The following is a 112,220-nucleotide window of genomic DNA, read 5'->3' as shown; positions in this document are numbered from 1 at the left end:
GGTGGCCAGCGGGCTGCCTGACCCGGTCAACCGGCAGGTGCGCAAAATGGCCGACCAGACCGCCCAAATGCTCAATATCGAAGCGCTGCGTGAGTTGGAGCGGCGTTGGGACGTCGAGGTTTACAGCTTCTTCCAGCAGCGCCTGGCGGGCCGCTATCCCTTTGTGGTGCGGGCACCGGATGCCTCGCTGGATGATTTCGAGGCGTTCTTCGGCCCGAAAGGGCGGTTGCAGCAGTTTCATGACAGCTACCTCAAGGTGTTCCTCAAGGACAACCTGGAGGCGCTGCAGGCCAGTCAGCAGGGGACTTCGTTAATCCGCAGTGATGTCATCGAGCAATTGGAACTTGCCGAGCAGATCCGCGAAAACTTCTTCGATCAGCGGGGCAACTTCAGCGTGCAGTTCAGCATCGAGCCGTTGGGCCTGAGCACCAATCAGCGCACCAGCCTTCTCGACCTGGACGGCCAACTGATCTCTTATACCCATGGCACTGGCCAGATTACCGGAGTGGTCTGGCCAAACACGCAGGGACAGCAAGTGCGTAGCAGCCTGACCCTGCTGCGGCTCAACGGTACCAGCAGCAACCTTGAATACCGTGGCCCCTGGTCGTTGTTTCGGCTGCTCAGCAGAGGCTCGTTGAATGGCCGCACGGCCAGCAGCGTCGATTTGAGCTTCCATACCGCAGATGGCGCGATGCGCTATCGATTGAGTTCGGAAAAGGCGTTCAACCCCATCACCCAGCAGCCCTTCAAGGGGTTCCGCCTGCCACGCGGGCTATTGCAGCAGCCGCCGGCATTGGCTGAGGCAGGCCAGCTGGACTTGTAGGCCACGCCCAGGGGCGCCAACCGACCTCGGCGCCCCGCAATCCTTTGCTCAGCCCATTCCCTTCTATTAATAAACCGGCCTTATAGCCAAAACCAATCAGCAGCATCAGCTTTGCCAATGAGCCTTCAGCCGCCGCTGTCGGTAGGATTCACTCCATCAACTGATTCCAACCCCATGAAGGAGCGTCTCGCATGCCAATCATCAACAGCCAAGTCAAACCGTTCAACGCCACTGCCTACCACAAAGGCGAGTTCGTTCAGGTCAGCGACGCCGATCTGAAAGGCAAGTGGTCGGTCGTGTTCTTCTACCCGGCAGACTTCACCTTCGTCTGCCCGACCGAACTGGGCGACCTGGCCGACAACTACGCCGAATTCCAGAAACTGGGCGTGGAAATCTACGGTGTGTCCACCGACACCCACTTCACCCACAAAGCCTGGCACGACACTTCGGACACCATCGGCAAGATCCAGTACCCACTGATCGGTGACCCGACCCATGTCATTTCGCGCAACTTCGATGTGCTGATCGAAGAAGCTGGCCTGGCTGACCGCGGTACCTTCGTGATCAACCCAGAAGGCCAGATCAAGATCGTCGAACTGAACGACGGTGGTGTAGGCCGCGATGCTGCCGAACTGCTGCGCAAGGTCAAGGCTGCCCAGTACGTCGCCGCTCACCCAGGCGAAGTGTGCCCAGCCAAGTGGAAAGAAGGCGAAGCCACCCTGGCCCCGTCCCTGGACCTGGTCGGCAAGATCTAAGTGTCCAGCACCTTGTGGGCGGTAGACAGCCGCCAAAGCTGAAGTAGCTACCGCCCCGTAAAAGCGCCCGGGCGACCTCGCCTGGGCGTTTTTGTATCCGAGTTTTGAAAAAAGGAATCGCCCGTATGTTGGACGCCACGCTTAAATCGCAACTGAAAACCTACCTGGAGCGGGTCACCCAGCCGATCGAGATCGTTGCCTCCCTCGACGACGGCGCGAAGTCCCGCGAATTGCACGACTTGCTGGTGGAAATCGCCGGCCTGTCCAACCTCATTACCTTCCGTGCAGACGGCAACGATGCACGTCGCCCTTCGTTCTCGCTGAACCGCCCGGGGGCTGACATCAGCCTGCGCTTTGCCGGCATCCCCATGGGCCACGAATTCACCTCCCTGGTGCTGGCGCTGCTGCAAGTCGGCGGCCACCCCTCCAAGGCCAGCGCCGAAGTGATCGAGCAGATCCAGGGCCTGAAGGGCGAATTCACCTTCGAAACCTATTTCTCGCTGTCGTGCCAGAACTGCCCGGATGTGGTCCAGGCGCTGAATCTGATGGCGGTGCTCAACCCCAACGTGCGCCATGTGGCGATTGATGGCGCGCTGTTCCAGGACGAGGTCGAGCGGCGCAAGGTCATGGCGGTGCCGAGCATCTACCTCAACGGTGAAGTCTTCGGCCAGGGGCGCATGGGCCTTGAAGAGATTCTGGGCAAGATCGACACCGGCGCAGCCGACCGTCAGGCCGAGAAAATCAATGCCAAGGATGCTTTCGATGTGCTGGTAGTCGGCGGTGGCCCGGCCGGTGCTTCGGCGGCCATCTATGCGGCGCGTAAAGGTATCCGCACCGGTGTGGCTGCCGAGCGTTTCGGCGGCCAGGTGCTCGACACGCTGGCTATCGAGAACTTTGTCTCGGTGCAGGAAACCGAAGGGCCGAAGCTGGCCACGGCGCTTGAAGAGCACGTCAAGCAGTACGACGTCGACATCATGAACCTGCAACGCGGCGAAGCGCTGATCCCGGCAACCGACGGCGGCCTGCACGAAGTGCGCCTGGCCGGTGGTGCTGCGCTCAAGGCCAAGACCGTGATCCTGGCCACCGGTGCCCGCTGGCGCGAAATGAACGTGCCCGGTGAGCAGCAATACCGGGGCCGTGGCGTCGCCTACTGCCCGCACTGCGATGGCCCGTTGTTCAAGGGCAAGCGCGTGGCGGTGATTGGCGGCGGTAACTCAGGTGTGGAAGCGGCCATCGACCTTGCGGGTATCGTCGCCGAAGTGACGCTGATCGAGTTCGACAGCCAACTGCGCGCCGACGCCGTGTTGCAGCGCAAGCTGCTGAGCCTTGCCAACGTCAACGTGATCAAGAGCGCGTTGACCACCGAGGTGATCGGCAATGGCGAGAAGGTGTCTGGCCTGCGTTACAAGGACCGCACCACGGATAGCGAACATGAGATCGAGCTTGAAGGCATCTTCGTGCAGATCGGCCTGTTGCCGAACACCGATTGGCTCAAGGGCACTGTCGAGCTGTCGCCACGCGGCGAGATCATTGTCGATGCCAAGGGCCAGACCAGCATCCCGGGCGTGTTTGCCGCAGGTGACGTGACCACTGTGCCGTACAAGCAGATCGTTATCGCTGTGGGCGAGGGCGCCAAGGCTTCGCTGGCTGCATTCGACCACCTGATCCGTACCTCGGCGCCGGCCTGAGGCCTGGGGGGGATGGTGGGGCGAGGGGCAAGCCTGCTCGCCACGGGCCTGAGGGTGTCTACTATTACGGCAGACATCCTCGGGAACCACGCCAATGACCTTGATCAGCCGCGAACCTTGGTGGCTAGTGCCACCCCAGCCCGGCCAGTAAGAGCAAGACTTGCACTGGGGCTATCTGGAAATCTATGCCGACGGCCGTACCCTGTTCGTCGACCAGCGCCCCAGCGACCGGGAACTGGCTGAGCGCAAAAGCTGCCGCAACTTCCCCGAACCTGAACAACCCTGATATCGCCGGGGCCGCTTTGCGGCCCATCGCGGCGCAAGGCCGCTCCTACACAGGCCACACACATCCTGTAGGGGCGGCCTTGCGCCGCGATGGGCTGCGAAGCAGCCCTGGCTCTCAGCCCACCAGCTCGTCCAGGCGTGCCTCAAGCGCAGCAATGCGTGCTTCCAGCGCTTCGATACGTTCCTCCGACACGGCATTGCCTGCGCTGCGTGAACCCCCTTCATGCTGGCGCGCAGCAAGAATCGCCTCGATTTCTGCAGGGTCGCCCAGCGCATGGGTGTAGCGGTCTTCACGCTGGCCTGGCTGGCGCGGCAGGTGCAAGGCCAACCCTCGCGAAATCAAACGCTCCAGCTGGTGCTGCACCTGGTCGACATCTTCGAACTCGTGCAGGCGGTTGCTGCGGGTCAGTAGCTCATTGAGCGTCTGCGGGCCGCGCAGGAACATCAGCCCCATCAGCACCAGCTGCGCGGGCACCAGCTCCAGGGCCTTGTCTACCCGGTGCTCCCAGCGGTCAGCGCGGCTGCCCATTTGCAGGCGTGTCATGTCCTGGCCTTCAAGGCTGCGCAGGGCCTGGCCAACCTGGCCGGGGGAGAGGTTCATCACTGGCTCACGGCTGGTTTTCTGGTTGCACGCCAGCACCAGGGCGTTGAGGGTCAGGGGGTAGCTTTCAGGGCTGGTTGCCTGCTTCTCGATCAATGAACCGAGCACGCGGATTTCGATGCTGGTGAAACGGCCTTCGCCGGTGGTTTCTTGGTCTGACATGGCCCAGTCTCATTGCGAGGAAAAGGCCACTAGCCTAGGTAAAGCCCGATCGCGGGGCAAGCCTGCCCCGCAATCATTGCTTCAGGCGCTGCGCTGTTTCATGCCGCCGCAGGCCGCTGCGGTGAACAGTACGTCGGTCGAGGAGTTCAGTGCCGTCTCTGCCGAGTCTTGCAGTACGCCAATGATGAAGCCAACCGCAACCACCTGCATGGCCACTTCGCTGGGGATGCCGAACAGGCTGCAGGCCAACGGAATCAGCAGCAGCGAGCCGCCGGCCACGCCGGAAGCGCCACACGCGCAGATCGACGCCACCACGCTCAGTAGCACGGCAGTTGGCAGGTCCACCGGGATGCCCAGGGTGTGTACAGCGGCGAGGGTCAGCACGGTGATGGTGATCGATGCACCGGCCATGTTGATGGTCGCGCCCAGCGGGATCGAGACCGAATAGGTGTCTTCATGCAGGCCGAGTTTTTCGGCCAGCGCCAGGTTGACCGGGATATTTGCCGCCGAGCTGCGGGTGAAAAACGCCGTGATGCCGCTTTCGCGCAGGCACAACAGGGTCAGCGGGTACGGGTTGCTGCCGGTTTTGCAAAACACGATCAGCGGGTTCACCACCAGTGCGACGAACAGCATGCAACCAATCAGCACGCCCAGCAGGTGCAGGTAGCCAAGCAGCGCGTCGAGGCCGGACTGGGCGAGGGTCGAGGTGACCAGGCCGAAGATGCCCAGTGGGGCGAAGCGGATCACCAGGCGCACGATGCGGGTTACCGCATGGGACAGGTCATCGACCATGCCGCGGGTGCTGTCGCTGGCGTGGCGCAGGGCGATGCCGAGGCCGATGGACCAACTGAGCACGCCAATGAAGTTGGCATTCACCAAGGCACTGACCGGGTTATCGACGGCGCTGAGCAGCAGGTTCTGCATCACTTCGGTGATGCCGCCGGGCGCGCTCAGCGAGGCCTGGCTGGCATTGAGCACCAGTTCCGAGGGGAACAGCATGCTTGCCCCGACCGCAACCACGGCTGCGGCGAAGGTGCTCAGCAGATACAAGGCGAGGATCGGGCGAATGTGGGTTTGCTGGCCATGGCGGTGGTTGGCGATCGACGCCATGACCAGCACGAACACCAGGATCGGCGCCACAGCCTTGAGCGCGCTGACGAACACTTTGCCGATAAAGGCCAGGTCCAGGGCGATTGCCGGGGCGAGCAGGGCGAGGGCGATGCCGGCCACCAGGCCGATGCAGATCTGCGTCACCAGGCCCGTACGGTCAATGAAGCGGAGGATGGAGGACATGTGCAACACGGTCTCTGATTCGTCGAAGGGCGCGACTTTAGCACATCCCGACCGGGGCCTCGCGCAGCGGCGGGCTTGGCCTCAACCAGAGAACAGCGCCCGCCGCGCGCTTTCGGTAATGGCCACGATGCCGGGGTGGCTGACCTTGCGCTCTACCGAAATGGCATAGAACGATTCGCTGACCGCTTCGGTCTGCCCGATCAGTTGCACCGCATACTGGCGGCACACCTCTTCGGCGATCACGCTGGGTGCCACGAAGATACCGCTGCCCGATTGGCCGAAAGCCTGCATCAGGGCGCTGTCGTCGAACTCGCCGATGATGCGTGGGTGTACGTTCTGTTCGGCCAGCCAGCGCAGCAGGCGGCTGCGTAGCACGGTTTCGTGGCCGGGGATCAGCAGTGGGGCGTTGTCCAGGCAGGCGGGGAAGGGCGCTGACAGGCGCTCGGCAAGCACACTGGCGGCAAAAAAACTCACCCCGCACTCACCGAGTTTCTGGCTGTAGCCCTTGATGTCCAGGTGACTGGGCATGGGGCTGTCGGAAATCACCAGGTCCAGGCGCTGGATCGCCAGGTCTGCCAGCAGGCGCTCGAGCTTGTCTTCGCGGCAATTGATACGCAGCGCGGCGTCCAGCTCCAGGGTTGGCGCCAGCAGGCTGTACACGATCGACTTGGGCACCACATCGGCCACGCCTACGCGGAACAGAATCTGCTCTTTGGGCCCGGCACGCAGCATGGCTTCCAGTTCGCCGCCGATCTGAAACATCTGCTCGGCATAAATCAGGGTCTGGCGGCCGGTTTCGGTCAGTTCCAGCTGGCGGCCCACCCGTTGGAACAGTTGAATGTTCCAGGTTTGCTCGAACAGGCTGATCTGCCCGCTGATGGTCTGCGGCGTGAGGTTGAGCTGTTCGCTTGCGCGCACGATGCTGCCGGTCTTGGCCACGGCCCAGAAATAGTGGAGCTGGCGATAATTGAGCATGTGGATCTGCCGATTCGTGAAAACCGAAGTATAACCGCTGAAAATACGAATTTTCTGGATGTTTCAGCCTCACTAGAATGCCTCCCCATCAGGCGCACGACGCGCTGCCGCAATCGACAAGTGAGGCCCCCATGCTACAACTCAAATCCATTGGTACACCGTTGGTGCTGGTTTTCACGCTGTTGGCCATGAGTGGTTGCGACCAGGCCGAGAAGTCTGCTCAGCAGGTGCTCGACCAGGCTGCCCAGTCGGCCAAGCAGGCCATCGACAAGACCAACGAAGCTGCCCAGCAGGCGCTGAGCGATGCGGTCGGTAGCGACGGCAAGGCCAAGGCCGAAGACGACAAGAAAGACTCCCAGGACATCTGACCGGAGCACGACTGAACCATGGAATACTTACTGGAACTTGCCGCGAGCCCGACCGCCTGGGTCGCACTGGCCACCTTGGTGGCCATGGAAGTGGTGCTGGGCATCGACAACCTGATCTTTATTTCCATCCTCACCAACAAGCTGCCTGAAGCGTACCGCTCCAAGGCGCGGCGCATTGGTATCAGCATGGCGTTGATCATGCGTCTGGCCTTGCTCAGCACCGTAGCCTGGATCGTTCAGCTTACGGAGCCTGTGGTCGAGGTGTTTGGGCATGCGTTCTCGTGGAAGGACATGATCCTGATCGCCGGTGGCCTGTTCCTGCTGTGGAAGGCAACCAAGGAAATCCACGAAAGCGTCGACCCGCATGGTGCCAAGGAAGAGTCCAAGGTTGGCCGTACCGTGACCATTGGCTTTGGTGCGGCGATCTTCCAGATTCTGCTGCTGGACATTGTCTTCTCGATCGACAGCATCATTACCGCCGTGGGCATGACCGAGCACTTGCCGATCATGGTCATTGCCGTGATCACTGCTGTGATCGTGATGCTGGTGGCTGCCGACCCGCTGGCCAAGTTCATCAATGACAACCCGACCGTCGTGATGCTGGCCCTGGGCTTCCTGATCATGATCGGCATGACCCTGATCGCCGAAGGCTTCGGCGCCCATGTGCCGAAGGGTTATGTGTATGCCGCCATGGCGTTCTCGACGGCCATCGAGATGCTCAACATCATGGCCCGCCGGGCGCGGTTGAAGCGCGAAGCGGCAGAGGGGTAGTAGGGCTATCGGGCCAGGCAAGCCTGCGAGGCCCTCATCGCAGGCTAACGCCAGCTCTCATAGAACAAACGCTAACTAGCTGATTTACATGGAAACGTGGGAGCGGGCTTGCCCCGCGATAGCGATAGCACTGCCAACATCGCATCGCGGGGCAAGCCCGCTCCCACGGTGCCCAGTTCTCTGCGCGGCAGCGCAGCCCGGAAGGGCTGGGTAATCTCCCACAGGAATCTCGGCCAGACCTCAATATCGTGTCTGAGCACGTTCTCTGTGGGAGATTCTATGAAAGCGTACGGGCAAACCGTGTTGCACGACTAAGCCGGACGCCAACGATGCGGCAGCAGCTGCGCAATCTCCCTGGCCCGTTGCGTCGGCAGGCGCCTCAGCACATCTTTGAGATAGGCATACGGGTCATGCCCGTGGTTGCTCGGTGGTTTTCTGCGTGTGCAGGCGTATCCATTTATGCACGAGGTTGATATTGAGGCTGTAGCCCAAGGCGATGTTGGCGATGGAGGCGCCGGGCTCGGAGCACTCTTGATGACCTGGGCTTTGAAGGATTTGCTGTAGGTACGAGACTACCGCCGCCCCCTTCTCAGCCTTCACATAAACCCCATGAAGGCTAGCCCTACCGCGCAAACGGATTACGCAGTCGTACCCAAACCACCGCTGGCAGCGCCATCAACAGCCACTTGAAGTACTGGTTCACCGCCAGTTGCTCGCACACCACGCCGATGATGGTGCACAGCACTACCACCGCCAGAAACTCGATCATTTTGTGCATGCACAGCCTTCCATCATTGCCACTGAAGAGGGCGCGCACTTTATCACCTGATCGGCCCAGGCGGCCCTGGACCAACAGTTTGTTGCAACTTTCAGGCTATCCTTGCTCCATGACCACCCAGCCAGCCCAACGCCACCCATGCCCGCCGGGCGCCTGCGATTGCGGGCGCGAGCAGCTGCTCGAAAGCCCGGAGCAGTTGCAGCGCATCCTGCTGCTGACCCGTGAAGAAGAAAAAAAGCTCATCGCTCGCTTGGAAAACCTCAAGGACTTCGACGACCTGCAGCACCTGCAGCAGCGCATGTACCAGAACCTCGGCCTGCGGGTGCACATCGCCCCAGGCTTCAACGAGGTACGCACCATGCGCGGCATCGTCATCGAGCTTGAGGCGCTACCGGGGTTGTGCCGCAAGACCCGGCAGTCGATCCCGGCTGCGATTCGCCGCGGGCTGGAGCGCAACCCGCAGGTCGCGTTCCGCTTGCTCGATGCCCATGACTTGTTGGGTGGTGGCTGAGATAGCCATCAGATTTCCTATATTCGAATCATGTCGCGGATATACTCGGCAAGCGTTAAGCGATCCGAAGATGACCGCTTCTTTTCATAGTATCGTTCAGCGAGCTCTTCGCGAGACAGCGCCTTTTTGGATGTGCTGGTGAGGTCATCGGTTGTTTGCGCTGACATCAGCTTTTGAAGCTGTTTATCATTGTACTGCTGTTCTTGTTGTATATAGCTATCTAATTCTCCTGTTAGCCGGTTCCTTGATCCAGTTGAGGTTTTATGCGATTTTTTTAGTTGTCCCGAAAAGGTTTCTGTGTACATAGATGTTAGTTTTTTCGCTCGCGGATCACCCGTTGTCGATGCCAACGCTTTCTTCCCTTCGGGCTTGGCAGCCCACGCATTGAACTCCCGGACAATACGTTCAATTTGCGCCGGTGGGCGAGGCTTTTTGATGGGGGTGAGGGGGAGTTTTGGTATTTTCATCGCACCTGATGGATCACGGAAGTTAACGGGGTCTGCGCCACAGTAGCCGTAACTATTTATTCCGCCTTCACCAATTGGGCTCTTTTCATCACTGCCGAGAAAGCGCTGCAACTTGCTACTGTATGCGCGATGATTGCCTATGCCCAAGAAGTACAGTTTGGAATATCTGTCTTCTACTTCCCCGTTATACGCTATGGCTGAGATTGTACAAGGAGAGTGCCCGTACGGGCTAAACGACTGATGGACAGCGCTCATGCCATCGTGTGCGATGAGTGCAGAGCCATCACTGTCGCTTGCTAATAAGTAAGTGCAGCGCTCATGCTCGGCTAGTGCAGCGCCTGAGTAGCGGAAGATTGTACGATTCAGGTCGCCCTCTTTCAGGGTAAAAAGGGCGCCGCTTTGATAGAAGTACCGAGTTCTTCTCGCCATTGCGCTCATGATCCATGCTCCTTTCGATGCGCTATATAAAGCGGACAGTTGGATCATGAGTGCAAGCTTGATAACAGGCTACTGATAGAACTGTCAGGTCAACGTGTACTGCCCTACTTGAGCGCCGCCAGTTTTATCCCAAACCCCACCAGGCAGGCCCCCGCCAGCCGCTCCAGCAAGTTGCTGACCTTGGGGCTTGCACGCATGCGCTCGGCCAGGTGGTGCGTCAGCAGTACCGCCACCAGCCCATACAGGAACGTCACCGTAGCCACGGTCACCGCCATGAACGCAAAGGTGACCATGCCCTGATGCTTCACCGGGTCGATGAACAGCGGAAAGAACGCCATGTAGAACATGATCGCCTTGGGGTTGAGCAGGGTGATCATCATGGTCTGGCGCAGGTACCGGCCATTGTTCATGCCGCCTTCACGGGGCGCTGCGCCTGGTTTGCTCAGCACCATGCGCAGGCCCAGCCAGGCCAGGTACCCAGCCCCCGCCCACTGCACCACGTGAAACGCCGCAGGGTAGGCGGCCAGCAGCGCAGCAACCCCTGCCACGGCCAGCCACATCAATACCTGGTCGCCCAGGATCACCCCGCAGGTCGCAGCCAGCCCGCCCTTGATGCCGCCTTTGCCAGTGGCGGTAATCAGGGCGAAATTGCCCGGCCCCGGGATTGCCAGCAGCACGATAAAGGCAATCACGAAAGCGCCGTAGTCGGTCACGCCGAGCATGGGGGGTCTCCAGGTACGAGTTGGTGGGGAACGCTTGGTATATGCCATTATCCGCCGCACTTGCAAATCCGCAGGTCACAAGGAGGTGATCATGGCGTTTTCCCCCGAAGCACGCAGCCAACTGCTGGCCGTCAAAGGCGTTGGCCCAACCGTGCTGCTGCGCCTGGAACAACTGGGCTACAACAACCTTGCGCAACTGGCCGCGGCCGACGCGCGCGATATCGTCGAAGGCGCCGCCAGCCTGGTTGGCTCCAGCTGCTGGAAGAACAGCCCCCAAGCCCGTGCGGCTATCCAGGCGGCCATCGCCCGCGCTCGGGAGCTGGCCTGCACGACGGAGTAATTTTTCCGCAGGCCGCTTCGTTTTCTTGATAGCCGCCCTGCGCCCGGCGCATCCGGCCCTCATCATTCAAGGAGACAGGCAATGACTTCCGTATTCGACCGCGACGACATCGTGTTCCAGGTAGTGGTCAACCACGAAGAGCAATATTCCATCTGGCCCGACTACAAGGCCATCCCGGACGGCTGGCGTGCAGTCGGTAAAAGTGGCCTGAAACAGGAGTGCCTAGCCTACATCGACGAAGTCTGGACCGACATGCGCCCGCTGAGCCTGCGCCAGCAGATGGCTGCAGCTGCGGCCCAGTGACAGTGACCACACTGAACCTGCTGTGCCTGCCGTACTCCGGGGCCAGTGCGATGGTCTACAGCCGCTGGCGGCGCAAGCTGCCAGCCTGGCTGCAGGTGCGCCCGGTCGAATTGCCTGGGCGTGGCGCACGGCTAGGCGAAACGCCGTTCACCGACATGCAGGCGCTGGCCCGGCAACTGGCCGGCGAGCAGCGGCTTGCTGCTGGGGCCTCGTATGCCTTGCTCGGGCACAGCCTGGGCGCTTTGGTGGCGTTCGAGCTGGCCCACGAACTGCAAGCCTTGGGCTGCCCGCCACCGGTGGCGTTGTTTGCCTGTGGCACGGCGGCGCCAACTCGGCGCGAAGACTACGACGGCGCAAATTGGCGTGAGCCAAAAAGCGACGCCGAGCTGCTGGCAGAGCTGCGCAAGTTGGGCGGAACCCCGGAAGAGGTGCTGGCCAACGAAGAATTGATGAGCCTGACACTGCCGGTGGTGCGCGCCGATTTTCTGCTGTGCGGGCGCTACGCCTACCGCCAGCGCGCGCCGCTGCGTTGCCCCTTGCATGTGCTCGGGGGCCAGAGCGACCGGGCCAACGCTGAGCAGTTGCAAGCCTGGGGCAACGAAACCCAGGGGCCGTTCAGCCTCGACATGTTCCCCGGTGGGCATTTTTTCATCCACGAACATGAAGACCGTGTGCTCGCCATGCTCAGCGCCACCCTGGAGCCCCTTCGGCTGTCTGCCTGATTGACGCCGCTGTGTGTCTGGGTAAGGCTGCAGGCTTTACCCAGGCAAGGGCCGGACCATGCTGATTGACCCATCCAACGCCACGCTGCTGGTGGTCGACATCCAGGACAAACTCATCGGCGCCATGAGCGACCCTGCTGGCACCGCCGCGCGCGCCCGCTGGCTGCTGGCAGCGAGCACCGAACTGCAGCTACCCATCGTCATTTCCGAGCAGTACCCCAAAGGCCTGGGCCACACCCTCGAAGCGCTCAAGGCGGTAGCGCCGGCTGCGCAAATCGTCGAAAAAGTGCATTTCTCCTGCGTGGCTGGCGACTGCCTGCCGGATAGCTTGCTGGCGCGCGACCAAGTGATCGTATGCGGCATGGAAACCCACGTCTGCGTGCTGCAAACCGTGTTTGGCCTGTTGGAGCAGGGCAAGCAGGTGTTCGTCGTCGAGGACGCTTGCGACAGCCGTACCCCGGCCAGCAAAGCCGCTGCGCTGGCGCGTATGGGGGCGGCGGGTGCGCAGATCGTGACCCGAGAAATGGTGGTGTTCGAGCTGATGGGCAGCGCCAGCCACCCGCTGTTCCGCCACATCAGCAAAACCTACCTGGTAGGCGAGCAGCCCTGATCGTTCATTGATGGCGTTATGCTACGTGGTGCTCTAAAGTGCAGGCGGATTTCTTACTGCCTACAGGAAGTTGCAATGAAAACCTGTCTCATGCTGATCGCCGCCATGTCCTTCTGCGCCGCTGTTCCACAGGCCTTTGCCGCACCTGCAAAGCTTGCCGATGTGTTCAACGGTGAAATGCTCGGCGCCAACCTGCGTTACTTCGAGTCGGTAGCCGGTATTGCGCGTACCAGCCTCGGCGATGACCACTCCTACAAGGTCCAAGGCTGCACTATCACCGCTACCGCAGCGGGCGGCACAGTCACGGCATTGCGCCTGGAGCTGTCGCCCACCTGCAAGGCCGACCTGCAAAGCTTTGTCGGGGATTTCGGGCCGAAGGCCGGCCAGCCCCTGACTTTTGGTGCACTCGACGAGTCCACCGGTGGCGGGCTTGAATTCTCTGCCTACTGCCTGCAAATGTGCGGCAATGCCGCCGACCCATCCGTTTACGCGCATTGGGAAGGCCCGCGGGCAGTGGGTTTCCAGGAGGTACTGCTGGAGGTTGTGCTAGTCGATGACGCCGCTATCCAGGCCTCTGATCGCTGGGCACAGGCGATGACCCAAGCGAAGGGCGAAGACTTCGTGTCTGAGACCAAGTTCAACTGCGAACGCAGCTTCGATGCCCAAGCATTGCAGGCGTTCGCCAAAGTGAAGGCCAGCGCCGTGACCATTGGCACGGGGTTGACCAAGCCGACCTGCAACTGATTGAAGCCTGCGCCCACTGCCGCTAGGCTCTGTCTGATCAAGGCAGAGGATGAGCATGATGAAGGTGCGGTATGCGGCAATGGCGGCGGCGATCCTTGGGTTGCTGCAGGGCTGTGCGGGGCAGGGCGAGCAAGCAGCCGATACTGACCCCGCCAAGGTCCGCGCGCAGTTGCTGCGCCTGTTGCCGGCACAGGTCAAGGACCGTGAGGGTTGGGCTGAAGATATCCAGGTGGCGTTCCAGGCCCAGGATATTGCGCCGAACAAAAGCAACCTGTGCGCGGTGCTTGCGGTGACCGAGCAGGAGTCGACGTTCAACGCCGACCCGCAAGTGCCCAACCTGGGCCGTATCGCCCGCGAAGAAATCGACCGCCGTGCCGCACGCGTGCACATCCCCAAGCTGCTGGTCGACGGTGCCCTGCAAACGCCGTCGAGCAATGGCAAGACCTACCAGCAGCGCTTGCAGGCAGTGCGCAGCGAAAAGCAGCTCAGCGAGCTTTATGACGAAGTGATTGGCCGGGTACCGCTGGGCCGCTCCCTGCTGGGCGGGCTCAACCCGGTCCACACTGGCGGGCCGATGCAGGTCAGCATCGAGTTTTCCGAGCAGCACGCCAGGGGCTACCCCTATGACCATCAGGGCACGGTGCGCGACGAAGTGTTCAGCCGCCGTGGCGGCATGTACTACGGCATCTATCACCTGCTCGGCTACCCCACGCACTATGAGCGCCCGCTGTACCGCTTCGCCGACTTCAATGCTGGCTGGTACGCCAGCCGCAACGCCGCGTTTCAGGCTGCCCTGAGCCGTGCCACGGGAGCGTCGTTGGCGCTGGATGGCGACCTGATCGCGCCAGGCGCGGTAATGCCCGGCAAGACCGAAACGGCCGCGCGCATGCTGGGGCCGAAACTGGGCCTGCGCAACCCGCAGATTCGCGCGCAACTGGAGCAGGAGAGCAGCCTCGACCTTGAGCAAACCGACCTTTACCAGGGCGTGTTCCGCCTGGCCGAGGCCAAGGCCGGCAAGGCCCTGCCCCGGGCGGTGCTGCCGGGCATCGAACTTAAAAGCCCGAAGATTACCCGTAAGCTGACCACGGCCTGGTTTGCCGGGCGGGTCGACGAGCGCTATCAGCGCTGCATGAAGCGCTGATGCACCCAGCCTCAGAAGTTGTAGGTCAGCCGCCCGAAGTAATACCCACCGGTAAAGCCATACGGTGAATACACCCCGTACCCCTTGACCATGGTCTTGCTGGTGGGTGCCTGCCGCTCGGGGTAGACATCGAACAGATTGCGCGCCCCGACCGCCAACTCCAGGTCCTTGGTCAACTGGTAGCCCACATCCAGGTCGGTGATCCAGCGCGCCTTGTACTCCCGGTCCAGGCTCCGGTCATTGGCCGCGTTGACCTCGCGCCATGACCCATAGCGGGTCAAGCCCAGGTTGACCCGGTAACGGTCCAGCCGCCAGTTGCCACCCAGTATCAGCTTGGTGTGCGGCTGCACTTCGGTCAGCAGGTTACGCGCCTGGCGGTCCATCAACTGATACGGCGTGCCCAGAATGTTCACGCTCTCCTTGTAGTCGAGGATCTCGGTCTTGTTCCAGTTGAAGGCCGCCGTCCATTTCACGGAGCCGGCGCCGCCCAGGTCTTGGTCGTAACTGCTCACCAGGTCCAGGCCCTTGGTCCGCGTGTCGGCGCCATTGGTGAAGTACTGCCCGCCCGACGTCGAGTCGATGCCGTTGGCCAGCAACGCTGCGGTGACCTCCGGCCCCAGCAGTGTGCCGGTTAGGGTAATGCGGTCGCGCACATTGATCAGGTACGCATCGGCGGTAAACGCCAGGCGCTCCGAGGCCTGCCAGGTCAGCCCCAGGCTGTAATTGGTCGACTTCTCAGGCTTGAGCGACTCGGCGCCCAGCGCTTGGGCAGCCGCCGAGTCCACCGGCAGCACGCCGTAGTTGATCGACTGATACACGCCATTGACCACCCCATAAGTGGTCGAGCGCGCGCTGAACAGGCTGTTGGCCAGCGAAGGCGCACGGAACCCGTTGCTTACCGTGGCGCGCACCGCCAGTTGCGGGGTGAATTCATAGCGCGTGGTCAGCTTGCCACTGCGGGTGGCGCCAATGCCTCGGTCGTAGTGCTCGTAGCGCAGCGCCGCGCCCCAATACCACTGCGGCAGCGGGTTGAAGCCGACGTCGACGTAGCCTGCGTAGCTGTTGCGGCTGGCGCTGGTGGCCTCGGCCGGGGAGATGCCGTTGGTCACCTGCGCGCCGGACGATGCGCAGTTGCCTGGCCCGGCGCAGTAGCCACCATCGGCCCAACTGGCCCAGTCGCCGGCTTGCACCTGATAGGTATCGCGGCGCTGCTCCAGGCCCCAGGAAAAGTCCAGTGGCTTGGCCAGTCCCACCTCGAAGCTGCGCCGCAGATCGAGGTTACTGGTCAACTGCGAGCTGACCCAGGTGCCAGACTCGAAGTGGTTGGGCGTGGCTTCGCCCAACGATGGGTTCTGGTTGTTCCAGGTGCCTTGTTCGGCCTGGTTGCGCCCGTAGGTACTGGACAGGTCCCAGTCCCATTCGCCCACCAGGCCCTTGGCGCCGAAAGCGGCCTGGTAGTCGTACTCCTCGATGTACCAGGTCGGCGTGTAGCCAGCCGGGCGGCCGTTAGGGCCGGTGGGGATGGTGTTGACGATGGTCGGCAGGCGGTAGTTCTGGCCCTGTTCGGCCTTGCGGTATGACCAGGTGCTGAACGAGTACAGCGTCAGGTCATTTTCAAGCGGCAGCTCGGCGTTGTAACCCAAGGTCAGCAGGTTGATCTTCGGCGTGCCGTAGCCGCCGTAGGTGACCTTGCCGGCGTGGTCCAGCGCTTCGGCCTGGCTGTAGCCGTTGGCGCTGGCCTTGTTATCGTCGTTCTGGCTGCGGGCATCGAGTGCCAGTTGCACAATGCCGTCGTGGCCAATCTCGAAGCCTTTGTTCAGGCTTTGCTGCACGGTCTGTTTCTTGCCGTCGTAGCCTTGGCCGACCGTGGATACGGCGGTGCCGCTGGTGTCGGCCTTGAGGATTACGTTGATCACCCCGGCAATGGCGTCCGAGCCATATTGCGCGGCCGCGCCGTCGCGCAGCACCTCGACGTGGTCGATGGCGCTGATCGGGATCAGGTCCAAGTCACTGGGCGCAGCGCCGGCATTGATGCCGCTGATGTTCAGGGTGGCGCTGGTGTGGCGGCGTTTGCCGTTCACCAGTACCAGCACCTGGGCTGCGTTGAGCCCACGCAGGTTAGGTGCGCGGGCCATGCCGCTGGCGTCCCAGCCGGTTTTCTCCGGCAGGGTCAGCGAGGGTACGGTGGCGCTCAGGGCTTCCATCAGGCCGGGCTTGCCGGTTTCCTGCAACTGCCTGGCGCTGATCACATCGATCGGCACCGGGCTTGAGGTCACGGTCCGTTTTTCGCTACCGCGGTTGCCGGTGACGATGACCGTGCCCAAGGCCTGGGCGGCAGGTTCGTCGGCGCTGGCCGGGGTGGTATGCAGCCCGGCAGCGAAGGCTACGGGGAGTAACGAGGCAGTGGTAAAAGCTGACTTCATGCACGCAGTTCCTTGTCTGGCGGGTTGGCGCGCTCAGGGCGCCTTGGCCGCGATAGCGTCGATTTCCACAAGTGCCCCCGGCAGCGGCAGCGCGACCACCTGAAGGGCGGTGCGGGTCGGCGTGCGCGGCTGTTCGGCGGTGGCGAAAAACTCGGTGTAGGCCGTTTGCAGCCCGGCAAAATCCAGGGCGCCGCCGTTGGCTGGGTCGCCGACCAGAAACACCCGCAGTTGCACAATGTCGCCCAGGTCCAGGCCTTGGCTTTGCAGGGCTGTGCGCAGCTTTTTCAGCACCGAACGGGTCTGGGTTTCGGTATTGCCCAAGGCGGCGATGCTGCCCTTAGGGGCGGTGCTGTCCGCGACATCGGGCAGGGTGCCGCTGACAAACGTCAGTTGCGCACCGGCCGGCACTGTCACCAGTTGCGAAATCGGGAAGTTCGAGCCAGGAGGGGCAACACGTTTGATGCTGTCGGCCTGGGCATTGAGGGTCAGCGACATGAGAACTCCGGCGAGCAGAAGAAGACGAGGCATGGGGTGGTTTCCTTGAGGGTCAGGCGGCGCGGATGGCCTGGGTAGCGTGTTGGGCGATCAGGCCGACAACCCGGCGCGCGGATTCAGCGGCGCTGTTCTGCCAGATGCCGACCCCGCCATGGGCGAGTGCATCACTGGCCAGCCAGGTCCGGCCCTGGGGCTGGTTGAGCAGGTCGTAACCGGGTTGGGCGACCTCGTCGTGGACGATCCACGGCGCTTCGCTGAAGGGCACTTTCGACCAGTTCACCACCAGTGGCCGGCCCAGCTTGTGGCTGTGGCCTGGGTGCAGTGATTCCACCGCCTGGCGTGACGAGGCGATCTGCGCCGGCAGTGACTTTTCGGCGAACTGCTGGGCCACGGCGCCGGTGTTGTAGGTGGCAACCAGCACCCCTTCGGCGCTGTTCAGGCGGTCGCTGGGGTACCACAGCGTGCGCGCCTCGTGGTTGATGTAGCTGAGGCCGCCGTAGATCTGGTAGTCGGTCTCCCAGAAGCGCGGCGACTGCCAGGCCACCTTGTTGGCCTTGTCGCCTTCGGCGCTGCCGATGGCCTGCTTGAACGCTGCGCTGAAGTTGTTCGGCAGCCGGGCCAGCAGTGGCAAGGGCAGGGTGACGATGGCGTAGTCGGCATGCTCGACATGCTGCTGGCCGGTCTTGCGATCTCGCCACACCACCTTGCTTGCGTTGTCGCCGGTCTCGATGCCCAGCACCTCGGCGCCCAGGCGCACGCTGTCCTTGACGTGGCGGTAGAAGGCCTTGGGGATCTGGTCCATGCCGCCCACGGGCTGGAACATGGTCGAGGAAAACTCGGGGATTTCGTCGAACACCAGCGGCAGCAGCAGGTTGCTATCGAGCAATTGCTCAAGCGGCACCGGCTGGCGTTGCACCGGGGTCTGGTCGCCGGCGCCGGCGAAACGGGTGTAGCCGGCGCGCACCGAGCCGCGGTATTGCTGCTCGGTGTCGAGGTCGCCGTAGACCTTGAGGAAGTCCAGTAGCGCCTTGCGCTGGCCGCCGTCCAGTTCGGCATCCAGGCTGTTGCGCTTGACGCTGCGTGCCAGCAGTTCGCTAAAGTGGCCACGGGTGTCGTTGACTGCCTGGCGCAGCAGCAGTGGCGGGCGTGCCAGGTCGGGCTGGGCGAGGGCGTTGCGGCTGCTGTTGACCAGCACCTGCAGCTCGACGCCCAGTTCGCGGCAGTAGCCGAGGATGGTCAGGTGGTGGCTGGGCAGGCGGGCGGCGCCGGCATTGAAGAACTGCCCTTGGTCAAACTCTACGGTTTGCGAGGTGCCGTCGTTGAGTTCGATACGGTCGCCCTTGCGCAGGGTCCAGACCCGTCCACCGACGCGGTCACGGGCTTCAAGAACGGTGACCGAAAAGCCGGCCTTGCGCAGTTCGTAGGCTGAGACCAGCCCGGAAATACCGGCACCGACAATCACTACGCGTTTGCCGTTGCCGCCGTTGGCGGCCAGTTGCAGGGGTTCGAAAGTGGCCGCCAGGGCGTTCTGCCCCAGCGCGCCGAGTGCTGCCGAGTAGCCGCCGATGGCAGCCATGCGGGCGATCAGGTCTCTACGGGACAATCCCATGTTGCGCTCTCCGTTCGGTGTCTTAAGCGAAGGTGCGCCACAGGGCAGACGTTCCCGTGCGGGGAACGATGGCGGGAGGCGCACATCCATTTGCCTCCGCCAGGTCGGGGTCGGTTTACAGAACTTAATGATCTTTATGAGGGTTGTGAAAGGATTTTTTGATCTAAGGTAATTATGTAATTTGCTGATCTTTATTGCTTGTTTAGATGCGCTAAATCTATTTTTATGAGGGGTGATCTTTGAGGCGTAGAGGTGTCCGTCGAGAGATTTCGGCGGCTGTCAGATCGAGCGCCGCCTGCGCGGCGCATCGCAGGCTGTCGCCAGCTCCCACAGGGGGCTGCGTCAAATGCGACATTGATGCCTGGCCCGATAACTGTGGGAGCTGGCGACAGCCTGCGATGCGCCGCGCGGCGGCGCTCGATCTGACAGGCGCAAGCCCTTGCGGCTGGCACCTGTGGCTTCAGGCCCTTTTCTGCCCCCCAACTCCGTCCCGCTGCGCCACCAACTGGCGAATCCGCGGTATCAACTCCTGCCCATACTCCACCGCATCGCGCAACTGATCGAACCCGCGGAACAAGAACGTACTCACCCCCAGCTCGTAATACGCCAGTGCAGCCTGCGCCACCTGCTCTGCGGTCCCCACCAGCGAGGTGGAGTTGCCGGCACCACCGCCCAGCGCTGCAATTTCGGTCCACAACCGGGTGTCATGCACCTTGCGCTGCCCGGCCAGTTCCACCAGCCTTTGCGAGCCAATGTTGCTCTTGCCGAAGTTCTTCTCCCGGCGGTGCCCTGACGGATGCCGATGCGCTGCTTGGCATCCTCCAGAATGCGCTCGGCGCGGTCCCAGGCCTGCTCCTCGGTCGCGCCCAGAATCGGCCGCAGAGACAGGCTGAAACGGATGTGCTTTTCTCGCCCGTAGCGGGCTGCCGCCTTGCGTACCTGGGCAATGCGCTCACGCACCTGCTCAAGCGGCTCACCCCACATCATGTACACGTCGGCATGCTTGGCCGCGACTTCCACCGCCGCCGGCGATGCGCCAGAAAAATAGATCGGCAAATGGCCCACCGGCTTCACCAGCGTCAGGTTGTCTTCAACCTGGTAGTGCGCGCCATGGTGGTCGAAGGGTTCAGTCTGGGTCCAGGTGTTGCGCAGCACTTGCAGGTATTCGTCGGTGCGCGCATAGCGGGCGTCCTTGTCCAGGAAGTCGCCGTCACGTTGCAGGTCGCCACTGTCGCCGCCGGTGATCACATTGATCGAAGCACGGCCGCCACTGAGCTGGTCGAGGGTGGCAAACTGGCGGGCAGCGAAGGTCGGTGCCTGAAAGCCTGGGCGGTGCGCTACCAACAGGCCGATGCGCTCGGTCAGCGCGGCCACATAGGTGGCCAGGATCAACGAGTCCGGCGCGCTGGTGTTGACCGCCAGCAGCGCTTTGTCGAAGCCGCCGTACTCTTGCGCCTGGGCGAATGCCTTGATGAACGGCAGGTCTACCTGCGGGCCGCGTGGGGCCTGGGATTCGCTGGCTTCCTGGGGGCCGATAAGGCCGATGAATTCGAGGGGCATGCAACAAAACTCCTTTTCTGTGGTGGGCGGCGAAGCCTGTGGTCTCAAGCCACCGCGCCCTGGCTGCGGCGCAGGGCATTGCGGTTGGTGGGCACGGCCAGGCCGAAGTTGTCCCGCAGTGTCGAGCCTGTGTATTCGCGGCGCACCAGCCCCCGCGCCTGCAGCAGCGGCACCACCAGTTCGGTGAAGTACTGCAAGCCGTCAGGCAGCAACTGGTTGATGATGAAACCGTCGGCGGCGCCGTTTTCGAACCAGTCCTGCACAGCATTGGCAACCTGCTCAGGGGTGCCGGTGAAGTCGCGCCGTGGCCGCGAGAAACGCAGCGCCAGCTCGCGCAGGGTTAGTTGTTCCTCGCGGGCCAGCCGCTTGAGCTGGTCGGCGGTACCCTTGTGGCTGTTGTCGCCCAGGCTGCCAAGATCGGGGAAGGGTGCGTCCAGGTCGTGCTGGCTGAAGTCGTAGTCATTGAAGGGCCGGCCGAGGGCGACGATGGCGTCTTCGATGCTCACCAGCTCGACGGCTTGCTGGTAGCGGCGCTCAACCTCTGCTTCATCGCGCCCGACGATGGGCCGAATGCCTGGCAGGATGAACAACTGCTCGGGGTCGCGGCCATGGCGGGCGGCGCGTTGCTTGAGGTCCTGGTAGTAGCTGCGTGCGTCACTGAACGACTCGGGGCTGACAAAAATGGCATCGGCGTTTTGCGCGGCAAAATTGCGCCCGTCGTCGGACACCCCGGCCTGAAAGATCAGTGGCTGGCCCTGGGGCGAGCGCTGGATGTTAAGCGGCCCTTTGACCTTGAAGAACTCCCCCTGGTGGCCAAGGGTATGCAGCTTGTCCGGGGCGAAGTATTCGCCGGTTTGCTTGTTGCGGGTAAAGGCATCGTCTTCCCACGAGTCCCACAGCCCCTTGACCACCTCGACGTGTTCGCGGGCAATGCGATAGCGCACTGCATGCGGCGGGTGCTCGGCCTTGCCGAAGTTGTCGGCAGTGCCCGACAGCCACGAGGTGACCACGTTCCAGCCAGCGCGCCCGCCGCTGAGCAGGTCCAGCGAGGCAAACTGGCGCGCCACCTGGAACGGCTCGGTGTAGCTGACGGTGACGGTGGCCACCAGGCCGATGTGCTCGGTGACGGCCGCCAGCGCCGAAAGGATGGTCAATGGTTCAAAGCGGTTGAGGTAGTGGGGGCTTGAGCGGGCGTGGATGTGCAGGCTGTCGGCGATGAAGGCGAAGTCGAATTTACCGGCTTCGGCCAGTTGCGCCTGCTGCTTGTAGAAGCCGAAATTGACGCTGGCATCGGCCAGCGCATCAGGGTGACGCCACTCGCCCCAGCCGTGGCCAACGCCGTGAATCATTGCGCCGAGTTTGATCTGTCGTTTGCTCATGGGAGTACCTTTGCATTCGGATAGTTAAGGCCTCCGCCGGGCGTGGGGTCGGACTGGTGGAAGGGACGTTAGCGTGTAGGGGAGGGGGTTGTGAAAGGCTTTGTGGTTCTAAGCTAATTATGCGAATAGCTGATAAAGATATTTTTATAATATGTTTAATTGTGTGCGTTCGCTCTGTAGGAGCGGCCTTGGGCCGCCAACGGCCCCAAACGCGCCCCCGGCGATTTCAGCTTGATGCACGTATGCTGGGGGCGCTTCGCACCCCTTTCGCGACACAAGGCCGCTCCTACACCATCAAATAGTTGCTTGCCTGAAACCACGCAATCTCCCACGCATGAGGCCCTCTGAGTCTGAGGGTTGCCAGCCCAGGCGACCTAAACCGCCACCGGCAACACACTGCGCGAATACCCCGGTATCGCCGCAATCAGCTCGCGGGTGTAGCTACTCTGCGGCTGCGAAAACACCTGCAGCGCCGCCCCTTGCTCCACCACTTCGCCGCGCCGCAGCACCAGCACCTGGTCCGCCATGCTCGCCACTACCGCCAAATCATGTGACACCAGCACATAGGCAATACCCAGGTTGCGCTGCAGCGCTTCGAGCAGCGCCAGAATCTGCGCCTGCACCGATACATCCAGCGCACTCACCGGCTCGTCGAGCAGCAATACCTCAGGCTCCAGCGCCAGCGCGCGGGCAATCGCCACGCGCTGGCGCTGGCCACCGGATAATTCCTTGGGCAGGCGGTCGAGAAACTGCACCGGCAACTGCACCCGGCTGATCAGCTCGCGGGCCTTCTGTTCCAGCGCCTCGCCCTTGAGCAGCCCAAACGACACCAGCGGCTCGACAATGCTGTCAAACACGGTAAAGCGCGGGTCGAGGGCCGCGAACGGGTTCTGCTGCACCAGCTGGATACGCCGGCGCAGCGGCCTGAAGGCCCGCCAGCTGTAACCGGTAACATCTTCGCCGGCAAACTCAACCCGGCCCTCGCTGGGCGCTTCCAGCCCCAGTGCAATGCGCAGCGCCGTGCTTTTGCCCGAGCCCGACTCACCGACAATGGCCAGCGTTTGCCCGGCGTACACGTCAAGGCTCAAATCGTGCAGTGCGGTAAACGGCGCTGCCTGGCCAGGCAGCGCAAAGCGCTTGCCGACGTTGCTCAGGCGCAGCAACGGCGCCTGGCCGGCTGGAGGGCCGGGCCGGCGCCGAGGCACGAAGGCAGGCGCCGCGTTGAGCAGGTCACGCGTGTACGGCTGCTGTGAGCCCCACAGCACCTGGCGTGGCGAAGCATGCTCGACCAACTCGCCATGTTTCATCACCAGCAGGCGGTCGGCGCGGTCGCAGGCCATGCCCAGGTCGTGAGTGATGATCAGCAACGAAATGCCACGCTCGGCCACCAGCCGCTGCAAGTGGTCGAGGATGCGCCGCTGCACTGTCACATCCAATGCGCTGGTGGGCTCGTCGGCGATGATCAGGCGCGGGTCGCCGGCCAGGGCGATGGCGATCAACACCCGCTGGCGCATGCCGCCGGACAGCTCGTGGGGGTATTGGCGGGCACGCAGTGCTGGCTCGTCCAGGCCCACCTGGGCGAGCAGCTCCAGCACCTCGCTGTCCAGCGCCGGGTAGCGCCGGCCATGGGCGAGTTGCAGCGCTTCGGCGATCTGCTGGCCGACACGCAAGGTCGGGTTGAGGCTGACCATCGGGTCCTGCGGCACCAGCGCCACGGTGCGCCCGCGCAGCGCACGCCGGGCACGCTCGCCGGCCTTGGCCACATCGACACCGGCGACCCGCAGCTCGCCTTGGTCGATATGCGCGTTGCCCGGCAGCAGCCCAAGCAGGGCATTGGCCAAGGTCGATTTGCCCGAACCGGACTCGCCGACAATCGCCAGGGTTTCGCCCTGCTGCAGGCTGAAGGAAAGGCCGCGAATGGCCTGGGTCTGCTGCCCGGCAAAACGGTAGCTGACACTGAGGTCGCGGACCTCGATCAAAGGGGGCTGGCTCATCGGGCATGCTCCTCGGCGCTGCGCGCCAGGTGGTTGAGGCTGAACACCACTGCGACCACGAACAAGCCCGGCAGCAGCGATACCCAGGGGGCGGTGATCAGAAAGTGCCGGCCGTTGGCGATCAGCGTGCCCCATTCCGCCGCCGGTGGTGCGGCGCCAAAACCGAGAAAACTCAAGCCTGCGGTAGCCAGAATGGCCGCCCCGAAGTCCAGCGTGGCCAGCACCGCCACCGGCCCCCAGGCGTTAGGTAGAACATGGCGCAGCAGCGTGCGTAGCCAGCTTGCACCGCCCAGGCGCGCTGCCTCTACATACGGCAGGGTCTTGATGCGCAACACCTCGGCACGGGTGGTGCGGGCGAAGCCTGGGATGATGCCGACGCCCACGGCAATCGCCACCGGCACCGTGCCAAAGCCGATGGCGGTAACGATGGCCAGCGCCAGCAGCAGGCCGGGCAAAGCCAGCAGTACGTCGACCAGGCGCATCAGCGCTGCATCCAGGCGCCCGCCGGCAAACCCTGCCAGCACGCCAATGCCAAGACCGCCCAGCAGGGCGATGGCCACCGCCAGCAGCGCGGCCTGTACTGACAGGCGTGCGCCGTAGACCACGCGGGTGTACAGGTCACGGCCCAGTTCGTCGGTGCCGAACCAGTGCACAGTGCTTGGGGCGCTGAGCTTGTCGGCGGGCGAGGTGGCGTAGGGGTCGAAGCTGCTCAGCCAGTGGGGAGCCAGCGCCGCCAGCAGGGCGAACAGCACCACCAGCAGCGCCAGGCTGAAGCCTGGGCGGCGCAGTAGTGGGGCCACTGCCTGTTGCAGGCGCTGCCAGCGGGTGCGGCGTTTCCAGGCGGGCACAGGTGCGGCGTCGCCGGCTGTGTATAGGCGGATATCAGTGGTCATCTCAGCTCACCTTGGCGGTATGGGCGATGCGTGGATCAAGCCACGGGTAAAGCAAATCGACGATCAGGTTCACCAGCACAAAGGCGGCGGCTGATACGGCAACCACCGCCAGCACCACCGGGATGTCCTGGCGCAGCACCGCTTCCTGGGCCAGGCGGCCCACGCCATTGCGCGAGAAGATGGTCTCGACCAGCACCGCGCCGGATACGGTATTGCCGACCTGCAGGCCGATCAGCGTCAGCAGCGGCAGCGCAGCGTTGCGCAGGCCGTGGCGGGCCTGCACCTGTGCGCGGCTAAGCCCCTTGGCGAAGGCGGTGGCGATGTAAGGCTCCTGCCACACGCCCTGGAAACCGCGTTGCAGCACCTGGGCATACACCGCAGCGCTGGGGATCGCCAGGGTCACGGCTGGCAATACCAGGCTGGCAAAGCCTTGGCTGCCGGTGGCCGGAAACCAGCCAAGGCCAAACGCGAACACCTGAATCAGCAGCAGCCCCATCCAGAACACCGGCACCGAAAAGCCCAGTGATGGCAAGCGGGTGAGGGCGGTTTTCAACGGACGCCATTGCAGGTAGGCGGTGAGGTAGGCAAGGCCCACCCCGCCCAAAAGCGAAAGCACGATGGCAAGCCCCGCCAGCGCCAGGGTTTGCGGCAGGCGCTCGGCCAGCAGCGCGGTGACTGGCCGGCCCAGCGACAGCGACTGGCCAAGGTCGCCGTGCACGGCGCGCCACAGCAGGTCGAAATACTGCTCGAACAGGCCACGGTCCAGGCCGTAATAGGCACGGGCCTTGGCCAGGTCTTCAGGCGACAGGCCGTCGGCTTCCATGCCTGAGGCGCTGAGCATGATCGCCAGGGTGTCGCCGGGCAGCAGGTAGAGGATGAAATAGGTGATGGTATAAGCGCCCCACAACACCAGCAGCGCCTGGCCGACCCGGCCAATCAGGTAGCGTTTCATGGCTGCCCGACCTGAATGTCACTGAGGAAGGCAAAGCCCTCGGCGGTCCAGCGGAAGTCCTTGACCCGTGGCGCGGTCGCCGCCTGCCACACCCGTTCGTACAGCGGGAATGCCGCTGCTTCATCGACCAGCAGGTCCTGCAACTGGCCGTAGGCGGCAGCGCGCTGCGGGTCGGCAGTGGCAGTGATGCCGCTGTCGAACAGCGCCTGGACCTTGGGCAAGGTCTGCGGCTCGTAGCTGTTGGTGGCCAGGGTGGCACTGTTGGCGGCGCGCGGGTCGAGGATGGTCTGCAGGATGATCGGGTCGGCGCGGGTCATGTAGGTGGAGGTCAGGTCGTAGTTGCCCGAGGCGTTGCCGGCTACCCATTCGGCGCGGGTCAGTACGTTCAGCTTCAGGTCGATGCCGACTTTGCGCAGTTGGTCCTGCACCAGCACATCGCCTGCGCTTTCGGCCGGGGTGAGGTTGTAGCGCAAGGTCAGGCGCTGGCCGTCCTTGTGCCGGTAGCCGTCGGCGCCCTTGTGCCAACCAGCAGCTTCGAGCAGCTGTTCGGCGCCTTTGGGGTCGTAGGCAAGCTTGTCGGCCTGCGCCTTGAAATACGGCGTGGTCACGTCGTACACGCCGCTGACCACCGGGAACTCGGCGTTGTACACGGTGTGCGCGTAGCTGGTGCGGTCGATGGCCTTTTGCAGCGCCAGGCGCACCTGGCGGTCGCCGAGCAGGCGGTTGTTGCGGGTGTTGGGGTACAGGTTGAGCGCAGGCCCCGGCAGCGACCGGCTCTGGATGGTCGCGCCTTTGCTCTGGAACAATTTGAGGTCAACCTCGGAGAACGGGTTGCGCGGCCACAGGATATCGGCCTTACCTTGCAAAAACAGGCCATTGCGCACGCTTTCTTCGGGGATGTAGCTGATTTCTACCGCGTCCAGGTGCGCCGCGCCCTTGTTGCTGACGTTGGCCGAGGCCCAGGCGTAGTCGGCGCGTTTGACCAGCCGTGCGCCGACTTCGGGGGTGTAGTGTTCCAGCACGAACGGGCCGGTGCCGATGATCTTGCCCTGTGAGCGCTCCTGGGCGCTTAGCTTGTAGGAGGCTGGCGCGAGGATCGCCAGGTTGGTGGTGGAGGTGGCTTGCAGGAAGCCGGCGTTAGGCCGCGCCAGCACCAGGCGCACGGTGAAATCATCGACCACCTCGGCGTGGTCGTAGCCGGCCAGGTAAGTGGCGCCGAAGGTTGCCGGCAACTGCGTGGCAAACGCCTTGTTGCTGTCGAAGGCGGCCTTGACGGCGTGGGCATCGAAGCGTTCGCCGTTGCTGAAGGTGACGTCCTGGCGCAAGTGGAAGGTGTAGCTCAGCGCATCGCTGCCCACCTCCCAGCTTTTCGCCAGCCACGGGATGATGCGGCCGGTCTGCGGGTCCTGGTCGGTGAGCGATTCGGCGACGTTGCGCAGCAAGACGCGGTGTTCGAGCCAGTAGACCTGGAACGGGTCGACGCTGACCAGCGTGGTGTTGTCGCCCCAGAAGGCGATATTCAGGGTTTTGCTGGCGGCGTTGTTGTCTGCCGGCGAGCAGGCATTGAGCGCCAAGGCGAGGGCGCCGATGGCGAACAGGCGGTGCAGTGAGGGCATGGGGTGGGTCCTTCGAAAACCAGGCGATGGGGGTGGGCTTGCCGTAATGGCAGTCAATCAAGCCCTTCGGGGCCGCTTTGCGGCCAATCGCGGGGCATGCCCACTTCCACAAAGGCAGCATTCATGCACTCTGTAGGAGCGGGCTTGCCCCGCGATTGGCAACAGCTACCTTGCAATCAGTCTTGGTAATCCCGCCCCTCCCGGTCCAACTGGCGAATCAGTGCATCCCAGTGGCGCTGGATGCCTTCACCCTTGCCATCGGAAAACCGCTTGGACTGCTCATGCACCTTGGCAATCGCAGCCGGCGATGCGTGCAGCAACTGGTCATTGCCGCCCGCCTGCGCCGCCACCTGGATGTTGCAGGCGCGCTCCAGCCCGTGCAGCTCGCGGAACGCATGCTCGACGCTGATGCCGCCGGTCAGCAGGCCATGGTTGCGCAGAATCAGGATGTTGCTCTGGCCCAGGTTGGCCACCAGCCGTTGCTGCTCGTCCAGGTCCAGCGCCACGCGTTCGTAGTCGTGGTACGCCACGCGGCTGTAGTAGGCCAGGCTGTGCTGGGAAATCGGCAGCAGCCCATCACGCTGGGCCGAGACCGCCGCGCCGTCGCGGGTGTGGGTATGCAGCACGGCCTTGAGGTCGGGGCGAGCGGCGTGGATGGCGCTGTGGATGACGTAGCCGGCCTGGTTGATGCCCAGCTCCAGCGGGTCGTCGATGAGGGTGCCGTCGACGTCAACCTTGACCAGGTTGGAGGCGGTGATTTCATCGAACAACAGGCCGAAGGCGTTGATCAGGAAATGCTCATCAGGGCCCGGCACTCGCGCCGAAAAGTGCGTGTAGATGTGGTCGGTCCAGCGAAACAGCGCGGCCAGGCGGTAGGCCGCGGCGAGCTTGACCCGCACCTCCCATTCTTCGGCGCTGACCCGTTGGCGCACGCTCGGGGTGCTGGTGGTGACGGCAGACAATGAGGTCATGGTGTGTTCTCCGGTAATCAGTAGCCGCGTGCGGTATCGACCAGGTTGGCCAGTGGCGCCTGCTCGCGGTAGCGGTGGAAGTTGGCGATGAAGGCGTCGAGCAAGGCCGGGTAGCCGTCTTCGGAAATGGCCGAGGTGTGCGGCGACAGGAACACCCGCGGGTGGTGGTACAACGGGTGCCCGGCAGGCAGCGGCTCAGGCTCGGTGACATCCAGGCTGGCGCGGCCGATCAGGCCGCTGTCCAGGGCATCGAGCAGGGCTTGTTGGTCAAGCAACCCGCCCCGGGCGATGTTGATCAGGTGCAGCCCCGGGCGGGCGTGGGCCAACACCTGATGGTTGATCAGGCCGCGGGTGGCGGCGGTGAGCGGGGCGGCGAGCACCAGGTGGTCACTGCCGGCGAACAGTTGTTGCAGGCTGTCGACGCGCTGCACGCCGGGCACCTCGGCGATGGCCTGGCCTGGGCGGCTCAGCGCCAGCACGTGCATGCCCAGCGCCACGGCCTTGCGCGCCAGGCTCTGGCCGATGCTGCCAAAGCCCAGAACCCCTAAGGTGCGGCCCCTTACTTGCGCAAGCGGGGTCAGGCGCCAGTCTGCATCCTTCACCCAAAGCCCCGGTAATTGCTTGGCTGCCGCGAACATCAGGGCCAAGGCGAACTCGGCTACCTGTTCGGCGTTGGCGCCTTTGCCGCTGGTGACCTGCGGGCCGTTGAATACCCAGTCGGGGTAGAAATCGATGCCAGAGGACACCAACTGCACCCACTTCAAGTTCCACGGCCAGCCGGCAGGCGGGCTGTCGACGCGCTGGCCGCGAATGTTGACCGGGCGCAGGAGCAGCACATCGGCGGGCACCTCGATGGCCAACTGGCTGGGGGCGATATCGATCACTTCGTGGTCGGCCAGTTGCTCGCGCAGCACCTGGTTGGCCTGGGCATCAAGCTGGCTGGCGATGATTGCATGGCTCATGGGGTTACCTCGGCAAGAGCGGTGCGCCCGACCTGGCTGAACACCACGTCGTCCTGTGGGGTGTGAATGCGGCTGCAGAGCACGTCGCGGTAATGCCGCTCCAGCGGATTGCGCCGTGACAGGCCGGGGTTGCCCGCCGCCTCTACTGCCAGCTGAACTGCCTGGATGGCGTTGGCGCTGACCAGGTGCTTGACCTGCCCGGCATGGCGCGGGTCGATGTGCCCGGAGCCTGCGGAGTCCAGCAGGCTTTGGTTGGCGAACAACAGGGTGTCGATGCGCCCAAGCACCTCTTGAAAACGCGGCAGGGTAGCCAACGGCGCGCCGAGGTTGGACGGCGCGCGCTGGTTTAGAAACCCGGCCAGCCAGTCGCGTGCGGCGCGGGCCACGCCGTCGTAGACCGCCGGCAGCAGCACGGCCATCCACAGCAGGCTTTCACCGTCAAGTTCCGCCTTTGGGGCGCTGGCGGGGCTGACGCTGACGGCGTGGTCGAGGGGGATCAACACGTCATCGAAGCGCACTTCGTGGCTGCATGTTGCGCGCATGCCAAGGTGGTCCCAGTCCTCGACGATGGTGATGCCGGGGGTATCGCGGTGCACTAGAAAGCCGCCTACCAGCGGGTCGCTGTCATCGCTGCGGCCCCACACCAGGTACCAGCTCAGGCCGTGGCTGCCGGTGGAGTAGATCTTGCTGCCGCTAAGCCGCCAGCCCTCGGCCGTGCGCCGCGCGACGGTGGCCGGCAAGCCGCCACGGGCTGGCGTGCCAAGGGCTGGTTCCACGCGCAGGGCGTTGATCAGTGCGCCGTGCTGCACCGCATCGCGGGCCACGCGCTGGCGCAGGTGTTCGGGCCAGCGTGCTTCGTCTTGCAGGCGAAAGTGTTGCAGGTACTGCATCACCAGAATCAGTGCGGTGGCGGGGTCCCCCTTGGCCACCGCGCTGATCACCCGGCGTGCGCCAGCCAGGTCGGCGCCGCCGCCGCCCAAGGTGCGGGGTACGGTCAGGGCGAGCAGGCCATGGCGATGCAGCAGGTCGAAGTTGTCTTTGGGGAACTGCGCGCTGCGGTCGTAGCGCTCGGCGTTGGCCCCCAGGGCCTGGGTCAGCTCGGCCAGGGCGCTGTCGGAAGGGTGACTCATGAGGGGTTCATCCCTGAATGACGGTAGGTTTGTTAAGACCGTATTCGTATGAATGAACGCTGTAAAAGTCTTTTTGGTTCTAAGCTAATTATTTGTTTTAAGAATTTATAGTTTTTGTTTTTATGCGAAAAATGCATTTAAGGGGCGTCGGGGCAGCCAAGTGTTTGCCGAAAGGGTTGTGGCGCCTTTGAGATCGAGCGCCGCCCGCGCGGCGCATCGCAGGCTGGCGCCAGCTCCCACATTTATTTCGGGCCAGTCTGTCCTGTGCCATCACCTGGCCCGCCTTGTTGGTAAGGCGCGGTTTCAGCGTGTGCGCCAAGGCAGCTTCATATCACTCAAGACATGCGCCAAGGCAGGCGCCGATACTTTCACAGGCATAACTGGCCCGAAACAGATGTGGGAGCTGGCGCCAGCCTGCGATGCGCCGCGCGGGCGGCGCTCGATCTCACAGGCGCTGGAAGTCCCTCGGCGAACATTGGCAGCCTCCCCCAAAACTCACTCTTACCCCAACAACCGCCCCCCGGCCACCTCACCAAACAACTCCACCGGCCCTTGCAAATTACCCAGATACCGCGGATGAAACAGCCACAAATCCACCAGCGGCTTGAAGTCGGTAACATTCAGCACCTCAAGCTCATCACGGTGCCGGCTGGCGAGCAACAGCGGTTCCGGCACCAGCCCCAGCCCCTGACCATTGGCCACCAACCCCAGCTGCAACTCGGTCCCGAACGTCTCCAGGTTGATCGACAAACTCAACCCCTGTTCGCTCAACGCCCGTTGCAGCCCCGCGCGGAACCCGCACCCGTCGGGGTTGAGCACCCAGCCGCGGGTATAACAGTCCCTGAGCTTGTAGCTGCGTTTGCCGGCACTGCCCTTGGCTGCCACTACCTTCAGCGGCATACGCGCGATCGACTGGCTGGCGATGCCTTCGGGGAAGATCTTGCCCGGTGGGAACAACGCCGCCGCCGCGTCCAGCTCGCCGTTTTCCATGCGCGCAATCAGGGTGCTGCCCCAACCGCTGGTGACCTGCGTGCGCAGGGGCGGGTAGGCCTCGCGGATTTTCGCCAGTGCATCGAGCAACACCACATCGCCCAAGGTCTGCGGCACGCCCAGGCGCAGGGTGCCCGACGGCGCGCCGTCATTGGCTACCAGTTCACGCAATGAGTCGATCTCGCGCAGGATCGCCTTGCACTGCTCGTACACCCGCAAGCCCATGGGCGTGGGCTTGAGCGGCTTGGTGTTGCGGTCGAGCAGGGTAGCGCCGAGGTCTTCCTCGAAGTTCTGCACTCGGCGGGTAATGGCCGGCTGCGTGAGTTGCAAGGCCTCGGCAGCCAGGTTGGTCGACTGGCAACGAATGACCGCCACGAAGGCGTCCATGTCATCGATTTTCATATTCGGCGCTCGCAGGATAGAACGGGAAAAATAAGCCACTAGCATAATCGTGTAGGCGGGTAATGCCATAGCAGTTGCTTAGCAAGTGCGGTTTGTTCTGCAAAATGCATATTAGGTTATTCCTAAAATCAATTTAGTTTATTCAGCGCTTGTCGTTACAGTCACTTCACAGGCCGCATCGAGCCGTCTGCTCTGACCCTGAGGAGTGCCATGTCCATTCGTTCGAAGTTGCTGACCCTTGCCGCAGCGGTGCTACTGGCCAGCCAGGCCACCGCCAGTGAACGCCTGACCCTGCGTATCGGCGATCAGAAGGGCAACATGCGCGCCCAGCTTGAGGCCGCCGACGCCCTGCGCGATCTTCCCTATGACATTCGCTGGGCCGAGTTCCCGGCTGCCGCGCCCTTGGCCGAAGCGCTGAACGCCGGGGCCATCGATGCCGGCATCATTGGCGATGCGCCGTTGTTGTTCGTGCTGGCGTCGGGGGCACCGGTCAAGGCGATTGCCGTGGACAAGTCCGACCCGTACGGCACCGCGTTGCTGGTGCGCCCGGACGCTGCGCTGCGCACTGCGGCGGACCTCAAGGGCAAACGCATTGCCACTGGCCGTGGCTCCATCGGCCACCACCTGGCGCTCAAGGCGCTGAACCAGGTGGGCCTGAGCGAAAAGGACGTCGATTTTCGTTTTCTCGGCCCGGTCGATGCCAAGATTGCTCTGGCCAACGGTTCGGTCGACGCCTGGTCCACCTGGGAACCCTACACCGCGCTGGCCGAGCTGAGCGGGCAGGGCAGGGTGCTGGTCAATGGGCGAGGGCTGTCCAGCGGCAACAGTTTTCTGGCCGCCACCGACAGCGCGCTGAATGGCAGCGCCCGGCGTGCGGCGCTGCAGGATTACCTCAACCGCCTGGCCGGCGCGCAAGTCTGGGCCAACCAGCACCTGGACAGCTACTCGAAAACCCTGGCGGCGATCATCGGCTTCCCCGAAGACGCTGCGCGCTTGCAATTCGAGCGGCGCCAGTTGCGCTGGCAGGTGATCGACCCGCAGACCGTCGCCCAGCAGCAGGACACGGCTGATTTCTATCACACCCACGGCCTGATGGCCGAACGCCTTGAAGTGGCACCGACCTTCGCCACCGGCTTCACCTTGCCCAGCGCTGCAAAACTTGCCGCGCAACCCTGACCCGGAGACTGCCCCATGCTGTTGAAACCTGCGCGCCAGATGGCCCTGGCGCTGTGGTTCGGCGCGTTGCTGCCGGGCCTTGCCAACGCCGAACAGACCTTGCGCATCGGCTACCAGAAATCGTCCACGTTGCTGACTTTACTCAAAGCCCGAGGCACCCTCGAACAGAAGCTGGCAGCTGAAGGTATTCGTATTTCCTGGCATGAGTTTCCAAGCGGCCTGCCGTTGCTGGAGGCGCTGAACCTGGGCAATGTCGATGTTTCGGCTGATGTTGCCGACACTGTGCCAGTATTCACCCAGGCCGCTGGCGCCAGGCTGACGTATTTTGCCCGCGAGACGCCATCGCCTACCGCCCAGGCGATTCTGGTGCCGGCAGATTCACCGCTCAAGACCTTGGCCGACCTCAAAGGGCAAGCGCGTTGCGGTAACCAAAGCGGCTGGCAGCCACTACCTGCTGATTCAGGCCTTGGCCAAGGCGGGGCTGAGTTTCAAGGACATCACCCCGGCCTACCTGATCCCGGCGGACGGGCGCGCAGCCTTCGAGAACCGCAAGGTCGATGCCTGGGTAACCTGGGACCCATATGTGGCCAGCGCCCAGCGCCAGCAGAACGCGCGCATTCTGGCCGACGGCAGCGGCCTTGCCAGTTATCAGCGTTATTACCTGGCCGGCAGCGACTATGCAAAGGCGCACCCTGAGGTGTTGCAGCAGGTGTATCAGGCGTTGCGCGAGGCGGGCACCTGGGCCAAGGCCAACCCGGCGGCGGCGGCGCGGATTCTTGGGCCGTTGTGGGGCAACCTGGACGTGGCCACGGTGCAGCAAGCCAATGCTCGGCGCAGTTATGACGTGCAGCCTGTGCAGGTGGATAACCTGGCGGAGCAGCAACGCATTGCCGATGCGTTCTACCGCGAAGGGTTGCTGCCCAAGGCTGTGGATGCGCAGGCGGTAAGTGTGTTCGAGCCGCGGTGAGAGGGGCCGCGTTGCGGCCCATCCCAGCACAAGGCCGCGCCTCCAGGGGAACCCGGGTAGCAGCGGCCTTGCGTAGCAGCAACCTAGCGCGAAGTCTCTACCCGCAGTACTTCGGTGTAGATCGCATCAACGGTCTGGTCGACCTTGAGGTTTTTCATCCGCCCCTGCAGCTCGGGGTCTTCCACCTTCACCACCTGCAACTTGCCCTCAGGCGGCAGCAACGTGACCTCGTGGGCCTTGAGGTCGATCTTCTTGATCTGCGACGTCACCTTCACCTGGCGGAACGCCTCACCGCCTGGGTTGGGGTTGGCTGCCGTCGCGCGCAGGGTGCCCGCTTCTTCCGAGGCCTTCGGGGCACCGCCGACCTCGGTGTTGAGCACGTAGGCGACCGCACGGGTGACATAGATATCGACCTTGTCGCCAACCTTGAGGTTGGGCAGCGACTTGGCCTGTTCACTGAGCTGGAACGTCACGTCCTTGTCGCGCGGGCCCTTGACCGTGACCTGGCGGCTGGCCAGGTCAATGGCCGTGACCTCGGTGCTGACGTGGCTCTCCAGGGCTTCGCTGGCGATGGGCAACTGGGCGGCATGGGCGCTGAAGCTTGCGGCAGACACTAACGAGGCGAGAGCGATGGCGCGGGTAATGGGGTTCATTGCCTGTCTTCCTTGTGATCGATACCGGGTTGGGTTTAGCGAACACAAGCATAGCCACTGCCTGGCGTTTGTGACGCCAGCGCAGTTCAAACCGCCGATTCTTGCGCGCCCTTGGCCGCTGAAACCTTCAGCGCGCCCGGCAAACTCACCGCATTCTTCGCCGCCAGCACCTCGGCCATCACACTCACGGCAATCTCTGCCGGGGTCTTGCTACCGATATAGATACCGATTGGGCCATGCAGGCGCTCCAGCGAGCGTTCGGTTTCGCCGAAATGCTCGATCAGCCGCTCGCGGCGCAGTTGGCTGTTGCGCCTTGAACCGATAGCGCCAATGTAGAACGCAGGCCCGTGCAGGGCTTCGAGCAGTGCCAGGTCATCGAGCTTGGGGTCATGGCTGACGGCAATGATGCAGGTGCGGGCATCGGCCCGGAAGGCCCGTACCACGTCGTCCGGCATCCCAGGTACGGCGTCCACCCCGGCCACGGCCCAACTGGCCATATGCTCCGGGCGCGGGTCGCACACTGCCACCTTGAAGCCGTTGAACAGCGCCATGGTGGCCAGGTATTCGGCCAGGGCACCGGCACCGATCAGCAGCATGCGGTAGCCGGGGCCGAGGGTGTTGGCCACGCTCTGGCTGTTGCAACTGAAGGGCAACGGCTTGGCTGTGGGGGCCAGGCTGACGGCGCCATCGGCCAGCGCCAGCGTGCGTTGTACCAGTTGGCCGTCGTCGAGCAGGCCGAGCAGTTGCTGCAGGGCGGCAGGGTCCGGGCTGAATTCCAGAACCAGTTCCAGCGTGCCGCCGCAGGGCAGGCCGAAGCGGTGCGCTTCATCGGCACTGACGCCATAGCGCACCCGCTGGGGTGGGCCGTCGGTGAAGGGTTGGCCGCCGTAGGCGCTGGTATGGCTGTGGATCAGGTCGTCCTCGATGCAGCCGCCCGACACGCTACCCACCACGCGGCCATCGCTGCGCAGGGCCATCATCGAGCCCTCCGGGCGCGGCGACGAACCCCAGGTGTGGGCGACGGTGGCCAGTAGCACACGATGGCCGCTGGCGAGCCAGTCATGGGCTGTGCGCAAGACCAACAGGTCGATGCTTTCCATGATGTTTGCAACCTCTCGTTGAGTCTTGGCGCTGGGGCTTGAGTAACAATTCCCACTCAATCCTGTGATCCCTGTAGGAGCGGCCTTGTGCCGCGAAAGGGCTGCGCAGCAGCCCCGAGATCGGCACAAGACCGCTCCTACAAAGACCGCGTACAGCCTCGCCGGTCATTGTGCGGCGACAGGCTGCGTACCCCTTCAGCGCATATGCAAGATGATCGGGCTGCTGCTGGCCGGGTCGGTGTGCTCGCGCAGCTTGGCCACCGCTTTGGCATCCACCGCTGCGGCTTCATTGCCCCACGCACTTCGCGCAAAACTCAACACCTCGGCGATCTGCTGGTCCGACAACTGCTCACGGAACGCCGGCATGCGATAGGCATCCGGCACCCCGGCGGCGACGATGCGCTGCGAGCCATTGAGGGTGATGTTGATCGCCGAGGCGTTCTCCTTGGCCAGCATCGACGTGGCCCCGGCCAACGGCGGCATCCACTCGGGCTGGCCTTTGCCGTCCAAACCATGGCAACTGGCGCAACGGGTCACGTAGGTATGGGCGCCGGGCGCGTCAAGGCGTCCGGCGGCCGAAACCGCCTGGTACTGCCAGGGCGTGCCATCCCGGGCCGGGTCGCCTGGCAGCGACTTCAGGTAGCGGGCAATGGCGGCGAGGTCGTCGTCAGCCATGAACTGCGTGGAGTTGTTGAACGCCTCGGTCATCGAGCCATACACCACCGCGTGTTTGTTGCGCCCAGTCTTGAGGAACTGCACGATTTCAGGCTCGCTCCAACGGCCAAGGCCGGTGTTCGGGTCCTGACGCAGGCTCGGTGCGTACCAGCCGTCAAGCAAGGCGCCGGCGAGGAACGGCGTGCCGCTTTCATCCAAGGCCTTCTCGTTGAACGCAAGGCCGCGCGGGGTATGGCAACTGCCGCAGTGGCCGGGGCCCTGGACGATGTACGCACCCCGGTTCCACAGCGCATCCTGGCTGGGCTTTGCGGCATACGTGTGAGCCGGTACGAACAGCCCGTTCCACAGCGCGATCGGCCAGCGCATGTTCAGCGGCCAGGGGATGCTGCTGGGGATATTGGCCTCGGCCGAAGGCTGCACCCCCTGCATGAAGAACGCATACAGCGCGCGCACATCATCGTCGCTCAGCTTGGCATAGGACGGGTAGGGCATTGCCGGGTACAGCCGGCGAGCGCCCGGCGCCACGCCTTGGCGCACCGCACGGTCGAAGTCGGCCAGGCTGTAGGCGCCGATACCGTGCTCGCGGTCAGGGGTGATGTTGGTGGCGTGGATTGCCCCCAGCGGGGTGGCCATTTCCAGGCCCCCGGCAAACGGCGCCTTGCCCGGCAGGCTGTGACAGGCCACGCAATCGCTCAGCCGGGCGACGTACTCGCCGCGGCTGACCAGTGCTGCGTCAACAGTGGTGTCGGCGCTGAACGGCGAGGCAGGCTCGTGGGTGACGTACCAGGCCAGCAGGCCAGCGGCGAGCAGGCATGGCACAGCCAGCCAGCGCGCAGTCGTTGCGAATCGGCGGTTACTCATGGGCGGCCCTCAGCTGAACGTATGGCGGTCAAGTGGCAGGCTACGCACGCGCTGCCCGGTCAAACGTGCCACTGCGTTGGCCACCGCCGGAGCGACGGCTGGCAGCGGCGGCTCACCAATACCGCCCATCTTCTCGCCGCTCTGGACGATACGCACATGCACCCGCGCCATGCGCTGCGGCGGCAGGATCGGGTACAGGTCATAGTTGCGGGCCCGTGGCGCGCCGTTTTGCCATACCGCCTCTTCCAGCAAGGTCTGCGACAGCCCCAAGGCGACTGCGCCGTTGACCTGCGCCTCGATGATCGCCGGGTTGACGATGCTGCCCGGGTCGATGGCTTGCCAGATGTCATGCACCTTCACTTGGCCGTTTTCAATCGAGACCTCGGCAATTACCGCCGCATGCGAGCCGAACGGCGAGGCCATGGCCACACCGCGTGCGCGCTTGCTGCCGTCCTCGGCGGTGAACGGTCCAGGTTTCCAACCGCCGGCAAGTTCCGCCACTGCCTGCAGCAGGGTGGTCAGCCGCGGGTTGCCGCGCAGCAGGTGCAGGCGCAGTTCATAAGGGTCCTTGCCGCCCTTGTCGGCGAGTTCGTCGAGGAAGCTTTCATAGAAGAAGTCATTCAGCGAATTGCCCACCGAACGCCAGTAACCGAGCATTGCCGGGCCTTTGACGTAGATCTGCGCGATGCGCTTGTTGGGGATGGCGTAGGCCTTGCCCGACAAGCCTTCAAGGGCCGTCGGGTCGATTTTCTCGCCCTGCTTGCCGGCCAGGGCTTCGGTGGGGCCTTCGGTGGCGCTGACCGCCTCGATGGCGACCGGCATGCCATCGGCATCGAGCCCTGCACGGAACTTGACCACCGCCACGGGGCGCAGCACATCGCGCAAGAACTCTTCCTCGCGGGTCCAGATCAGCTTCACCGGGCGGCCAACGGCCTTGGCCAAGGCTATCGCCTGCGGGTAGGGGTTGGCCGATTCGTACAAGAAGTGCCGGCCGAAGAACCCACCCAGCAGTGGCGAGTGCAGGGTGATTTGCTCCGGGGCCAGGCCTGTGCGCTTGGCAATGTCGGCGCGGAACATGTCTGGCGCCTGGTTGGGCAGCCACACCTCCAGGCTGCCGTCGGGGTTGAAGCGCGCCGTCGCCGAGGGGGGTTCCAGTTGGCCGTGGTTGACGTACTGGTTGCGGTAGCTGGCCTCGACGGTGGTCTTGGCGCTGGCCATGGCGGCGGCAAGGTCGCCTTCGTGTTCATCGTCACGGGCCGGGCCCGTCTGGGCGGCCAGGTGGTCGAGCCAGCCGGCGCTGGAAAAATCAGCCGGCATGACCCGCAAGGTGTTGTCGGCGCCAGGTTCTTGCCAGTCGACCTGCAATGCCTCGACCGCACGCTTGGCGTGCCACCAGCGCTCGGCCACCACGGCGACGGCGCCGGGCAACGTGTGTACCGAGTGCACGCCTTGCATGGCCTTGACCTGCGCTTCGTTGCGCATGTTGCCCACGGTCATGCCCAGGCGTGGCGCGTGCTGGACGGCAGCGTGGAGCATGTCGTCGACTTTGATGTCGATGCTGAACACGGCCTTGCCGGTGGACTTGTCGTAGGCGTCCAGGCGGCGCACTGGTTTGCCGATCCAGCGGAACTGGCCAGGGTCGCGCAGCTTGATGCTGGCCGGGTCCGGCACTGGCAGGTCCATGGCACGGCCGGCCAGTTCGCCATACGCCAGCGAACGGCCAGAGGCTGCGTGCAGCACCTTGCCAGGCTCGGTGCTCAGTTCACTCACAGGCACGCCCAGTTGTTCGGCCGCCGCCTGCAGCAGCATGGCGCGGGCCAGGCCGCCGAGGCGGCGCATGGTCGGGTAGCTCATGCGCACCGACATGCTGCCGCCGGTGATGCGCATGCCGTTTTCCATGACCACATAGGCTTCGCCGGGCGGCGCGCTGTCCACCACGAACTGGGCAGGGTTCATGTCCAGCTCTTCGCCGACAATCTGCGCCATGGCGGTGTAGGTGCCTTGGCCGCCTTCCATGAAGGGGCACAGCAGGCGCACGGTGTTGTCCGGGCGAATTTCGAGGAAGGCCGGCACCTGGGTGCCGCGCTCAGCCGTTGCCGCAGCAGCCTGTACCCGTGGCACGCCCACCGGCAGGCCAAAACCCAGCACTAATGCGCCGATGGCGGTACCGGCAACAAAGCGCCGGCGCGACAGGTTGATGGTTTCGCCGGCTGGCAGGTCAAGCAGGTCTTGCGGGGTTTCGATACGCCGCTTCATCAGGCTTTACCCCCCTCGGCCAGCTCATGCACGGCGGCATGGATGGCGTTGTAGGTGCCGCAGCGGCACAGGTTGACCATGGCGGCCTCGATCTGCGCGTCGCTGGGTTTGGGCGTGTGCTTGAGCAGCGCCGTGGCGGCCATCACCTGGCCGGACTGGCAATAGCCACACTGCGCCACCTGATGCTCGACCCAGGCCGCGACCACGCGCTTGCCGATGGCATCTTCTTCGATGGCCTCAATGGTGGTGATCTCGCGGCCAACCACACCGGCCACCGGGGTAACGCAGGCGCGCACGACGTTGCCGTCCACCAGCACCGAACAGGCGCCGCACTGGGCCAGGCCGCAGCCGTATTTGGTGCCGGTCATGCCGAGGTCGTCGCGGATAACCCAAAGCAACGGCGTGTCGGCCTCAGCCTCGACCTGGTAGGTCTTCTGGTTGATTCGTAGTTCCATGGCTCACCTGCTGATCATCGGTTGATGTGGCTTTGTCATATGTGCATCCCCGCATTGATGCGCAAGACGCCATGGGGCCTGTGGTCGGCTCCTTGTGCAGCAACTCTAGCGCGCAGGCGCGGGGTTTCCCATCTGTGGCCCTGCAGGTTCAGAGAATCAGGCAAGGATTCAAGCGGATTGCGCTAGAACGTGGGGCGAATTCAATCAGCGGGGGCAACACCCTCTCAGCGCGGCTTGATGGCGGTTTCGAACGCCCGCAGCAACTGATCGACCGAATAGGGTTTGCCAAGCAGCTCGAACCCCTGCGGGTCATCCCCAATCAGCGCCTGGCTGTAGCCACTGGTGAGTACCAGCGGCAGTTCGGGCCAGCGATGGCGCACAAAGCGCGCCAGTTCGATGCCGCTCATGCCCGGCATGACCACATCCGCGAGCACCACATCAATGTGCTCGCGCCCGGCCTCCAACAGCGCCAGGGCGGCCTCGGCATTGTGCGCAAGGCTGGTGGTGTAGCCCATATCTTCAAGCAAGGTGGCGGTAAATTCGCGTACCTGAATATTGTCCTCGACCACCAGCACATGGCCGTTGGTGTGCGCCGGGGCTTGCGCGGGCAGCTCAGGCGTGACCACGCCCGGAGCACTTACCGCCGGCAGCGACGTAATAAAGGTTGAGCCCTTGCCGAGCGTGCTGCGCACCTGCAACGAGCCACCCGACTGATGCACGAAACCCTTCACTTGGGACAACCCCAGCCCAGTGCCTTTGCCCTGTGCCTTGGTGGTGTAGAACGGATCGAAGATGCGCTCAAGGTCAGTGGCGGCGATGCCATGACCGTCGTCGCCGACGGCAATCTCGATCCAGCCCTCGGCCTGGCTTGCAGGGCTCACGCAAATGGTGATGTTGCCTTGATCGTGCGTGGCGTCGCGGGCGTTGACCACCAGGTTCACCAGTGCGATTTCGAACTGGTTCAGGTCGGCTTCGACGTAACTGTCTTGCCCTGGCACCTGCACGTTTATCTGCACCCGCGCGCCGACCAGGCTGCGCAGCATGCCGGCGATCTGCTCGACCTGCGGGCCCACCGCGAAGACCTGCGGGCGCAGCGCCTGGCGCCGGGCGAAGGCGAGCAACTGGCTGGTCAGCTTGGCGGCGCGGTCGGCGGTGTCGAGGATGGCATCCAGATAGCGCTGCTGGCGCTCAGGGGCCAAGGTTTTGCGGCGCATCAGCTCGGCTGAGTTGCGAATCACGGTGAGCAGGTTGTTGAAATCGTGGGCTACGCCGCCGGTGAGCTGGCCGATGGCTTCGAGTTTTTGCATCTGGCGCATTTGCGCCTCGGCCGCCTGCAGCTCGCGCGAGCCGGCCTGTACCTGTACTTCGAGCTCTTCGTTGAAGCTGCGCAACCGCGCCTCGGTGCTGTGGCGGTCGTGGACATCGACCGCGGTACCGTACCAGCGCAGCAGGGCGCCGCTGTCGGGGTCGCGGTAGGGCTGGGCGCGCAGCATGAACCAGCGGTAGCTGCCGTCGTGCTGGCGCAGGCGGTATTCACCTTCATAGACCACACCGCTGGCCCTGGCCTGGGTAAACGCAGCTTCGGCGGCCAGGCTGTCGTCCGGGTGCAGGCAACCTTGGGCGAAGCTTGCAAAGTCCGCTACCTGCCCGGCAGGGCCAAAATAGTCGCGCCAACGCTGGTTGAAGAACGCGAATTGCCCGCCTTGGTCGGTCACCCAGACCAATTGCGGCACGGTGTCGGCGATGGTCTTGAACGCCACCTCGCTCTCGCGCAGCCGGGCCAGGGTTTCGTGCTGGCGGGTGACGTCCACGGCGGCGCCAAACCATTCAAGCACCTGGCCTTCTTCATCGAAGATCGGCACTGCCCGTGACAGCGTCCAGCCAAACTCGCCACCACGCAGGCGCACGCGGTGCTCCAGCTCGAAAATGCGCTGCTCGGCGATTGCTGTGGCGATGGCAGCCAGGACCTTGGGGCGGTCTTCTTCGGCGATGTACTTCTCGAGCCAGTTGCGGCTGGGGTGGGCGGTGTCTTCCAGAAAGCCTTGCCCGGAAAGCCCGCGCAGCTCTTGCCAGTCGGGGCTCATGCGGTACACCGAGGTGCTGCTGGCAGTGACCAGCGCGCGAAAACGCAGTTCGCTGTCGAATACCGCACCGTTTGAGCGCTGCGGGCCGCCTGAAGCCGAAACTGCATCGGGTTGCGATCGGCTGTTGGACATGGTTGCCGTCCCTGAGTTGTCTGGGCCGGCGGGCTCCTCAGGTGCGCCCGCCAAGGCGTGGAAATATCATGGTAGCCGCTGCAGGGGGCGCTGCAGCGGCGAGGTTACCAACGGAGAGAAGCGGGTTAGTCGATACGCGGGTGCTGTTGAGCGAGTTTTTCCCGTTTCGCTTCAAGTTCGGCGATTTGCGTGTCGATATCCTCGATTTTCTGCTCGATATTGTCGTGGTGCTCTTGCAGCAGTTCGCGGGCTTCTTCGATGTCCGAAGCAGCAGGCGCCGCGCCGCGCAGGGGGCGGTTGGCGGTCTCTTTCATGGTGAGCCCGGTCAGCAGCCCGATCAGCGCGATCACCATCAGGTAGTAAGCCGGCATGTACAGGTTGTTGGTCGTCTCAACCAGCCAGGCAGCCAGCGTTGGCGTGACACCTGCAATCAGCACCGAAATATTGAAAGCACTGGCCAGGGCGCTGTAGCGGATGTGCGTGGGGAACATCGCTGGCAGCGTCGACGCCATCACGCCGATGAAGAAGTTCAACAGCACGGCAATGATCAACAGGCCGGCGAAAATCACGGGTAGTTGGCCGCTGGTGATCAGCATGAATGCTGGAATGGCTAGCACGAACAGGCCGGCGCTACCGATGATGATGAACGGGCGGCGCCCCCATTTATCGCTCAGCAGGCCAATGATTGGCTGCACGAACAGCATGCCGACCATGATCGCGATGATGATCAGCACCCCGTGGTCTTCGCTGTAATGCAGGTTGTGGGTGAGGTAGCTGGGCATGTAGGTGAGCAGCATGTAGTAAGTGACGTTGGTCGAGATCACTACCCCGACGCAGGTCAGCAGGCTGCGCCAATGCTTGGTGGCGACTTCCTTGAACGACACTTTCGGGCCGCTGGCCAGGCCTTCGCGGTCACCTTGTTCGAGTTTGTCGACGTGTTGTTGAAAGGCCGGGGTTTCTTCCAGTGCGTGACGCAGGTACAGGCCGATCAGGCCCAGCGGCAGGGCGAGGAAGAACGGCAGGCGCCAGCCCCATTCAAGGAATTTCTCCTCGCCGAGTACGGTCGAGATCAGCACCACCACGCCCGCGCCGAGCACAAAGCCTGCAATCGAGCCGAAGTCCAGCCAACTGCCGAGGAAGCCGCGCTTGCGGTCTGGCGCATATTCGGCGACAAAAATGGAGGCCCCGGTGTACTCACCACCTACCGAGAAGCCTTGGGCCATCTTGGCCAGCAACAGCAGGATCGGCGCCCAGATGCCGATACTGGCGTAGGAGGGTATCAAGCCGATGGCAAAGGTGCTCAGGGACATGATCACGATGGTTGCCGCCAGCACCTTCTGGCGGCCGTAGCGGTCGCCCAGGGCGCCGAAGAACAGCCCACCCAAGGGGCGAATCAGGAACGGCACCGAGAAGGTTGCCAGTGCTGCGATCATCTGTACGCCGGGGCTGGCGTTAGGGAAGAACACCTTGCCCAGGGCAAAGGCGACAAAACCGTAGACACCAAAGTCGAACCATTCCATGGCGTTACCCAGGGCGGCGGCGGTGATCGCCTTGCGCATCTTGGCGTCGTCGACGATGGTGATGTCTTTCAGGCCGATGGGTTTTACGGCTTTCTTGCGTGATTTCATGGTGGCATCCCGTTGCTGATACGTTTCCTACGGCATCTGAACCTCGGGCGCGCAAAATAATTCCACACTGAATAATGTCTGTGGGCAGGGTTGGCGGGGTGCAGGGTGCTGGGGGGGAATGTGTCAGCCTGTTCCGGCCTCATCGCAGGCTGGCGCCAGCTCCCACAGAACCTGAGCCAGGCATCCATGTTGCGGCTGTACGCGGTCACTGTGGGAGCTGGCGCCAGCCTGCGATGAGGCCGGAACAGGCCTACCAGGTACTGGGACGCCAAGCCTTTGCGCTCAGGGCTCCAGCCCGATCCCGCGCAGGATCACACTGGTGACGGTCTGCACCGCGCCTTCGAAGGCCAGGTCCGAAAGCGGCTCGCCGCCATTGAGCAACGTCACCTGGTAACCAAAATCGGCGTAATGCTGGGTCGCCGCCCAGATCATGTAGAGCAGCGCCGAAGGCTCTACTGCAAGGATGCGTTTATCTTCGACCCACGCCCGAATCTTGGCCTCCTTGAGGCGCGCCCAAGGCACCAGCGTGTCGTCCAGGCTCCCCGCCAACAGCGGCGCACCGTGCAGAATTTCTTCAGCCCAGACTTTCGACCCCAAAGGGCGCGACCGTGAATGCCCCATCTTGGCCCGGATATAACTGGTCAACACCACACGCGGGTCGTCGAAGCGCTCGAAGCACAGCGCATCCTGCTTCCAGACATCTAGCAAGTCCTGCAGCACGGCCCGGTACAGCTCATCTTTGGTATTGAAGTAGTAATGCAGGTTGGAGCGTGGCAGTTGCGCCTGCTCGGCGATATCGCCCATGGAGGTCGCGCCGTAGCCTTTCTCGGCAAACACCCGCTCGGCGGCAAGCAGAATTTTTTCGACATTGCGCCGACGGATTTCAATTTTGTGGTTGGCCATGGGTTGTCCGAATTCACCTGAACAGCCCAAGGCTAACAGCTTTGCAAGGCGCAAGGCCAAGGCTGTGCTGACGACGCCCCGCAGCAGTCAGTGCAGCTTACAGATACGAAGCACCGAGCGAGCCAACAGCGCTATCGCTCACCACCTGTTCCTGCCCAGCGCGCAACACCCCGAGCCTGCGCCGCTCGTAGTCTTCCTGGCTCAAACCCTGGCGTTGCAGTGCTTCAAGCTGCAACTGGCGAGTTTCTTCGGCGCTGTAGGGCCGCAGCTCAGGGTGACTGGCGCAGCCGCTGAAGGCGGTGATGGCAAGGGCGGCGAGCAACAGGCGGGCGGGGAGGTTCATCGGCGTGCTTTCCATGATCGGGAGTCGATGAGCAAAGGTTATGGCGCGCCGCCGATGATTAGAAATTGCCGCGCTCGATAGTCACTATCGAGGCGGCCAGGCCCAGGCGAGTTACCGCACCAGGCGCTTGCGCATGGGCACGCAAGCCAGTTGCAGCCCGAATGGCGATTGATAGAGCGCTTGCTCATCCCCGGCATAGCCACAGCGCCGGTAGAAGGCTGCTGCGTTGAGGGTGGCGTCCAGGTGAATCTCATCCAGCCCGGCGTTGAGGGCGATCTGCTCCAGGTGCGCGACCATCGCCTGGGCGATGCCGCGGCACATGTACTCGGGTAGCACGAACAGCGCGCCGAGTTCGCCGCTGGCCAGGTCGATCATGCCCGTGGCAACCACGCAGCCGTCCACCCAGACCAGGTGAAACTGCTCTGCGACCAAGGCTGTGTAGCCTTCGGTGTGGGGCACGTCGGCCCAGGCTTGTGCGAGCTCGTCGCCGTAATCGGGGCTGCATTTATGCACGATAGCAGCGCGGCGTATGGCGTATGCAGCCTCGGCGTCCTGGCGCGTGGCGCGGCGGATATCAAACATGGGGGGTCCTTCCCAAGGTGTGGGGATGGATCATCGCGCAATTGGCGCGCCGACGCACCATTGGCCTGGAAGGCTTCATCGCAGGCTGGCGTCACACACAGATGAGTGCGTGGGAGCGGGCTTGACCCGCGATGAGGCCAGCAGGCCCAATTTAGCTGCAGGAGCTGGCGCTATCGCGATTCGCCGGGAGCTGGCGAAAGCCTGCCAGGGGCCAAAAAAAGTGACGCTACAGCCAGTAAGTCACCGCCCACCAGCCCAGCCCACCCATGACCACCGTATACGGCAGCGCCATCCATACCATGCGCCCGTACGACAGCCGCACCAGCGGCGCAATGGCGGAGGTCAGCAGGAACAGAAACGCAGCCTGGCCATTGGGCGTCGCCACACTCGGCAGATTGGTGCCGGTGTTGATAGCCACCGCCAGCGTCTCGAAATGCTCGCGGCTCATGGCCCCATCGACGAACGCTTGCTTGACCTCGGTGATGTAAATGGTCGCCACGAACACGTTGTCACTGATGGCCGACAGCAAGCCATTGGCCAGATACAACATGCCCGGCTGTTGCTCGCTGGGCAGGGCCAGCACCCACGCAATCAGCGGGCTGAACAGTTGCTGCTGGTGAATGACCGCTACCACGGCGAAGAACACCACCAGCAGCGCGGTGAACGGCATGGCATCCTGAAACGCACGGCCCAGGCGGTGCTCGTCGGTAATACCGGTGAACGCCGTGATCAGCACGATCACCAACAGCCCGATCAGCCCTACCTCGGCAATGTGCAAGCCCAGGCACACGATCAGAATCAGTGCAGACAGCCCCTGCACCAGCAATGCCAGGCGCTGCGCCGGAGTGCGCGCCGCATCGTCCTCGGCGGCGCAGGCCGCCAGCACCTGGCGCACCGGCTCAGGCAACAAGGTGCCGTAACCGAACAGGCGCAGTTTTTCCAGCAGCACGCAGGTCGCCAGGCCCGCGGCCAGCACCGGCATCGAAACCGGGGCGACTTTCAGGAAGAAATCGGCAAAATGCCAACCCATCTCATGGCCGATCAGCAAGTTCTGCGGCTCGCCCACCAGCGTGCAAACCCCGCCCAAGGCCGTGCCCACCGCGCCGTGCATCAGCAGGCTGCGCAGGAATGCGCGGAACTGATCGAGGTGTTCGCGGTGCAGTGCCGGGATGTGGTGGTCGCTGTCCAGGGCGCTGTCGGCGCGGGGGTCCTGGTCGGAGGCCACGCGGTGGTATACCGCGTAAAAACCCACTGCCGCACTGATGATCACCGCTGTTACCGTCAGCGCGTCGAGAAACGCCGACAAGAACGCTGACAACACGCAGAACAACAATGACAACAGCGCCTTGCTGCGCACACCCAGCAGAATGCGCGTGAACAGAAACAGCAGCAGCTCTTTCATGAAGTGGATGCCGGCCACCATGAACATCAGCAGCAATATCACCGGGAAGTTGTGCTGCAACTCCTCATAGAGTGCCTCGGGCGTGGTCATGCGCAGCACTAGCGCCTCGATCAGCAGCAGGCCACCAGGCATCAGTGGGTAGCACTTGAGCGCCATACCCAAGGTGAAGATGAACTGCACCACCAGCACCCAGCCAGTGACCACAGGGCCGAGGGTTGCCAGCAGCAGCGGGTTGAGCAGCAGAAACAGCACGATGGCCGCTTTGTACCAGCGCGGCGACTGGCCGAGGAAACCGTGGGCGAGGGCGTCGGTCAGTGAGTGGGGCATGAATTTGTATCCTTGTAATTCGGCTGTGCCGGAAGGTGCCGCATCGCGCTGCTGGCTGCAAGGCTTAAAGTCTTGCTTTTGGCACATGTGCGGCCTAGGTGCTGCGCTAAGATCCTGCGCAGTGAATTCCCTCTCCACAGGAGCGCCGCCCATGTCCGAATACACCGCTTTCAAGGTTGAGCTGGCCAACAACATTGCCCATGTGCAAATAAACCGTCCGGAAAAAATCAACAGCATGAACGCGGCGTTCTGGGAGGAGATCGTCGATATCTTCCAGTGGGTCGACGACACCGATGCGGTGCGCGCGGTGGTGATCAGCGGCGCCGGCAAACATTTTTCGTCAGGCATCGACCTGATGATGCTGGCTTCCCTGGCCGGGCAATTGGGCAAGGACGTCGGGCGCAACGCGCGCCTGTTGCGCGGCACCATCCTGCGCCTGCAACGCTCGTTCACCGCCGTGGACAACTGCCGCAAGCCTGTGTTGGCGGCCATTCAAGGCTACTGCATCGGCGGCGCCATCGACCTGGTATCGGCCTGTGATATGCGCTATTGCGCAAGCGATGCGCAGTTCTCGATCAAGGAAGTCGACATGGGCATGGCCGCCGACGTCGGCACCCTGCAACGTTTGCCGCGTATCATCGGCGACGGCATGCTGCGCGAACTGGCCTACACCGGGCGCATGGTTGATGCCCAGGAGGCGCTGCGCATCGGGCTGGTCAACCGGGTGTATGACGACCACTCAGCACTGCTGGACGGGGTCTTTGCCATTGCCGGTGAAATTGCCGCAAAATCACCGGTCGCGGTGGCCGGTACCAAGCACATGCTCAGCTACATGCGCGACCATCGCATCGACGATGGGTTGGACTATATCGCTACTTGGAACGCCGCCATGCTGCAGTCCGAAGACTTGCGCGTGGCAGTGGCCGCCCACATGAGCAAACAGCAACCGACGTTCGCCGACTGACCGGGTTGGCGAGCGCCTTTCAGGGATCGCAACGATGTCAGCACGCTGGACAACCGCAGTACTCGACCCGCAGACCGCCGGTGGCCTGGCCGTGGCCCGCAGCCCCGAGGGTTTTTTGTTCGACGCCAATGGCGCGCTGTTTGCCCGTGACTGGCTCAAGCGCCAAGGCGTTGATGTGCTGTGCGAGCACGGCATCGGCCACTTCGATGGGCAGCCGGTGTTCCTGCTCGAACTAAACAGCGCCGTTGAAGTACCGGGCTGCGCTTGGCAGGGCCTGCGCCGCTTCATGCTCGAAGGCGACTTCGACACCTACAAGGTGCTGGGCTACGCCGCGCAGATCGGCACCTGGGCGCGCGAGCACCGCTTCTGCGGCAGCTGCGGCCAGCCGATGACGCAAATCCACTGGGAGCGGGCCATGCACTGCCAGGCTTGCGACCTGCGCAGCTACCCGCGTATCTCGCCGAGCATGATCGTGCTGGTCACCCGTGGTGATGAGGTGTTGCTGGCCCGTTCGCCGCGCTTTGTAACCGGTGTGTACAGCACCCTTGCTGGCTTCGCCGAGCCCGGCGAGTCGGCTGAGGACTGCCTGGTGCGCGAGGTGCGCGAGGAGGTCGCCGTAGAGGTCAAGAACATCCAGTACGTCGGCAGCCAGTGTTGGCCATTTCCGCACTCGATGATGCTGGGCTTCCATGCCGAATACGCGGGCGGCGAGATTGTCATGCAGCCGGATGAGATCGAGGATGCCCAATGGTTCAACGTGCACGACCTGCCGCCACTGCCGGCCGGGCGCTCGATTGCCCGGCATTTGATTGATCTGTACGTGGCGCGGCGCCTGGGTTTGCCGGAGCCTGTGCTGCAGGCGTGACCAGGCGGCAACGCAAGGAGTGCGCCAATTTCGCCAAGGGTGACCTGTTAGTTTTGCCAGTTTTCGATTTCTTTTCGCCTTCCTAGCATGAGCCGACGTTGACCCTTGAGCGTCGGCGATGCCAATGGAGGCAATCATGAAATCGATATGGCTACTCACGATGGGTTTGGTTTCGTTCAACGCGTTGGCGCTGGCGCCTGACAGCGGTACACCCCTTACACAAAATGCACTTCAGCATGCGCTGATCGAGCCGGCGATGGTCCAGCAGGCCATCGAAATTGCTGATCAGACCGACCGTAATGCTGGGCTTGAACCCCCTGCAGGTGAGTCCCCCATCGTGGTGCTCAAAGGCAGCTCGAATGTCATCATCACAGCGCCCCACGGTACCAAGCCCAAGCGCGGCGCTGACCTGCGCTTTGCTGACGGTGGCGGTACCGCAGCCTTGGCAGTCATGCTCAACAAACTGAGTTGCGCCACGGTGATCTACACCCGCTACCAGCAGAGCGATGACCCCAACCATTCAGAGAACAGCGCCTTCAAAGACGCACTCAACGCCTTGATCAATGAGCGCAAGCCGGTGCTGTTACTGGATATCCACGCCAGTCACGACTTCAGGCCTTACGACCTAGATGTCGGGACCATGGATGGGCAGTCGGTGGCAGGTAGTCAGCAGATGCTGAGCGACCTGATTACGGCGTTGCGTGGGGAGGGGATGGGCAATTTTTCGAGTAATTATTTCTCGGCTGCGAAAAACGCAACCTTGACCAAGCTTGCCAAGGAAAAAGGCGTGCCCGCCATCCAGCTCGAATTCAGCAGCACCTGGATGCGCCCCGCCGAAAACGGGCTGATGGCGCACCGTTTCGCGCAGGTACTGCAGGGCATGGTGCGCTATGTGCGCAGTGTCTCGGACAGCCCCGATGGGGTGTGTAAGCCGCAGGCGTAGATTGAGAGCTTCAGGCCTGGCCGAACCAGTGCTGCCAGGCCAGGCGTACGGTCAGTGCCAATACCACAGTGATGAACACCGGGCGGATGAATTTGCTGCCGCCGCTGATTGCCGTACGCGCGCCAAAGAAGGCACCGACCATGACCGCTAGGCCCATACACAGGCCGACGATGTAATCCACCTGCCCGGAAATGATGAACACGGTCAGCGCCGCGATGTTGCTGACGAAGTTCATGCTGCGCGCAACGCCGCTGGCGCGCACCAGGTCTATGGGGTAGAGCAGCAGGGTGCTGACGGTCCAGAATGCGCCGGTACCGGGGCCGGCCACGCCGTCATAGAAGCCCAGGGTAAAGCCCTGCGGCACCTGCCATTTCTTCTTGATGGGCGCGTCGGCATCCAGCGGCGCTTTTGGCGTACCGCCAAACAGCAAATAGACGCCGCAGGCGAAGACGATTACCGGCAGCATCTTGTTCAGCCATTCGGCTGGCATGAAGTGGGCTATTACTGCGCCGATCAGCGCACCGGCCAGCGTTGCGACCAACGCCGGGCGCCATTGCGCCGGATGGAACAGCTTGCGCCGGTAGTAGGTGAACCCAGCCGTAGCCGAGCCGAAGGTTGAGCTGAGTTTGTTGGTGCCCAGCACCAGGTGCGGTGGCATGCCGGCGGTGAGCAGCGCTGGCGTGGTCAACAGCCCGCCGCCGCCTGCGATGGCGTCGATGAAGCCGGCGACGAAGGCGACCAAGACAAGTATCAGCAGGGTGAGGGGGTCTACGGTGAGTTCGAAGGGCATGGAGTCTAGATAGGTAGGAATAAGGGCGGCAGAGAGCCGTGATTAGAGGTGCATACTAATACTGCCCGCGTGGTCTTGAAAGCTCAGGCGGCTGAAAACACGCGCTTCAGGAAATAATTAGGTAGGCACCGAAGAGAAGATGACTTAGTCATCAAATTTTTGCCACGTTTGAGATCTGGCAGTCTTCATTTCATTTGCTACTGAAGGAGTTATAGATTTGAGCAACTTGTCTAGTTTTTTGGTTGCGGAATGAAGTTTGTTCTGAAGTGATGCTAAGCGCAAATCAGTGTCAATATCGAAGTGTCCTCCCTTATTAACTATAGTATCGATATTCTCTTGGTAAAGCGGGATATTGCGCAATTTTCGAAGTTTGTGCTGGCTAGTATCGGGGTGGTTTGCAACTGGCCAGAATTGTTCGTGGCCCGTCCCAGACTGGGTGGCGAGTTTCGCGGCAGGTCGATAGTCCTTTAGGTTAAACAAAAGTTTCAAAGTAGATGGAATGTGCCCAGAGGGGTCTTGTTTGTTCACCGGGTCTCCATTGCAATATACATAGGCATTAAGCCCACCCTCACCGAAGGGGCTTAAATCGTCAGGGGAATGAAAACGTCTTAGCACAGGATTATAGGCTCTGTAGCCGTTGCCGAATATATAGCATCCAGTATGACGGTCCTGCTGTTGCCCCGTGTAGCCAGTGATAAGGTCATTATTTTCGCTGCCCACGCCGTAGCAGCTGTACGTTAAATGCAGGCCTTTACCATCCTCGACCACGCTGAGCGGTGACCGTTGACTGTGCGTAGCGAGCTGCAAGCACTTAGTCAACCCCGGCAAAGTGTGTTGCTCGGCAAGCGCCAAACCTTCTGTACCGAATACTTGCCGCGCCCTGAACTGGCTGAGAATCAGCTGAAGCTGTTCGCCCCGATAGAACCTGCGTTCCGTAATGCGCTTGGACATAGCTTTGCCTCCGCTGATAGGGGTAAGCCGACATTCCGCTATTTATGGCACGGGCACAACTGACAGAACTATCAGGTGGGCGGGGGCCTGAGGAAAGTCGCTGGCACCCGACGACAAGCGCCTACGCGGGTTTGGCTTTTTTGCTACGGGCGGCTTTGGGTTTGGCGTTGCTGCTTGCTCGGCGTTTTTTCTTCCAGGGCGTTGCCGCCTTGCCGGCAGCCGGCCCGCTGATGGTAAAGCGCATGCCGGCGCAGCGCTGCACCAGCTTGCCCATCCAGGCAGACTGGCGGCTGACGAATTCTTCAAGGCTCATTTCGCCGCTTTGCACCATGTCCAGCGCCTGCTCCCAAATGGCTGTGGTGCCTGGGTCGGCGATGGCGCGGGGTACCGCGTCTATCAAGCTGAAAGCGGCTGGGGTGGCGCTGAGGGCCTTGCCGTTTTTCAGCAGATAGCCACGGTCGAGCAACCCCTGAATGATGCTGGCGCGAGTCGCTTCGGTGCCGATGCCGGTGGTTTCCTTGAGCTTTTGCTTGAGCCTTGGGTCGTCTACCAGCTTGGCGACGTTCTTCATCGCCTTGATCAGGTCGCCTTCGGTAAATGGCTTTGGCGGCTGGGTCCACATGTCCTTGAGGTTCAGGCCATGTACCGAGCAGTTTTGGCCCTTTTGCAGGGCAGGCAGTACTTGGGTCGGCGGTGCTTCACGCCCTTTGGCGGGAGTCAGCGCCTCGGGCAGGGCGCGGCGCCAGCCGGGCTCGACGATCTGCTTGCCGACCGCGCGTAGCGCATGGCCAGCGCAGTCGAAGTCGGCCTGGGTGCGGTCGTACTCGTGGTTAGGCAGAAATTGCGCCAGGTAGCGCGCCCGAACCAGGGTGTACACCGCTTTGTACTTGGGCGGCAGGCGCGCCGGGTCGCTGGCCGCAGCTGTGGGGATGATGCCGTGGTGAGCGCTGACCTTCTGGTCGTTCCAGGCGCGCGACCGGCGCCCAGGCTCAAGGTGCTGCTGTAGCGGTGCGAGGCTTGCGTCGGCGCGTTGCAAGGCTGCCAGGATGGCCGGTGCTTCGCTGTGCTGGCTAACAGGCAGGTAGCCACTGTCGCTGCGCGGGTAGGTGATCAGTTTGTGGGTTTCGTACAACGCCTGGGCGATGTCGAGGGTTTCCTGGGCGCCCAAACCGAGCTTCTTCGAGCAGACCTCTTGCAGCGTGCCGAGGTCGAAGGGCAGGGGAGCGGCTTCGCGCACACGTTCGGTGGCGATTTTTGCCACCTGTGCTGTGCCGGCGGCCTGCATGTCGGCGGCGGCCTGTTGCGCCAACGCCTGGTTCAGGCAGCGGCCTTGATCGTCGCAGGCGTCATCGGGCGCGCGCCACTGGCTGTTGAACACCTGGCCGGCACTGTGCAACTGCACGTCGATGGCCCAGAACGGCACGGGCACGAAGTCGGCGATGCTACGGTCGCGGTCAACCACCAGGCGCAGCGTTGGAGTTTGCACGCGGCCTACTGGCAATACGCCCTGGTAGCCTGACTGGCGCCCGAGCAAGGTAAACAGCCGGCTCATGTTCATGCCGATCAGCCAGTCCGCCCGTGAGCGGCCCAAGGCTGAGTGGTAGAGGCTGAAGGTTTCCTGGCCGGGCAGCAGCCGTGCCAGGGCTTTGCGGATCGAGGCGTCGTCCAGCGCCGATAACCACAGGCGCTGGATCGGGCCCCGGTAGCGGCAGTGTTCGACCAGCTCGCGGGCGATCATTTCACCCTCGCGGTCGGCATCGGTGGCGATCACCAGTTCACGGGCCTCACCGAGCAAGCGCTTGACGGCCTTGTACTGGCTGGCGGTCTTGGGCTTTACGGTCATCTTCCATTTTTCGGGGATGATCGGCAGGTCGTCCAGCGACCAGCGTTTGTAGCGCTGGTCGTAGCTGTCGGGTGGCGCGGTTTCGAGCAGGTGGCCGATGCACCAGGTAACGCACACGTCAGTGCCTTGCCAACAGCCGTCAGCGCGGCGGTTGGCGCCAAGCACTTTGGCGATGTCTTTGGCCTGGGAAGGCTTTTCGCAGAGAAACAGGCGCATGGCCGCAGGCTCATCGGTGGGGATGGGCACTAGAATGCGCAAAGCGCGGCGTGCAGGCAAGTTTTATCTGTATGGATATACAGCTTGGTGTTGCGGGGAATGTATTCTGCGGCAAGCCCGCCCCGCAAGAACGGCTGTCCTTGCGGGGCGGGCGCAGGCATCAGGCGGCGTCGCAGGAGTCGCGGACCATGTCCACATGCGGGATCCCCGCTTCGAGGAACTCTTCGCTGACCACCCGGAAGCCCAGGCGCTCGTAGAACGGCGTGGCGTGTACCTGGGCGCTGAGCATCTGCTGCTTGAGGTCGCGGTTCTGGGCTTCGCCGATGACCGCACGCATCAGCGCATCGCCGACGTTCAGCCCGCGCCAGTCCTTGAGCACCGATACCCGGCCAATGGTGCCGTCAGGCAGCAGGCGGGCGGTACCGATCGGGTAGTCGCCCTCCATGGCCAGAAAATGCACGGCGGTCGGGTCTTCGGCGTCGAACTCGAGCTCTGGCGGCACGTGCTGCTCGGCGACGAACACGGCGCTACGGATACGGTGGATGTCGGCGTTGTCCTTGTGCCAGTCGGCCAGGCGAACACTGATTTTATTCATCGTTGGCAAACCCCAGGCTTCCTTGCTTGACCAGCTGGCACACCAGCAGCAGGCCTTCTTCGTCTGCCAGCCACTTAGCCAGGTTTTCCTGGTGCAGCGCGTCGGCGGCGCAGATCAGTTTCAGCAGCGGGCGCAGATGCCCCGAGAGCAGGCGGCTTTGGCCGCTGGCGAACAGCAGCAGGTTGTCGTCCACTTCCGACCAAGCCAAGCGCGCGCTTGGGTTACGAACAAGGATAGCGCCCTGTTCGAGGCTGTCGAGCAGCTCGGCTTCGTTGAGCTCTTCGCCTGCGACCATTTCCGGGTAGCGCGGCTCGGTCATGAACTGGCCAAACCAGGTCAGCAACAGACGCTCGTCACCCATGTGCTCGGCCAGCAACGCCTTGAGGCGATCGAGGGCGTCGTGCTGGATCTGGTGCGGGTCGGCGACCGGCTGCGCGTCGGCATCGCTGTAACGCTCTTCGTCAGGCAGGAACTGGCTGAGGAAGTCGGTGAAGTGGGTCAGCACTTCGGCAGCGCTCGGGGCGCGGAAGCCCACCGAGTAGGTCAGGCACTCGTCTTCGGCGATGCCGTAGTGGGCCAGGCGTGGCGGCAGGTAGAGCATGTCGCCGGGCTCAAGGCTCCATTCTTCGCTGAGTTCGAAGTCGGCCAGGATACGCAGGTCGGCGTGCTCGATCAGCGGGCTGTCGCTGTTGCACATCTGGCCGATTTTCCAGTTGCGCGTGCCGTGGCCCTGCAGCAGGAACACGTCGTAGTTGTCGAAATGCGGGCCAACGCTGCCGCCAGGGGCTGCGTAGCTGATCATTACATCGTCGATACGCCAGCTTGGCAGGAAGCGGAATTCTTCGAGCAATTCGGCGACTTCCGGTACGAACTGGTCCACCGCTTGTACCAGCAGGGTCCAGTCACGCTCGGGCAGGTCGGCGAAGGCGTCTTCCGCGAACGGGCCGCGGCGCATTTCCCAGGGGCGCTCGCCGTGCTCGAGCACCAGGCGCGACTCGACTTCTTCTTCAAGTGCCAGGCCCGCCAGTTCGTCGGGGTCGATGGGGCTGACGAAGTCGGTGAACGCCTGACGCACCAGTAGCGGCTTCTTCTGCCAGTAGTCGCGCAGGAATTCACGGGCAGTAAGGCCGCCAAGCAGTTGCAGTGGAGTATCAGAATTCATGTTCAACCTATTGAAAAAACGCAATTTTTGTACGGGAATAAAAACGCCCGGCTAGGCCGGGCGTAGGAGGCGACGCTCAGCTTAGACGCGTTTGGCCTGGGCCACTGCGTTACCGATGTAGGTCGCAGGCGTGAGCAGCTTGAGCTCGGCCTTGGCGTCGGCTGGCATGTCCAGGCCGTCGATGAAGGTCAGCAGTGCTTCAGGGGTGATGCCCTTGCCACGGGTCAGCTCTTTGAGCTTCTCGTAGGGGTTCTCGATGTTGAAGCGGCGCATCACGGTCTGGATCGGCTCGGCGAGGACTTCCCAGCAGGCGTCCAGGTCGGCAGCGATACGGGCGTGGTTGACTTCCAGCTTGCCAATACCCTTGAGGCTGGCCTCGTAGGCGATGACGCTGTGGGCAAAACCAACGCCCAGGTTGCGCAGCACGGTGGAGTCGGTCAGGTCACGCTGCCAGCGCGAAACCGGCAGCTTGCTGGCCAGGTGCTGGAACAGTGCGTTGGCGATACCCAGGTTGCCTTCGGAGTTTTCGAAGTCGATTGGGTTGACCTTGTGCGGCATGGTCGAGGAGCCGATTTCGCCGGCAACGGTTTTTTGCTTGAAGTAGCCCAGCGAGATGTAGCCCCAGACGTCGCGGTCGAAGTCGATGAGGATGGTGTTGAAACGGGCGATGGCGTCGAACAGCTCGGCGATGTAGTCGTGCGGCTCGATTTGCGTGGTGTACGGGTTGAACTGCAGGCCCAGCTCGTCTTCGATGAAGGCGCGTGCGTTCTCTTCCCAGTCGATTTGCGAGTAAGCCGACAGGTGGGCGTTGTAGTTGCCTACGGCGCCGTTGATCTTGCCCAGCAGCGGCACGGCGGCCACTTGCGCGATCTGGCGCTCCAGGCGGTAGACCACGTTGGCCAGCTCTTTGCCCAAGGTAGTCGGCGAAGCCGGCTGGCCATGGGTGCGCGACAGCATCGGCACGTCGGCGTGGGCGTGGGCCAGGGCGCGGATCGACTCGGCGATCTGGCGCATCAGCGGCAGCAGCACGTCATCACGGCCAGCGCGCAGCATCAGGGCGTGGGACAGGTTGTTGATGTCCTCGCTGGTGCAGGCGAAGTGGATGAACTCGCTGACCTTGGCCAGTTCAGGCAACTGTGCCGCCTGCTCCTTGAGCAGGTACTCGATGGCCTTGACGTCGTGGTTGGTGGTGCGTTCGATTTCCTTGACGCGCTCGGCGTGCTCAAGCTTGAAATCGGTGGCCAGGCTGTCCAGCACGGCATTGGCTTGGGCGCTGAATGCTGGCACTTCGCCGACCTGCGGGTGAGCGGCCAGGCGTTGCAGCCAGCGCACTTCAACCAGAGCGCGGAAGCGGATCAGGCCGAACTCGCTGAAAATAGGGCGCAAGGCCTGGGTTTTGCCGGCATAACGGCCGTCTACAGGGGAAACCGCAGTGAGCGAAGAAAGCTGCATGGGGTGTTCTCGGACAGTCAGGCTTTTGGAGGGCGCATATCATACATGAAAAATGCGCCGGAGTCGGGTGGCTGACCAAAGGTCGGGCCGTTTTGAAGCGTGTAGGCGCGGCGTTCAGGATTCGGTGCGCATCAGGCCATACAGTTCGTTGAGCAGCTTGCGGCGGCTGAAGACCAGCTGCCAGCGGTGCCCGCCCAATTGGCGCCACAGGCGCGCGGCGCGGATGCCGGCCAGCAGGATGGCGCGGATCTTCGAGGCGTTGTTGGCCTGCTGCAGGAAGCGCATGTCGCCATGCACCTGGATCCGTTGGCGCAAGGTGCTCAGGGTGTCCTGGTAGAGCGCGCCACTGGAGGCGATGACGTTGTCGTGAACCAGGCCGAAGTGGTCGGCCTGGGACTGAATTTGTGGCAGGCGGTTGCCGATGGTGTCGAGCAGGTCGCCGCGCTTGTTCAGCTGGCGCTCAAGGCCGAGCATCGACAGCGCATAGCGCAGCGGTTCGCGCTGCAGGCTGCTGGGGTCGCGCTCCAGCGCCCCTACCAGTGCCCGGTAGCCGTCGCGCAGGTTCAGGTCGTCGCCGCCGAACACTTCAAGGGTGTCGTTGGGGTCGCGTACCAGCAGGCTGCCGAGCATGCAGCCGATATTGGCCTCGCTGGCCTGCCCGGTGCGGGCGATACGGTCGACCAGTACAGCGGCCTGGAACACGCCGCCCAGGGCGACCAGTTGCTCCTGCAGGTTGTTCATGCGCGCGGGCTCCATGGCTCGGCGGTTTCGATCACGCCGCCGCCCAGGCACACCTCACCGTCATAGAACACCACGGACTGGCCGGGGGTCACAGCGCGCTGGGGCTCGGCGAATACGGCGCGATAGCCGTCTGCTGTGCGTTCCAGGGTGCACTGTTGGTCACCCTGGCGGTAGCGGACCTTGGCGGTCAGCTGGCGCGGGCTGGACAGGTCGACCGGGTTGACCCAGAAGATTTCCGAAGCCAGCAGCGCACGCGAGAACAGCCAGGGGTGTTCGTTGCCTTGGCCCACCACCAGTACGTTACGCACCAAGTCCTTGTGCAGCACGTACCACGGCTCGTCGCCTGCGTCTTTGAGGCCGCCGATGCCAAGGCCCTGGCGCTGACCGATGGTGTGGTACATCAGGCCGTGATGGCGGCCGATCACGTCGCCTTCGGTGGTTTCGATATTGCCTGGCTGGGCCGGCAGGTACTGCTTGAGGAAGTCACTGAAGCGGCGCTCGCCTATGAAGCAGATGCCGGTCGAGTCCTTTTTCTTGGCGGTGGCCAGGCCGTGTTTTTCGGCGATGGCGCGCACTTCGGGCTTTTCCAGTTCGCCCACCGGGAACAGTGTGCGGGCAATTTCATTGCCGCCCACGGCATGCAGGAAGTAGCTCTGGTCCTTGTTCGGGTCCAGGCCCTTGAGCAACTCGGTAAGGCTGCCGGTGTCGCGGCGGCGCACGTAGTGGCCGGTTGCGATCAGGTCGGCGCCAAGCGACAGGGCGTAGTCGAGGAACGCCTTGAACTTGATTTCGCGGTTGCAAAGGATGTCCGGGTTGGGCGTACGGCCGGCTTTGTATTCTTCGAGGAAATGCTCGAACACGTTATCCCAGTATTCGGCGGCGAAGTTGGCGGTATGCAGCTTGATGCCGATACGGTCGCACACGGCCTGGGCATCTGCCAGGTCTTCGCGGGCGGTGCAGTATTCGGTGCCGTCGTCCTCTTCCCAGTTTTTCATGAACAGCCCTTCCACCTGGTAGCCCTGCTCGATGAGCAGAAGGGCGGAGACGGATGAGTCCACGCCGCCGGACATGCCGACGATGACGCGGGTCTTGGCGGGGTCTTTGAGTGCTGGGTTGGTCATGGCTACCGGTGTGTTTCAGGGGGAAAAGCGCCGATTCTAGCAAACCCGTGAGCTGGCGTCAGTCGCGCAGCAATGCAAGGCTGTGCAGCGGCCCTGCCAGGTAGTCATCCAGGCAGCGCGGCACCAGCTCGCTGCGCCAGCGTTCCGGGGCGGCCAGCAGTTCGTCGCGGCTCAGCCAAACGGCGCGGACGATGTCGCTGTCCAGTGCGCGGTCGGGGTGATGGCGCAGGGGGCGGGCGGCGAAGCAGATGCGCTGGTAGGTGACCCCGTTGCTCGGTGCGGTGTACAGGTAAATGCCCACCACGCCGGTAAGCTCCACGTCCCAGGCGGTTTCTTCGAGGGTTTCGCGCAGTGCGGCCTGGGCCAGGGTTTCATTGGCTTCGAGGTGGCCGGCGGGCTGATTGAAGACGTGCTGGCCGGCTTTGAATTCTTCGACGAACAGAAACTTGCCGTCACGTTCGACGACGGTGGCGACGGTGATGTGGGGTTGCCAGGACACGGTCGATACTCTCCCTAAAGTGGCAAGCTTTGAGCGGCAAGCGGCAAGCGGCAAGCGGCAAGCGGCAAGCGGCAAGCGGCAAGCGGCAAGCGACAAGCCGACGCGGCACGCGGACTGCTTCAGCGTGTAGCTGGCCGCTCAAAGCTTGCGGCTCAAAAAGCACAAACCCCGGTGCGTGGCCGGGGTTTGTGGGGTTACTTCAAGCGAGCCTTACAGTGCGGCAATGGCGCTGTTCAGGGTCTTGCTTGGGCGCATCACCTTGGCGGTCAGCTCGGCATCCGGGGCGTAGTAGCCACCGATGTCGGCTGGCTTGCCCTGAACGGCGTTGAGCTCGGCGACAATAGTCTCCTCGTTCTCGGCCAGGGTTTTAGCCAGCGGAGCGAAGCGCGCTTGCAGCGCTGCATCGTCAGACTGTGCAGCCAGTGCTTCGGCCCAGTACAGGGTCAGGTAGAAGTGGCTGCCGCGGTTGTCGATGCCACCCACTTTGCGCGAAGGCGACTTGTTGGTGTCGAGGAACTTGCCGGTAGCCTGGTCCAGGGTATTGGCCAGAACCTTGGCGCGCGGGTTGTCGTAGGTGTTGCCCAAGTGCTCCAGCGATGCCGCCAGCGCCAGGAATTCACCCAGCGAGTCCCAGCGCAGGAAGTTTTCTTCGACCAGTTGCTGTACGTGCTTCGGAGCCGAACCGCCGGCGCCGGTTTCGAACAGGCCACCGCCGTTCATCAGCGGTACGATCGACAGCATCTTGGCGCTGGTGCCCAGCTCCATGATCGGGAACAGGTCGGTCAGGTAGTCGCGCAGCACGTTGCCGGTCACCGAAATGGTGTCCTTGCCTTCGCGAATACGGGCCAGGGAGAACTTGATGGCATCGACCGGGGCCATGACACGGATGTCCAGGCCAGTGGTGTCGTGGTCTTTCAGGTAACGCTGTACCTTCTCGATCATGACGCCGTCGTGGGCGCGGGCCGGATCCAGCCAGAATACTGCTGGGGTGCCGCTCAGGCGGGCGCGGTTGACGGCCAGCTTGACCCAGTCCTGGATCGGCGCGTCTTTGGTCTGGCACATACGGAAGATGTCGCCAGCTTCGACGTTCTGCTCCAGAACCACCTTGCCTTTGCTGTCGACAACGCGCACGACGCCGTCAGCCTGAACCTGGAAGGTCTTGTCGTGGGAGCCGTACTCTTCGGCTTTTTGGGCCATCAGGCCGACGTTCGGCACGCTACCCATGGTGGTTGGGTCCAGGGCACCATGCTTTTTGCAGTCTTCGATGGTGGCCTGGTAGATGCCGGCGTAGCAGCGGTCCGGGATGATCGCCTTGGCGTCCTGCAGTTCACCGGCGGTGTTCCACATTTTGCCCGAGTCGCGGATCATTGCAGGCATCGAGGCGTCGACGATGACGTCGCTCGGCACGTGCAGGTTGGTAATGCCTTTGTCCGAGTTGACCATGGCCAGGGCCGGGCGAACGGCGTACAGGGCCTGGATGTCGGCTTCGATCTCGGCCTGCTTGTCAGCTGGCAGGTCCTTGATGCGGGCGTACAGGTCGCCGATGCCGTTGTTGGCGTTGAAGCCCACTTCGGCAAGGGCAGCTGCGTGCTTGTTCAGCACTTCGCCGTAGAAGGCTTCGACGATCACGCCGAACATGATCGGGTCGGAGACCTTCATCATGGTGGCTTTCAGGTGAACCGACAGCAGCACGCCGGAGGCCTTGGCATCAGCGATCTGCTCGGTGATGAAGGTTTTCAGGGCTTTGCGGCTCAAGGTAGCGCAGTCGACCACTTCGGCGGCTTTGACTGCGGTCTTTTCTTTCAGCACGGTGGTGCTGCCGTCTTTGCCGACCAGCTCGATGCGCAGGCTGTCGTCAGCTTCGATCAGGGCTGCCTTTTCGCTGCCGTAGAAGTCGCCGCTGTTCATGTGCGCAACGTGGGACTGCGAGTCTGCGGCCCAGGCGCCCATCTTGTGCGGGTGCTTGCGTGCGTAGTTCTTGACCGACAGCGGTGCGCGGCGGTCGGAGTTGCCTTCGCGCAGAACCGGGTTTACGGCGCTGCCCTTGATGCGGTCGTAGCGAGCGCGGGATTCTTTTTCCTCGGCGCTGGCTGGCTCGTCGGCGTAGTCAGGGATGTTGAAGCCTTTGGCTTGCAGCTCCTTGATGGCGGCCTTGAGCTGCGGGACCGATGCAGAAATGTTCGGCAGCTTGATGATGTTGGCTTCGGGGGTGGTTGCCAGTTGGCCCAGCTCCGCCAGGTGATCGCCTACCTGCTTCTCTGCGCCCAAGTGCTCCGGGAACGACGCGAGGATACGGCCAGCCAGGGAGATATCGCGGGTTTCGACGGCGATGTCAGCCGAGGCGGTGAACGCTTCGACGATCGGCAGCAGCGAGTAGGTGGCGAGGGCGGGGGCTTCGTCGGTGAAGGTATAGATGATCTTGGAACGGGTGGGCATGCGGGTTAACTCTCTATGTGCTGAGCGTACTCGAGTCTCGAGGTGCGCAGGGTAGGCGCATCGCCCTGGCAGCGCCATGAGCGGAAAGTCGAGAGGCTGCGAGCGGTGATGGTGGATGCATCAGTCGAGCGTCAATTGCTGAGCTGCGGTAACAACCCAGACTTGGTGGCCGTTCGTGGCCTAGGGCGAGCCGCATTTCCAAGGGTTCGCCCCGATGACCTAGCGGTCAGCGCCGGAGTATACCAAACCCTTTGGGCTATTCAGCAAGGTCAAGTGCGTTCGCGCCATTTATAAGACCAAAGACGTAGGGGCAATGTGGCGGGTTGTCGCAGGTGGCAGGCGGGCTTGCAGGTCGACGGATGTGGTTTAGGCTCAGTGCAGCGCACGCTTTCCAACCCACCAGCAACGACGCGGAGTAGTGCAGCATGGGATACCAGAAAATCAAGGTTCCGGCTGACGGCAGCAAGATCACCGTCAATGCAGACCATTCGCTCAATGTGCCTGACAACCCGATCATTCCGTACATCGAAGGGGATGGCATCGGCGTGGATGTCTCGCCAGTCATGATCAAAGTCGTGGACGCCGCGGTGCTCAAGGCCTACGGCGGCAAGCGCAAGATCGCTTGGATGGAAGTCTACGCTGGCGAGAAGGCCACTCAGGTGTATGACCAGGACACCTGGCTGCCCGAGGAAACCCTACAGGCGGTCAAGGACTACGTGGTGTCGATCAAGGGGCCGCTGACCACGCCAGTGGGTGGCGGTATCCGTTCGCTGAACGTGGCCTTGCGCCAGCAACTGGACCTGTATGTATGCCTGCGCCCGGTGCTGTGGTTCGAAGGCGTGCCGAGCCCGGTCAAGAAGCCGGGTGATGTGGACATGGTGATCTTCCGCGAGAACTCCGAGGATATCTACGCCGGCATCGAGTGGAAGGCAGGGTCACCTGAGGCGGACAAGGTGATCAAGTTTCTCAAGGAGGAAATGGGCGTTACCAAGATTCGTTTCGACCAGGACTGTGGCATTGGTATCAAACCTGTGTCCAAGCAGGGCACTCAGCGCCTGGTGCGTAAAGCCTTGCAGTATGTGGTGGACAACGATCGCGAGTCGCTGACCCTGGTGCACAAGGGCAACATCATGAAATTCACTGAAGGGGCGTTCAAGGACTGGGGCTATGAAGTGGCGCGCGACGAGTTTGGCGCCGAATTGCTCGATGGTGGCCCGTGGATGAAGTTCAAGAACCCGGTCAGCGGCCGCGAGGTGGTCGTCAAGGACGCCATCGCCGACGCCATGCTGCAGCAGATCCTGCTGCGCCCGGCCGAATACGACGTGATCGCGACCCTTAACCTCAACGGCGACTATCTGTCGGATGCGCTGGCCGCGGAGGTGGGCGGCATCGGCATTGCCCCTGGCGCCAACCTGTCGGACACGGTGGCGATGTTCGAGGCGACGCACGGTACTGCGCCCAAATATGCAGGCCAGGACAAGGTTAACCCCGGCTCGGTGATTCTTTCGGCGGAAATGATGTTGCGGCACATGGGCTGGACGCAAGCCGCTGACCTGATCATCAAGGGCACCAACGGGGCCATTGCCGCCAAAACTGTAACCTACGATTTCGAGCGCCTGATGGATGGCGCGACGCTGGTCGGCAGTTCGGGGTTTGGCGACGAAATGATCAAGCATATGTAAGCGCAGGGCATAAAAAACCGGTCAGCTGCTTTTCGCAGTGACCGGTCTGTTTCGGAAGGAGGACGGTTATCAGGTCTGGACGGTTTCACGTTCAAGCGGTGCGGCTTCAGCGAGCGGCTTGGCGCCACTGAGCGTCTTGGCCATTTCGGCATCGATGATATTTTTCGCCAGCAGCCCCTTCGGCCCCTGTACTACCTCAAACACCACCAACTGCCCGGCTTTGAGGGTTTTGTAGGCGCCGTCGGTACCCATGTTGATAGCTGAGAAGTGGGCGAACACGTCGGCATCGCTATCGTGTTCGTTGACGAATCCAAAACCCTTGGCGTTGTTGAACCACTTGACTTTACCGCTTGTCATCCCTATGTCCCTCTGCAAAGGACTCCATCACTGGAGTATCATCCACTTCATCCGCATACGAACCTTGCGTAAAAATCTGGTTGACTGCGCGGATCTTTATCGACCACGGTGGGTTCCTATTGGTTGTAACACCGTTTTGCCGATAGTCAAGGTCACCCGGCGCCCGCGCCGAGCGGGCTCCGTGCAGTCAACCGACAACCTTAACTTGTCGATCATGATGAAATTCTTTCCATGCATGTATTCAGTAAGATTCGACTAACATTCAATCAGGATCGCCCGTCACAGGATGACGGACACGAGGATGATGGTGCCGGCCTTGCGGTTCAGGAGGCCAAGCCGCTTTTGCAGGCGCCACCGATGTACAAGGTGGTTTTGTTCAACGATGACTACACACCGATGGATTTCGTCGTCGAAGTGCTCGAGACGTTCTTCAATCTGAACCGCGAGCTGGCGACCAAGATCATGCTGACCGTCCATACCGAGGGGCGGGCAGTGTGCGGATTGTTTACCCGGGACATCGCCGAAACGAAGGCCATGCAGGTCAACCAATACGCCAGGGAAAGCCAGCATCCGCTACTCTGTGAAATCGAGAAGGACGGTTAATCGCCGACCACTTGGGTATGAGGTGAAGCTATGTTAAACCGCGAGCTCGAAGTCACCCTCAATCTGGCCTTCAAGGAGGCCCGTTCGAAGCGTCATGAGTTCATGACCGTCGAACACCTGCTGCTGGCACTCCTTGACAATGAGGCTGCCGCGACCGTTCTGCGCGCCTGTGGCGCCAATCTCGACAAGCTCAAGCATGATCTGCAAGAGTTCATCGACTCCACCACGCCGCTGATCCCTGTGCACGACGAAGATCGTGAAACGCAACCGACGCTGGGCTTCCAGCGGGTGCTGCAGCGCGCGGTGTTCCACGTGCAAAGCTCCGGCAAGCGTGAGGTGACCGGCGCCAATGTGCTGGTGGCCATTTTCAGCGAACAGGAAAGCCAGGCTGTGTTTCTGCTCAAGCAGCAGAGCGTGGCCCGTATTGACGTGGTCAACTACATTGCCCACGGCATCAGCAAGGTGCCGGGGCATGGGCCACACACCGACAGCGACCAGGATATGCAGGACGAAGAGGGCGGCGAAACGTCGTCGTCCAGCAACCCGCTGGATGCCTACGCCAGCAACCTGAATGAACTGGCCCGTGCCGGGCGTATCGACCCGTTGGTCGGCCGCGAGCAGGAGGTCGAGCGCGTGGCGCAGATTCTTGCCCGTCGGCGCAAGAACAACCCGCTGCTGGTCGGCGAGGCTGGTGTGGGCAAAACGGCTATCGCCGAAGGCCTGGCCAAGCGTATTGTCGATGGTCAGGTGCCTGACCTGCTGGCGCAAAGCGTGGTCTACTCGCTCGACCTCGGCGCATTGCTTGCCGGTACCAAATATCGCGGCGATTTCGAGAAGCGTTTCAAGGCGCTGCTTGGCGAGCTGCGCAAGCGCCCGCAGGCAATTCTGTTCATCGATGAAATCCACACCATCATCGGTGCCGGGGCTGCCTCTGGCGGCGTCATGGATGCCTCCAACTTGCTCAAGCCACTGTTGTCGTCGGGTGATATCCGCTGCATTGGCTCGACCACCTTCCAGGAATTCCGTGGCATCTTCGAGAAGGACCGTGCTCTGGCCCGGCGCTTCCAGAAGGTTGACGTGTCGGAACCCTCCGTCGAGGACACAGTGGGCATTCTGCGTGGGCTCAAAGGCCGTTTCGAGAGCCACCACAACATCGAGTACAGCGACGAAGCCCTGCGCGCCGCGGCCGAGCTAGCCTCGCGCTACATCAACGACCGTCATATGCCCGACAAGGCAATTGACGTGATCGACGAAGCTGGCGCCTATCAGCGCCTGCAGCCTGAGGCAAATCGCGTCAAGCGTATCGATGTGCCGCAGGTAGAAGATATCGTCGCCAAGATTGCGCGCATTCCGCCAAAGCATGTCAGCAGCTCCGACAAAGAACTGCTGCGTAACCTTGAGCGGGACCTCAAGCTCACCGTGTTCGGCCAGGATGCCGCCATCGACTCGCTGTCGACGGCCATCAAGCTGTCCCGTGCGGGCTTGAAGGCGCCAGACAAGCCTGTGGGTTCGTTCCTGTTCGCCGGCCCTACCGGCGTGGGCAAGACCGAGGCCGCGCGGCAGTTGGCCAAGGCGCTGGGTGTCGAGTTGGTGCGCTTCGATATGTCGGAGTACATGGAACGGCACACTGTGTCGCGCCTGATCGGTGCGCCGCCGGGCTACGTCGGCTTTGATCAAGGCGGTCTGTTGACTGAGGCGATCACCAAGCAGCCGCACTGTGTATTGTTGCTCGATGAAATCGAGAAGGCGCACCCTGAAGTCTTCAACCTGCTGCTGCAGGTGATGGACCACGGCACCCTGACCGACAACAACGGGCGCAAGGCGGACTTCCGCAACGTGATCCTGATCATGACCACCAACGCCGGCGCCGAAACCGCTGCGCGGGCCTCGATCGGCTTCACCCATCAGGACCACTCGTCCGATGCCATGGAAGTCATTCGCAAGGCGTTCACACCGGAGTTCCGCAACCGTCTGGACACCATCATCCAGTTTGGTCGTCTGTCCCACGAGACCATCAAGAGCATCGTCGACAAGTTCCTCATCGAACTGCAGGCGCAGCTGGAGGACAAGCGTGTGTTGCTGGAAGTCAGCGACGACGCGCGCGGCTGGCTGGCGGCGTCGGGCTACGATGTGCAAATGGGCGCACGGCCAATGGCGCGGTTGATCCAGGACAAGATCAAGCGGCCGCTGGCCGAGGAGATCCTGTTCGGCGAGCTGGCCGAGCATGGCGGTGTGGTCCACATCGACCTGCGCGACGGCGAACTGGTGTTCGACTACGAAACCACGGCTGAGGTGGCGTAACGCACGTGCGGGGCTTGCCCCGCACTGTTTGCAAAACCCATGAAAAAGCCCGGCACATTGGCCGGGCTTTTTCATGGCTGAAGCTTAGCGGGCGCGGTAGGTGATGCGGCCCTTGCTCAGGTCGTAGGGCGTCAGCTCGACGCGGACCTTGTCGCCAGTGAGAATACGAATGTAGTTCTTGCGCATCTTTCCGGAGATGTGCGCGGTAACGACGTGCCCGTTTTCCAACTCCACGCGGAACATGGTGTTAGGTAGGGTGTCGACGACAGTGCCTTCCATTTCGAAGCTGTCTTCTTTCGACATGCAGTAAAGCCCTCGGTGTCCAGTGTTGGCCCGACGCGTGACTGCACCGGGCTAAAAAAGTGGCGTGGATTATGCCCGAAAATTGTGTTTCAAGCCAATGCTTTCAATTAAGGCTTACCCAGCGCTGATTGATCAGCAATTCGATAGGCCGGTACTGGGTCTTGTAGTTCATTTTCTTGCAGTTCTTGATCCAGTAGCCAAGATAAACCGCCTCAAGCTCCAGGCGCAGCGCCTCGCCGATTTGCCACAAGATAGCGTAGCGGCCGAGGCTGCGGCGCTCTTCGGCGGGTTCGTAGAAGGTGTACACCGCTGACAGGCCATTGGGCAGCAGGTCGCACACCGCGACCGCCAGCAGGCGGCCTTCGAGGCGGAATTCGTAGAACCAGCTGAACGGCAGGTCGCGCACCAGAAAAGTGGAAAACTGGTCGCGGCTTGGCGGATACATATCGCCATCGGCATGGCGCTGTTCGATATAGCGCCGGTACAGGTCGAAATATTCTTCGGTGAACACCGGGCGCGTGGCGGTGACGACAAGGTCGGTATTGCGCTTGACGATGCGCCGCTGTTGGCGGTTGGGTATGAACCGTGCGGCTGGAATGCGCGCCGGCACGCAGGCGTTGCAATGCTGGCAGTGGGGGCGGTACAGGTGGTCGCCGCTGCGCCGAAAGCCCATTTCCGACAGGTCGGCATACACATGCACATCCATCGGCTGGCTGGGGTCGAGAAACAGCGTGGTAGCCTGCTCGCCAGGCAGGTAGCTGCAGGAGTGGGGTTGAGTGGCATAAAACTTCAACCGCGCCAGCTCTGTCATGATCCACCCCTTACCGGTGAGACTTTGTCTGTAAGTGTAAGCCAGCTGTGCAAACTCGCCTAGGCAACCCAGGTGGCGCTAGCGGGCTGGTCCAGGTACGTGGTCAGGTGTTCGGCGAAGCTGGCGCGGCTGATGGCGCGGGCGCCCAGGCTATGCAGGTGGTCGGTGGGCATCTGGCAGTCGATCAGGGCAAAGCCCGCTTGGCGCAGGTGCTCGACCAGCGTGGCAAAACCCACCTTCGAGGCGTTGTCGGCCCGGCTGAACATCGACTCGCCAAAGAACAAGCGGCCCATGGCCAGCCCATACAGGCCGCCGACCAGCTCGCCGTCCTTGCGGACTTCGACCGAGTGCGCGATGCCGCGCCGGTGCAGCTCAAGGTAAGCCGCCTGCATGCTGCCGGTGATCCAGGTGCCGTCGGCATAATCGCGAGGGGCGGCGCAGGCTGCTATTACCGCAGCGAAGTCGCCGTCGAAGCTCACTTGGTAACGGCCCTGGCGCATCAGCTTGGCCAGCGACCGCGAAACGTGCAGTTCGTCAGGAAACAGCACGGTGCGCGGGTCAGGCGACCACCACAGGATGGGCTGGCCGTCCTGGTACCAAGGAAAGCAGCCGTGCCGGTAGGCCGCTATCAGGCGGTCTGCAGACAGGTCGCCGCCCGCGGCGAGCAGGCCGTTGGGGTCTTGCAGGGCCTTTTCCAGTGGGGGGAAGCTCAGTGAGTCGCGGGTCAGCCAGGTCAGCATGAGGTTTTGGGCGGTGGAGTAGGGGAGGGCGGTCAGCATGGCGCGGCTTGGTGGCGAGGTCAACGGCGGGTGTCGCGCCCGTCAGTGCCCCTTGTACTGCTGGTATTTAGCCAGCTTTGGCACCATCTGGCGCATTTGCTGTCACACCTGTGCAAAAACACAGCATAAGCCTTTGTCACAAAAGACAATGCATGATCAAATTGCACCTATATGAACAAAGCCCCCGTTCGTGCCCCCACGGCGTACCGCCATGGCGGCGGGTGGGCAGTAATGTTAAAAGTAGTGATTTGTTGGCCAGTCACCGGCCAATCACTATTCGCGCAGGAATAGACGCGTTTTGAAGAAATCCACTGCAACTCCAGCTCCCTTGCCCGTGCCGTTATGGCGCCAGCAGCTGCAATACCGCCTCAAGGAAGGTGCGCTGATTGCCGTCGGTGCACTGTGCCTGTACCTGTGGATGGCATTGGTCACCTACGACACCTCCGACCCAGGCTTCAGCCACACCAGCAACGTCGAGCAGGTGCAGAACGCTGCCGGCCGCGCCGGGGCTTACTTTGCCGACATCCTGTTCATGGTGTTGGGCTACTTCGCCTACATATTCCCGCTGCTGCTGGGCATCAAAACCTGGCAGATTTTCCGCGAGCGCCACCAGCCGTGGCAGTGGAGTGGCTGGTTGTTCTCCTGGCGCCTGATCGGTCTGGTGTTCCTGGTGTTGTCCGGTGCGGCCCTGGCGCACATCCATTTCCATCAGTCTGCGACCTTGCCGTTTTCCTCGGGTGGCGCGCTGGGCGAGAGCCTTGGCGACCTGGCGCGCAGCCTGCTGAACGTGCAGGGCAGCACGCTGATGTTCATCGCCCTGTTCCTGTTCGGCCTGACCGTATTCACCGACCTTTCCTGGTTCAAGGTCATGGACCTGACCGGCAAGATCACGCTCGACCTGTTGGAGCTGGTGCAGGGCGCAGCAACCCGCTGGTGGGAGGCGCGCAACGAGCGCAAGCGCCTGGTGGCGCAACTGCGTGAGGTAGACGAGCAGGTCGACGAAGTAGTCGCCCCTGTGGTGCCCGACAAGCGCGAGCAGATCAAGGCCCGCGAGCGCATCCTGGAACGCGATGAAGCGCTGACCAAGCATGTGGCCCAGCGCGAACAGCAACCTGCCCCGGTGATCAACATCCCCGCGGCCCCGGTCAAAGCGCCAGAGCCCAGCAAGCGGGTGATGAAAGAAAAACAGACGCCGCTGTTCGTCGATAGCGCTGTTGAAGGTACTTTGCCGCCCATTTCCATCCTCGACCCGGCTGAAGAAAAGAAAATCGAGTACTCGCCCGAATCGTTGGCAGGTGTCGGTCACCTGCTTGAAATCAAGCTCAAGGAGTTTGGGGTCGAGGTCTCGGTCGACTCGATCCACCCGGGCCCGGTGATTACCCGGTACGAAATCCAGCCGGCTGCCGGAGTGAAGGTCAGCCGTATCGCCAACCTGGCCAAGGACCTTGCGCGCTCTCTGGCCGTGACCAGCGTGCGGGTGGTCGAGGTAATCCCTGGCAAGACCACCGTGGGCATCGAGATCCCTAACGAGAACCGCCAGATGGTGCGCTTCTCCGAGGTGCTGTCGTCGGCACAGTATGACGAGGCCAAGTCGCCGGTCGCCTTGGCCCTGGGCCACGACATCGGTGGCAAACCGGTGATCACCGACCTTGCCAAGATGCCGCACCTGCTGGTGGCGGGCACCACCGGTTCCGGTAAGTCGGTGGGTGTCAACGCAATGATTCTGTCGATCCTGTTCAAGTCTGGCCCGGAAGACGCCCGGCTGATCATGATCGACCCGAAAATGCTCGAACTGTCGATCTACGAAGGCATTCCGCACCTGCTGTGCCCGGTGGTCACCGATATGAAGGACGCCGCCAACGCCCTGCGCTGGAGCGTTGCCGAGATGGAACGCCGCTACAAGCTGATGGCGGCCATGGGCGTGCGTAACCTGGCCGGCTTCAACCGCAAGATCAAAGATGCCCAGGAGGCCGGCGAGGTCATCTACGACCCGCTGTACCGCCGCGAAAGCATGGACGACGAGGCGCCTACGCTGAAAACGCTGCCGACCATCGTTGTCGTGGTGGATGAATTCGCCGACATGATGATGATCGTCGGCAAGAAGGTAGAAGAGCTGATCGCACGAATTGCGCAAAAAGCCCGTGCTGCCGGTATTCACCTGATTCTGGCCACCCAACGCCCGTCGGTGGATGTCATCACTGGCTTGATCAAGGCCAACATTCCGACCCGTATGGCGTTCCAGGTGTCGAGCAAGATCGACTCGCGGACCATTATCGACCAGGGCGGCGCCGAGCAACTGCTGGGCCACGGCGATATGCTGTACATGCCGCCTGGCACCAGCCTGCCGATTCGCGTACACGGTGCGTTCGTTTCTGACGAAGAAGTGCACCGCGTGGTCGAGGCCTGGAAGCTGCGTGGCGCGCCAGACTACAACGACGACATTCTCAACGGTGTCGAAGAAGCCGGCAGCGGCTTCGAAAGCGGCGGCGGCGGTGGCGACAGCGACGACTCGGAAAGCGACGCGCTGTACGACGAAGCCGTGCAGTTTGTGCTGGAAAGCCGCCGTGCTTCCATTTCGGCAGTGCAGCGCAAGCTGAAGATCGGTTACAACCGCGCCGCACGCATGATCGAAGCAATGGAAATGGCCGGTGTGGTCACTTCAATGAACAGTAACGGCTCGCGGGAAGTGATAGCCCCAGGCGGCCCGCGCGACTGATGTTTTCTTCCGCCGGGTGCCAGCGACGGTGCCCGGCTCATTCAATGCTCTACGAGGATCCCCATGCGCATGATTCGCATGATGTTGGTTTCTGCCCTGGCTGCGGCCAGCCTGTCGGCCCATGCCGGTGAACAGGACGTCCAGCGCCTGACCCAGTTGCTCGAAAAGTCGCAGACCATCGAGGCCAACTTCTCCCAGCTGACCCTGGACGCCGGTGGCACAAGTCTGCAGGAAATGTCCGGCAAGATGACTGTCAAGCGCCCTGGTCTGTTCTACTGGCACACCGATGCGCCACAGGAGCAGGTCGTCGTATCCGACGGCAAGAATGTCACCCTCTGGGACCCCGATCTGGAGCAGGCCACCGTCAAGAAGCTCGACCAGCGCCTTAACCAGACTCCGGCACTGCTGTTGTCCGGTGATGTATCGAAGATCAGCCAGAGTTTCGACATCACCTCCAAGGAGCAGGGCGAAGTGATGGACTTCACCCTCAAGCCGAAGACCAAGGACACCTTGTTCGATTCGCTGCGGGTATCGTTCCGCAAAGGGCTGATCAATGACATGCAACTGATCGACAGCGTCGGCCAGCGCACAAACATCTTGTTCAATGGCGTGAAGGCCAACCAGGCGGTGCCGGACAGCAAGTTCACCTTCGACATCCCCAAAGGCGCGGATGTCATCAAGGAGTAAGCACAACCCGTGATGGATCTGTTTCGCAGTGAGCCCGTCGCCCAGCCTTTGGCTGCGCGGCTGCGCCCGTCCAACCTGGATGAGTATGTCGGCCAGGAGCACCTGCTCGCGCGGGGTAAACCGCTGCGCGAAGCGCTGGAGCAGGGTGCGCTGCATTCGATGATCTTCTGGGGCCCGCCCGGGGTCGGCAAGACCACCCTGGCGCGGCTGCTGGCGCAGTTTTGCGATGCCCACTTCGAAACCGTCTCGGCAGTACTGGCGGGGGTCAAGGAAATCCGCCAGGCCGTCGAGGTGGCCAAGCAGCAGGCCGGCCAGTACGGCAAGCGGACCATTCTATTTGTCGACGAAGTGCACCGCTTCAACAAGTCGCAACAGGACGCTTTCCTGCCTTATGTCGAGGATGGCACGCTGATTTTCATTGGTGCCACCACTGAAAACCCCTCGTTCGAACTGAACAACGCCTTGCTCTCGCGGGCCCGCGTCTATGTGCTCAAAAGCCTGGACGAAGCGGCGCTGCGCAAGCTGGTAGACCGTGCCCTTACCGAGGAACGCGGCCTTGGCAAGCGCAACCTCAGCGTTGGCGACGAAGCCTTCAAGATGCTCATGGCCGCCGCCGATGGTGACGGCCGGCGCATGCTCAACTTCCTGGAAAACGCCTCTGACCTTGCCGAAGATGGTAGCGAAATCGGCGTCGAGCTGCTGCAAAGCCTGCTTGGCGACAGCCGCCGTCGTTTCGACAAGGGTGGCGAGGCGTTCTACGACCAGATTTCCGCACTGCACAAGTCGGTGCGCGGCTCCAACCCGGACGGTGCCTTGTACTGGTATGCGCGCATGCTCGACGGCGGTTGCGACCCGCTGTACATCGCCCGCCGTGTAGTACGCATGGCCAGCGAAGACATCGGCAACGCCGACCCGCGTGCACTGAGCCTGTGCCTGGCGGCCTGGGACGTACAGGAGCGCCTGGGGAGCCCCGAGGGCGAGCTGGCGGTGGCCCAGGCCATCACCTACATCGCCTGCGCGCCGAAGAGCAACGCCGTATACGTGGGATTCAAGACCGCCCTGCGTGAAGCGGCCGAGCATGGCTCGCTGGAAGTGCCGCTGCACCTGCGCAATGCGCCGACCAAACTGATGAAGCAGCTCGGCTATGGCGAAGAGTACCGCTATGCCCATGACGAGCCCGATGCCTACGCCGCCGGTGAAGATTACTTCCCGGACCAGCTCGAACCGCGCCAGTACTATCAACCGGTGCCCCGTGGCCTTGAGCTTAAAATCGGTGAAAAACTGCGCCATTTGGCCGAACTCGACCGCATCAGCCCTCGGCAGCGGAGAAAACCGTGATTGCACTGATTGCGGCAGTCAGCGCCGGAGGCATTGCCGGCACGCTTTTGCGCTTTGCCACCGCCAGTTGGGTCAGCGCCCACTGGCCACGGCACTTCTATCTCGGTACGCTGGCGGTCAATCTGATTGGCTGCCTGCTGATCGGCCTGCTCTACGGCTTGTTCCTGCACAAACCCCTGGTGCCGGTCGAGCTGCGCGCTGGCCTGATTGTTGGGTTTCTCGGCGGCCTGACCACGTTTTCTTCATTTTCGCTCGACACCGTGCGCCTGCTCGAAAGTGGGCAAGTACCGCTGGCATTGGGCTACACCGGCGCCAGCGTAATGGGCGGGCTGCTCGCAACCTGGGCCGGCCTTGCTCTAACCCGTATCTGAACCAACACCTACCTATAACGAGAGAACGATATGCTCGATTCCAAACTGTTACGCGGCCAACTTCAGGAAGTGGCGGATCGCCTGGCCTCCCGTGGCTTCAGCCTGGATGTCGCGCGCATCGAATCACTGGAAGAACGCCGCAAGGCGGTGCAGACCCGCACCGAACAGCTGCAGGCCGAGCGTAACGCCCGTTCCAAGTCCATCGGCCAAGCCAAGGCCAAGGGCGAAGACATCGCCCCGTTGATGGCCGATGTCGAGCGCATGGCCAATGAGCTGGCGGCCGGCAAGCTGGAACTGGACGCTATCCAGGCCGAGCTCGACGGCATCTTGCTGACCATTCCCAACCTGCCGGACGCCAGCGTGCCGGTGGGTGCCAACGAAGATGACAACGTCGAAGTGCGCCGTTGGGGTACCCCGCCGGCATTCGATTTCGAGGTCAAGGACCACGTCGCGCTGGGCGAGGTCAGCGGTGGCCTGGACTTCGAAGCCGCTGCCAAGCTGTCCGGCGCGCGCTTTGCCGTGCTGCGCGGCCCGATTGCTCGCCTGCACCGCGCCTTGGCGCAGTTCATGATCAACCTGCACACCGGCGAACACGGTTACGAAGAGGCCTACACCCCGTACCTGGTACAGGCGCCAGCCCTGCAGGGCACCGGCCAGCTGCCGAAGTTCGAAGAAGACCTGTTCAAGATCAGCCGTGATGGCGAGGCAGACTTCTACCTCATCCCGACCGCTGAAGTGTCGCTGACCAACTTGGTTGCCGAGCAGATCCTCGACGCCAAGCAGTTGCCGATCAAGTATGTCGCGCACACCCCGTGCTTTCGCAGTGAAGCCGGTGCTTCGGGCCGTGACACCCGCGGCATGATCCGCCAGCACCAGTTCGACAAGGTCGAGATGGTGCAAGTGGTCGAGCCGGGCAAATCCATGGAAGCCCTCGAAGGCCTGACTGCCAACGCCGAGCGCGTGCTGCAGCTGCTCGAACTACCGTACCGCGTACTGGCACTGTGCACCGGTGACATGGGCTTCAGCGCGGTGAAAACCTTCGACCTCGAGGTGTGGGTACCAAGCCAGGGCAAGTACCGCGAAATCAGCTCCTGCTCCAACTGCGGCGACTTCCAGGCGCGCCGCATGCAGGCGCGCTGGCGCAACCCGGAAACCGGCAAGCCAGAGCTGGTGCACACCCTCAACGGTTCGGGCCTGGCAGTGGGCCGTACCCTGGTTGCGGTGCTTGAAAACTACCAGCAGGCCGACGGTTCGATCCGTGTGCCTGAAGTGCTCAAGCCGTACATGGGCGGCGTAGAGGTGATTCGCTGATATGGACTACCTGCCGCTGTTCCACAAGCTGCAGGGGGCTCGCGCGCTGGTTGTCGGCGGTGGTGAAATCGCCTTGCGCAAGGCTCGCCTGCTGGCTGATGCCGGCGCCGTGCTGCGTGTCGTCGCACCTGATGTCGACAGCCAGCTAGCTGCGCTTGCGCGCGAGGGCGGTGGCGAGGTGCTGGTGCGCGGCTATGAAGCCCGCGACCTTGGCGGTTGCCGGCTGGTAATCGCCGCCACTGACGACCCTGGGCTCAATGCCCAGGTCTCGGCCGAGGCCCAAGCTCTGAGCGTGCCGGTCAACGTGGTAGATGCGCCTGCGCTGTGCACGGTGATCTTCCCAGCCATCGTCGACCGCTCCCCGTTGGTGGTTGCCGTGTCCAGTGGCGGCGATGCGCCTGTGCTGGCGCGGCTGATCCGGGCCAAGCTTGAAGCCTGGATTCCTGCAGCCTACGGCGAGTTGGCCGGGCTGGCTGCGCGTTTTCGCCATCAGGTCAAGGCGCTATACCCTGACGTCAACCAACGCCGTGGTTTCTGGGAAACCGTGTTCCAAGGTCCGATCGCCGAGCGCCAACTGGCCGGGCAGGGCGCCGAAGCCGAGCGCCTGTTGCGCGAAATGGTCGAGGGCGCGCCGGTGCAGCAGGGTGGCGAGGTGTATCTGGTCGGTGCCGGCCCGGGTGATCCGGACCTGCTCACCTTCCGCGCCTTGCGCCTGATGCAGCAGGCCGACGTGGTGCTGTACGACCGCTTGGTGGCGCCGGCGATCATCGACATGTGCCGGCGTGACGCCGAGCGCATCTATGTGGGCAAGCGCCGCGCTGATCATGCAGTCCCTCAGGACCAGATCAACCGCCTGCTGGTGGACCTGGCCCAACAGGGCAAGCGTGTATTGCGCCTCAAAGGTGGCGACCCGTTCATCTTTGGGCGTGGCGGCGAAGAAATCGAAGAGCTGGCCGAGCATGGCATTGCGTTCCAGGTCGTGCCCGGCATTACGGCTGCCAGCGGCTGTTCGGCCTATGCCGGTATCCCGCTGACCCACCGTGACTACGCCCAGTCAGTGCGTTTTGTAACAGGCCACCTCAAGGATGGCACCAGCAATCTGCCTTGGAACGACCTGGTCGCGCCGGCGCAGACATTGGTGTTCTACATGGGGCTGGTGGGGTTGCCGACTATCTGCGCCGAATTGATCAAGCATGGCCGCGACGCCAGTACCCCGGCTGCATTGGTGCAGCAGGGTACTACGCGCAATCAACGGGTGTTCACCGGGACGTTGGCAGACTTGCCTGAAATGGTGGCGCGCCATGAGGTGCATGCCCCCACGCTGGTGATCGTCGGTGAGGTTGTGCAGTTGCGTGAGAAGCTGGCGTGGTTCGAAGGGGTTCAGGAGCAGAGCTGCTAGAGCCTCTTTGCGCTGGCGATGGTCCTTGAGGCGCAGATCCTAGGGCTGCTTTGCAGCCCATCGCGACACAAGGCCGCTCCTACCCAATAGAAAGCGATTTGCTTGAAACCACGCTTTTTTTACCCCGCCTGCCAGATCCCTTTGCCCGGCAGCCTTGCACGGTCGTGGGGCGCGCTGAAGTCCTGCAGCGGGCCCTTGGGCACGATCCCGTTCGGGTTGATGGTCTTGTGGCTCAGGTAATAGTGCTTCTGGATATGTTCCATGTTCACTGTACCCGCCACGCCCGGCCACTGATAAAGCTCGCGTAACCAGTTGGACAGGTTCGGGTAATCGCTCAGGCGGCGCAGGTTGCATTTGAAGTGGCCGTGGTAAACGGCGTCGAAGCGCACCAGGGTGGTGAACAGGCGCACATCGGCCTCGGTCAGGTATTCGCCGGCCAGGTAGCGTTTTTTGTCCAGCAACGCCTCCAGATGATCAAGCTCGTTGAACACCTCATCGAAAGCCGTCTCGTAGGCGTCTTGCGTGGTGGCGAAGCCTGCGCGGTATACGCCATTGTTGACGGCCGGGTAGATGCGTTCGTTGAGGGCGTCGACTGTGCTACGTAACGCTTGCGGGTAAAGGTCCAGCGTATTGCCCGTCAGCTCGTTGAACGCCGTGTTGAAGATGCGGATGATCTCGGCAGACTCGTTGTTGACGATGCGCTTCTCTTTCTTGTCCCAGAGTACCGGCACGGTTACCCGGCCAGTGTACTGCGGGTCGTCCTGGGTATAGCGTTGGTGCATGTACTGCAAGGCGTCGAGAAGGTCACCGGTGGAGCCGTTTTGCTGATCGAACGTCCAGCCCTGCTCACCCATCAGCCAGCTCACCACCGAGACATCGATCAGCGGCTCCAGGCCTTTGATGGCACGCAGTATGAGCGTGCGATGGGCCCAAGGGCACGCGAGGGATACGTACAAGTGGTAACGGCCAGCCTCGGGCGTGGGGAGCGGGTTACGGCGCTGGGCATTCTCACGCTTGAAGGCGCCGTCCTTGCCGTTTTCATACCACTGGTCGTGCCAGCGGCCATCGATCAAAAGGCCCATGGTGCAGCTCCTCGGAACAAAGTTGTTTGTCGTTGGAGCTCAGTCTAGAGAAAATCGTTCGAATAAATAGCGCAAAGACTGGGGTGGTTTAATCGGCTTATTCGATGTTTTTGCGGGCCGCCCAGTAGCCTCGCGCTGTGCTGAACGCTTGTTCGCGGCCTTGGCCAAGGCCGCGCAACGCCAGGGCCATAGTCGCAACCACAGCCATTTCGCCGTAGCTGTCTTCAGCTTCACCGCGCCATACCGCCAGCAAGTGCTCAGGTTGCAAGCTGGCAGGCTTCACATGACGTTGGGCGCTCAGTGCTGGCCATTCTTCGTCCCACGCCTCGGCGTTGGAGGTGCCGTACAGGTGGCTGATGACGTCCGGGTTCACCTCGATTTCACCGCCATCGCCTTTGATCACCAGCGAGTGGTCGCCCAGCAGCCGACTCGCTTCGCGGTGCACTGCCTGGTAGCCGGGGTGGAAGATGCTCTGCAGGCCGCAGCGCGCCGCCAGCGGGTTGAGCACCCGGGCGAGGGAATGAATAGGCGAGCGCAGGCCCAAGGTATTGCGCAGGTCGATCATCCGCTGCAATTGTGGCGCCCAGTCCTGCAGCGGGAAGAACGCCAGCTGGCCCTTGTCCAGCGTTTGCGCAACGCCAGCCCAGTCGCGGCACAGTGGGATATCCAGCAGGCCCAGCAGTTGCTCGGTATACAGCCGCCCGGCGGTGTGAGCGCCGCCACCGTGCATCAGGATGCGCACGCCATTGGCGGCCAGGCATTTGGCGGCGAGCAAGTACCACGGCAAATGGCGTTTTTTGCCCGCATAGCTCGGCCAGTCGAGGTCGACGCTGATGTTCGGGGCCTGCAACTGCGCGCGCAGCGCTTCGGTGAAGCCGGCCAGCTCCTCGGCGCTTTCTTCCTTGTGCCGCAGCAGCATCAGGAAGGCACCCAGTTGGGTGTCCTCGACCTTGCCTTCAAGCAACAGGGTCATGGCGGCACGCGCCTCTTCACGGCTGAGGCCGCGCGCGCCGCGCTTGCCCTTGCCGAGAATGCGCACAAATTCAGCAAAAGGGTGTTCGGCCGGGGTTTCCAGGGTCAGCGGGCGTGGTTCGGTCATATGCAATTGGTCGGCTTGGGCAGGCCCGCCAGCTTGGCGGCAAGTTTGGCGGGGGTGCCGTTGAACAGGCGGTTCAGGTGCGGGCTGTTGCCCTTGTCGGCGCCCAGCTTGAGCGCTGTGTACTTGATCAGTGGGCGCGTGGCTGGCGACAGCTGGTATTGGGCGTAGAACTCGCGCAGCACGTTGAGAATTTCCCAATGCTCGTCGGTCAGGCTGATCTGCTCCTGGGCGGCCAGTGCTTGCGCGGCTTCGGGCGACCAGTCTTGCAGGTCGAGCAGAAAGCCGTCTTTGTCTAGGGCGATAGTGCGATCGCCGACCGTCAGGGTGCTCATAGCCAGCTGTTGACCTTGTCATAGTGCAGTGAGAGTTCAACGAACGCGAGGTAGTCCACCGCGATAACCTGCGTGCCGTCGAGGGCGCGGGCTTGCAGGTCTTCAGCGAGGGCGAACAGGCGCGGGCCAAGGTTGGCGGCCTGCAGCATCTGTTGCGGCTCGCTGCCAGCCTTGAGTGCGTAGGTGGCATCGCCACATAGCAGCAGGCCGTCGTCGGCACCGAGCAGACGCAGGCAACTGGCCAGGCGCTCGTCACCGAAGGGCGAATGGGCGATTACATGCAAGGTCGTCATCAGAGCGTTACCACTTGGTCAAAACGGGCAATCAGCGCCTTCAACGCTGCATCGTCGAGTACCTGCACCGGCAGGTTCAGCGCTTCATCTGCAAGGCCGCGCCGGGCCAGGCTGTGGGCGCAGGCAAACAGCTCTTCTACGCCAAACATAGGCAGTGCCTGCAGGTTGGCGGCAAGGTTCTTCTGCTGGAGGGCATCGGGCTGCTGCGCTGCGGCCAGCTGGAACACCCCGTCATCGAGAAACAACATGCCCAGCGGCAGATCGAACGCACCACCGGCCAGCGCAACATCCAGCGCTTCGCGTGCACAGGGCCCGCTCCACGGCGCCTGGCGGCTGATGATCAATAAAGATTTGGCCATTTCAATCGCCTCCAAAGCAGACCAGGCGGTCGGCAAGCTGCGCGGCTTCGTGCAACTGGCCGAGCCCGGAGAGCTCCCATGGTGCCGGCAGGTTCACGGCAGGGCGCTGATAGCGGTTGGCCTCGGTGTCATCCAGCACGCCACGGCGCAGCGCGGCGGCAATGCACACTACGGCGTCCAGGCTGTGCTCGGTGATAAAGGCGCGCCATTGCGCAGCCACGTCCAGTTCATCCTGTGGCGCAACGATATTGGCCGAGGCGCTGTGCACGCCGTCCTGATAGAAAAACAGCCGGGCAATGTCATGCCCGCTGGCCAGCACCGCCTCGGCAAAGCGCAGCGCGCGGCGTGAGGAGGGCGCATGGGCCGGAGAAAAGACCGCAATGGCGAATTTCATGGAAAACCCGTGCAAAAGATTAGCGCCATGATAAAGCAAAAAGCCCGCGCTGGTGGGCGCGGGCTCGTGGGTAAAGCGGCCGCGCAGCTCAGGCGTTGGCTTTGCTCTCGGGCAGGAACCAATTCAACAGCAGCGCACAGAGCCCGCCGGTGGCAACCCCGGACTCCAACACATTGCGCACCGCAGCCGGCATGTGCGCAAGAAACTCCGGTACCTGCGCAACACCCAGGCCCAAGGCCAGGGAAACCGAAATGATCAGCAAGGCGCGACGGTCCAGGCGGGTACTGGCCAGAATATTGATGCCCGACGCTGCCACCGCACCAAACATGACCATCGCCGCGCCCCCCAGCACCGGCTCAGGCACCGCCTGAATAACCCCGGCCACACTTGGGAACAGGCCCAGCAGTACCAGCATCAGGGCGATCCAGATACCGATATGGCGGCTGGCGATACCGGTCAGCTGAATAACGCCGTTGTTCTGCGCAAAGATCGAGCTGGGGAAGGTGTTGAACAGCCCTGCCAGCAGCGAATTCGCGCCATTCACCAGCACGCCGCCCTTGATGCGCTGCATCCACACCGGCCCTTCGACAGGCTGGCGCGAGACTTTACTGGTGGCAGTCACGTCACCGATGGCTTCGAGCGCAGTCACCAGGTAGATCACCAGCATCGGAATAAACAGCGCCCACGAGAACCCGAGCCCGAAGTGCAGCGGCGTCGGCACCTGGAACAATGCGGCCTGGTGCATGCCGGTAAAGTCCAGGCGGCCTAGGTAACCGGCCAGCGCGTAGCCCACAGCCAAGGCGATAACAATGGCGCAACTGCGCATCCATACCACCGGGATACGGTTCAGAATCACGATGATGGCCAGCACCACGCCCGACAGCAGCAGGTTTTCGCCGTTGGCAAAAGTGCCGTCTTTCATCGCGCCAAAGCCACCGCCCATACTGATCAGGCCGACTTTGATGAGGGTCAGGCCGATCATCAGCACCACGATGCCGGTCACCAGCGGGGTGATCAGGCGCTTGACGAAGGGCAGGATGCGCGACACGCCCATCTCCACAAAGGAACCGGCAATCACTACACCGAAAATCGCCGCCATCACCCCTTCGACTGGCGTGCCTTGCTGCACCATCAGTGCGCCACCTGCAATCAACGGCCCGACGAAGTTGAAGCTGGTGCCTTGCACGATCAACAGCCCGGCACCAAACGGCCCAAAGCGCTTGCACTGCACAAAGGTGGCGATACCAGAGATTACCAATGACATCGACACGATCAGGTTGGTGTCCCGCGCCGATACGCCAAGCGCTTGGCAAATCAGCAGCCCTGGGGTCACGATCGGCACAATAATCGCCAGCAGGTGCTGCAGGGCGGCGAGCAGGCCGATCAGTGGGCGCGGTTTGTCCTCCAGGCCCAGCACCAGTTCATTGGCAGGTGCTGCCGCATCCGGCTGGTGTTCGTTTGCACTCATGGAAAATGCTGCCCCGGCAGAAAAAAGGAGCGCATTCTACGGGCTGGAACAGCGTTGGGGTAGGGGCAAACATCAAGCTCGCGCGTATCGCAAATAACCTGACTTTATGGTCAGTTGCTGTGCCTGCTCTACGGCTATCTCCCAGCCACGAAAAAGCCCGCCGAAGCGGGCTTTTTGCTGGGGTGCGAAGCGTTTGAATCAGTCGTCGCGGCCCATGATGCCGAACAGCTGCAGCAGGCTGACAAACAGGTTGTAGATCGATACATACAGGCTGATGGTCGCCATGATGTAGTTACGCTCGCCGCCCTGGATGATAGCGCTGGTCTGGAACAGGATGCACACCGACGAGAACAGCACGAAGCCTGCGCTGATCGCCAGTTGCAGGCCGCTGATCTGGAAGAAGAAGCTGGCAACCACGGCGCCCAGCAGCACGAAGAAGCCTGCGGTGATGAAGCCGCTGAGGAAGCTCATGTCCTTGCGGGTGATCAGCACATAGGCGGACAGGCCACCGAATACCAGTGCGGTCATGGCAAACGCCGAGCTGACCACTTCAGCGCCACCGGCCATGCCGAGGTAGCGGTTGAGGATAGGGCCGAGAATGAAGCCCATGAAACCGGTCAGGGCGAAGGTGGAAACCAGGCCCCACGCCGAGTTACGCAGTTTGGAGGTGAGGAAGAACAGGCCGTAGAAGCCGATCAGCACCACGAAAATGTTGGGGTAGCCGACGCGCATCTGCTGGGCGATGAACGCCATGACGCCGCTGAAGGCAAGGGTGAGTGCCAGCAGGCTGTACGTGTTGCGCAGGACCTTGCTGATCTCCTGCTGCTCGACCTGTTGGCCCTGGTGGAGGGTGTAATCCTGTTCGCGCATGGCGACACTCCTTAGACGGTTGAACCGGGGCGAACCCACGGCATTGGAACGTAAGTGGCTCGAAGCATACCAGAGCTGCTGCAAGCCGCGACACAGAGAGTTTGACAGCTTGTTTCATTGCGGTATTATTGCCGCCGCAAAACCTGCTGGAAGCGTGGCCGAGTGGTTTAAGGCAACGGTCTTGAAAACCGTCGATGGGCAACTATCCTAGAGTTCGAATCTCTACGCTTCCGCCATATTCAAAGCCCTGATTATTCAGGGCTTTTTGCGTTTTTGGGGCTGGACTCTTGGCTCAATCTGAAAATGCCGCCTTATTTCCCAGATGTTCGCGACATGTGTCCCCAGTGTTCCAGAAAGGAATCAGCAACTCTGGGATCGAGCACCGCCCCCGCGGCGCTCTGTCCTTTAGGCTCAAGATGGCTACCGGCAAACATGGGTTGCTCTATGGCAAACCAGCGCCCCCGGTGATAATGGTCGCAACCAAAAGGGCCATTTTCATGCTGACCATCTCCAACAACGTGCATCTCCCAGATGCCGAAATTGAACTGACAGCTATCCGCGCGCAAGGCGCCGGCGGGCAGAACGTCAACAAGGTGTCCAGCGCCGTTCACCTGCGCTTCAACATCCCAGCCTCGTCATTGCCCGAGTTCTACAAGGAGCGGCTACTGGCGCTGCGTGACAGCCGTATTACCAGCGACGGCGTGCTGATCATCAAGGCCCAGCAATACCGCACCCAGGAGCAGAACCGCACTGACGCCCTGGCGCGCCTTGCCGAGTTGATCATCGCTGCCGGCAAGACCGAAAAGAAACGCCGCCCCACCAAGCCGACCCTTGGCTCCAAGACCCGCCGCCTCGATGGCAAAGCCAGGCGCAGCACCGTCAAGGCGGGGCGGGGGAAGGTAGATTTCTAAGCGCGTCGGGCGCTGCGATCCGCCTTTCGCTCCTTGGTTAGCTATGACTCAACGAAAGGCCGCTGATCACGCAGATCGACCCATCCGCAGCAGGCGTCGAGTCGGTGTAATCAACCTGGTTGTAAACCCCCCCATGAAACTCGAACAGCCGAGTGCCCCAGGTAGCGTCAAGTTGCAGGGCGCCGGACGAACCTGATACGCCGTTGCATTTAGCCTCAACAGTCACTACGCCTTTGGCGGTAGCGTGGATGCTCACCGTGAACTCCGCCCCAAGCGGCACCCCCTTGAGCACTGTCGAGTTCACGGGCGTGGTCTGGTTGTACTTGGTGCGAAAGCCCATGGTGATGTTGCCCTTGTTCCAGAACACCTTCACCGGCGGGCTGTCATCACCCCTGACATGGATCTGCGAGATCACCACCTTCTGCGCCGAGTTGACCTTGGTGACGGTCATCCGTTGACGGTTCCAGTGATCGGCCGCACTGGCGAGGGTCCAGTTGGTGGGCTCTGACCATTCGCAGCGGGTTCGATGCGTGCTTTTACTTGAGGCGCCCTTGGTAGGGGCCGTGAGCTTTACGGAGCCATCGGACAAAACGGTCACGTATTGCGGAAACCGTTCTATTGCCTGTGTGCCGCTGAGCTCCAGGGCGACAAGGTTTGTGGATGAAGTCGCTGCTGGGGTGGTGATTGTCAGTTTGTCGATATTGACGGTCATGGCACTTCTCCTAGTGGCGGGAGGGGTGAAATGTGGCAGCCCGGTTCGGGCTGCGGCTCGGTGGCCGTCTAACCGTTGGGTTTTTGCGTTTGCTACAGGCCTCGGCAGTTGGCCAGAAGCTGCAAGGTGGTCATGTCTGGAGCGATGAGATACCTTTGCTGTATGCCCATACAGTATGCATCGGATTTCGGGTTTGCGCAGGAAAAAGTAGCTCGGCCATTGAAACAGAGCAGTTTCGCAGGCCTCTAGCCGTTGCCGATGGACTACTTTGGCATGTAGGTCCGTTGCCAGCGGCGCGGAATGATGAGCGAAGCGGTGCCAAGCCCTGCGGCAACCAAGCCATTGATCGCGAGAGCGGCAATACCGAACCTGTTCTGCAGGAGTGCCCCAACCACAGCACCGATCAGCATGCCGAGCCAAGGGACAAGCTGCACACGCCAGCCGGGTTTTCTCTCGCCCAGCAGCCAGCGCCCCAAACCCCGACCGAACCGGGAGAGTGCGCCGGTTACGTAGGTCAGTCCGATGGGCAGGCCATTAACTTCTTCTACGACCGCGTTGATCATGCCCATCGACAAGGCCGCGCAGAGCAGCACGATCAACTGGGTGGGCATTAGCGCCGCCAGGCAAAGTAGTAGTGCGACGCATAGAAGCAGCGGCCAAGACCGCCTATTGACCAGCCGGGCGACAATAACGCCCAGCGCATTGCCCAAGATAAACGCCACGATCAGCGCTGTGATGCCAAGCATGGCTTGGGTATCGCCGTGACTGATCGAAACTGCAAGCCGCGTTGTGTTGCCGCTCATGAAGGACACGAAATCGCCGGTAGCCGTAAAGCCGACGGCATCGGTCATGCCGGCGAGAAAAGAAAGTGCGGCCACGAAGCAAAGCCCGACCTTCCCTCGGATTTTGGCAATTCGCTTGCCTCGGGCTGTGTAAAGGCCTGGCTCAGGCAGCATTTGGATTATCCATGTCCGTGAATTCCGGCCATTTTGGGGCGCAGAATGACCCCTGCATAGTGGAACGTGTCGATCTCCTCCTGCGCCGCCTAAGTGACGGGCCTGTCGACGCAGGTTAACTTTCATGACGGACTGATTGAGAAGGAAGTGCGCATGCTGTGGTTCGGAACCGACAAGGCCAGGTTCAAGGTGCAACGGCTCATCATGGGCGCGGTACTGTTGTTGGCGCTGTTTTTCCTGGCTGTGCAGATCGAAGGCTACGCATCGGGAAACGCCGGGTTGGGCGATGTTCTGGACGGCCTGTTCATCACAGGTTTTGCTGCTGGCATGTTCTACCTCGCAGGCAAATGGTGATCGGAAGCAGGCGGGTCACGCAATTGCGATGAACTGCCCGGCCACAGGGCTGCCGAAAAGAACATCACCCAAGGAGTTAGCGTCATGACCGAGCAGCGCAACGACCATAAAAAGCAAGAGGTGCCAGCGCACTCCACTGAAGAGGAGAGGGCGCGGCTAAAGGACAAGAACAAGGACGGCATCCCACCAGGGGCTGAGTAAAGGGCCACGCAGCGCTGGCGGGCCCAGGCTGCTTTGGCCTTGGGCAGCATGATATCGGCAAGTCATTCAACCCTGCCGATCTGTGCACATGCGTCGTAGTACTGCCCCGGCGCCCCAATAATCCTTAACGTGCCTGCACATGGCGCCTTTACCTGCGTCTCCATTTTCATCGCTTCCACCACCGCGATCACTTGCCCGGCCTCAACGCTGGCGCCGTGCTCGACGACCCACGCATGCAGGTTGCCTGCGACCGGTGTCGTCACGCTGTGCTCATCCGCGGTTGCCGTCTGCAGCGCAGGCGCCGCAGTGCCATTGACCTTGATGCCGGCCAGTAACGCGGCAGGCAGGCCGAGTTGATGGCGCTTGCCATCGATCTCGACGAAGGTGCGCAGCACACTGGCGTCGACCGGGGTGGCGCTGCGTGGGGCGATGCTGATGCGTTCGGCAAACTCGGTTTCGATCCAGCGCGTATGCACGGCGAACCTGCCAGCGGCGGTGAAATCGTCGTGGTCCATGACCGCACGGTGGAATGGCAGCACGCTGGCCACGCCTTCGATACGAAACTCGGCCAGCGCGCGACGGGCGCGGCGGATGGCTTGCTCGCGGGTGGCGCCGGTGACGATGAGCTTGGCGATCATCGAGTCGAAGTGTGCTGACACGCGCGAGCCTTCGATCACGCCGCTGTCCAGACGCACCCCGGGGCCGCTCGGCGGCTGGAAGGTTTCGAGAGTGCCGGGGGTCGGCAGAAAACCGTTGCCGGCATCTTCGGCGTTGATGCGGAATTCGAAGCTGTGCCCGCGTGGCGCCGGGGTGGTGTTGAACGAAAGCGCCAAGCCATCGGCAACGCGCAGTTGCTCAAGCACCAGGTCCACGCCGCTGGTTTCTTCGGTGACCGGGTGCTCCACCTGCAACCGGGTGTTGACTTCAAGAAACGACAGCGTGCCATCGGCGCTGAGCAGAAACTCGACGGTGCCGGCGCCGACGTAGCCGGCCTCGGCACATATATCATGGGCCGAGGTGTGGATGCGCTGGCGCAGGTCGTCGTCCAGGAACGGTGCAGGGGCTTCCTCGACCAGCTTCTGGTTGCGCCGTTGCAGCGAACAGTCGCGCGTGCCGACCACGACCACGCGGCCGTAGCGGTCGGCGATGATTTGCGCCTCGATGTGCCGGGGGCGGTCGAGAAAGCGTTCGACGAAGCATTCGCCACGGCCAAAGGCACTGACTGCTTCACGCACGGCTGAGGCGTACAGGTCGTCGATTTCATCGAGCTGCCAGGCCACCTTGAGGCCGCGTCCGCCGCCGCCGAAGGCGGCCTTGATGGCAATCGGCAGGCCGTGTTGCTCGGCGAATGCACGGACTTCGTTGGCATCGCGCACCGGGTTCTGGGTGCCGGCCACCAGCGGAGCACCCACCTTGAGTGCGATGCGCCGGGCTTGCACCTTGTCGCCGAGGGCGTCGATGGTTTGCGGGTCGGGCCCGATCCAGGTCAGCCCTGCGGCCTGTACGGCGCGAGCAAAATCGGCGCGTTCAGACAAAAAACCGTAGCCGGGGTGTACGGCATCGGCTCCGGCGCGGGAGGCCACCGCCAGCAGTTTGTCGATGTTCAGGTAGGTGTCGGTGGGGCGCTGGCCTTCAAGGGCGTAGGCTTCGTCGGCCTGGCTGACGTGCAAGGCGTCGCTATCGGCATCGCTGTACACCGCCACGCAGGCTACCCCGTAGTCACGGCAGGCACGGGCGATACGCACGGCAATTTCGCCGCGGTTAGCTATCAGGACCTTTTGCATCAGGCAGGGCTCTCGCTGGAAGGGGCTGGGCGTACGGGTTCGAAGGCGCCCAGCGGGTTGAAACGGACGCGCGCATTGACCGGGATCTGCCCGGCCAGGTCCAGGTGGTGCGGTGCGACCACGGCGATCACCGGGTAGCCCCCGGTCAGTGGGTGGTCGCGCAGAAACAGCACGGGCTGGCCGTTGGGTGGCACTTGAATAGCGCCAACGCGGGTGCCTTCGCTGGGCAGTTCGCCGTCGATGGCGCGTTGCAGCGGCTGCTCGCCGGCCAGGCGGATGCCGATGCGGTTGGACTGCGCGGTAACCTGCCAGGCCTGCTGGCTGAGCAGTACCTGCGCCGCTTCGGTGAACCAGTCGCTGCGCGGCCCCATCAGCACGTCCAAGGTGATGACCTGGTCGCTGCGCGGCAGGGCGAACGCTGGTTGTTCGTGCAATGACACCGCAGCGCCACCGACGGGCGCGTTGAAACCCAGGCGATCACCGGGTGCCAGTGGCGCCGGGCCGACGTGCGCCAGGGTATCGCTGGCCGCGCTGCCGAGTACCGGGGTATGGTTGAAACCGCCGCGGATGGCCAGGTAGCTGCGTAGCCCGGCCTTCGGCGCTTGCAGGCTGACGCGGTCGCCATCGTGCAGCGCGAATGGTGCATACAGGGCAGGGCGCAGCACCTCGCCGCTGGCGCTGCGCACCTCTATCGGGGTATCGGCACCGGTAACAGCGGCCAGGCCGTGGCCGTGGCAGGTGAAGCTCAGCCCGCCCATCAGCACCTCCAGGCAGGCGCTGCCAGCTGGGTTGCCCACTGCGCGGTTGGCGGCGCGCAGGGCGCCCTGGTCCATTGCCCCGGAGGCCGAGACGCCTTGCCGGGCGCGGCCGGGGCGGCCGAGGTCCTGAAGGAGTGTCTGTAAGCCGGGCGAGCCGATCTCAAGGCAATCGCCGCGGGCTGTGAATGACTGGCGGGGGGCTGCGACCGACACCTGTGCCTGTGCCGCCGGGCCGGCATCAATGAACCTTACCCGATAACCCGGTTGCAATAGTGCCGGCTCCTCGCGCTGGAGGTCCCACATGCGTGTACCGGTGACCCCGATGATCTGCCAGCCGCCGGGGCTGGCCTGCGGATAGATGCCGCTGAACCCACCGGCCAATGCCACCGCGCCGGCAGGGATGCGTGTGCGCGGGCTGCTGCGACGCGGCACCACCAAGCCGGCGCTGCCGCTCAGGTAGGCAAAGCCTGGGGCAAAGCCGCAGAATGCCACGCTGTAGTCGCTGCTGGTGTGGCGGCGGATCACCTCGTCGGCCGTGATGCCCAGCGCCTGGGCCACGTCGTTGAGGTCTTCACCGTTGTAATGCACCGGGATTTCGATGAGCTTCCCGGCCTGGCGTTTCGGCGCACTGATATCGCGGGAGGCAATCTCGGCGGCGAGTGCTTCGCGGCTGACGGTGCTTGGGCGAAAGTGCACCAGCAGGGTTTGCGCGGCGGGCACGATCTGCTCCACTCCGAGGGCTGGCGCTCGCTCCAGGGCGTCGAACAGCGCCAGGGTTTGCGCAAGGTTCGCCAGCTCCACCAGCAAGCCGTCCAGCCCGACCGGGTAAAAGCGCATCAGCTGAACGCACGCAGTTCGGTGCCGGCCTCTAGCAGGCGGCGTTTGACGGTGCGGGCAATGTCGACGGCTTGCGGGTTGTCGCCGTGCACGCAGATCGACTCGGCCTGCAGCTTGATCAACTGGCCGTCTTCGGCCTCGATCACGCCATCGCGCACCAGACGCAGCATGCGCTGGGCAATCAAATCGGCATCGTGCAGCACCGCACCTGGGTGGGTGCGCGGCACCAGCGTGCCGTGGGCGGTGTAGGCGCGGTCGGCAAACGCCTCGGCGACGCAGCTCAGCCCCGCCTGTCGGGCCCAGCCCAGCAGCGGCGAGTTGGCCAGGCACACCAGTTTGAGCTGCGGGTCAATGCGCAGCAACGCCTGGATTACCGCGCCTGCCTGCACGGGGTCCAGGGCGATGGTGTTATACAGCGCGCCATGCGGTTTGACGTAGCTCACCTGCGCCCCCACGCTGCGCGCCAGCCCTTGCAGGGCGCCAATCTGGTAGACCACATCGGCGCTCAACTGCGCGGCAGGCACCGCCATGTTGCGGCGGCCGAAGCCGACCAGGTCGGGGTATGACACGTGTGCGCCGATGGCAACGCCACGGGCGGCTGCGGCCTGCAACGTGGCGAGGATGCCGGCAGGATCACCGGCATGGAAGCCGCAGGCGACATTGGCGCTGGTCACGATGTCGAGCATCGCGGCGTCGTCGCCCATGCTCCAGGCACCGTAGCTTTCGCCCAGATCACTGTTGAGGTCGATGGCAGGCATTAACAAGTCTCCGTGGCGATTTCAGGCTGCTGGCCAGGTAGCCATCATCAGACTCGCGGCGCTGCAGAGCAACCACTGCAACCAAACCGTAGGGCTTTCTATTGCAGCGTGTGCGGCTTTACCTGGCCCGCAAGCCCTGTCAGCGCCCGCTCTATTTGTGCGATCAGTACGGCGAGGTGGTCAGCCTTTTCTTGCTGGGCCTGCACATCGAGCGACGCCAGTTCATGGCGCAGGTTAAACAAGCGCTTTTGCAAGGCGAGGGCGGAGGTGTGAAAGTCTTCCATAAAGATCTCGTGCAGGGTGGCGTCCATGCCGTTGTAGGAAAGCTGGCAAGTTAACAGCTCATATGGGCTGGCCCGCACTGATCATTCATACATGCGCGTTACTTGCTTCGCTATTTCCTACTGCTGATTCAGATTGGCCCTACAAGGCTTTCAGCCTCGACATTTAACAACCCCGCTGTGACTGGACCTGAACGCCAGCCAGGCCAGCGTGATCGGCCATAAACGAGTTGTTCTCTGCAGCCACACTTTTGTAGGGCAAGGGATTTTTCCCAGAAACCTTTTGTTGCAAAGGTGTTGGGGAAGCGTTTCAGCCTTACGCCCCAGCGTTTTGCGTGTGCCAGGGCCAAGGGGCGCGCAAGGCCAAGGTGTCTCAGCGCCGGTCGAGCTGTTAGCATCGCCGCTTTTCGCGGCCAGGGAGAGGCTTGTGAAGTACGTCGTCATCGAGCCGCACCGCAGCGAATACCCCGCGCCCATTCGCTTCGAGCCAGGTACCGTGCTGGATATCGGCCCCCGTTATGAGGGCGAAGCGCACTGGCAGGACTGGTACCTGTGTAGTTGCCCCGGACAGCAGCCGGGCTGGGTGCCGGGGCAGTTGATCGAGCGCATCGGCGTCGGCAAGGGCCGGGCGCTGCAGGCGTACTGTGCCCATGAACTGGATGTCGACGCCGGCCATCAGGTCGAGGGGCTATGGTCACTCAATGGCTGGCTGTGGTGCCGGCGGCTGCGCAATGGCGAACTAGGCTGGCTGCCCGAAGACAAGCTGCAGCCGCTCGACTGAATTCAACTGCCCGCCAGCACTGCGGCGCTCTCCAGAATGCGTGCATAGTCGGCAGCCAGGTTGGTGAGCGCCAGGGTGTGCACATCTTCGGCTGGCCACACGCGCCCGTTGCGGTCCTGCAGGTCGAAGGTGTAGCAAGCGTCGGCTACCACCCCGGTATCGAAGCCCAGATTGCCCGCCGTACGTGCGGTCGATTCCACCGAATTGTTGGTGCTCACTCCGACGATTACCAGTTCACTGATGCCGCGTACGTGGAGCCAGCGCTCCAGCCCTGTGTGGCAGAACGCATCAGGCACATGTTTTTCGAACACCGCCTCGCTGGCCAGCGGCGTGAAGGCGGGCTGGAATTCGCAACCGCTCTGGCCCGGCCGGAACACCGAGTCGGGCTCGCGCGATATGTGCCGCACATGCACAACGGGTCGCCCATTCATACGCCATGCCGCCAGCAGCTCGCCCACCCGCAGTTCGGCCTCTGGGTTGTTGCGCGGGCCCAGGCGTGGGTGGTTGATGCCCACTTGCAGGTCGATTATCACTAAGGCTGCATTGCTGGCGAAGGCGGGCATGTGATGGCTCCTTATCCCGGTGGCTACTGTTAGCGTTTGTCGCCCGTAGGGCTGGGATGAGTTCAATTATTTCACCGGCAGCAGGTTAACGCGGTCGGTTATTTGCAGAGCTTGGGCTCTGCGCAGGGTCATCTGATATGCTTTTTTTCTATGAACCTGCATCTGTAACCGTATCAGCCAGAAGCCGACAATCTCTTCAGGCCCAGCGTAGTGAACCGGCGTACTGGGCAAGCTGAGCCGCAACCGGCCAGCCGCGCCGTTCTGCCATCACACTGTAGAGGTTCCGATGGGCAAGCTTGTGCTGTTTCTGGGTGGTTTTCTGGCTCTGACAATTCTCATTGGCCTGCTGGGGACGATTCCGCCGAGCTGAGTCTGGGGAAACCTTCTGGTTTCAGGCCATTCGCTTTTAGTTGTGTAGGAGCGGCCTTGTGCCGCGAAAGGCTGCATAGCCGCCCCCGCGATCTTGCATGGCTGAGATTTTGGGGCAGCTACGCTGCCCCTTCGCGACACAAGGTCGCTCCTACATTGACCGCGTGAAGGCTGGGTTCGCAGTTTCATGCCCCAGGCCATCAGTCGCCTGCCGCACTGCCCTCACGCCGCGGGTCCGCGCTGCCCAGCCACCCATCACCGTCACGCACGATCATCTGCGTTCCGCTGGTCATGTCGATTTCCGTCACCTTGTGGCCGCGTTCCTGCAACTGCCGGAGCAACGCCGGGCTGACCCGCCCGGCCTCGAACTCGGTGGCCAGGTTGCGGCTACCGAAGTTGGGCATATCGATTGCTGCCTGCGGGTCGAGTTTCCAGTCCAGCAAGCCGATCAGCGCCTTGTTGACGTACTGGATGATCTGCGAACCGCCGGGCGAGCCCAATGCCGCAACCAACTGCCCACTTCCCCGCTCGAACACCAAGGTCGGCGCCATTGATGAGCGCGGCCGCTTGCCAGGCTCAAGGCGGTTGGCCACAGGCTTGCCCTGTTCGTCTGGCACGAACGAAAAGTCAGTCAACTGATTGTTCAACAGGAAACCGCCGACCATCACATGCGCACCAAAGGCCGCCTCGATCGAGGTGGTCATCGACAGCGCGCCGCCGAAACGGTCCACCGCCACCACCTGTGAGGTCGAGGTGCGTAGCGGTGAGCGGTCGGGCGCCAGCGCCAGGTTCAGCCCCGGCGGCACGCCTGCCTGGGCGCGGCCCATGCTGCGCTCGCCGACCTGCTCTGCGCGGCTGGCAAGGTATGCCGGGCTGAGTAGCCCCTTGACGTTGACCTGGACAAAAGCCGGGTCGGCCAGGTATTGCGCCCGATCGGCGTAGGCCAGGCGTTCGGCTTCGGCAATCAGGTGCACAGCGCCGGCCTGCGGCGCAAGCCCGCTCGGCTGCAGCTTGGCGATATCCCACTGCCCATCACGCTTGCCTAGGGCTTCAAGTATGCCGAGGGTTTGCAGCACCGCTACGCCGCCCGAAGAAGGCGGCGGCATGCCGCAGACCTGCCACCGCTTGTAGGGCGCGCACACCGGGTCCCGCGCCTTGGCGCGGTAGCCGCTCAAGTCGGCCAGGCTAAGGCTGCCGGGGTTGGAATGTGCGTTCACCTGGGCGCTGATAGCGTGGGCAAGCGCCCCTTGGTACAGGGCATCGGCGCCCTCGGTGGCGATAGCCTCAAGGCTGGCTGCCAGCTCCGGGTTTCTCAACTGCGTGCCGACTGGCAACGGCTGGCCGTCAGGGGTCAGGAAGTAGCGGGCCAATTGCGGCGATTGGGTGATGAACCGGTCGGCGGCAATCAGTGCATGCAGGCGCGGCGATACCGGGAAACCGTCCCGCGCAAGGGTGATGGCCGGGCCGAACAGGGTTTTCCAGGCCAACCGGCCATGTTGTTGATGGGCCAGCTCCAGCGCCCGTAGCGCGCCCGGCACGCCGACCGACAGCCCGCCGATTTGCGCGTCGGCAAAGCGCATCGGTGCCCCGTTGGGCTGTAGGAACTGGCGCGTGCTTGCCCCTTGGGGTGCTGTTTCACGCCCATCGAAGGCCTGCGCACGTTTGCCGTCCCAATAAAGGATAAACGCGCCGCCGCCAATGCCGCTGGACTGCGGCTCGACCAAGGTGAGCACCGCCTGCATGGCGATGGCGGCATCGATGGCCGAGCCGCCCAGGCGCAGCATCTCAAGCCCGGCGGCCGTGGCCAGCGGGTTTGCCGCAGCCGCCATCTGCCGCTCGGCACGCACCGCGTGCAGGCCGCTGCGGTAACCGGAGGCTATTTCCGGGGCGGCCGGGGCGGGCAGGTCGCCATGGCTGCAGGCACTTCCCAGCAATGCCAAGGCGCAAAGTGCAGAACGAGGTGTGAGGCGCGGTTTCAACGGAGTCCTTCCCCAAGGTGAGTTCGGCCGCAAGCGTGGCAGGGGGAGGGTGGCGATGTCCAGAAACTGACCTTGTAGATGAATTTTTAGTTAGCACGCTAATCAAGGCTTGGCCATTCACTGCCTAAGCAGTAACATTTGTACACATTTACTCGAGCGGACCCTGATGGCTCATTTCACTCCGGAAAATTTCCAGACCTGCGCCATCGGCATGTTGCTCGGCCGCGCAGCCCTGTTGAAGGACCGCATCCTTGACTGGCACCTGGAAGCAGACGGCGTAACGGCCGCGCAGTTCAAGGTGTTGATCATCATTACCCAGTTCCAGGTCGATACCCCGGCCGAGCTGTGCCGCTACTTGGGTCTGGACAGCGGTTCGATGACCCGCATGCTCGATCGCCTTGCCCAGAAGGGCCTGCTCGAGCGCACCCGTTGCCCCGAGGACCGTCGCCAGGTGCGCCTGGCGCTCAGTGCCGACGGCCAGCGCCTGGCCGACCGCCTGCCCGAAGTGGGGGCGGCGGCCATGAACGAGCTGGTCGGCGTGCTTCAGCCCGAGGAGCTGAAAACCCTCGAAAGCCTGCTGGCCAAGGTGCTGCTCAGCGCCGGCGACCCGCTGACGACCCGCCGTTTCGGCGATCGTTGATCCTATTCACGTCATTTCCAAGGTACTGTCATGGCCACTTCTGCAGACACCCCCAACCCGGCCACCGAGCCCGACAACACGCGCAAACGCAAGGCCTGGCTGCTCGGCCTGCTGTTGCTGCTGATCCTTGCAGGCGTGGGTGCCTGGGCTTGGTACAGCCTGGTCGGGCGCTGGCACGAGAGCACCGACGATGCCTACGTCAATGGCAACGTCGTCGAGATCACCCCGCTGGTAACCGGCACTGTCACCAGCATTGGTGCCGACGATGGCGACCTGGTGCACGCCGGCCAGGTGCTGCTGCAATTCGACCCCGCCGACAGCGAAGTGGCCTTGCAGGCCGCCCAAGCCAAGCTTGCGCGCACCGTGCGCCAGACCCGCGGCTTGTACAGCAATGTCGACTCGCTCAAGGCGCAGTTGCAGACCCGCCAGGCCGAGCTGCAAAAAGCCCAGCAGGACTACAGCCGTCGCAAGCTGCTGGCCGACAGCGGCGCCATCGCCAAGGAAGAAGTGTCCCACGCGCGCGATGACCTGAGCGTGGCCCAGGCCGCTGTTGCCAGCGCCCGCCAGCAGCTCAACACCAGTACTGCATTGGTTGACGACACCGTGGTTTCGTCGCACCCCGAAGTCATGGCCGCAGCCGCTGAAGTGCGCCAGGCCTACCTGGACCACGCTCGCACTACGCTGGTGGCGCCGGTCACCGGCTACGTGGCCAAACGCACCGTGCAGTTGGGTCAGCGCCTGCAACCTGGCACTGCGACCATGGCGGTAATCCCGCTGGATGAAGTGTGGGTAGACGCCAACTTCAAGGAAACCCAGCTGCGCCAGATGCGCATCGGCCAACCAGTGGAAATCGTTGCCGACCTGTACGGCAGCGAGGTCAAGTACAACGGCACCGTCGACAGCCTTGGCGCCGGTACCGGCAGCGCGTTTGCCCTGTTACCGGCGCAAAACGCCACGGGCAATTGGATCAAGATTGTCCAGCGCGTACCGGTGCGGGTGCACCTGAACCCGGAGCAACTCAAAGAGCACCCGCTGCGCATCGGCCTGTCCACGGTTGCCGAAGTCGACCTGCACGACCAGAGCGGCCCGGCGCTGGCCCAGCAGCCACCCCAGCAGGCCAGCTACAGCACGCAGGTTTATGACCGCCAACTGGTCGAGGCCGATGCACTGATCGCGCGCTTGATCCACGACAACAGTGCCAGCGCGAAGTCGGCCCAGCGATGAGCCAGGCAGCCCCCGCGCAGTTCTCTCCGCCGAGCCTGCTGCTGACCACCATCGGGCTGTCGCTGGCGACCTTCATGCAGGTGCTCGACACCACCATCGCCAACGTCGCGCTGCCGACTATTTCCGGCAACCTTGGGGTGAGCTACGAGCAGGGCACCTGGGTGATCACCTCGTTTGCGGTCAGCAACGCTATCGCCTTGCCGCTGACTGGCTGGCTGAGCCGGCGCTTCGGTGAGGTGAAGCTGTTCATCTGGGCCACGCTGTTGTTCGTGCTGGCCTCGTTTCTGTGCGGTATCGCCCAGTCGATGCCAGAGTTGGTGGGCTTTCGTGTGCTGCAAGGGGTTGTCGCCGGCCCGCTGTATCCTATGACCCAGACTTTGCTGATTGCCGTGTACCCGCCTGCCAAAAGGGGGATGGCGCTGGCGTTGCTGGCCATGGTCACGGTGGTCGCACCGATTGCCGGGCCCATATTGGGCGGCTGGATCACCGACAGTTACAGCTGGCCGTGGATCTTCTTCATCAACATCCCTATTGGCCTGTTCGCCGCCGCCGTGGTGCGCCAGCAGATGCGCACCCGCCCGGTGGTCACCAGCCGCCAGCCCATGGACTACATTGGCTTGTTGACCTTGATCGTCGGCGTCGGGGCGCTGCAGGTGGTGTTGGACAAAGGCAACGACATGGACTGGTTCGAGTCGTCGTTTATCATTACCGGCTCGATCATTTCTGTGGTGTTCCTGGCCATCTTCGTCATCTGGGAGCTCACCGACCGGCACCCGGTGGTCAACCTGCGCCTGTTCGTGCACCGCAACTTCCGGGTCGGCACCATTGTGTTGGTGGGCGGCTATTCGGGGTTCTTCGGCATCAACCTGATCCTGCCGCAATGGTTGCAGACACAAATGGGCTACACCGCCACCTGGGCCGGCCTTGCCGTCGCGCCGATTGGTTTGCTGCCGGTACTGATGTCGCCGTTCGTGGGCAAGTACGCGCACCGCTTTGACCTGCGGGTGCTGGCCGGCCTTGCGTTTCTGGCCATCGGCGCCAGTTGCTACATGCGCGCCGGTTTCACCAGCGAGGTGGACTTCACCCACATCGCCCTGGTGCAGTTGTTCATGGGTATTGGCGTTGCGCTGTTCTTCATGCCGACCCTGAGCATTCTGCTGTCTGACCTGCCACCGCACCAGATCGCCGACGGCTCTGGGCTGGCGACGTTCCTGCGTACCCTTGGCGGCAGCTTTGCTGCATCGCTGACCACCTGGATCTGGATTCGCCGGGCCGACCAGCACCATGCCTACCTCAGTGAGCACATCAGCACCTTCGACCCGGCAACCCGGCACACCTTGGAGCAACTGGGCGGCGCCAGCCCGCAGAGTTATGCGCAGCTGGAGCAGATTCTCAATAGCCAGGCGTACATGATGTCGACGGTGGATTACTTCACCTTGCTGACCTGGGTATTCGCCGGGTTGATCCTGCTGGTGTGGTTTGCCAAGCCGCCGTTCACCGCCAAGGCGGCGCCTGCCTCGGCCGGCCACTGACGCCATCCTGCGGCAGTCGGCCCGGGATCGGGCGATTGCCGCAGGGCCGGGTTTTCCCCTAGTCTTGGAGTTCTCCCAGGCAGACTTGGCGGACACATGGACAAGGTCATCGTCATCACCGGCGCCAGCCGGGGCATCGGCGCTGCGACTGCACGATTGGCAGCGCAGCAGGGTTACCACATCTGTATCAATTACCACGCCGACGACCAGGCCGCGCAAGCGGTGCTGGCGCAGGTGCGTGAGCTGGGCGCCAAGGCCATTGCGGTGCGCGCTGACGCCAGCGTGGAAGACGAAGTGGCGCAGTTGTTCCAGCGCGTCGACCATGAACTCGGCCCGATCACTGCGCTGGTCAACAACGCCGGCACCATCGCCACGCAAAGCCGCGTCGATGAAATGTCCGAGTTTCGCCTGCTCAAAGTGATGAAAACCAACGTGGTCGGGCCGATGCTCTGCGCCAAGTACGCCTTGCTGCGCATGGCGCGGCGCCACGGCGGGCAGGGCGGGGCGATCGTCAACGTGTCATCGGTGGCGGCGCGCCTGGGTTCACCTGACGAATATGTCGACTACGCTGCCTCCAAAGGCGCGCTGGACACCTTCACGGTTGGCCTTGCCAAGGAAGTGGCGGGCGATGGCGTGCGGGTCAATGGCGTGCGCCCAGGGTATATCCACACCGGTTTCCATGCCCTGAGCGGCGACGCCGACCGGGTTGCCAAGCTTGAGCCTGGCTTGCCGATGGGGCGCGGTGGGCGGCCGGAAGAGGTTGCAGAGGCGATCCTGTGGCTGCTTTCGGACAAGGCCTCGTATTCCACTGGCAGCTTCATAGACCTGGGCGGTGGGCGCTGAGGCGCTGCCGCTCAGCCTTCGAGTAATTCGCGTACTTTCAGGGTCAGATCGTCGATGGCAAATGGCCTGCCCAAGCGTGCCGTGGCCGCACTAACTGGTATGTCCCCCAGCGCGCGGCTTGAATCGTAGCCGGTGATGAACAGCGCGCGCAGGCCAGGGTACAGCGCCATGGCTTCATCAATCAGCTCGGGCCCGTCGAGCCCACCGGCTGGGCTGAAATCGGTGATCAGCAGGTCGGGTGCCAGGCCTGCACGCAAGGCATGCAGCGCAGCTGCGCCGGTGTCGAAGGTGCTGACCTGGTAGCCCTGCTCGCGCAACACTTCGCTGATGATCTGGCGCATGGCCTGCTGGTCTTCTACCAGCACTACCCAGCGTAACGGGTTATTGGCCTGCGCTGGCAGCTGCTGCTCAGGTGGTTCAAGTGCGGCAGGCGCCTGATCGCGGGGAAGATAGATCTCGACCAGGGTACCGTGCTCCGGGCTCGACTGGATGCTGAGCTGGCCACCGGACTGGCGCACGAAACCATACGCCATCGACAACCCCAGGCCCGTGCCTTGGCCCAGCGGTTTGGTGGTGAAAAATGGGTCCAGGGCCCGCGCCGAGGTCTGCGGGCTCATGCCGGCACCATTGTCCTCAACCTGCAACTGCAGGTAGTCGCCGGCTGGCAGATCCAGCGCCTGGGCCTGGGCGCTAGTGAGGATGAGATTCGCGCAGGCCAGGGTCAGGCTGCCGCCGCCAGGCATGGCGTCGCGGGCGTTGATGCACAGGTTGAGCAGGGCGTTCTCAAGTTGCGAAGGGTCGACGCATGCTCGCCAGTACCCTGGCCGGGTCAGGTCCAGCAGGTGAATGTGCTTGCCAAGCGATGTGCTTATCAGCGGCTTCATGTCTTGAACCAAGGCATGGATGTCGACAGGGCGCGGGGCCAGGGTCTGGTGCCGGGCGAAGGCGAGCAGCCGTTGCACCAGATGAGCGGCGCGTGCAGCGTTGTCCTGGGCGGTCTCGATCAGTTGCTTGACGTCGGCAGTACGCGCCTGGCCAAGGCGTGTGTCGGCAAGCTCCAGCGCAGCGCTGATGCCGCCAAGCAGGTTGTTGAAGTCGTGGGCTATGCCGCCGGTCAACTGACCCACGGCTTCCATCTTTTGCGCATGCCGCAACGCGTCTTCTGTATCACGCAGCCGCTGTTGCTCGATCATGCGCTGCGTGATGTCGTAGGCGAACAGATAGGCGCCGAGTATATGGCCCTGAGTGTCGCGCAGCAGGTTGAAACGCATCTCGAAATGCCGCTCGGCGGGCGGTATTCTCACCAGGACGTTCTCGATGAACACTTCGCCAGCCAGTGCTCGCTCCCACAGTGCCAGCAACTGTGCGTGGGCTTCGGGGTAGGTTACCGGGTGGTCGCGTAATGATTTGCCCAGCGCCGGCACTGGCAGGTTCAGCATGTGCAAAGTGTGGCGTGCAGTGCGGTTTATCGCCTGCAGGCGCATGTTCGAATCGACCACCACCACGTTGGCCAGGCTGCTGTCGACCAGTTGCGCGTACCAACTGCGCTCCGCTACGGCCTGGTCCAATTGTCCGTCGCGGGGCCGCAGGCCTGAAGGGGGCTGCCAGTCGTCGCGGCATTCGTGAAACAGCACGCCCATGCGGCGGGCGCTAGCAGGCTCCAGGCGGTAGATGGAGACCCGCAGGTCACGCCCGGTGGCCTCCAGGCGTTGCTCGATGTGCTTGGGTTCGCCGGTGTGCAGTACCGAAGCGTAATGCCGGATCCACGCGTCGGCCTCTGCGGGCAGGCTTTCACGCAGCGTGCGGCCGATAATCTTGCGCAAGCCTGCGTGGCGGGTGCAGGCGTCATTGGCATACACATAGCGGTAATCGCTGATGGGGCCGTGAGGCCCGTCGATCAGCCGACAATACAAAACCCTTCACGCATGTGCGCGCAGAGCCATTTGAAGCGCTGCGCATCGTCCCCAGGCTGCGCGTCGGGCATGGCCCAGAGGGGCGCGTCGTTGTCTGACATAAGTTGGATCCAAAATTGACAAGGCCAACTATAGCCATTTGCCAGGCCGCGCGCACGGCCTTCGATCAGAAAGATCTGATAATAGTGCCCAGGGTCGCCATGGCCTGTTCCGCCGCATCGCCCCACGGGCTGCCGTAATTGAGGCGAATACAGTTACCGAAACGCCGGGTCGGCGAGAAGATGGGCCCCGGTGCAATGCTGATGCCTTGTGCCGAAGCCATATGGAACAGCTTCAGCGCGTCCATCTGTTCGGGCAGTTCCAGCCACAGGAAGTAGCCGCCCGAAGGTTGGCTGACACGGGTTTGCGCCGGGAAGTGCCGGGTAATGGCGGCAAGCATGTTGGCCTGCTGGCCCTCCAGCGCATAGCGCAAGCGGCGCAGGTGGCGGTCGTAGCCACCATGCTGCAGGTAGTCGGCAATCGCCGCTTGTGCTGGCATCGATGCACACAGCGAGGTCATCAGCTTGAGCCGTTCGATTTTCTGCGCAAAGCGCCCAGCCGCCACCCAGCCGATGCGATAGCCGGGTGCCAGGCTCTTGGCGAACGAGCCGCAGTGCATCACCAGCCCTTCGGTGTCGAAGGCTTTGGCCGGTTTCGGCGCCTGCTGCGAGTAATACAGCTCGGCGTACACGTCGTCTTCGATCAGCGGCACTTGGTGGCGCTTGAGCAATTCCACCAGTTGTTGTTTCTTCGCCTCCGGCATGCTCGCGCCAACCGGGTTCTGGAAGTTGGTCATGCACCACACGGCCTTGACCGGGTGTTTGTCGAGGGTTTGTGCAAGCACTGCCAGGTCCATGCCTTCGCGCGGGTGCACCGGAATTTCCACCGCCTTGAGCTTGAGCCGCTCCAGTATCTGCAAACAGGCGTAGAAGGCCGGCGCCTCAATGGCCACCAGATCGCCCGGTTGGGTCACTGCCTGCAAGCACAAGTTCAAGGCTTCCAGGGCGCCGTTGGTGATCAACAGCTCTTCCATGGGCAGCATCAGGCCGCCAACCATGTAGCGCAGGGCAATTTGCCGGCGCAGTTGCGGGTTGCCAGGCGACAGGTCGGTCACCACTACCCGAGGGTCCATGGCCCGGCTGGCGCTGGCCAGCGAACGGGCCAGGCGCTGCAGCGGGAACAGCATGGGGCTGGGGAAGGCCGAGCCGAAGGGCACGGTGTGCGGGTCCTTGATCGAGTCGAGGATCGAAAACACCAGCCCGCTGACATCGACATCGGTGGACTCGCCCGCCGGCACCTGCACTTCAGGCTCGCTGAACGGGCGCGGGGTGTGGGCGTTGACGAAGTAGCCCGAACGCGGCCGGGCTCGGATCAGCCCGCGCCGCTCCAGCAGGTAATAAGCCTGGAACACCGTGGACGGGCTGACCCCGTGGGTCTGGCTGGCGTAGCGCACCGACGGCACCCGCTCCCCGGGGCCGAGCACCCCGGTGCGGATCAGTTCGGCGATGTCGTCGGCAAAGCGTTCGTAGCGTTTCATGTTGTTCTGCACAGGCAAGGTCATCCCAGTGTACCGGCTCAGCGATTCATCGGCGCAACGAAGCGGCTTTGCGCTGTGGTGCGGATGCCGGGTTGGTCGCTGTCCTGAAGTTCGAACGTCAGTGGTTGCGAGCTGCTGGTGGGGCGGTCGGCAAGCAGTGCTACCGACACGGCCTGCTCGCTCATTTCGCCTGCGGCCAGGGTGAAGGTGGTGCGACCGTGCAGCTCGAAGCCCTCGGCATCCGTCAGGCGCAGGTTGTACTGCTGAGGTTCGTTGGTCTTGTTGATGATCTTGAGCAGGTAGATGTTCTCGATCTGCCCCTGGGCGTTTTCGCGGAACAGGCCGCGGTCCTTGATCACGTCCATCGACACCATTGGGCGCCATTGCAGGGCCAGAATGAGCGCGCCGATCATCACCACCAGCGCGGTGGCGTAGCCCAACAGGCGCGGGCGCAGCCACTGGGTGGTACCGCCTTGCAGGTTGTGCTCGGACTTGTAGCCGACCAGGCCGCGGGCGTAGCCCATCTTGTCCATGACTTCGTCGCAGGCATCAATGCAGGCCGCGCAGCCGATGCAGGCCATTTGCAGGCCTTCGCGAATGTCGATGCCAGTAGGGCAAACCTGCACGCACAGGGTGCAGTCGATACAGTCGCCCAAGCCTTGCTGGCGCGGGTCGCTGCCTTTCTTGCGCGGCCCGCGGGCCTCGCCACGGCTTGGGTCATAGGCCACCGCCAGGGTGTCCTTGTCGAACATCACCGCCTGAAAACGTGCGTACGGGCACATGTGCATGCACACCGCTTCACGCAACCAGCCTGCGTTGATGTAGGTAGCGGCGGTGAAAAACAGCACCCAGAACAACGCCACGCCGCCCAGCTCGAAGGTGAGCAGCTCCAGCGCCAGTGGGCGGATGGGGGTGAAGTAGCCGACAAAGGTCAGCCCGGTCAGTAGCCCGATGGCCAGCCACAGCGTGTGCTTGAGGCTGCGCCGGGCCAGCTTGGACAGGCTCCAGGGTGCGGCAGCCAGCTTGATGCGCTGGTTGCGGTCGCCTTCGCAGACCTTTTCGCACCACATGTACAGCCAGGTCCAGGTGCTTTGCGGGCAGCTGTAGCCGCACCACACCCTCCCGGCGAAGACGGTAATGGCGAACAGGCCGAACGCTGCGATGATCAGCAGCGCCGACAGCAGGATGAAATCCTGTGGCCAGAACGTCGCGCCGAAAATATGGAATTTGCTCTCGGCCAAGTCCCATAGCACGGCCTGGCGGCCATTCCACTGCAGCCAGGCAGTGCCGAAGAACAGCGCAAACAGGGCACCTGCGAAGCTTATGCGCAGGTTGCGGTAGAAGCCGGTGAAGCTTCGGGTATGAATGCCGCCGCCTGGCTGGCTTTTGCTCTTGTCGGCGGCGGCGGGGGCAATCTCGATCACACGGAAAGGGATACGGTCGCTCATGGTTCATCGCTCATCAGGCCTGGATCAGGCTTGGGCACTATGGCCGCCGAACTGTTTGCAGCACAGACTCAGCTAAGGCGATAAAAACCGGATCAGATTAACCCCTGTATAGACGCAGCCCTTAGATTATCGAGCCTGGCGAGGTGGTCTTCAGATGCCTGCGGCTATCTACCGCACCTGCAACAGTCAGCGCATCGGCCTCGGCTTCGGTAATCGGAATGCGTTCCCCAGCCAGAATCGCCACCGACATGCGCAGTTGCTCATCGGTCACGATCTCGACCTCAGGGCCGGTGCCTTCCAGGCGAATGTGGTCGCCGATCAGGGTGCAGTGGCGGGTTTGGGCATCAACTTCAACAGGCATGGCGCAATCCTCCAGCGGTGACAGTTACAGATTGCGACCGCAGCGTGGAGAGGGTTGTTGCATCGAGCCGCTCGGTGGTGCCGATGGCACCCGCGCCGCAGGCTGTGGTCGGTGTTGTAAGAGGCTTCAGCGGTTAAAGGAGAACAGTCAATTGGAAACACTATGGGCAACTGTGGTTTCGGCGATCCAGGCCGAGTTTGCCGATATCACCGATGAACGCGAAGTGACCCGCGTGCTGGTGCGCCTGCTGATGGCAGCGGTGCTGGGCGCGGTACTGGGCTTTGAACGCGAGAGCAAAGGCAAGTCTGCCGGGGTACGCACCCACATGCTGGTATCGCTGGGGGCGGCCCTGTTCGTGCTGGCGCCGAGCATGGCCGGGGCCGATGAACAGGCGCTTAGCCGGGTGATTCAGGGCATCGTCGCTGGCATCGGCTTTTTGGGCGCTGGCACCATTCTCAAGGGCAATGGCCGCGACACCAGCCATGTCAAAGGCCTGACCACTGCTGCCGGGCTATGGATGACCGCGGCCATCGGCACGGCTGCGGGCATGGGGCGTGAGGCTACAGCGCTGATCAGTACCGTGTTGGCGCTACTGGTGCTGGGCACCATGCCAAAGCTTGTGGAGAAGGTTGAAGCGGACAACGAGGAAAAACGCCGCGAAGAAGAGGGCGGTGAGCGCTGATTCGGCGGGAGGTGGCGTTTTACGAAGGCCAGGAAGCACTGAGGGGAGCCTAAGCTCCCCTCAAAGTTGTTGCCTGCTCTTTTTTTATTATTGAGACCGGCCTTTTGTTGTTTTTGTCAGCCATCGCCTCGGTACCGCAGGGCCCCCAACCGGGGCCAAGAGCAAACATATTTTTTTGAGCGCTGACCTGCATTTATCCAGTGGATCCGACCTTGACTGCCGCTACCTTGCCGGTAGTTTTATTGTTCTGTGTCCGGTCGCGGGTTTGACTGCCAGGCAGCTCACCCTGAAAAGCACGTCTACTTCAAAAAAATCTGCTAGCTACGCTTCTGCCGTGTTGTTCTTGTTATGTCAGAACCGTTTCGTCTTGTTTTTATTGGGTGTCGCTGTTTTTTTGTTTTTGTTGTGCAAGAGATATAGCAGGTGCCGTGCCAACTTTTTAAAGCCCTTTAAATTCAATGGCTTATCTATTTTGATCGAAAGTTGACCACCCGAAATTTTTGTCGATTTGTTTCCCTGTTACCCGATTTTCTCTCGCCAGGTGTGGGCGAGGTAACACTTCACCCACACCTGTGTGACATTCGTGTGACTCAACCCGCGCTGCGCGCCCGTGCGACCCGCGAGCCAGTGGCGCGGCCCAGTACTGCACTGATGCGCAGGCCGGCGGCGATCAGCTTGTCCAGGTCTATGCCGGTTTCAATCCCCAGCCCTTGCAGCATGTACAGCACATCTTCAGTGGCAATGTTGCCGGTAGCGCCCTTGGCGTACGGGCAGCCGCCCAGGCCCGCCACGGAGCTGTCGAACACGGCGATGCCTTCGAGCAGGCTCGCGTAGACATTGGCCAGCGCCTGGCCGTAGGTGTCGTGGAAGTGCCCGGCCAACTGCTCGCGTGGCACCTGCTGGGCCACCACCTCGAATAGCCGTCGGGTGTCACCGGCGGTGCCGGTGCCGAGGGTGTCGCCCAGCGACACCTCATAGCAGCCCATGTCGTGCAGCGCGCGGGCTACCGGGGCCACTTGCTCAGCGCTGACGCGCCCCTCGTACGGGCAGCCCAACACGCACGATACGTAGCCGCGCACCCGCACCCCATGCTGTTGCGCGGCCTGCATGATGGGCTCGAAACGCGTGAGGCTTTCGCTGACCGAGCAGTTGATGTTGCGCTGCGAGAACGCCTCAGTGGCGGCTGCGAACACCGCCACTTCCTTGACCCCGGCCGCCAGGGCGTCCTCGAAGCCGCGCAGGTTGGGGGCGAGCGCCGCATAGGTAACACCTGCGCGCTGCTCGATGCCGGCGAATACTTCGGCAGAACCCGCCATTTGTGGCACCCACTTGGGCGAAACGAAACTGCCCACCTCGATGTAGCCGAGCCCGGCGTCGGTGAGGTCGTTCACCAGTTGTACCTTGTCGGTAACACTGATGGGCTGGGCTTCGTTCTGCAGGCCGTCGCGCGGGCCAACTTCGACCAGGCGCACTTTGCGGGGCAATGACATGGCGGGGTTCCTGTAGCGGATCAACGGTGATCAGGGCGGGTATCGAGGGTGGCAGCCAGTGCCTGTTCGCAGCGCTCCTGGGCGGTATCGAGCTCAAGGTGCATCTGCTGGATATCGAGCATCTGCTGCTCAAGCTGGGCACGGCGTTCGGCAATCTTGCCGAGCATGCTGTTGAGCTGCTTCTGATTGCCGCCGCTGGGGTCGTACAGCTCGATCAGTTCGCGGCACTCGGCCAGCGAGAAACCGATGCGCTTGCCGCGCAGAATCAGCTTCAAGGTGACCTTGTCCCGCGCCGAATAGATGCGCTCCATGCCACGACGCTCGGGGCTGAGCAGCCCTTGCTCTTCGTAAAAACGGATGGCCCGGGTGGTGATGTCCAGTTCACGGGACAGGTCGGAGATGCTGTAGGTCTGGCTGCTCATGGTGTGGCTCGAAGGGCTGATGGGGCTAACCTAAGGCCAGCTTGACGTATGCGTCAAGCTTGGTTACTCCGTTTCATCGAAGGCCTTGTGCACCTGGTTGCGGCTGGCTTGCAGCACCTGTGCCTGTAGCGGCTCGCTGGCCAGCATGCGGCCGACCACCAGCGCCCCGACACATTGGCTGATCAGCGCCCAGGCCTGTTGCGTATCGCCCAAGGTCAGGCTCCAGGCGTCGTGCAAGTGCACCAGCCAGTGCTCGGCTTCTTCGCGCACCGGGCGTTCGGCACGGGCAATTTCGACACCCAACGGAGGCAGCGGGCATCCGCCTTCGGGGTTGTGCAGGTGGGCCATCGAAAGGTACTGATCGAGCAGCCGTTTGAGCCGCTTGCGGTCAACCGTGCCCTGCGCCAGAGGGCTGTTGCACAGTTCGCGGCGCACCACTTCGGTAAACAGGTCGTCCTTGGACGGGAAGTGATTGTAGAACGCGCCGCCGGTAAGGCCGATAGCCTTCATCAGGCCGGCCACCCCGGTACTGGCAAAGCCGCCGCGCTTGGCCAGCGCGCCACTGCTGGCCAGCAGCTTGTCGCGGGTTTGTTGTTTGTGTTCGGTGGAGTAGCGCATGACAGCACCTGGCTTGACCAAGGCGTGATCGTAGCATAGCGTTCGTTTACTAAACGATCATTCACCAATGGAGCGTTGCATGGCAGACCAAGCGAAAGTGGTGCTGGTGGTGGGGGCGGGCGATGCTACCGGCGGTGAAATTGCCAAGCGCTTTGCCCGCGAGGGTTACATCGCTTGTGTGACACGCCGCCAGGCCGACAAACTACAGCCTTTGCTGGACCAGATTCGCGCCGCCGGTGGCCAGGCACACGGCTTTGGCTCGGATGCACGCAACGAGCATGAGGTGGCTGAGTTGGTCGAGACCATCGAGCGCGATATCGGCCCGATCGAGGCGTACGTGTTCAATATCGGCGCCAATGTGCCCTGCAGCATTCTTGATGAGACCCCACGCAAGTATTTCAAAATCTGGGAAATGGCCTGCTTTGCCGGTTTTCTGACGGCGCAGGCCGTGGCCCGGCGCATGGTCCCGCGCGAGCGCGGCACGCTACTGTTCACCGGTGCCACCGCCGCTACCCGGGGTGCGTCAGGCTTCGCCGCCTTTGCCGGGGCCAAGCACGCGTTGCGCGCATTGGCCCAGAGCATGGCCCGTGAACTCGGCCCGCGGAACATTCATGTGGCCCATGTGGTGGTGGATGGCGCCATCGATACGGCATTCATTCGTGATAGCTTCCCCGAACGCTACGCGCTCAAGGGCCAGGACGGCATCCTTGACCCTGTGCACATCGCTGACAGCTATTGGTACCTGCACAGCCAGCCGCGCGATGCGTGGACATTCGAGCTGGACCTGCGGCCGTGGATGGAGCAGTGGTGAGCCGCGCTTGTTACCTGTTACCGGCAACCTTACCTGTGCAAGGACCACCACCATGAACAAGACCGTAGCGTTCTACTTCGACCTGGGCAGCCCCGCCAGTTACCTGGCCTGGACCCAATTGCCTGCGCTGTGTGCCCGTAACGGCGCGCATTTGAGCTATCGGCCGATATTGCTTGGCGGTGTGTTCCAGGCCACCGGCAATGCTTCGCCAGCGATGGTGCCGGCCAAGGGGCGCTATATGTTCACCGACCTCAAGCGCTTCGCCGACCGCTACGGCGTCGGCTTCGGCATGCCGGCGGGTTTTCCGATCAATACGCTGAACCTGATGCGCGGGTTGATAGGCACGCAACTGTATGCAACCGAGCGGTTCGAGGCGTTGCTAACGGTGCTGTTCGAGGGCCTTTGGGTGCGCCAGCGCAACCTCTCTGAGCCAGCAGTGCTGGCGCAGACCCTTGGCGAAGGCGGGTTTGATGCGGTTGAATTCCAGGCACTGGCGGCTGAGCCGCAGGTCAAGGAAGCATTGAAGCTGGCAACCCAGGAGGCTGTTGGCAAAGGGGTATTCGGTGCGCCGACGTGTTTTGTCGGCGAGCAGATGTTCTTCGGCCAGGACCGGCTGGACTTCGTCGAGCAGGCCTTGGGCTGAGGCCCACGATACCGGCGTAGGCGGTGCCATCAGTCTGGGTGGTTTGGCATTCCAAGTAAGCCCACGCCGATTATGTGCAACCCGCTACCGGCCTCATCGCAGGCTAGCGCCAGCTCCCACAGAGGCGGTGCTTAACCGCAATATTGCTGGTGGGAACCAATCCTGTGAGAAACGATAGAGAGCTGTGGCAAGCCCGCTCGCCACAAGGAGATATGCCTGGCGAAAACAGAGTTGTACAAAACCATAGAACCTCCCACGGGGACCGTGCAGCGCTGCGACATAAATGCCTGGCTCAATCCCTGTGGGAGCTGGCGGCAGCCTGCGATGGGGCCACCACAAGCTTGCACAAAACCATGGAATTTCCAGCGCTGCCAGCCTCGCGCCAACCGATCACGGCGCGATCAGAAGTTCGCCGGAGTGTTGGCGCTGATGATCTCGGCCTCGTCGGGGCCGATGTTCTTGAAGGTGTGCGGCAGGGTGGTGGGGATGTAATAACCGTCACCTGCGTTGAGGATGCTCACCTGGCCGTCGACCCACAGCTCCATGGTGCCACGGGTGACCAGGCCACATTCTTCGCCCACGGCATGCACGATAGGTTCGCCGGAGTCCGCGCCCGGCGCATACAGCTCGCGCAGCATGCGCATTTGCCGGCCTTCGACGCTGGCGCCGACCAGCAACATACGCAGGCCGTTACGGCCAAGGTCGGGCTGCTCGGGGCCACGGAATACAAAACGTTCTTCGCGCACGGGCTCGTCGAAACTGAAAAACTCTGCCAGCGACATGGGGATGCCTTCGAGCAGTTTTTTCAGCGAGCTGACCGACGGGCTGACACGGTTCTGTTCGATCTGCGAGATCGTCGAGTTGGTCAGGCCGCTGCGGCGGGCCAGTTCACGTTGCGAGAGGTTGTTGCGTTCACGCACCAGTTTGAGTCGTGTCCCCGTGTCCATAGCCGCCTTGTTTGCAGAGGTGTCAAAAATAATGGGCGACGCATTAAAACACACTCTGCCTCCCTTATCGCGCGCTGTACGTCAGGGCGCGCAGTGGTCAGCTGCGGCGGCCCAGCGGGCCGGGCCACATGCTGCGTAACACCCCGTCGCGGTGCACCAGCGCATGCATCAGCGCGGCGGCCAGGTGCAGCAGGACCGTGGCGAACAGCACGTAGCCGGCCCAGCCATGGGCCTGGCGCAAGATCGCGTACAGCTGCAGGTCGTGCGGCGCAATGGCCGGTAGCTGCAACGGGCGCGGGTAGCCACCTGCCGACAGCATCGCCCAACCGAGCAGCGGCATGGCCAGCATCAGCAGATACAAAAGCACGTGCGAGGCGCCTGCGGCCAGGCGCTGCAAGGGCGGCAGGGTGCGCGGCAGTGGCGGGTGGGCAAGGCTCAGGCGCAGCGCAATGCGCAGCACCACCAGTACCAGCAGGGCTAGCCCTGTGGCCTTGTGCAGTTCCACCAGCAGCGGGTGGCGGGTGGACAGGTCGCCGACCATGCTCACACCGATGAACAGCATCGCCAGGATCAGCAGCGCCATTAGCCAGTGCAGCAGCCGGGCCAGGGGGTGGAAGGCGGTAACACTCATGGCTTGGCTCCTTGTTGCAGGGTTTCGGCACTGCGCCGGTTGAACGACACCGAATAGGCCGCCGAACGCGCCGCAAGGATGGGGTCGGCGGAGGGTTCGATGCCGTGGGGCAGAATCAGTGGGTCGAAATTCAGGTCGCGGCAGGCGCCTTGTTCGGGCCCGTCGACCTGCTCGAGCACCAGGGTGCCGGCGTTGACGCTGCGCCGTTCGGCCGGCCATGGGTTGGCGGGGTCGTCCACGGCATCGCCGGGCTCGGCCAGGGTCAGGCGCAAAGTCCAGCGCAGCGGGCCTTGTGCCAGGCGCTGCTTGAGGTCGTGCTGAAGCAGCAGCTTGTCGTCCACCTGGGCGGGCAGGGCAGTGAAGGGGGTTTGCGGCTCCAGCGTCCAGCGCACTGGCTGGGCCTGGCCGTTGGCGTCGATCAGGCGGAAGGCGTTGATGCTGTTGTAGGCGGTGCTGGCAAAGCTGTCGCTGGGTTTGTAAGCCGCGGCCCATTGGCGAAACGCCGCACTTTCAGGGTGGGCTGCAAAAAACGCTTGCAGCCTGGCTGGGTCGGGTTTGCCGGTGGCCGGGTCTGGCGTGGCGGCCAGCACTTGCGCGTAGAACGCCTCGGGGGTGCTGACGGCCAGTACCGGAGGGTTGTTCATGCCGGTGCGCCACACTTGGCCATCGTCGCTGCTCAGTTGCAGCGCCAGGCTGCGTACCGGCACGGCGGTATCGGGGGCGAAGGGGTTGGCGCCGCCGATGGCGAAACGGCCAATCACGGGCACCTTCTTCTGGCTGAACACCCGCGCGCTGGAAAGCGCGGCAGCCTGGCCATTGCTTTCAAAGTAGCCGCTCACACACAGGCCTTTGGCGTGGTTCTTGCGATAGCCGGGGTGGTGCCCGGCCTGGGCCTCGAAGGTGTCGATGATGCGCTGCGGGGTAAGCTTGCTGGCGCCGACCCAGCCAGCGGCATAGGCAAAGCCTGCGCCCAGCGCCGCAACGGCGGCAGCGATGGCGGCCAGGCGCAGGGCCTTGGCGGAGCCGTTCAGGGGAGCGTTCATCAGGTCATCCATCATGCGGGTTGTGAGCCAGTACGACGGGCGGGCAATGGGTTTATTCCACCGCCATGGAATAGATTGCCTGCCGGTGCGTCTGTGCCTTTACACTGACTGCCCACCGGGGCCTGAACATGCATGATCTGGACGACCACCATTGGCGCGAGCTGCTGCAGCGGCTGCGCCGCTTCGCCTTGTGGCTGTGCCGCGACCCCGGCAGCGCCGACGACCTGGTGCAGGCCACGGTCGAGCGAGCGTTGAGCCGCTGGCGCCAGCAGCACAGCGAAGACGGCCTGCGCCCGTGGCTGTTCACCATCCTGTATCGGCTCTACCTGGACGGCAAACGCCGCGAGCGCCTGCACGCACGCTGGCTCAGCCTGTTTGGCCGTAGCCAGGCCGAGGAGCCGATCGGCGATAACGTCGAGAGCATCGTGCTGGCCCAGGTTGACTTGCAGGCGTTTGCGCGGCTGTCCACCGAACAGCGTGCGTTGCTGTTGCTGGTCAGCGTCGAAGGCCTGAGCTACAAGGAAGCCGCCGAGACCCTCGGCATCCCCATCGGCACAGTGATGTCACGCCTGTCGCGCGCGCGCGCCGCCCTGCGTGACCTGACAGAAGGCAACCCCGCGCCACCGGCCTTGCGGAGACTCAAATGACCCAGCTGATCCCCACTGAAGACGAACTTCACGCCTTCGTCGACGACCGTTTGCCGGCTGCGCGCCGGGCCCAGGTCCAGGCCTGGCTTGCGGCCAACCCGCAGGAAGCGGCGCGCCTGGATGCCTGGAGCGCCGATGCCCGGCGCCTGCGCGCAGCATTGGCGGGGTTGGCCGAGCAACCCGTGGACCCCGGGCTTGAACTTGCGCCGTTGCGCAGGCGTTTGCGTCAGCGTCGCCAGCGCCGGCTGGCCAGTGCGGCGCTGCTGCTATTGGCGGTCGGGCTGGGCGGGCTGGGGGGCTGGCAGGCGCGGGAGGTTACCTTGGCCGCACGCGAGTTGCCGATGGCCGATGCGGTACAGGCCCACCGGTTGTTTGCCGACACCCGCGCGCTGGACATCCAGGCCAACGACCCAGCGCGGTTGCAGGCGTGGTTGGGTCAGCATTTCAATCGTGTGGGGCGGTTGCCTGATTTGAGCAGCTATGGCCTGCAGCCGGTGGGGGCGCGGTTGCTGAGCAATGAAGCGGGGCCTGCTGCCTTGTTGGTGTTCGAGGACCGCGAGGGGGTGCGCATCAGTGTGTTCCTGCGCTCGCCGGGGCAGCACTTTGAGCGCATGCCCACTGGGCAGCGCACCGATGGGCAGTTGGAGGCGCGGTATTGGTCCCATGGGGACTACAATTTTGCCCTGGTCAGTGGGGCGGATGATGCGCGCGGGGAGCCGCTGCGCCAGGCGTTGAACGTGAGTTTGTGAGTGGTTGGTAGAGCACCCGTCAAACATCGCTATCACGGGCTGGCGCGGTGTTTGTGGGTTTTGTACAACCCTGTACTGGCCTCATCGCAGGCTGTCGCCAGCTCTCATGGAACAAACGCTAACTATCTGATTTACATGGATAACGTGGGAGCGGGCTTGCCCCGCGATAGCAATAGCACTGCCAACATCGCATCGCGGGGCAAGCC

Annotated in this window: 106 protein-coding genes, 1 tRNA gene and 4 pseudogenes (1 of these 111 running past the window's edge); 40 read left to right on the top strand and 71 right to left on the bottom strand. The window is 62.9% G+C overall.

Going from position 1 to position 112,220, the window contains the following annotated elements:
• The 4 genes and pseudogenes from tssM to HU720_RS01305 form a co-directional block, all read left to right on the top strand.
• On the top strand, positions 1–823 hold the final stretch of the coding sequence (tssM, locus tag HU720_RS01320; RefSeq protein ID WP_186516655.1) for a type VI secretion system membrane subunit TssM. 2,759 nt of this gene lie to the left of the window's left edge; only the last 823 of its 3,582 coding nucleotides appear in the window; its start codon lies beyond the left edge, outside the window; the stop codon is at positions 821–823.
• Positions 824–1,014: 191 nt separating this feature from the next.
• The gene (gene ahpC, locus HU720_RS01315; RefSeq protein ID WP_186516654.1) at positions 1,015–1,578 is read left to right on the top strand and encodes an alkyl hydroperoxide reductase subunit C; all 564 of its coding nucleotides are present in this window, start codon (positions 1,015–1,017) and stop codon (positions 1,576–1,578) included.
• Between the two features lie 125 nt (positions 1,579–1,703).
• Complete coding sequence (ahpF, locus tag HU720_RS01310) at positions 1,704–3,266, top strand: alkyl hydroperoxide reductase subunit F (protein ID WP_186516651.1); 1,563 nt, start codon at positions 1,704–1,706, stop codon at positions 3,264–3,266.
• A gap of 94 nt (positions 3,267–3,360) precedes the next feature.
• Positions 3,361–3,552, top strand: a pseudogene (locus tag HU720_RS01305) (hypothetical protein).
• Positions 3,553–3,666: 114 nt separating this feature from the next.
• On the opposite strand, the gene HU720_RS01300 reads toward HU720_RS01305, so the two are convergent.
• The 3 genes from HU720_RS01300 to nhaR form a co-directional block, all read right to left on the bottom strand.
• The gene (locus HU720_RS01300; RefSeq protein WP_186516649.1) at positions 3,667–4,314 is read right to left on the bottom strand and encodes a DUF480 domain-containing protein; all 648 of its coding nucleotides are present in this window, start codon (positions 4,312–4,314) and stop codon (positions 3,667–3,669) included.
• An 81-nt stretch (positions 4,315–4,395) separates the two neighbouring features.
• The gene (gene sstT / locus HU720_RS01295; RefSeq protein ID WP_186516647.1) at positions 4,396–5,607 is read right to left on the bottom strand and encodes a serine/threonine transporter SstT; all 1,212 of its coding nucleotides are present in this window, start codon (positions 5,605–5,607) and stop codon (positions 4,396–4,398) included.
• 81 nt (positions 5,608–5,688) lie between these two features.
• A complete protein-coding gene (gene nhaR / locus HU720_RS01290; RefSeq protein WP_186516645.1) occupies positions 5,689–6,582 on the bottom strand; it encodes a transcriptional activator NhaR in 894 nt (297 codons plus the stop codon).
• Between the two features lie 131 nt (positions 6,583–6,713).
• Here nhaR and HU720_RS01285 point away from each other — a divergent pair, with 131 nt between their 5' ends.
• Together HU720_RS01285 and HU720_RS01280 are read left to right on the top strand one after the other, a co-directional pair.
• Positions 6,714–6,950, top strand: coding sequence for a hypothetical protein (locus tag HU720_RS01285; protein WP_186516643.1), 237 nt, complete (start codon positions 6,714–6,716; stop codon positions 6,948–6,950).
• Between the two features lie 18 nt (positions 6,951–6,968).
• Positions 6,969–7,721, top strand: coding sequence for a TerC family protein (locus tag HU720_RS01280; RefSeq protein WP_186516640.1), 753 nt, complete (start codon positions 6,969–6,971; stop codon positions 7,719–7,721).
• Positions 7,722–8,032: 311 nt separating this feature from the next.
• On the opposite strand, the pseudogene HU720_RS01275 reads toward HU720_RS01280, so the two are convergent.
• Positions 8,033–8,140: pseudogene (locus HU720_RS01275) on the bottom strand (transposase domain-containing protein); the annotation flags it as partial.
• 203 nt (positions 8,141–8,343) lie between these two features.
• On the bottom strand, positions 8,344–8,499 hold the full coding sequence (locus HU720_RS01270; RefSeq protein WP_186516639.1) for a hypothetical protein: 156 nt from the start codon (positions 8,497–8,499) through the stop codon (positions 8,344–8,346).
• A gap of 109 nt (positions 8,500–8,608) precedes the next feature.
• Between HU720_RS01270 and HU720_RS01265 the strand changes: the two genes are divergently transcribed.
• Entirely contained in the window at positions 8,609–9,010 is a 402-nt protein-coding gene (locus HU720_RS01265; RefSeq protein ID WP_186516638.1) for a hypothetical protein, read from the top strand.
• Positions 9,011–9,027: 17 nt separating this feature from the next.
• Here HU720_RS01265 and HU720_RS01260 read toward each other — a convergent pair whose 3' ends face one another.
• The gene (locus tag HU720_RS01260; protein WP_186516637.1) at positions 9,028–9,915 is read right to left on the bottom strand and encodes an RHS repeat-associated core domain-containing protein; all 888 of its coding nucleotides are present in this window, start codon (positions 9,913–9,915) and stop codon (positions 9,028–9,030) included.
• Positions 9,916–10,019: 104 nt separating this feature from the next.
• Complete coding sequence (locus HU720_RS01255) at positions 10,020–10,637, bottom strand: LysE family transporter (RefSeq protein WP_186516636.1); 618 nt, start codon at positions 10,635–10,637, stop codon at positions 10,020–10,022.
• A 91-nt stretch (positions 10,638–10,728) separates the two neighbouring features.
• On the opposite strand from HU720_RS01255, the gene HU720_RS01250 reads away from it, so the two are divergent.
• The 6 genes from HU720_RS01250 to HU720_RS01225 all read left to right on the top strand — a co-directional run bounded on the left by HU720_RS01250 (position 10,729) and on the right by HU720_RS01225 (position 14,497).
• Positions 10,729–10,977 carry a helix-hairpin-helix domain-containing protein gene (locus HU720_RS01250; RefSeq protein ID WP_186516635.1) on the top strand — a complete coding sequence of 83 codons (249 nt, stop codon included), beginning with the start codon at positions 10,729–10,731 and terminating at the stop codon, positions 10,975–10,977.
• Positions 10,978–11,058: 81 nt separating this feature from the next.
• Positions 11,059–11,280: an MbtH family protein gene (locus HU720_RS01245; RefSeq protein WP_186516634.1), complete on the top strand. Its 222-nt coding sequence runs from the start codon at positions 11,059–11,061 to the stop codon at positions 11,278–11,280.
• A gap of 2 nt (positions 11,281–11,282) precedes the next feature.
• Positions 11,283–12,002: an alpha/beta fold hydrolase gene (locus HU720_RS01240; protein ID WP_186516633.1), complete on the top strand. Its 720-nt coding sequence runs from the start codon at positions 11,283–11,285 to the stop codon at positions 12,000–12,002.
• Positions 12,003–12,060: 58 nt separating this feature from the next.
• A complete protein-coding gene (locus tag HU720_RS01235; protein ID WP_186516631.1) occupies positions 12,061–12,612 on the top strand; it encodes an isochorismatase family protein in 552 nt (183 codons plus the stop codon).
• 75 nt (positions 12,613–12,687) lie between these two features.
• Entirely contained in the window at positions 12,688–13,356 is a 669-nt protein-coding gene (locus tag HU720_RS01230; RefSeq protein ID WP_202883569.1) for a hypothetical protein, read from the top strand.
• Between the two features lie 49 nt (positions 13,357–13,405).
• Positions 13,406–14,497: a DUF1615 domain-containing protein gene (locus tag HU720_RS01225; protein ID WP_186516630.1), complete on the top strand. Its 1,092-nt coding sequence runs from the start codon at positions 13,406–13,408 to the stop codon at positions 14,495–14,497.
• A gap of 11 nt (positions 14,498–14,508) precedes the next feature.
• Here the strand turns inward: HU720_RS01225 and HU720_RS01220 are convergent, their stop codons facing one another.
• From HU720_RS01220 to HU720_RS01160, 13 genes and pseudogenes are all read right to left on the bottom strand, one after another.
• The gene (locus HU720_RS01220) at positions 14,509–16,920 is read right to left on the bottom strand and encodes a TonB-dependent receptor (protein ID WP_186516629.1); all 2,412 of its coding nucleotides are present in this window, start codon (positions 16,918–16,920) and stop codon (positions 14,509–14,511) included.
• A gap of 33 nt (positions 16,921–16,953) precedes the next feature.
• A complete protein-coding gene (locus tag HU720_RS01215) occupies positions 16,954–17,448 on the bottom strand; it encodes a RidA family protein (protein WP_186516628.1) in 495 nt (164 codons plus the stop codon).
• Positions 17,449–17,467: 19 nt separating this feature from the next.
• Positions 17,468–19,024 (bottom strand): FAD-dependent oxidoreductase, encoded by a 1,557-nt coding sequence (locus HU720_RS01210; protein WP_186516627.1) that lies wholly within the window; start codon positions 19,022–19,024, stop codon positions 17,468–17,470.
• A 460-nt stretch (positions 19,025–19,484) separates the two neighbouring features.
• A pseudogene (locus HU720_RS01205) lies at positions 19,485–20,584 on the bottom strand (LLM class flavin-dependent oxidoreductase).
• 44 nt (positions 20,585–20,628) lie between these two features.
• On the bottom strand, positions 20,629–21,963 hold the full coding sequence (locus tag HU720_RS01200; protein WP_186516626.1) for an LLM class flavin-dependent oxidoreductase: 1,335 nt from the start codon (positions 21,961–21,963) through the stop codon (positions 20,629–20,631).
• A 374-nt stretch (positions 21,964–22,337) separates the two neighbouring features.
• On the bottom strand, positions 22,338–23,957 hold the full coding sequence (locus tag HU720_RS01195) for an ABC transporter ATP-binding protein (protein WP_186516625.1): 1,620 nt from the start codon (positions 23,955–23,957) through the stop codon (positions 22,338–22,340).
• Entirely contained in the window at positions 23,954–24,850 is an 897-nt protein-coding gene (locus HU720_RS01190) for an ABC transporter permease (protein WP_186516624.1), read from the bottom strand. Before HU720_RS01190 ends, HU720_RS01195 begins: the two co-directional genes overlap by 4 nt.
• Before the next feature lies 1 nt (position 24,851).
• Positions 24,852–25,802: an ABC transporter permease gene (locus HU720_RS01185; protein ID WP_186516622.1), complete on the bottom strand. Its 951-nt coding sequence runs from the start codon at positions 25,800–25,802 to the stop codon at positions 24,852–24,854.
• Positions 25,799–27,418, bottom strand: a complete 1,620-nt coding sequence (locus HU720_RS01180; RefSeq protein ID WP_186516620.1) for an ABC transporter substrate-binding protein — start codon at positions 27,416–27,418, stop codon at positions 25,799–25,801. Before HU720_RS01180 ends, HU720_RS01185 begins: the two co-directional genes overlap by 4 nt.
• Positions 27,419–27,594: 176 nt before the next feature.
• Positions 27,595–28,389, bottom strand: a complete 795-nt coding sequence (locus HU720_RS01175; RefSeq protein WP_186516618.1) for a class II aldolase/adducin family protein — start codon at positions 28,387–28,389, stop codon at positions 27,595–27,597.
• Positions 28,390–28,406: 17 nt separating this feature from the next.
• The gene (locus HU720_RS01170) at positions 28,407–29,351 is read right to left on the bottom strand and encodes a D-isomer specific 2-hydroxyacid dehydrogenase family protein (protein WP_186516616.1); all 945 of its coding nucleotides are present in this window, start codon (positions 29,349–29,351) and stop codon (positions 28,407–28,409) included.
• Entirely contained in the window at positions 29,348–30,481 is a 1,134-nt protein-coding gene (locus HU720_RS01165; protein WP_186516614.1) for an acyl-CoA dehydrogenase family protein, read from the bottom strand. Before HU720_RS01165 ends, HU720_RS01170 begins: the two co-directional genes overlap by 4 nt.
• 501 nt (positions 30,482–30,982) lie before the next feature.
• Positions 30,983–31,873: a LysR family transcriptional regulator gene (locus tag HU720_RS01160; protein WP_186516613.1), complete on the bottom strand. Its 891-nt coding sequence runs from the start codon at positions 31,871–31,873 to the stop codon at positions 30,983–30,985.
• A gap of 210 nt (positions 31,874–32,083) precedes the next feature.
• Between HU720_RS01160 and HU720_RS01155 the strand changes: the two genes are divergently transcribed.
• Positions 32,084–33,049: an ABC transporter substrate-binding protein gene (locus tag HU720_RS01155; protein ID WP_186516612.1), complete on the top strand. Its 966-nt coding sequence runs from the start codon at positions 32,084–32,086 to the stop codon at positions 33,047–33,049.
• 15 nt (positions 33,050–33,064) lie between these two features.
• A pseudogene (locus tag HU720_RS01150) lies at positions 33,065–34,016 on the top strand (aliphatic sulfonate ABC transporter substrate-binding protein).
• Between the two features lie 83 nt (positions 34,017–34,099).
• Here the strand turns inward: HU720_RS01150 and HU720_RS01145 are convergent.
• From HU720_RS01145 to nhaB, 11 genes are all read right to left on the bottom strand, one after another.
• Entirely contained in the window at positions 34,100–34,669 is a 570-nt protein-coding gene (locus HU720_RS01145; RefSeq protein WP_186516611.1) for a hypothetical protein, read from the bottom strand.
• An 86-nt stretch (positions 34,670–34,755) separates the two neighbouring features.
• A complete protein-coding gene (locus HU720_RS01140; RefSeq protein WP_186516610.1) occupies positions 34,756–35,769 on the bottom strand; it encodes an XdhC family protein in 1,014 nt (337 codons plus the stop codon).
• Between the two features lie 195 nt (positions 35,770–35,964).
• Complete coding sequence (locus HU720_RS01135; RefSeq protein WP_186516609.1) at positions 35,965–37,305, bottom strand: cytochrome c; 1,341 nt, start codon at positions 37,303–37,305, stop codon at positions 35,965–35,967.
• A gap of 9 nt (positions 37,306–37,314) precedes the next feature.
• Positions 37,315–39,561, bottom strand: coding sequence for a molybdopterin cofactor-binding domain-containing protein (locus HU720_RS01130; RefSeq protein WP_186516608.1), 2,247 nt, complete (start codon positions 39,559–39,561; stop codon positions 37,315–37,317).
• Positions 39,561–40,016 carry a (2Fe-2S)-binding protein gene (locus HU720_RS01125; protein ID WP_186516606.1) on the bottom strand — a complete coding sequence of 152 codons (456 nt, stop codon included), beginning with the start codon at positions 40,014–40,016 and terminating at the stop codon, positions 39,561–39,563. The genes HU720_RS01130 and HU720_RS01125 overlap by 1 nt, the downstream gene beginning before the upstream one ends.
• A gap of 224 nt (positions 40,017–40,240) precedes the next feature.
• A complete protein-coding gene (locus HU720_RS01120) occupies positions 40,241–42,232 on the bottom strand; it encodes a PAS domain-containing sensor histidine kinase (protein ID WP_186516604.1) in 1,992 nt (663 codons plus the stop codon).
• 125 nt (positions 42,233–42,357) lie between these two features.
• A complete protein-coding gene (gene proP, locus HU720_RS01115; RefSeq protein WP_186516600.1) occupies positions 42,358–43,860 on the bottom strand; it encodes a glycine betaine/L-proline transporter ProP in 1,503 nt (500 codons plus the stop codon).
• 282 nt (positions 43,861–44,142) lie between these two features.
• Positions 44,143–44,763: a TetR/AcrR family transcriptional regulator gene (locus HU720_RS01110; protein WP_186516598.1), complete on the bottom strand. Its 621-nt coding sequence runs from the start codon at positions 44,761–44,763 to the stop codon at positions 44,143–44,145.
• A 97-nt stretch (positions 44,764–44,860) separates the two neighbouring features.
• Positions 44,861–45,106: a hypothetical protein gene (locus HU720_RS01105; protein WP_186516596.1), complete on the bottom strand. Its 246-nt coding sequence runs from the start codon at positions 45,104–45,106 to the stop codon at positions 44,861–44,863.
• A 111-nt stretch (positions 45,107–45,217) separates the two neighbouring features.
• Positions 45,218–45,688 (bottom strand): GNAT family N-acetyltransferase, encoded by a 471-nt coding sequence (locus HU720_RS01100; RefSeq protein WP_186516595.1) that lies wholly within the window; start codon positions 45,686–45,688, stop codon positions 45,218–45,220.
• Between the two features lie 226 nt (positions 45,689–45,914).
• Positions 45,915–47,417, bottom strand: a complete 1,503-nt coding sequence (nhaB, locus tag HU720_RS01095) for a sodium/proton antiporter NhaB (protein ID WP_186516594.1) — start codon at positions 47,415–47,417, stop codon at positions 45,915–45,917.
• A gap of 151 nt (positions 47,418–47,568) precedes the next feature.
• On the opposite strand from nhaB, the gene HU720_RS01090 reads away from it, so the two are divergent.
• The 3 genes from HU720_RS01090 to HU720_RS01080 all read left to right on the top strand — a co-directional run bounded on the left by HU720_RS01090 (position 47,569) and on the right by HU720_RS01080 (position 50,189).
• Complete coding sequence (locus tag HU720_RS01090; RefSeq protein WP_186516591.1) at positions 47,569–48,381, top strand: crotonase/enoyl-CoA hydratase family protein; 813 nt, start codon at positions 47,569–47,571, stop codon at positions 48,379–48,381.
• 34 nt (positions 48,382–48,415) lie between these two features.
• On the top strand, positions 48,416–49,246 hold the full coding sequence (nudC, locus tag HU720_RS01085) for an NAD(+) diphosphatase (protein WP_186516590.1): 831 nt from the start codon (positions 48,416–48,418) through the stop codon (positions 49,244–49,246).
• A gap of 136 nt (positions 49,247–49,382) precedes the next feature.
• Positions 49,383–50,189 carry a ketol-acid reductoisomerase gene (locus tag HU720_RS01080; RefSeq protein ID WP_186516589.1) on the top strand — a complete coding sequence of 269 codons (807 nt, stop codon included), beginning with the start codon at positions 49,383–49,385 and terminating at the stop codon, positions 50,187–50,189.
• Between the two features lie 10 nt (positions 50,190–50,199).
• Here the strand turns inward: HU720_RS01080 and HU720_RS01075 are convergent, their stop codons facing one another.
• From HU720_RS01075 to HU720_RS01030, 10 genes are all read right to left on the bottom strand, one after another.
• Positions 50,200–50,979, bottom strand: coding sequence for a TSUP family transporter (locus tag HU720_RS01075; RefSeq protein WP_186516588.1), 780 nt, complete (start codon positions 50,977–50,979; stop codon positions 50,200–50,202).
• A gap of 144 nt (positions 50,980–51,123) precedes the next feature.
• Entirely contained in the window at positions 51,124–51,930 is an 807-nt protein-coding gene (locus tag HU720_RS01070) for an RHS repeat-associated core domain-containing protein (RefSeq protein WP_186516581.1), read from the bottom strand.
• A gap of 121 nt (positions 51,931–52,051) precedes the next feature.
• Entirely contained in the window at positions 52,052–53,989 is a 1,938-nt protein-coding gene (locus HU720_RS01065; protein WP_186516579.1) for a DNA topoisomerase III, read from the bottom strand.
• A 160-nt stretch (positions 53,990–54,149) separates the two neighbouring features.
• Positions 54,150–54,584, bottom strand: coding sequence for a GNAT family N-acetyltransferase (locus HU720_RS01060; protein ID WP_186516577.1), 435 nt, complete (start codon positions 54,582–54,584; stop codon positions 54,150–54,152).
• Positions 54,577–55,746 carry a cupin domain-containing protein gene (locus tag HU720_RS01055; RefSeq protein WP_186516575.1) on the bottom strand — a complete coding sequence of 390 codons (1,170 nt, stop codon included), beginning with the start codon at positions 55,744–55,746 and terminating at the stop codon, positions 54,577–54,579. The genes HU720_RS01060 and HU720_RS01055 overlap by 8 nt, the downstream gene beginning before the upstream one ends.
• Before the next feature lie 81 nt (positions 55,747–55,827).
• On the bottom strand, positions 55,828–57,198 hold the full coding sequence (gene purB / locus HU720_RS01050) for an adenylosuccinate lyase (protein ID WP_186516573.1): 1,371 nt from the start codon (positions 57,196–57,198) through the stop codon (positions 55,828–55,830).
• A 114-nt stretch (positions 57,199–57,312) separates the two neighbouring features.
• Positions 57,313–57,939: a high frequency lysogenization protein HflD gene (gene hflD / locus HU720_RS01045; RefSeq protein WP_186516571.1), complete on the bottom strand. Its 627-nt coding sequence runs from the start codon at positions 57,937–57,939 to the stop codon at positions 57,313–57,315.
• A complete protein-coding gene (gene mnmA / locus HU720_RS01040) occupies positions 57,936–59,060 on the bottom strand; it encodes a tRNA 2-thiouridine(34) synthase MnmA (RefSeq protein WP_186516569.1) in 1,125 nt (374 codons plus the stop codon). Before mnmA ends, hflD begins: the two co-directional genes overlap by 4 nt.
• Positions 59,061–59,118: 58 nt before the next feature.
• Positions 59,119–59,559: an NUDIX hydrolase gene (locus tag HU720_RS01035; RefSeq protein WP_186516566.1), complete on the bottom strand. Its 441-nt coding sequence runs from the start codon at positions 59,557–59,559 to the stop codon at positions 59,119–59,121.
• Positions 59,560–59,769: 210 nt separating this feature from the next.
• Positions 59,770–61,995 carry an NADP-dependent isocitrate dehydrogenase gene (locus HU720_RS01030; RefSeq protein WP_186516564.1) on the bottom strand — a complete coding sequence of 742 codons (2,226 nt, stop codon included), beginning with the start codon at positions 61,993–61,995 and terminating at the stop codon, positions 59,770–59,772.
• A 425-nt stretch (positions 61,996–62,420) separates the two neighbouring features.
• Between HU720_RS01030 and icd the strand changes: the two genes are divergently transcribed.
• Positions 62,421–63,677, top strand: a complete 1,257-nt coding sequence (gene icd / locus HU720_RS01025; protein ID WP_186516562.1) for an NADP-dependent isocitrate dehydrogenase — start codon at positions 62,421–62,423, stop codon at positions 63,675–63,677.
• Positions 63,678–63,746: 69 nt separating this feature from the next.
• Here the strand turns inward: icd and HU720_RS01020 are convergent, their stop codons facing one another.
• On the bottom strand, positions 63,747–64,034 hold the full coding sequence (locus tag HU720_RS01020; protein WP_186516560.1) for a cold shock domain-containing protein: 288 nt from the start codon (positions 64,032–64,034) through the stop codon (positions 63,747–63,749).
• 231 nt (positions 64,035–64,265) lie between these two features.
• Here HU720_RS01020 and clpS point away from each other — a divergent pair, with 231 nt between their 5' ends.
• Both clpS and clpA read left to right on the top strand, forming a co-directional pair.
• The gene (gene clpS / locus HU720_RS01015; RefSeq protein ID WP_186516551.1) at positions 64,266–64,637 is read left to right on the top strand and encodes an ATP-dependent Clp protease adapter ClpS; all 372 of its coding nucleotides are present in this window, start codon (positions 64,266–64,268) and stop codon (positions 64,635–64,637) included.
• Between the two features lie 30 nt (positions 64,638–64,667).
• Positions 64,668–66,938: an ATP-dependent Clp protease ATP-binding subunit ClpA gene (gene clpA / locus HU720_RS01010; protein ID WP_186516549.1), complete on the top strand. Its 2,271-nt coding sequence runs from the start codon at positions 64,668–64,670 to the stop codon at positions 66,936–66,938.
• Between the two features lie 84 nt (positions 66,939–67,022).
• Here the strand turns inward: clpA and infA are convergent, their stop codons facing one another.
• The 3 genes from infA to aat form a co-directional block, all read right to left on the bottom strand.
• Entirely contained in the window at positions 67,023–67,241 is a 219-nt protein-coding gene (infA, locus tag HU720_RS01005; protein ID WP_002553999.1) for a translation initiation factor IF-1, read from the bottom strand.
• Between the two features lie 103 nt (positions 67,242–67,344).
• Positions 67,345–68,052, bottom strand: a complete 708-nt coding sequence (locus HU720_RS01000) for an arginyltransferase (protein WP_186516547.1) — start codon at positions 68,050–68,052, stop codon at positions 67,345–67,347.
• Between the two features lie 59 nt (positions 68,053–68,111).
• Positions 68,112–68,792: a leucyl/phenylalanyl-tRNA--protein transferase gene (aat, locus tag HU720_RS00995; protein WP_186516714.1), complete on the bottom strand. Its 681-nt coding sequence runs from the start codon at positions 68,790–68,792 to the stop codon at positions 68,112–68,114.
• 337 nt (positions 68,793–69,129) lie between these two features.
• On the opposite strand from aat, the gene ftsK reads away from it, so the two are divergent.
• The 6 genes from ftsK (at position 69,130) to cysG (ending at position 76,653) form a co-directional block, all read left to right on the top strand.
• The gene (gene ftsK / locus HU720_RS00990; RefSeq protein WP_186516546.1) at positions 69,130–71,547 is read left to right on the top strand and encodes a DNA translocase FtsK; all 2,418 of its coding nucleotides are present in this window, start codon (positions 69,130–69,132) and stop codon (positions 71,545–71,547) included.
• Between the two features lie 63 nt (positions 71,548–71,610).
• A complete protein-coding gene (lolA, locus tag HU720_RS00985) occupies positions 71,611–72,234 on the top strand; it encodes an outer membrane lipoprotein chaperone LolA (protein ID WP_186516543.1) in 624 nt (207 codons plus the stop codon).
• 12 nt (positions 72,235–72,246) lie between these two features.
• Positions 72,247–73,572: a replication-associated recombination protein A gene (locus tag HU720_RS00980; RefSeq protein ID WP_186516713.1), complete on the top strand. Its 1,326-nt coding sequence runs from the start codon at positions 72,247–72,249 to the stop codon at positions 73,570–73,572.
• On the top strand, positions 73,569–73,943 hold the full coding sequence (gene crcB / locus HU720_RS00975) for a fluoride efflux transporter CrcB (RefSeq protein ID WP_186516541.1): 375 nt from the start codon (positions 73,569–73,571) through the stop codon (positions 73,941–73,943). Before HU720_RS00980 ends, crcB begins: the two co-directional genes overlap by 4 nt.
• A 30-nt stretch (positions 73,944–73,973) precedes the next feature.
• Positions 73,974–75,254, top strand: coding sequence for a serine--tRNA ligase (gene serS / locus HU720_RS00970; protein WP_186516539.1), 1,281 nt, complete (start codon positions 73,974–73,976; stop codon positions 75,252–75,254).
• Position 75,255: 1 nt separating this feature from the next.
• Positions 75,256–76,653: a siroheme synthase CysG gene (gene cysG / locus HU720_RS00965; protein WP_186516537.1), complete on the top strand. Its 1,398-nt coding sequence runs from the start codon at positions 75,256–75,258 to the stop codon at positions 76,651–76,653.
• A 119-nt stretch (positions 76,654–76,772) separates the two neighbouring features.
• Here cysG and HU720_RS00960 read toward each other — a convergent pair whose 3' ends face one another.
• From HU720_RS00960 to HU720_RS00925, 8 genes are all read right to left on the bottom strand, one after another.
• A complete protein-coding gene (locus HU720_RS00960) occupies positions 76,773–77,735 on the bottom strand; it encodes a glutathione S-transferase family protein (protein ID WP_186516535.1) in 963 nt (320 codons plus the stop codon).
• Between the two features lie 97 nt (positions 77,736–77,832).
• A complete protein-coding gene (locus HU720_RS00955) occupies positions 77,833–78,834 on the bottom strand; it encodes a glycosyl transferase family protein (protein ID WP_186516532.1) in 1,002 nt (333 codons plus the stop codon).
• Entirely contained in the window at positions 78,831–79,166 is a 336-nt protein-coding gene (locus HU720_RS00950) for a TusE/DsrC/DsvC family sulfur relay protein (protein WP_186516531.1), read from the bottom strand. Before HU720_RS00950 ends, HU720_RS00955 begins: the two co-directional genes overlap by 4 nt.
• Complete coding sequence (gene tusB / locus HU720_RS00945; protein ID WP_186516530.1) at positions 79,163–79,459, bottom strand: sulfurtransferase complex subunit TusB; 297 nt, start codon at positions 79,457–79,459, stop codon at positions 79,163–79,165. Before tusB ends, HU720_RS00950 begins: the two co-directional genes overlap by 4 nt.
• Positions 79,459–79,818 (bottom strand): sulfurtransferase complex subunit TusC, encoded by a 360-nt coding sequence (gene tusC / locus HU720_RS00940; RefSeq protein WP_186516527.1) that lies wholly within the window; start codon positions 79,816–79,818, stop codon positions 79,459–79,461. Before tusC ends, tusB begins: the two co-directional genes overlap by 1 nt.
• 1 nt (position 79,819) lies before the next feature.
• Positions 79,820–80,212: a sulfurtransferase complex subunit TusD gene (gene tusD, locus HU720_RS00935; protein WP_186516526.1), complete on the bottom strand. Its 393-nt coding sequence runs from the start codon at positions 80,210–80,212 to the stop codon at positions 79,820–79,822.
• Between the two features lie 88 nt (positions 80,213–80,300).
• Positions 80,301–81,680, bottom strand: a complete 1,380-nt coding sequence (locus HU720_RS00930; RefSeq protein WP_186516525.1) for a uracil-xanthine permease family protein — start codon at positions 81,678–81,680, stop codon at positions 80,301–80,303.
• A gap of 198 nt (positions 81,681–81,878) precedes the next feature.
• Complete coding sequence (locus tag HU720_RS00925) at positions 81,879–82,550, bottom strand: Bax inhibitor-1/YccA family protein (protein WP_186516524.1); 672 nt, start codon at positions 82,548–82,550, stop codon at positions 81,879–81,881.
• Between the two features lie 148 nt (positions 82,551–82,698).
• Between HU720_RS00925 and HU720_RS00920 the strand changes: the two genes are divergently transcribed.
• Together HU720_RS00920 and arfB are read left to right on the top strand one after the other, a co-directional pair.
• Positions 82,699–82,786, top strand: a tRNA-Ser gene (locus HU720_RS00920).
• A 261-nt stretch (positions 82,787–83,047) separates the two neighbouring features.
• Positions 83,048–83,461: an alternative ribosome rescue aminoacyl-tRNA hydrolase ArfB gene (gene arfB / locus HU720_RS00915; RefSeq protein WP_186516523.1), complete on the top strand. Its 414-nt coding sequence runs from the start codon at positions 83,048–83,050 to the stop codon at positions 83,459–83,461.
• 37 nt (positions 83,462–83,498) lie between these two features.
• Here the strand turns inward: arfB and HU720_RS00910 are convergent, their stop codons facing one another.
• Positions 83,499–84,173, bottom strand: coding sequence for a polysaccharide lyase family 7 protein (locus tag HU720_RS00910; RefSeq protein ID WP_186516522.1), 675 nt, complete (start codon positions 84,171–84,173; stop codon positions 83,499–83,501).
• A 263-nt stretch (positions 84,174–84,436) separates the two neighbouring features.
• Positions 84,437–85,129: a YoaK family protein gene (locus HU720_RS00905; protein WP_186516520.1), complete on the bottom strand. Its 693-nt coding sequence runs from the start codon at positions 85,127–85,129 to the stop codon at positions 84,437–84,439.
• Positions 85,130–85,222: 93 nt separating this feature from the next.
• On the opposite strand from HU720_RS00905, the gene HU720_RS00900 reads away from it, so the two are divergent.
• Positions 85,223–85,483 (top strand): hypothetical protein, encoded by a 261-nt coding sequence (locus tag HU720_RS00900; RefSeq protein ID WP_186516518.1) that lies wholly within the window; start codon positions 85,223–85,225, stop codon positions 85,481–85,483.
• Positions 85,484–85,746: 263 nt separating this feature from the next.
• On the opposite strand, the gene HU720_RS00895 is transcribed toward HU720_RS00900, so the two are convergent.
• The 4 genes from HU720_RS00895 to HU720_RS00880 form a co-directional block, all read right to left on the bottom strand.
• A complete protein-coding gene (locus tag HU720_RS00895) occupies positions 85,747–87,468 on the bottom strand; it encodes a biotin carboxylase N-terminal domain-containing protein (RefSeq protein ID WP_186516516.1) in 1,722 nt (573 codons plus the stop codon).
• Complete coding sequence (locus tag HU720_RS00890; protein ID WP_186516514.1) at positions 87,468–89,063, bottom strand: urea amidolyase family protein; 1,596 nt, start codon at positions 89,061–89,063, stop codon at positions 87,468–87,470. The genes HU720_RS00895 and HU720_RS00890 overlap by 1 nt, the downstream gene beginning before the upstream one ends.
• The gene (locus tag HU720_RS00885) at positions 89,063–89,821 is read right to left on the bottom strand and encodes a 5-oxoprolinase subunit PxpA (protein ID WP_186516512.1); all 759 of its coding nucleotides are present in this window, start codon (positions 89,819–89,821) and stop codon (positions 89,063–89,065) included. The genes HU720_RS00890 and HU720_RS00885 overlap by 1 nt, the downstream gene beginning before the upstream one ends.
• A 98-nt stretch (positions 89,822–89,919) precedes the next feature.
• A complete protein-coding gene (locus tag HU720_RS00880) occupies positions 89,920–90,132 on the bottom strand; it encodes a hypothetical protein (protein ID WP_186516509.1) in 213 nt (70 codons plus the stop codon).
• A 397-nt stretch (positions 90,133–90,529) separates the two neighbouring features.
• Between HU720_RS00880 and HU720_RS00875 the strand changes: the two genes are divergently transcribed.
• Positions 90,530–90,883 carry an SH3 domain-containing protein gene (locus HU720_RS00875; protein ID WP_186516507.1) on the top strand — a complete coding sequence of 118 codons (354 nt, stop codon included), beginning with the start codon at positions 90,530–90,532 and terminating at the stop codon, positions 90,881–90,883.
• 2 nt (positions 90,884–90,885) lie between these two features.
• Here HU720_RS00875 and HU720_RS00870 read toward each other — a convergent pair whose 3' ends face one another.
• Together HU720_RS00870 and ggt are read right to left on the bottom strand one after the other, a co-directional pair.
• Complete coding sequence (locus HU720_RS00870; RefSeq protein WP_186516505.1) at positions 90,886–91,446, bottom strand: cysteine hydrolase family protein; 561 nt, start codon at positions 91,444–91,446, stop codon at positions 90,886–90,888.
• A gap of 569 nt (positions 91,447–92,015) precedes the next feature.
• A complete protein-coding gene (gene ggt, locus HU720_RS00865) occupies positions 92,016–93,755 on the bottom strand; it encodes a gamma-glutamyltransferase (protein WP_238337589.1) in 1,740 nt (579 codons plus the stop codon).
• A 205-nt stretch (positions 93,756–93,960) separates the two neighbouring features.
• Between ggt and HU720_RS00860 the strand changes: the two genes are divergently transcribed.
• From HU720_RS00860 to HU720_RS00845, 4 genes are all read left to right on the top strand, one after another.
• Positions 93,961–94,434 (top strand): MarR family transcriptional regulator, encoded by a 474-nt coding sequence (locus HU720_RS00860; protein ID WP_186516500.1) that lies wholly within the window; start codon positions 93,961–93,963, stop codon positions 94,432–94,434.
• Positions 94,435–94,464: 30 nt separating this feature from the next.
• Entirely contained in the window at positions 94,465–95,658 is a 1,194-nt protein-coding gene (locus tag HU720_RS00855) for an HlyD family efflux transporter periplasmic adaptor subunit (protein ID WP_186516498.1), read from the top strand.
• Complete coding sequence (locus HU720_RS00850) at positions 95,655–97,190, top strand: DHA2 family efflux MFS transporter permease subunit (RefSeq protein ID WP_186516496.1); 1,536 nt, start codon at positions 95,655–95,657, stop codon at positions 97,188–97,190. The genes HU720_RS00855 and HU720_RS00850 overlap by 4 nt, the downstream gene beginning before the upstream one ends.
• Before the next feature lie 96 nt (positions 97,191–97,286).
• Positions 97,287–98,033, top strand: a complete 747-nt coding sequence (locus HU720_RS00845; RefSeq protein WP_186516485.1) for an SDR family oxidoreductase — start codon at positions 97,287–97,289, stop codon at positions 98,031–98,033.
• Between the two features lie 11 nt (positions 98,034–98,044).
• Here HU720_RS00845 and HU720_RS00840 read toward each other — a convergent pair whose 3' ends face one another.
• The 4 genes from HU720_RS00840 to HU720_RS00825 form a co-directional block, all read right to left on the bottom strand.
• Positions 98,045–99,946 carry a PAS domain-containing protein gene (locus HU720_RS00840; protein ID WP_186516483.1) on the bottom strand — a complete coding sequence of 634 codons (1,902 nt, stop codon included), beginning with the start codon at positions 99,944–99,946 and terminating at the stop codon, positions 98,045–98,047.
• A gap of 166 nt (positions 99,947–100,112) precedes the next feature.
• A complete protein-coding gene (gene mapR / locus HU720_RS00835) occupies positions 100,113–101,522 on the bottom strand; it encodes a GntR family transcriptional regulator MpaR (RefSeq protein WP_186516474.1) in 1,410 nt (469 codons plus the stop codon).
• 38 nt (positions 101,523–101,560) lie between these two features.
• Entirely contained in the window at positions 101,561–102,970 is a 1,410-nt protein-coding gene (gene ccoG, locus HU720_RS00830; RefSeq protein WP_186516472.1) for a cytochrome c oxidase accessory protein CcoG, read from the bottom strand.
• A gap of 121 nt (positions 102,971–103,091) precedes the next feature.
• Positions 103,092–103,331 (bottom strand): DUF3203 family protein, encoded by a 240-nt coding sequence (locus HU720_RS00825; RefSeq protein ID WP_186516467.1) that lies wholly within the window; start codon positions 103,329–103,331, stop codon positions 103,092–103,094.
• Positions 103,332–103,482: 151 nt separating this feature from the next.
• Between HU720_RS00825 and HU720_RS00820 the strand changes: the two genes are divergently transcribed.
• On the top strand, positions 103,483–104,013 hold the full coding sequence (locus tag HU720_RS00820; protein ID WP_189659735.1) for an MgtC/SapB family protein: 531 nt from the start codon (positions 103,483–103,485) through the stop codon (positions 104,011–104,013).
• A 590-nt stretch (positions 104,014–104,603) separates the two neighbouring features.
• Here the strand turns inward: HU720_RS00820 and HU720_RS00815 are convergent.
• From HU720_RS00815 to HU720_RS00805, 3 genes are all read right to left on the bottom strand, one after another.
• The gene (locus HU720_RS00815; protein ID WP_186516465.1) at positions 104,604–105,503 is read right to left on the bottom strand and encodes a hydroxymethylglutaryl-CoA lyase; all 900 of its coding nucleotides are present in this window, start codon (positions 105,501–105,503) and stop codon (positions 104,604–104,606) included.
• Positions 105,504–105,523: 20 nt separating this feature from the next.
• Positions 105,524–105,925, bottom strand: coding sequence for a MerR family DNA-binding transcriptional regulator (locus HU720_RS00810; protein ID WP_186516463.1), 402 nt, complete (start codon positions 105,923–105,925; stop codon positions 105,524–105,526).
• A 63-nt stretch (positions 105,926–105,988) separates the two neighbouring features.
• Complete coding sequence (locus HU720_RS00805; protein WP_186516460.1) at positions 105,989–106,543, bottom strand: TetR/AcrR family transcriptional regulator; 555 nt, start codon at positions 106,541–106,543, stop codon at positions 105,989–105,991.
• A gap of 79 nt (positions 106,544–106,622) precedes the next feature.
• On the opposite strand from HU720_RS00805, the gene HU720_RS00800 reads away from it, so the two are divergent.
• Complete coding sequence (locus HU720_RS00800) at positions 106,623–107,354, top strand: SDR family oxidoreductase (protein WP_186516458.1); 732 nt, start codon at positions 106,623–106,625, stop codon at positions 107,352–107,354.
• A 52-nt stretch (positions 107,355–107,406) separates the two neighbouring features.
• Positions 107,407–107,997, top strand: a complete 591-nt coding sequence (locus tag HU720_RS00795) for a 2-hydroxychromene-2-carboxylate isomerase (RefSeq protein WP_186516456.1) — start codon at positions 107,407–107,409, stop codon at positions 107,995–107,997.
• Between the two features lie 401 nt (positions 107,998–108,398).
• Here HU720_RS00795 and HU720_RS00790 read toward each other — a convergent pair whose 3' ends face one another.
• From HU720_RS00790 to HU720_RS00780, 3 genes are all read right to left on the bottom strand, one after another.
• On the bottom strand, positions 108,399–108,944 hold the full coding sequence (locus HU720_RS00790; RefSeq protein ID WP_186516454.1) for a cupin domain-containing protein: 546 nt from the start codon (positions 108,942–108,944) through the stop codon (positions 108,399–108,401).
• 97 nt (positions 108,945–109,041) lie between these two features.
• Positions 109,042–109,575: a cytochrome b/b6 domain-containing protein gene (locus tag HU720_RS00785; protein WP_186516452.1), complete on the bottom strand. Its 534-nt coding sequence runs from the start codon at positions 109,573–109,575 to the stop codon at positions 109,042–109,044.
• On the bottom strand, positions 109,572–110,618 hold the full coding sequence (locus HU720_RS00780) for a catalase family peroxidase (protein WP_186516450.1): 1,047 nt from the start codon (positions 110,616–110,618) through the stop codon (positions 109,572–109,574). The genes HU720_RS00785 and HU720_RS00780 overlap by 4 nt, the downstream gene beginning before the upstream one ends.
• Before the next feature lie 128 nt (positions 110,619–110,746).
• Here HU720_RS00780 and HU720_RS00775 point away from each other — a divergent pair, with 128 nt between their 5' ends.
• Both HU720_RS00775 and HU720_RS00770 read left to right on the top strand, forming a co-directional pair.
• Positions 110,747–111,265, top strand: coding sequence for a sigma-70 family RNA polymerase sigma factor (locus tag HU720_RS00775; RefSeq protein WP_186516448.1), 519 nt, complete (start codon positions 110,747–110,749; stop codon positions 111,263–111,265).
• Positions 111,262–112,014, top strand: coding sequence for an anti-sigma factor (locus tag HU720_RS00770; protein WP_186516446.1), 753 nt, complete (start codon positions 111,262–111,264; stop codon positions 112,012–112,014). Before HU720_RS00775 ends, HU720_RS00770 begins: the two co-directional genes overlap by 4 nt.
• The last annotated feature ends 206 nt before the right edge of the window (positions 112,015–112,220 follow it).

This window comes from Pseudomonas sp. SWRI51 (assembly GCF_014268825.1).
GTDB classification, from domain to species: domain Bacteria; phylum Pseudomonadota; class Gammaproteobacteria; order Pseudomonadales; family Pseudomonadaceae; genus Aquipseudomonas; species Aquipseudomonas farsensis.
This window is presented reverse-complemented; position numbering and strand designations above follow the sequence as displayed.

Bases quoted from the DNA above. Each gene is read 5' to 3' on its own strand.
- ahpC (WP_186516654.1), top strand. From the start codon at position 1,015: ATGCCAATCATCAACAGCCAAGTCAAACCGTTCAACGCCACTGCCTAC.
- ahpF (WP_186516651.1), top strand. From the start codon at position 1,704: ATGTTGGACGCCACGCTTAAATCGCAACTGAAAACCTACCTGGAGCGG.
- HU720_RS01300 (WP_186516649.1), bottom strand. From the start codon at position 4,314: ATGTCAGACCAAGAAACCACCGGCGAAGGCCGTTTCACCAGCATCGAA.
- sstT (WP_186516647.1), bottom strand. From the start codon at position 5,607: ATGTCCTCCATCCTCCGCTTCATTGACCGTACGGGCCTGGTGACGCAG.
- nhaR (WP_186516645.1), bottom strand. From the start codon at position 6,582: ATGCTCAATTATCGCCAGCTCCACTATTTCTGGGCCGTGGCCAAGACC.
- HU720_RS01285 (WP_186516643.1), top strand. From the start codon at position 6,714: ATGCTACAACTCAAATCCATTGGTACACCGTTGGTGCTGGTTTTCACG.
- HU720_RS01280 (WP_186516640.1), top strand. From the start codon at position 6,969: ATGGAATACTTACTGGAACTTGCCGCGAGCCCGACCGCCTGGGTCGCA.
- HU720_RS01270 (WP_186516639.1), bottom strand. From the start codon at position 8,499: ATGCACAAAATGATCGAGTTTCTGGCGGTGGTAGTGCTGTGCACCATC.
- HU720_RS01265 (WP_186516638.1), top strand. From the start codon at position 8,609: ATGACCACCCAGCCAGCCCAACGCCACCCATGCCCGCCGGGCGCCTGC.
- HU720_RS01260 (WP_186516637.1), bottom strand. From the start codon at position 9,915: ATGAGCGCAATGGCGAGAAGAACTCGGTACTTCTATCAAAGCGGCGCC.
- HU720_RS01255 (WP_186516636.1), bottom strand. From the start codon at position 10,637: ATGCTCGGCGTGACCGACTACGGCGCTTTCGTGATTGCCTTTATCGTG.
- HU720_RS01250 (WP_186516635.1), top strand. From the start codon at position 10,729: ATGGCGTTTTCCCCCGAAGCACGCAGCCAACTGCTGGCCGTCAAAGGC.
- HU720_RS01245 (WP_186516634.1), top strand. From the start codon at position 11,059: ATGACTTCCGTATTCGACCGCGACGACATCGTGTTCCAGGTAGTGGTC.
- HU720_RS01235 (WP_186516631.1), top strand. From the start codon at position 12,061: ATGCTGATTGACCCATCCAACGCCACGCTGCTGGTGGTCGACATCCAG.
- HU720_RS01230 (WP_202883569.1), top strand. From the start codon at position 12,688: ATGAAAACCTGTCTCATGCTGATCGCCGCCATGTCCTTCTGCGCCGCT.
- HU720_RS01225 (WP_186516630.1), top strand. From the start codon at position 13,406: ATGAGCATGATGAAGGTGCGGTATGCGGCAATGGCGGCGGCGATCCTT.
- HU720_RS01220 (WP_186516629.1), bottom strand. From the start codon at position 16,920: ATGAAGTCAGCTTTTACCACTGCCTCGTTACTCCCCGTAGCCTTCGCT.
- HU720_RS01215 (WP_186516628.1), bottom strand. From the start codon at position 17,448: ATGCCTCGTCTTCTTCTGCTCGCCGGAGTTCTCATGTCGCTGACCCTC.
- HU720_RS01210 (WP_186516627.1), bottom strand. From the start codon at position 19,024: ATGGGATTGTCCCGTAGAGACCTGATCGCCCGCATGGCTGCCATCGGC.
- HU720_RS01200 (WP_186516626.1), bottom strand. From the start codon at position 21,963: ATGAGCAAACGACAGATCAAACTCGGCGCAATGATTCACGGCGTTGGC.
- HU720_RS01195 (WP_186516625.1), bottom strand. From the start codon at position 23,957: ATGAGCCAGCCCCCTTTGATCGAGGTCCGCGACCTCAGTGTCAGCTAC.
- HU720_RS01190 (WP_186516624.1), bottom strand. From the start codon at position 24,850: ATGACCACTGATATCCGCCTATACACAGCCGGCGACGCCGCACCTGTG.
- HU720_RS01185 (WP_186516622.1), bottom strand. From the start codon at position 25,802: ATGAAACGCTACCTGATTGGCCGGGTCGGCCAGGCGCTGCTGGTGTTG.
- HU720_RS01180 (WP_186516620.1), bottom strand. From the start codon at position 27,418: ATGCCCTCACTGCACCGCCTGTTCGCCATCGGCGCCCTCGCCTTGGCG.
- HU720_RS01175 (WP_186516618.1), bottom strand. From the start codon at position 28,389: ATGACCTCATTGTCTGCCGTCACCACCAGCACCCCGAGCGTGCGCCAA.
- HU720_RS01170 (WP_186516616.1), bottom strand. From the start codon at position 29,351: ATGAGCCATGCAATCATCGCCAGCCAGCTTGATGCCCAGGCCAACCAG.
- HU720_RS01165 (WP_186516614.1), bottom strand. From the start codon at position 30,481: ATGAGTCACCCTTCCGACAGCGCCCTGGCCGAGCTGACCCAGGCCCTG.
- HU720_RS01160 (WP_186516613.1), bottom strand. From the start codon at position 31,873: ATGAAAATCGATGACATGGACGCCTTCGTGGCGGTCATTCGTTGCCAG.
- HU720_RS01155 (WP_186516612.1), top strand. From the start codon at position 32,084: ATGTCCATTCGTTCGAAGTTGCTGACCCTTGCCGCAGCGGTGCTACTG.
- HU720_RS01145 (WP_186516611.1), bottom strand. From the start codon at position 34,669: ATGAACCCCATTACCCGCGCCATCGCTCTCGCCTCGTTAGTGTCTGCC.
- HU720_RS01140 (WP_186516610.1), bottom strand. From the start codon at position 35,769: ATGGAAAGCATCGACCTGTTGGTCTTGCGCACAGCCCATGACTGGCTC.
- HU720_RS01135 (WP_186516609.1), bottom strand. From the start codon at position 37,305: ATGAGTAACCGCCGATTCGCAACGACTGCGCGCTGGCTGGCTGTGCCA.
- HU720_RS01130 (WP_186516608.1), bottom strand. From the start codon at position 39,561: ATGAAGCGGCGTATCGAAACCCCGCAAGACCTGCTTGACCTGCCAGCC.
- HU720_RS01125 (WP_186516606.1), bottom strand. From the start codon at position 40,016: ATGGAACTACGAATCAACCAGAAGACCTACCAGGTCGAGGCTGAGGCC.
- HU720_RS01120 (WP_186516604.1), bottom strand. From the start codon at position 42,232: ATGTCCAACAGCCGATCGCAACCCGATGCAGTTTCGGCTTCAGGCGGC.
- proP (WP_186516600.1), bottom strand. From the start codon at position 43,860: ATGAAATCACGCAAGAAAGCCGTAAAACCCATCGGCCTGAAAGACATC.
- HU720_RS01110 (WP_186516598.1), bottom strand. From the start codon at position 44,763: ATGGCCAACCACAAAATTGAAATCCGTCGGCGCAATGTCGAAAAAATT.
- HU720_RS01105 (WP_186516596.1), bottom strand. From the start codon at position 45,106: ATGAACCTCCCCGCCCGCCTGTTGCTCGCCGCCCTTGCCATCACCGCC.
- HU720_RS01100 (WP_186516595.1), bottom strand. From the start codon at position 45,688: ATGTTTGATATCCGCCGCGCCACGCGCCAGGACGCCGAGGCTGCATAC.
- nhaB (WP_186516594.1), bottom strand. From the start codon at position 47,417: ATGCCCCACTCACTGACCGACGCCCTCGCCCACGGTTTCCTCGGCCAG.
- HU720_RS01090 (WP_186516591.1), top strand. From the start codon at position 47,569: ATGTCCGAATACACCGCTTTCAAGGTTGAGCTGGCCAACAACATTGCC.
- nudC (WP_186516590.1), top strand. From the start codon at position 48,416: ATGTCAGCACGCTGGACAACCGCAGTACTCGACCCGCAGACCGCCGGT.
- HU720_RS01080 (WP_186516589.1), top strand. From the start codon at position 49,383: ATGAAATCGATATGGCTACTCACGATGGGTTTGGTTTCGTTCAACGCG.
- HU720_RS01075 (WP_186516588.1), bottom strand. From the start codon at position 50,979: ATGCCCTTCGAACTCACCGTAGACCCCCTCACCCTGCTGATACTTGTC.
- HU720_RS01070 (WP_186516581.1), bottom strand. From the start codon at position 51,930: ATGTCCAAGCGCATTACGGAACGCAGGTTCTATCGGGGCGAACAGCTT.
- HU720_RS01065 (WP_186516579.1), bottom strand. From the start codon at position 53,989: ATGCGCCTGTTTCTCTGCGAAAAGCCTTCCCAGGCCAAAGACATCGCC.
- HU720_RS01060 (WP_186516577.1), bottom strand. From the start codon at position 54,584: ATGAATAAAATCAGTGTTCGCCTGGCCGACTGGCACAAGGACAACGCC.
- HU720_RS01055 (WP_186516575.1), bottom strand. From the start codon at position 55,746: ATGAATTCTGATACTCCACTGCAACTGCTTGGCGGCCTTACTGCCCGT.
- purB (WP_186516573.1), bottom strand. From the start codon at position 57,198: ATGCAGCTTTCTTCGCTCACTGCGGTTTCCCCTGTAGACGGCCGTTAT.
- hflD (WP_186516571.1), bottom strand. From the start codon at position 57,939: ATGAACAACCTGCAGGAGCAACTGGTCGCCCTGGGCGGCGTGTTCCAG.
- mnmA (WP_186516569.1), bottom strand. From the start codon at position 59,060: ATGACCAACCCAGCACTCAAAGACCCCGCCAAGACCCGCGTCATCGTC.
- HU720_RS01030 (WP_186516564.1), bottom strand. From the start codon at position 61,995: ATGCCCACCCGTTCCAAGATCATCTATACCTTCACCGACGAAGCCCCC.
- icd (WP_186516562.1), top strand. From the start codon at position 62,421: ATGGGATACCAGAAAATCAAGGTTCCGGCTGACGGCAGCAAGATCACC.
- HU720_RS01020 (WP_186516560.1), bottom strand. From the start codon at position 64,034: ATGACAAGCGGTAAAGTCAAGTGGTTCAACAACGCCAAGGGTTTTGGA.
- clpS (WP_186516551.1), top strand. From the start codon at position 64,266: ATGCATGTATTCAGTAAGATTCGACTAACATTCAATCAGGATCGCCCG.
- clpA (WP_186516549.1), top strand. From the start codon at position 64,668: ATGTTAAACCGCGAGCTCGAAGTCACCCTCAATCTGGCCTTCAAGGAG.
- infA (WP_002553999.1), bottom strand. From the start codon at position 67,241: ATGTCGAAAGAAGACAGCTTCGAAATGGAAGGCACTGTCGTCGACACC.
- HU720_RS01000 (WP_186516547.1), bottom strand. From the start codon at position 68,052: ATGACAGAGCTGGCGCGGTTGAAGTTTTATGCCACTCAACCCCACTCC.
- aat (WP_186516714.1), bottom strand. From the start codon at position 68,792: ATGCTGACCTGGCTGACCCGCGACTCACTGAGCTTCCCCCCACTGGAA.
- lolA (WP_186516543.1), top strand. From the start codon at position 71,611: ATGCGCATGATTCGCATGATGTTGGTTTCTGCCCTGGCTGCGGCCAGC.
- HU720_RS00980 (WP_186516713.1), top strand. From the start codon at position 72,247: ATGGATCTGTTTCGCAGTGAGCCCGTCGCCCAGCCTTTGGCTGCGCGG.
- serS (WP_186516539.1), top strand. From the start codon at position 73,974: ATGCTCGATTCCAAACTGTTACGCGGCCAACTTCAGGAAGTGGCGGAT.
- cysG (WP_186516537.1), top strand. From the start codon at position 75,256: ATGGACTACCTGCCGCTGTTCCACAAGCTGCAGGGGGCTCGCGCGCTG.
- HU720_RS00960 (WP_186516535.1), bottom strand. From the start codon at position 77,735: ATGGGCCTTTTGATCGATGGCCGCTGGCACGACCAGTGGTATGAAAAC.
- HU720_RS00955 (WP_186516532.1), bottom strand. From the start codon at position 78,834: ATGACCGAACCACGCCCGCTGACCCTGGAAACCCCGGCCGAACACCCT.
- HU720_RS00950 (WP_186516531.1), bottom strand. From the start codon at position 79,166: ATGAGCACCCTGACGGTCGGCGATCGCACTATCGCCCTAGACAAAGAC.
- tusB (WP_186516530.1), bottom strand. From the start codon at position 79,459: ATGACGACCTTGCATGTAATCGCCCATTCGCCCTTCGGTGACGAGCGC.
- tusC (WP_186516527.1), bottom strand. From the start codon at position 79,818: ATGGCCAAATCTTTATTGATCATCAGCCGCCAGGCGCCGTGGAGCGGG.
- tusD (WP_186516526.1), bottom strand. From the start codon at position 80,212: ATGAAATTCGCCATTGCGGTCTTTTCTCCGGCCCATGCGCCCTCCTCA.
- HU720_RS00930 (WP_186516525.1), bottom strand. From the start codon at position 81,680: ATGAGTGCAAACGAACACCAGCCGGATGCGGCAGCACCTGCCAATGAA.
- HU720_RS00925 (WP_186516524.1), bottom strand. From the start codon at position 82,550: ATGCGCGAACAGGATTACACCCTCCACCAGGGCCAACAGGTCGAGCAG.
- arfB (WP_186516523.1), top strand. From the start codon at position 83,048: ATGCTGACCATCTCCAACAACGTGCATCTCCCAGATGCCGAAATTGAA.
- HU720_RS00910 (WP_186516522.1), bottom strand. From the start codon at position 84,173: ATGACCGTCAATATCGACAAACTGACAATCACCACCCCAGCAGCGACT.
- HU720_RS00905 (WP_186516520.1), bottom strand. From the start codon at position 85,129: ATGCTGCCTGAGCCAGGCCTTTACACAGCCCGAGGCAAGCGAATTGCC.
- HU720_RS00895 (WP_186516516.1), bottom strand. From the start codon at position 87,468: ATGCAAAAGGTCCTGATAGCTAACCGCGGCGAAATTGCCGTGCGTATC.
- HU720_RS00890 (WP_186516514.1), bottom strand. From the start codon at position 89,063: ATGCGCTTTTACCCGGTCGGGCTGGACGGCTTGCTGGTGGAGCTGGCG.
- HU720_RS00885 (WP_186516512.1), bottom strand. From the start codon at position 89,821: ATGCCTGCCATCGACCTCAACAGTGATCTGGGCGAAAGCTACGGTGCC.
- HU720_RS00880 (WP_186516509.1), bottom strand. From the start codon at position 90,132: ATGGACGCCACCCTGCACGAGATCTTTATGGAAGACTTTCACACCTCC.
- HU720_RS00870 (WP_186516505.1), bottom strand. From the start codon at position 91,446: ATGCCCGCCTTCGCCAGCAATGCAGCCTTAGTGATAATCGACCTGCAA.
- HU720_RS00860 (WP_186516500.1), top strand. From the start codon at position 93,961: ATGGCTCATTTCACTCCGGAAAATTTCCAGACCTGCGCCATCGGCATG.
- HU720_RS00855 (WP_186516498.1), top strand. From the start codon at position 94,465: ATGGCCACTTCTGCAGACACCCCCAACCCGGCCACCGAGCCCGACAAC.
- HU720_RS00850 (WP_186516496.1), top strand. From the start codon at position 95,655: ATGAGCCAGGCAGCCCCCGCGCAGTTCTCTCCGCCGAGCCTGCTGCTG.
- HU720_RS00845 (WP_186516485.1), top strand. From the start codon at position 97,287: ATGGACAAGGTCATCGTCATCACCGGCGCCAGCCGGGGCATCGGCGCT.
- mapR (WP_186516474.1), bottom strand. From the start codon at position 101,522: ATGAAACGCTACGAACGCTTTGCCGACGACATCGCCGAACTGATCCGC.
- ccoG (WP_186516472.1), bottom strand. From the start codon at position 102,970: ATGAGCGACCGTATCCCTTTCCGTGTGATCGAGATTGCCCCCGCCGCC.
- HU720_RS00825 (WP_186516467.1), bottom strand. From the start codon at position 103,331: ATGCCTGTTGAAGTTGATGCCCAAACCCGCCACTGCACCCTGATCGGC.
- HU720_RS00815 (WP_186516465.1), bottom strand. From the start codon at position 105,503: ATGTCATTGCCCCGCAAAGTGCGCCTGGTCGAAGTTGGCCCGCGCGAC.
- HU720_RS00810 (WP_186516463.1), bottom strand. From the start codon at position 105,925: ATGAGCAGCCAGACCTACAGCATCTCCGACCTGTCCCGTGAACTGGAC.
- HU720_RS00805 (WP_186516460.1), bottom strand. From the start codon at position 106,543: ATGCGCTACTCCACCGAACACAAACAACAAACCCGCGACAAGCTGCTG.
- HU720_RS00800 (WP_186516458.1), top strand. From the start codon at position 106,623: ATGGCAGACCAAGCGAAAGTGGTGCTGGTGGTGGGGGCGGGCGATGCT.
- HU720_RS00795 (WP_186516456.1), top strand. From the start codon at position 107,407: ATGAACAAGACCGTAGCGTTCTACTTCGACCTGGGCAGCCCCGCCAGT.
- HU720_RS00790 (WP_186516454.1), bottom strand. From the start codon at position 108,944: ATGGACACGGGGACACGACTCAAACTGGTGCGTGAACGCAACAACCTC.
- HU720_RS00785 (WP_186516452.1), bottom strand. From the start codon at position 109,575: ATGAGTGTTACCGCCTTCCACCCCCTGGCCCGGCTGCTGCACTGGCTA.
- HU720_RS00780 (WP_186516450.1), bottom strand. From the start codon at position 110,618: ATGAACGCTCCCCTGAACGGCTCCGCCAAGGCCCTGCGCCTGGCCGCC.
- HU720_RS00775 (WP_186516448.1), top strand. From the start codon at position 110,747: ATGCATGATCTGGACGACCACCATTGGCGCGAGCTGCTGCAGCGGCTG.
- HU720_RS00770 (WP_186516446.1), top strand. From the start codon at position 111,262: ATGACCCAGCTGATCCCCACTGAAGACGAACTTCACGCCTTCGTCGAC.